General features: G+C 29.4%; 63 protein-coding genes, 2 tRNA genes, 1 other RNA gene and 1 riboswitch. Of the genes, 23 read left to right on the top strand and 43 right to left on the bottom strand.

The window, feature by feature from the left end; all coding sequences use genetic code 4:
• Positions 1-133: variable surface lipoprotein (locus T385_RS03775; protein ID WP_156953962.1), on the bottom strand; the 133-nt coding region annotated here is incomplete at its 3' end.
• 98 nt (positions 134-231) lie between these two features.
• A complete protein-coding gene (locus T385_RS0103445; RefSeq protein ID WP_029906575.1) occupies positions 232-624 on the bottom strand; it encodes a hypothetical protein in 393 nt (130 codons plus the stop codon).
• An 85-nt stretch (positions 625-709) separates the two neighbouring features.
• Here T385_RS0103445 and T385_RS0103440 point away from each other — a divergent pair, with 85 nt between their 5' ends.
• On the top strand, positions 710-1,441 hold the full coding sequence (locus T385_RS0103440; protein WP_029906573.1) for a DNA-processing protein DprA: 732 nt from the start codon (positions 710-712) through the stop codon (positions 1,439-1,441).
• Here T385_RS0103440 and T385_RS0103435 read toward each other — a convergent pair.
• Positions 1,428-2,267 (bottom strand): Cof-type HAD-IIB family hydrolase, encoded by an 840-nt coding sequence (locus T385_RS0103435; protein ID WP_029906571.1) that lies wholly within the window; start codon positions 2,265-2,267, stop codon positions 1,428-1,430. The two genes, T385_RS0103440 and T385_RS0103435, sit on opposite strands and share 14 nt — an antisense overlap.
• Before the next feature lie 128 nt (positions 2,268-2,395).
• Here T385_RS0103435 and T385_RS0103430 point away from each other — a divergent pair, with 128 nt between their 5' ends.
• A complete protein-coding gene (locus T385_RS0103430; RefSeq protein ID WP_051677985.1) occupies positions 2,396-3,697 on the top strand; it encodes a YitT family protein in 1,302 nt (433 codons plus the stop codon).
• A gap of 86 nt (positions 3,698-3,783) precedes the next feature.
• Here T385_RS0103430 and T385_RS0103425 read toward each other — a convergent pair whose 3' ends face one another.
• The 5 genes from T385_RS0103425 to T385_RS0103405 all read right to left on the bottom strand — a co-directional run bounded on the left by T385_RS0103425 (position 3,784) and on the right by T385_RS0103405 (position 10,502).
• Positions 3,784-6,750 carry a coiled-coil domain-containing protein gene (locus tag T385_RS0103425; RefSeq protein WP_029906566.1) on the bottom strand — a complete coding sequence of 989 codons (2,967 nt, stop codon included), beginning with the start codon at positions 6,748-6,750 and terminating at the stop codon, positions 3,784-3,786.
• A gap of 15 nt (positions 6,751-6,765) precedes the next feature.
• Positions 6,766-7,485, bottom strand: a complete 720-nt coding sequence (gene rnc / locus T385_RS0103420; protein ID WP_084276677.1) for a ribonuclease III — start codon at positions 7,483-7,485, stop codon at positions 6,766-6,768.
• Positions 7,485-8,513 carry a phosphate acyltransferase PlsX gene (gene plsX / locus T385_RS0103415; protein ID WP_029906562.1) on the bottom strand — a complete coding sequence of 343 codons (1,029 nt, stop codon included), beginning with the start codon at positions 8,511-8,513 and terminating at the stop codon, positions 7,485-7,487. The genes rnc and plsX overlap by 1 nt, the downstream gene beginning before the upstream one ends.
• A gap of 65 nt (positions 8,514-8,578) precedes the next feature.
• The gene (locus tag T385_RS0103410; protein ID WP_029906560.1) at positions 8,579-10,222 is read right to left on the bottom strand and encodes a DAK2 domain-containing protein; all 1,644 of its coding nucleotides are present in this window, start codon (positions 10,220-10,222) and stop codon (positions 8,579-8,581) included.
• Positions 10,209-10,502 carry a hypothetical protein gene (locus tag T385_RS0103405; RefSeq protein ID WP_029906557.1) on the bottom strand — a complete coding sequence of 98 codons (294 nt, stop codon included), beginning with the start codon at positions 10,500-10,502 and terminating at the stop codon, positions 10,209-10,211. Before T385_RS0103405 ends, T385_RS0103410 begins: the two co-directional genes overlap by 14 nt.
• A gap of 81 nt (positions 10,503-10,583) precedes the next feature.
• Here T385_RS0103405 and recO point away from each other — a divergent pair, with 81 nt between their 5' ends.
• The 3 genes from recO (at position 10,584) to T385_RS0103385 (ending at position 12,900) form a co-directional block, all read left to right on the top strand.
• Complete coding sequence (gene recO / locus T385_RS0103400; protein WP_029906555.1) at positions 10,584-11,273, top strand: DNA repair protein RecO; 690 nt, start codon at positions 10,584-10,586, stop codon at positions 11,271-11,273.
• A 230-nt stretch (positions 11,274-11,503) separates the two neighbouring features.
• Positions 11,504-12,238, top strand: coding sequence for a chromate transporter (locus T385_RS0103390; RefSeq protein WP_220094704.1), 735 nt, complete (start codon positions 11,504-11,506; stop codon positions 12,236-12,238).
• The gene (locus T385_RS0103385; protein WP_169736962.1) at positions 12,238-12,900 is read left to right on the top strand and encodes a chromate transporter; all 663 of its coding nucleotides are present in this window, start codon (positions 12,238-12,240) and stop codon (positions 12,898-12,900) included. Before T385_RS0103390 ends, T385_RS0103385 begins: the two co-directional genes overlap by 1 nt.
• A 53-nt stretch (positions 12,901-12,953) precedes the next feature.
• Here T385_RS0103385 and T385_RS0103380 read toward each other — a convergent pair whose 3' ends face one another.
• Positions 12,954-14,300: a coiled-coil domain-containing protein gene (locus T385_RS0103380; RefSeq protein ID WP_029906548.1), complete on the bottom strand. Its 1,347-nt coding sequence runs from the start codon at positions 14,298-14,300 to the stop codon at positions 12,954-12,956.
• Positions 14,301-14,492: 192 nt separating this feature from the next.
• Here T385_RS0103380 and T385_RS0103375 point away from each other — a divergent pair, with 192 nt between their 5' ends.
• From T385_RS0103375 to T385_RS0103355, 5 genes are all read left to right on the top strand, one after another.
• Positions 14,493-15,458, top strand: a complete 966-nt coding sequence (locus T385_RS0103375; protein ID WP_029906547.1) for a bifunctional oligoribonuclease/PAP phosphatase NrnA — start codon at positions 14,493-14,495, stop codon at positions 15,456-15,458.
• Position 15,459: 1 nt separating this feature from the next.
• Positions 15,460-16,434: a bifunctional oligoribonuclease/PAP phosphatase NrnA gene (locus T385_RS0103370; RefSeq protein WP_029906546.1), complete on the top strand. Its 975-nt coding sequence runs from the start codon at positions 15,460-15,462 to the stop codon at positions 16,432-16,434.
• Positions 16,435-16,682: 248 nt separating this feature from the next.
• Positions 16,683-17,873: a phosphopentomutase gene (locus tag T385_RS0103365; RefSeq protein ID WP_029906545.1), complete on the top strand. Its 1,191-nt coding sequence runs from the start codon at positions 16,683-16,685 to the stop codon at positions 17,871-17,873.
• 133 nt (positions 17,874-18,006) lie between these two features.
• Positions 18,007-18,852 carry an MAGa7180 family putative nuclease gene (locus tag T385_RS0103360; RefSeq protein ID WP_029906544.1) on the top strand — a complete coding sequence of 282 codons (846 nt, stop codon included), beginning with the start codon at positions 18,007-18,009 and terminating at the stop codon, positions 18,850-18,852.
• Positions 18,853-21,180, top strand: a complete 2,328-nt coding sequence (locus tag T385_RS0103355; protein ID WP_029906543.1) for a UU173 family protein — start codon at positions 18,853-18,855, stop codon at positions 21,178-21,180.
• A 93-nt stretch (positions 21,181-21,273) separates the two neighbouring features.
• On the opposite strand, the gene T385_RS0103350 is transcribed toward T385_RS0103355, so the two are convergent.
• From T385_RS0103350 to T385_RS0103320, 7 genes are all read right to left on the bottom strand, one after another.
• A complete protein-coding gene (locus T385_RS0103350) occupies positions 21,274-21,753 on the bottom strand; it encodes a hypothetical protein (RefSeq protein WP_029906542.1) in 480 nt (159 codons plus the stop codon).
• Complete coding sequence (locus T385_RS03765; RefSeq protein WP_084276676.1) at positions 21,753-24,566, bottom strand: ATP-binding cassette domain-containing protein; 2,814 nt, start codon at positions 24,564-24,566, stop codon at positions 21,753-21,755. The genes T385_RS0103350 and T385_RS03765 overlap by 1 nt, the downstream gene beginning before the upstream one ends.
• Complete coding sequence (locus T385_RS0103340; RefSeq protein ID WP_029906540.1) at positions 24,553-25,689, bottom strand: ABC transporter ATP-binding protein; 1,137 nt, start codon at positions 25,687-25,689, stop codon at positions 24,553-24,555. The genes T385_RS03765 and T385_RS0103340 overlap by 14 nt, the downstream gene beginning before the upstream one ends.
• Before the next feature lie 56 nt (positions 25,690-25,745).
• The gene (locus T385_RS0103335) at positions 25,746-27,032 is read right to left on the bottom strand and encodes an ABC transporter permease (RefSeq protein ID WP_029906539.1); all 1,287 of its coding nucleotides are present in this window, start codon (positions 27,030-27,032) and stop codon (positions 25,746-25,748) included.
• Position 27,033: 1 nt separating this feature from the next.
• Positions 27,034-28,095, bottom strand: a complete 1,062-nt coding sequence (locus T385_RS0103330; RefSeq protein ID WP_245601784.1) for an ABC transporter permease — start codon at positions 28,093-28,095, stop codon at positions 27,034-27,036.
• Between the two features lie 227 nt (positions 28,096-28,322).
• Entirely contained in the window at positions 28,323-31,280 is a 2,958-nt protein-coding gene (locus tag T385_RS0103325) for an OppA family ABC transporter substrate-binding lipoprotein (protein WP_029906537.1), read from the bottom strand.
• Between the two features lie 154 nt (positions 31,281-31,434).
• A riboswitch (Lysine riboswitch) is annotated at positions 31,435-31,601 on the bottom strand.
• Positions 31,602-31,874: 273 nt separating this feature from the next.
• A complete protein-coding gene (locus T385_RS0103320) occupies positions 31,875-33,140 on the bottom strand; it encodes an ATP-binding protein (protein ID WP_245601782.1) in 1,266 nt (421 codons plus the stop codon).
• 759 nt (positions 33,141-33,899) lie between these two features.
• Between T385_RS0103320 and T385_RS0103315 the strand changes: the two genes are divergently transcribed.
• Both T385_RS0103315 and T385_RS0103310 read left to right on the top strand, forming a co-directional pair.
• Positions 33,900-34,808 (top strand): MSC_0882 family membrane protein, encoded by a 909-nt coding sequence (locus T385_RS0103315; protein ID WP_029906535.1) that lies wholly within the window; start codon positions 33,900-33,902, stop codon positions 34,806-34,808.
• A gap of 45 nt (positions 34,809-34,853) precedes the next feature.
• Positions 34,854-35,402: a DJ-1/PfpI family protein gene (locus T385_RS0103310; protein WP_051677984.1), complete on the top strand. Its 549-nt coding sequence runs from the start codon at positions 34,854-34,856 to the stop codon at positions 35,400-35,402.
• Positions 35,403-35,447: 45 nt separating this feature from the next.
• On the opposite strand, the gene T385_RS0103305 is transcribed toward T385_RS0103310, so the two are convergent.
• From T385_RS0103305 to T385_RS0103290, 4 genes are all read right to left on the bottom strand, one after another.
• Positions 35,448-35,531, bottom strand: a tRNA-Leu gene (locus T385_RS0103305).
• 25 nt (positions 35,532-35,556) lie between these two features.
• Entirely contained in the window at positions 35,557-35,928 is a 372-nt protein-coding gene (locus tag T385_RS0103300; protein ID WP_029906532.1) for a hypothetical protein, read from the bottom strand.
• Between the two features lie 99 nt (positions 35,929-36,027).
• Positions 36,028-36,828 (bottom strand): glycerol-3-phosphate 1-O-acyltransferase PlsY, encoded by an 801-nt coding sequence (gene plsY, locus T385_RS0103295; RefSeq protein ID WP_245601779.1) that lies wholly within the window; start codon positions 36,826-36,828, stop codon positions 36,028-36,030.
• Entirely contained in the window at positions 36,815-37,828 is a 1,014-nt protein-coding gene (locus T385_RS0103290) for a nicotinate phosphoribosyltransferase (RefSeq protein WP_029906528.1), read from the bottom strand. Before T385_RS0103290 ends, plsY begins: the two co-directional genes overlap by 14 nt.
• 136 nt (positions 37,829-37,964) lie before the next feature.
• Here T385_RS0103290 and T385_RS0103285 point away from each other — a divergent pair, with 136 nt between their 5' ends.
• The gene (locus T385_RS0103285) at positions 37,965-38,792 is read left to right on the top strand and encodes an HAD-IIB family hydrolase (protein ID WP_029906526.1); all 828 of its coding nucleotides are present in this window, start codon (positions 37,965-37,967) and stop codon (positions 38,790-38,792) included.
• 240 nt (positions 38,793-39,032) lie between these two features.
• Here T385_RS0103285 and lepA read toward each other — a convergent pair whose 3' ends face one another.
• Complete coding sequence (lepA, locus tag T385_RS0103280) at positions 39,033-40,829, bottom strand: translation elongation factor 4 (RefSeq protein WP_029906525.1); 1,797 nt, start codon at positions 40,827-40,829, stop codon at positions 39,033-39,035.
• Between the two features lie 86 nt (positions 40,830-40,915).
• On the opposite strand from lepA, the gene T385_RS0103275 reads away from it, so the two are divergent.
• The 4 genes from T385_RS0103275 to T385_RS0103260 all read left to right on the top strand — a co-directional run bounded on the left by T385_RS0103275 (position 40,916) and on the right by T385_RS0103260 (position 48,289).
• Positions 40,916-41,620 carry a phosphotransferase family protein gene (locus T385_RS0103275; RefSeq protein WP_029906524.1) on the top strand — a complete coding sequence of 235 codons (705 nt, stop codon included), beginning with the start codon at positions 40,916-40,918 and terminating at the stop codon, positions 41,618-41,620.
• Positions 41,621-41,745: 125 nt separating this feature from the next.
• Entirely contained in the window at positions 41,746-44,970 is a 3,225-nt protein-coding gene (locus T385_RS0103270; protein WP_051677983.1) for a DEAD/DEAH box helicase, read from the top strand.
• 152 nt (positions 44,971-45,122) lie between these two features.
• On the top strand, positions 45,123-46,028 hold the full coding sequence (locus T385_RS0103265) for an MAG4940 family membrane protein (RefSeq protein ID WP_029906522.1): 906 nt from the start codon (positions 45,123-45,125) through the stop codon (positions 46,026-46,028).
• Positions 46,028-48,289, top strand: a complete 2,262-nt coding sequence (locus T385_RS0103260; protein WP_029906521.1) for an MSC_0775 family lipoprotein — start codon at positions 46,028-46,030, stop codon at positions 48,287-48,289. The genes T385_RS0103265 and T385_RS0103260 overlap by 1 nt, the downstream gene beginning before the upstream one ends.
• Positions 48,290-48,751: 462 nt before the next feature.
• Here T385_RS0103260 and T385_RS03525 read toward each other — a convergent pair whose 3' ends face one another.
• From T385_RS03525 to T385_RS0103220, 9 genes are all read right to left on the bottom strand, one after another.
• The gene (locus T385_RS03525; RefSeq protein WP_051677982.1) at positions 48,752-49,348 is read right to left on the bottom strand and encodes an MAGa3780 family membrane protein; all 597 of its coding nucleotides are present in this window, start codon (positions 49,346-49,348) and stop codon (positions 48,752-48,754) included.
• A gap of 5 nt (positions 49,349-49,353) precedes the next feature.
• Positions 49,354-49,572: a hypothetical protein gene (locus T385_RS03600; protein WP_051677981.1), complete on the bottom strand. Its 219-nt coding sequence runs from the start codon at positions 49,570-49,572 to the stop codon at positions 49,354-49,356.
• A 121-nt stretch (positions 49,573-49,693) separates the two neighbouring features.
• A complete protein-coding gene (locus T385_RS0103250; protein ID WP_029906520.1) occupies positions 49,694-50,992 on the bottom strand; it encodes a hypothetical protein in 1,299 nt (432 codons plus the stop codon).
• An 8-nt stretch (positions 50,993-51,000) separates the two neighbouring features.
• On the bottom strand, positions 51,001-51,282 hold the full coding sequence (locus T385_RS0103245; protein ID WP_029906519.1) for a hypothetical protein: 282 nt from the start codon (positions 51,280-51,282) through the stop codon (positions 51,001-51,003).
• A gap of 2 nt (positions 51,283-51,284) precedes the next feature.
• Positions 51,285-52,277 (bottom strand): carbohydrate ABC transporter permease, encoded by a 993-nt coding sequence (locus tag T385_RS0103240; protein ID WP_029906518.1) that lies wholly within the window; start codon positions 52,275-52,277, stop codon positions 51,285-51,287.
• The gene (locus T385_RS0103235) at positions 52,210-53,289 is read right to left on the bottom strand and encodes a carbohydrate ABC transporter permease (RefSeq protein ID WP_029906516.1); all 1,080 of its coding nucleotides are present in this window, start codon (positions 53,287-53,289) and stop codon (positions 52,210-52,212) included. Before T385_RS0103235 ends, T385_RS0103240 begins: the two co-directional genes overlap by 68 nt.
• Positions 53,276-55,351, bottom strand: a complete 2,076-nt coding sequence (locus tag T385_RS0103230; RefSeq protein WP_408633464.1) for an ATP-binding cassette domain-containing protein — start codon at positions 55,349-55,351, stop codon at positions 53,276-53,278. Before T385_RS0103230 ends, T385_RS0103235 begins: the two co-directional genes overlap by 14 nt.
• 59 nt (positions 55,352-55,410) lie before the next feature.
• A complete protein-coding gene (locus tag T385_RS0103225; RefSeq protein ID WP_029906512.1) occupies positions 55,411-56,799 on the bottom strand; it encodes a thermonuclease family protein in 1,389 nt (462 codons plus the stop codon).
• Between the two features lie 49 nt (positions 56,800-56,848).
• Positions 56,849-59,002, bottom strand: a complete 2,154-nt coding sequence (locus T385_RS0103220; RefSeq protein ID WP_029906510.1) for a P68 family surface lipoprotein — start codon at positions 59,000-59,002, stop codon at positions 56,849-56,851.
• 184 nt (positions 59,003-59,186) lie between these two features.
• Here T385_RS0103220 and T385_RS0103215 point away from each other — a divergent pair, with 184 nt between their 5' ends.
• Positions 59,187-59,711 (top strand): hypothetical protein, encoded by a 525-nt coding sequence (locus T385_RS0103215; protein ID WP_029906507.1) that lies wholly within the window; start codon positions 59,187-59,189, stop codon positions 59,709-59,711.
• Positions 59,712-59,727: 16 nt separating this feature from the next.
• Here the strand turns inward: T385_RS0103215 and T385_RS0103210 are convergent.
• The 5 genes from T385_RS0103210 to whiA all read right to left on the bottom strand — a co-directional run bounded on the left by T385_RS0103210 (position 59,728) and on the right by whiA (position 63,149).
• Positions 59,728-59,801 (bottom strand) — tRNA-Trp (locus tag T385_RS0103210).
• A 30-nt stretch (positions 59,802-59,831) separates the two neighbouring features.
• Positions 59,832-60,938 carry a redox-regulated ATPase YchF gene (gene ychF, locus T385_RS0103205; protein ID WP_029906505.1) on the bottom strand — a complete coding sequence of 369 codons (1,107 nt, stop codon included), beginning with the start codon at positions 60,936-60,938 and terminating at the stop codon, positions 59,832-59,834.
• A gap of 85 nt (positions 60,939-61,023) precedes the next feature.
• Positions 61,024-61,302, bottom strand: an RNA gene (gene rnpB, locus T385_RS03650) — RNase P RNA component class B.
• Between the two features lie 33 nt (positions 61,303-61,335).
• Positions 61,336-62,298: a DNA polymerase III subunit delta gene (gene holA, locus T385_RS0103200; protein WP_029906503.1), complete on the bottom strand. Its 963-nt coding sequence runs from the start codon at positions 62,296-62,298 to the stop codon at positions 61,336-61,338.
• An 8-nt stretch (positions 62,299-62,306) separates the two neighbouring features.
• A complete protein-coding gene (gene whiA, locus T385_RS0103195) occupies positions 62,307-63,149 on the bottom strand; it encodes a DNA-binding protein WhiA (protein ID WP_029906502.1) in 843 nt (280 codons plus the stop codon).
• Positions 63,150-63,316: 167 nt separating this feature from the next.
• Here whiA and T385_RS0103190 point away from each other — a divergent pair, with 167 nt between their 5' ends.
• Positions 63,317-64,597 (top strand): IdeS/Mac family cysteine endopeptidase, encoded by a 1,281-nt coding sequence (locus T385_RS0103190; RefSeq protein ID WP_029906499.1) that lies wholly within the window; start codon positions 63,317-63,319, stop codon positions 64,595-64,597.
• 78 nt (positions 64,598-64,675) lie between these two features.
• On the opposite strand, the gene pyk is transcribed toward T385_RS0103190, so the two are convergent.
• The 8 genes from pyk to T385_RS0103150 form a co-directional block, all read right to left on the bottom strand.
• Positions 64,676-66,133 carry a pyruvate kinase gene (gene pyk, locus T385_RS0103185; protein WP_029906497.1) on the bottom strand — a complete coding sequence of 486 codons (1,458 nt, stop codon included), beginning with the start codon at positions 66,131-66,133 and terminating at the stop codon, positions 64,676-64,678.
• Positions 66,134-66,276: 143 nt separating this feature from the next.
• Positions 66,277-67,776, bottom strand: a complete 1,500-nt coding sequence (locus tag T385_RS0103180; RefSeq protein WP_029906495.1) for an MAG1430 family protein — start codon at positions 67,774-67,776, stop codon at positions 66,277-66,279.
• Positions 67,777-67,789: 13 nt separating this feature from the next.
• A complete protein-coding gene (yihA, locus tag T385_RS0103175; RefSeq protein WP_029906493.1) occupies positions 67,790-68,374 on the bottom strand; it encodes a ribosome biogenesis GTP-binding protein YihA/YsxC in 585 nt (194 codons plus the stop codon).
• Positions 68,367-68,804, bottom strand: a complete 438-nt coding sequence (coaD, locus tag T385_RS0103170) for a pantetheine-phosphate adenylyltransferase (RefSeq protein WP_029906491.1) — start codon at positions 68,802-68,804, stop codon at positions 68,367-68,369. Before coaD ends, yihA begins: the two co-directional genes overlap by 8 nt.
• Positions 68,805-68,835: 31 nt before the next feature.
• On the bottom strand, positions 68,836-70,029 hold the full coding sequence (locus T385_RS0103165; RefSeq protein ID WP_029906489.1) for an acetate/propionate family kinase: 1,194 nt from the start codon (positions 70,027-70,029) through the stop codon (positions 68,836-68,838).
• Positions 70,029-71,012 carry a phosphotransacetylase gene (locus tag T385_RS0103160; protein WP_029906487.1) on the bottom strand — a complete coding sequence of 328 codons (984 nt, stop codon included), beginning with the start codon at positions 71,010-71,012 and terminating at the stop codon, positions 70,029-70,031. The genes T385_RS0103165 and T385_RS0103160 overlap by 1 nt, the downstream gene beginning before the upstream one ends.
• A gap of 178 nt (positions 71,013-71,190) precedes the next feature.
• On the bottom strand, positions 71,191-72,045 hold the full coding sequence (locus tag T385_RS0103155; protein ID WP_029906485.1) for a bifunctional 5,10-methylenetetrahydrofolate dehydrogenase/5,10-methenyltetrahydrofolate cyclohydrolase: 855 nt from the start codon (positions 72,043-72,045) through the stop codon (positions 71,191-71,193).
• The gene (locus T385_RS0103150; protein WP_029906483.1) at positions 72,045-74,543 is read right to left on the bottom strand and encodes a valine--tRNA ligase; all 2,499 of its coding nucleotides are present in this window, start codon (positions 74,541-74,543) and stop codon (positions 72,045-72,047) included. Before T385_RS0103150 ends, T385_RS0103155 begins: the two co-directional genes overlap by 1 nt.
• Positions 74,544-74,667: 124 nt before the next feature.
• Between T385_RS0103150 and T385_RS0103140 the strand changes: the two genes are divergently transcribed.
• The 4 genes from T385_RS0103140 (at position 74,668) to T385_RS0103125 (ending at position 83,456) form a co-directional block, all read left to right on the top strand.
• Positions 74,668-74,949 carry a hypothetical protein gene (locus T385_RS0103140; protein ID WP_156953961.1) on the top strand — a complete coding sequence of 94 codons (282 nt, stop codon included), beginning with the start codon at positions 74,668-74,670 and terminating at the stop codon, positions 74,947-74,949.
• 426 nt (positions 74,950-75,375) lie between these two features.
• Positions 75,376-76,305 carry a 30S ribosomal protein S2 gene (gene rpsB / locus T385_RS0103135; protein ID WP_029906479.1) on the top strand — a complete coding sequence of 310 codons (930 nt, stop codon included), beginning with the start codon at positions 75,376-75,378 and terminating at the stop codon, positions 76,303-76,305.
• Positions 76,306-76,327: 22 nt separating this feature from the next.
• Positions 76,328-77,203, top strand: a complete 876-nt coding sequence (tsf, locus tag T385_RS0103130; RefSeq protein WP_029906477.1) for a translation elongation factor Ts — start codon at positions 76,328-76,330, stop codon at positions 77,201-77,203.
• Positions 77,204-77,471: 268 nt separating this feature from the next.
• On the top strand, positions 77,472-83,456 hold the full coding sequence (locus T385_RS0103125; RefSeq protein WP_029906475.1) for a hypothetical protein: 5,985 nt from the start codon (positions 77,472-77,474) through the stop codon (positions 83,454-83,456).
• Positions 83,457-84,003 lie beyond the last annotated feature (547 nt).

Here is an 84,003-nt window from a genome sequence, read left to right as displayed (position 1 = left end):
CCTCTTCTACTTTTACTTCAACTTTTTCTGCGTATTCTTTTGCATCATTTTTATTGCAAGAAACTGCAACTACTGGGATTAATAATGATGATGATGAACTAAGAACAATTATCAATTTATTTAATTTTTTCATATAAATCTCCTTTTATATATAGTTATTTTGCCTTGCAAAAAAAAAAAAAAAAACAAATGGCGAGCAAATTGCCATTTATTGAGAAATAATTTTACGTATTAATATTTTATTAGTCTAGCTAATATGATTTTTTGTAACTTTTCCTTGTCATCTGCTTTAAAATAATCTAATGCATATGTATAATGGTTATCTTTGAATCTCGCATCAAATTCCGCTAATTTGATGCGGTTTATCTTACCTAAATCAATTAAAATATCATACGCACTTATACCATTAACATAAGTGAACCATTGATCCCCTAACTTTGGTTTTAATAAATTTACATCTTGTAAATCAACAAAGGTTCTAGCATCAGCATAAATTAATTCGTCGCCTCGCAGCATTAATCTTACGGGGTGATTAATAGCATTATAATCATAAAAAGGGTATTCTTCATATTCAATGCCCCAAACACCTTCTAATTTTTCTTTTCTTTTAACTTGTAATCCCATAAGCAAATTATAAAACTTATAATTCTATTTTTTTCCATTTTTTTATGGCTTTTAAAAAGATGTGCATAAAAAAATGGAGGTTAAAATGAACGATATATTACTTTATTTTGCTTATAAATATAAAAATAACCCGAGGGAAATTAATAAGGCATTAGCATATGCAGAAGAGGTTGATTTTTCCCAAGTTCAGCGTATCAAAGACGAATTAGTCAAAAATAAAATTGGTTATATTAGTATGCTTGATTATGATTACCCGCAACAGCTTAAAGAATATCTCAATTCGCCACATATTATATTTTATAAAGGCAATAGAGATTTATTAAAAAATCAAATGATTTCTTTGGCAGGTGATTTTTATGATGATAAAACTGAAAAAACTTTAAATAATTCCTTAGACACCATCATGAAACGTTTTACATTACTAAATTTAAATTTTAGGAATTTAGATCAAATATTGCTTGAACGGTTTAGAAGCCAAAACAAGCCAGTTATACATGTTTTGACTTGTGGTCATATTTTTTATGACCACTATGCAAACTTAGAAAATGAGCTTTATATCAGTACTTATTTGCCTAATTTGCACACTAAAAAGGAATATTTTAAGCAACGAAATGAATTAGTTTCGCAACTTTCTAAATTATTATTAATTTATAATTCGAAACAAGAGTCAGGAATTATTAATTTAGCTTATAACTTTGCCAACAATAACAAAGAAGTTTTTTGTTATCCTTCAAACGATTATAATGATGGCAATAATTATTTAATAAAAAATGGAGCAAATTTAATCACTCACATTGCTGATATTAATTATTATTAATTTCATTTTTTAAAATTTCATTAATTGTTTGTCCAATAGTCCCTGTATTGCAGTGTCCAATAGTGTTTTTAGCTACTTCTTTTGCGTTAATTGTTCCATTAGCTAAACAATAACTATTTCTAGCTTGATCTAACATTGAAAGATCATTGTCGCTGTCGCCGAAGGCATAAATATTATCTGGATCAATATCTAATCTTTTAGCTAACTCAAAAACACCATTATACTTAGAAACTCCAAGAGCATTAATATCAATATAAATGCCATTAGTAAGCATTACTGAATATTTATTTTTAAATATTTTTTGAAAATATTGAAATGTTTGTTGTGCTCTTTCATTGCTTGCTCTTAAAGCCATTTGTGTAATAGTTTGATCTTTATCATTGATTATTTTTAAAAGCTTATCTTCACTAACTAAATTAATTTTGCCTAAATCCATAATGGCTTGCTCATAAACAAATTTAGGGATTTTATTTTGAGGCAAAAATGTACCATTAAAATTTAATGTATCTATAGTCAAAGGAAAATTATTTTCTTTTGCAAAATTAATTAATTGCTCAAAAGCGAATTTATCCATTTTGGCTATAGTATAGTGTTTTTGGTTAATTTTATCGTAAATAAGCGAGCCATTAGAGCAAATTGCATAATCCAATGATGAAGATAATTCTAAAACCGGTAAACTTTTTAGTAAACCACGACCTGTATTAATTACATTAATATGTCCAAGTTCTTTGGCTTTATCTAATGCCAATAAACTTTCGGGGTGAATAGTGTTTTTGTGTGTTAAAAGTGTACCATCTAAATCAAAAGTAAATATTTTTTTATTCATACATCTCCAATTTCGCTTGTGCACAGGATTTTTAGACAAATTATCCTATATTTTATTACTAAATAAGTAGATAAAATATTTATATTAATAATTTATTAAAATTATATTATAAATATATAATTACGGACATGAACATTGAATTAGAAACTAAGATAAATAACAGTGAAAAAAATAGAGAAAATAGTAAAGATGTGGCTTTAAAAACCAAATATGGTCGTAAAGTTTTAGCTGATGAAATTAAAAATAAAGATGATAAAAATGCTCGAAAATACAAATATAAAGAGATATCTAAAAATTTATTTTTCATTTTCTGTGCTGCCTTAATATTTAACTTCGGTATAGTTGTCTTTTTACAAAGAGCTGACACTATTCCAACAGGAATTAGTGGGGTAGTCCTACTAATTAACTTTATTTGGCCTGCTACTAAACCTTATTTTGCTATTCTTTTTATTTTATCTAATGCTCCGTTGCTAATTATTTTTTTCACAAAAATCAAAAAATCATTTACTTATTACACACTGATGTTTATGGTTTTTCAAATATTAGTTAACTATGTGCTAACTAGACCGGTAATCGAATCTTGAATAATTGACCATATAACAGTAACTCCTCATTGAAAAAATAAAATTGAATTTATTTTGCCTGGAAAAACACCTCAAGAAGCTCTAACATACTTGCCTGAGCAAATTAGAAATGGATTTTTTAAACCAGAAATTTTATTAAGTCAAAACAAAGAATACTTCTATGTATGAGTTGAAAGCCCTGAATCATGACCTATTTTCATTGACTGTGTCGTTGGAGCAACATTTGTTGGTTTTGGTATTTCACTAGCGTGAAAATTCGGGGGTTCAACCGGCGGAACTGATATTATCGGATACTATTATTCAACTAAGAAAAAGAAAAATGTTTCATCTATCTTAGCCACAATCTCGGTTCTTTTATCAATAATTTTCTTAATTACTTTTGGTTTTGCAACTCCTCACCATTTTTCAATTGAACAAAACTTTGATAGTGGTACGCTTGATACTGCTTCAAATGTTATTAGATACGGCACAAACTACACTATTAAACCTCGTTTAATTATTGGTGCTCGTGAATTTTCAACAATGCTTTATATCTTAGTGATTGTTTCAATTATGGAAATTTTCTACCCTAAATATAAAAAGGTTTCAATGGAAATTTCATGCGGAAATAACTATGAAAAAGTCGTTGAATACTTCGCAAGTGTTAACTATTGACATAGTTACAAAATTACTGAACATACCAGCGGTTATTCGCATGAAAAAATTTATACAATTAGTACAACAATGCTTTATTTTGAAGCAAAATTATTATTAGATGATATCAAAGAGATCGACCATAAGTTATGAATCCAAATAATTCCAGTCAATGCTGTTAGAGGACATTTCACTACTAAATTCATTGATTAAACTCACTTTAGAGTGAGTTTTTTGTTATTAATTTTGCCGTGCTATAGTTATTTTGGTAAAAAAAGAGTGCTAATGCACCCTAATTATTAATCTTTGCTTAATTCTTCTTTTTGTTCGTCATCAACTAATTTTTTAGCTTCTGATAATTCTAATGAGAAGAAAGTAGACACACCACGTGTTTGCATAGTTACACCAAAAAGTTGATCAACTCTAGACATTGTACCGTGGCGGTGAGTAATTACTAAGAATTGTGTTTTATCTTTTAATTCTTGTAAGTATTCAGCATAACGCACAACATTAGCTTCATCCAGTGCGGCTTCAACTTCATCAAGGATGCAAAGAGGTAATGGACGAGCTTTTAAAATAGCAAAAAGTAATGAAATGGCGATCAAAGATTTTTCACCACCTGAGAATAATTTTATGTTTTTAATATTTTTGCCAGGGGGAGTTGCTTCAATTTCAACACCTGAATCGAGAATATTATTTGGATTAGATCAAAATAGTCTTGCTGAACCACCACCAAACATAGTGTGGAAAACATTATTAAATTCAGTATTAACATCATTTAAAATATTAGTTAAGCGGTTAATAATAGCTTTATCTAATTCCGCTATTGCACTTTCTAAAGTATTTTTAGCCTCTGATAATTCAGCTTCACCTTTTGAATAGTGATTTAATCTTTCTTCTTCTTCAACTAACATTTCAAGTGATTCAAGGTTAACATTGCCAATTTTTTCGATTTCTTCACGCAATTCACGCACTAGTTCTTCAGCTTTTTCAATTGGCATATCTAACACATAATTGCTTTCAGCAGATTCAAGAGTTAGCTTATATTGACTTGCTAGTCTTTCTCTATTGTCTTCTAATTTTAATTTAGCTTGGTCTCTAGTTGAAAGTTTTGAGGCAAAACCATTATTAATGCTATTAAGCATTTGCTGACATTCTTCTTTTGAACGCGTATATGTGCTAATATCATTTTGTAAATGAGCTAATTTACTAATGATTGCCTTGCTTTCGATTTCTAAATTATTTCGTTGAGATTCTAATGTATTAATGTCCGCACCAACACTATTAATACTAATTGTGCTATCTTCTAAATTAATTTCTTCATTGGTTAAATTCTTCAATTTCAAGGTAAACGAATCAATTGTTGACTGTTCGTTGGTCTTTTTATTGTTTAAATCATTTAATAAGCCTGTAATTGAACGAGATAATTCTAAGGCCGAATTACGGTAGTTTTTTATTTCTGAAATTTTCATTGAATCAGCTCTTAAAGCTTCTTGCAATGAAGGAAGAATGTTTTCAAGTTCCTTAATTCTTTCTTCGAAGTTTAAAAGTGATTGCTGTTGGAGCTTTTGTCCACCGACGATAACTCCACCAGGACGGATTAAATCGCCATCTAAGGTTGCAATCATGTAGCGACGTTCTAAAATTGTAGCTATTCTATTGGCAGCTTCAATATCAGTTGCAACAATGATATTTCCAAGTAAAAAACGTGAAACGATTTCATACTCAACAGCTACTTTAACTAAATCTGATGCAACGCCAACAAAACCATAATGACCTTGAATTAATAATAAATGATCATCGCGGATGCTTTTTGGAGCTATCGAAGTCATTGGGATAAAGGTTGCACGTCCACCATTATTATCCTTTAAGAAATTAACAGCCTTTACAGCAGTCTCCGATTTATCAACGACAATATGTTGAGTTGCGTTTGATAACACTACATCAATGGCGTTTTGATAATCTTTTTCAACTTTAATTAATTCAGCGACCATCCCTTTTAAACCGCGGCCAAAGTAAGCTTTATTGTCTAAAATTGTTTTTGTACCTTTAAAAAGAATCGAGCTATTTTCTTTTTGTTGTGTCAAAATGCTTAGCTGTGTAGCAATTTTGGTAATATTTGCTTCTTTTTGTTTAGCTTGAATTTCCAAGTTGTTAATTTCATTAACATATTGATTAAGTAGCTTTTGATTGTCATTATAACGATTTTGTTGAGCTAAAATTTGTTGATCATAAGAATCTAATCTTAATTTAGAGTTTCTTAAAATTTCTTTAATCGCTTTAATAGTTTCTTCGTTGTTAACTTTCATTTCTCCTGAAGCAATTAAACGTTGCTTTTCGGTTTCGCGAGCAACTTCTACATTAAGATTTTCTAAACGTTTACGAACTTTTTCTAGTTCAGCATTTAATTCTCTTAATTTTTCTTCTTCAGCAGTTTTAAAAGTAACGTTTTGGCCTAGCTTTAGGTTGTACTCGCTAATACGATTTTCTAAATCATTTCTAGTTTCGCTTACCCCTTCCAGTTCAGCACTTAAAGATTCATAGGTTTTTTGGAATTTTTTAATATTTTCCACCAAGTAAGCAACTTCGATTGATTTTAATTCATCGCTTTTAGCTATAAAAAGTTTAGCTTTTTCCGCTTGGCGACGTAATGGGCCAAGTTTTTTATCAATTTCAGCAATAATTATTCTTATTTGTTCTAAACCAGCTTCAGTTTTTTCTAATTTTCTAATTGCTTCAACTTTACGGAATTTAAATTTTGAAACTCCGGCCACTTCTTCGAAAATTCCTTTTCTCTCTTCCGGTGTTGCTTCAGCAATATCACTTACTGTCCCTTGAGAAATAATAGCTAAAGATGATTTACCAATTCCTGTCTCCATTGCTATATCTTTGATATCTCTTTGACGGCATTCTTCACCATTAATGTAGTAGCGGTTTGTACCATTTCCTCGTTCTAAAACCCGTGAAATAGTTACGAATTCGTGATTTATATTATTGTTTGAGTTGCGGTTATCAAAAGTTAAGGTAACAGTAGCTTGATTAAGCGGTTTTGCTGTTTTTGAACCAGCGAAGATAACATCTTCCATGTTATCGCCGCGTAATTCTTTAGCTGATCTTTCACCCAAAACCCATTTAATTGCATCATTAATGTTACTTTTACCTGAACCATTAGGCCCAACAATTCCAGCAACGCCACCATCAAAGGTTAAGGTGATTGGATCGGCAAAAGATTTAAATCCATGTGCATAAACTTTAATTAATTTCATTATTTTTTCTCCATTTTACTTTGAATCTGCTAACTTACGTAAAGCGTCACTAGCGGCGGCCTCTTCAGCATCTAATTTATTTATACCGTAGCCTTCGCCAAAAACTTTATTATCATGCATTGCTTTGCAATAAAAACCTTTATTGGTGTTAACTGTTTGATACACGATAGCTTTGCGTGAAAATGTTTGAATTTCTTCTTGGAATTTAGTTTTAGAATCTTTAAGCTCTATTCCTTCAAAATTAATATCTTTTAAGAGATTTTGCATTAAAAACTTTTTAACAGTTTCAATATTATGATCAAGATAAATTGCGGCAACAAAAGATTCAAAGATATCGGCACCAACTTTTTGAGATTTTAAAATTTCATCTCGCATATTGGAATTAATAGTTCTTAAAAGGTTCTTTAAACCTATACTTTCCGACTGATTATTTAAACTTTTTGTGCCAACCAATCGTGCACGCATTAATGTTAATTGCCCAGGGTCAGTATCATAATATTTGTTAAAAAGGTGTCTTGATGATAAAAATTGTAAGATTGAATCGCCTAAAAATTCAAGTAGCTGATAATCATTTTTATCTTTTTTAGAACGATTTTTGATGTTATTAATTGATGGATGAGTTAAAGCGATTTTATAAAATGAAAAGTTATTGACTTTGATATCATAAGCTTTAAGAAATTCATAAATACGATTGCTAAAATGATCTTTTTCATAAATAGAATCTTTAGTAACCATTAAAATTCCTCCTCACAACTTATGTTTATCTTATGAACTTCATCTTTAATTTGCTCCAAAACATTAGATTCTAAAGCGATTTTGATTTGTTTATAAGCACCTAAAAGTGCTTTACTGTCGCTTGAACCATGCGATTTGATAGCAACACCATTAACACCAATAACTCAGGCTGCACCAACATTTCTATAATCTAACGTCTCTGCAACATCTTTGAAAGCACCCTTCATCATTAAATAGCCAAGCTTACGCATAGTTTTAAGCATAATTTTTTCTTTTAGTAAGTCTTTGAAAGCTAAAAGTGCACCTTCAAGGGATTTTAAAACTAAATTACCACCATAGCCATCAATGATTGCAACATCAGTTTGGCCACGCATTAATTCACGAGGCTCAGCAAAACCCGAATAATTAAAATCATTACGATTATTTTTAATTGCTAATAATTTTTGATGTGCTTTTCTTGTTGTTTCACTACCTTTATAATCTTCAGAGCCAATATTTATAAGTGATATTTTAGGATTATCAATATTTAATAATTTTTTTGCAAATAAGCGAGCTATGATTGCCCACTCAACTAAATAATCGCTTGTAGTTTCAATGTTAGCCCCTACATCGCACATTAGTCATTTTTTACCGTTAATTGCAGGCACAACAGGCATAAAGGCGGCACGCGAAATGTTAGGTAGTCTTTTTAATTTAAATGAGCATAACGCTAAATAAGTGCCACTATCTCCACATGAAAGCACCGCATCAGCTTCATTATTTTTAACTAGTTCAATCGCTTGCGACATCGATGTGTCTTCATGTAATGACTGACGTAAATTTTTTACGTTAGTTGGTACATTTGGATTATTAATTATTTTTATATTTTTTAAAGATTTATTAAAGGCTTCACATGAATATATTTCTGATTCAATGCCTACTAAAATTAAAGTGAAATTTGGGTTTTCTTTAGCAAAAATCATCGATGATTCTATTGCTGGTTTAATTCCATTATCATTACCGTTTATATCAAAAGCTATACGGTACATAAATTCCTTTCTGTAGCTAATTTAAGCCTGCTACAGTATTATTCATTACAAATCAATACTTTGTGCTATTCAAAACTAATGATGAAATTGTAATTTGGCTGTTCGCCAGCCTTAATATCAACTTCAACATCATAAGTGGATTCAACGTAATTTTTAATTAATGTTGCTTCATTTTCAGAAGATTCATTACCATAATAAATAGTAATAACTTCTTTTTCATCCTCGGTTAAAGTCCAATCAATTAACTCTTTAGTTGCATCAATTAAATTATCATTTGAATTTTTAATTACACCATTAAAAATACCGATGTAATCATTTTGTTTAATTTTAACACCGCCAATTTTTGTATCTCTAACTGCTCTAGTAATTTCGCCTGTGTCTACCATTTTAATTGCTTCACGCAATGTATCGACATTATCTTTAGCTGAGGCATCAGGATCAAATGAAAAAATTGCATTAATGCCTTCAACTTGTGAGCGAGATTCAATAACGTAGATTTTTTTATCCTTGATAACTTGTGAAGCCTGTTTTGCGGCCATAAAAACATTTTTATTATTAGGCAAGACGAAAACATTTTTAGCATTTACAAGCTTAATAGCATTAATAATTTCATTCGCAGAAGGATTTTGAGTTTGACCGCTAACAATAATTTGGTCGCATCCTAATTCATTCATAAGTTGAATAAAACCATTTCCTAAGTTGCATGAAACAATTCCGCATTTCTTAGGTTTTGCGCCGTTTGTACTTGGTTGTTCTTTTGAACCTTCCTCGACTGTTTTTTTCTTTGCATCTTCAGCTTGTAAAGACATGTTTTCAGATTTAATTTTGATAAATTCACCATGTTTTTGAGCAATAGTTAACATTTCTCCTGGGCGGATAGTATGACCATGAACTTTTAAGATATTTCCATCATTAACTAGGACAAGCGAAGTGATGCCTTTTTTAGCTAAAACGGCTTCAAAAGCTTTCTTATCAAAATTTTCTGGTTCTCTTAAATCGACTATAAACTCAGTACAATAGCCAAATTCGCCATCATACACTTCATTATTTGAAATAAATTCTGTTACAGCTTCTTGCTCTTTGCTTATTTCAATTGGATTTCCTTTAGCATATGATAACATCCCTGCAATAATGCATTGTAAACCTTCGCCACCACTATCGTTAACGCCAACTTCACGCAGCACTTTTAATTTATTGGGAGTATTGTTGCAACTAATACGAGAATATTTATCTGCTATTTCGAAAAATTCTTCAAAAGTAGTTTCAGAATTAACTTGTTTTTCTAATGCTTCAAAAGTTTCACGAATAACAGTTAAAATTGTTCCTTCAACAGGCTTAATTACTGATGAATAAGCTTTTTTTGATGCCTGAGCAAAAGCACTAACTAATTCAAGCGAATTAACTTCTTTTTTGTTTTCAAAAGCTAAAGCAAAACCTTTAAAAATTTGGCTTAAAATAACACCTGAGTTGCCCCTTGCATCATAAAGCATTTTTTTTGCAATAAAGGCCGAAACAGTTGCTAAATTATCATCACTATTGCCCACTAAGCCTTCGGCGGCTGCACCAATGGTGCTGGCCATATTGGTTCCAGTGTCACCATCAGGCACAGGGAAAACATTAAGAGCATCAATTTTTGCTTTGTTGTTTATTAAATTATTCGCTCCAGATAGGAAATATTTAATTCATTCTTGTCCATTAATTTTGGTCATTAGTTATGCCTCCAATAAATATGTTTAGCTTGCCAATTTTCTCATTTTTTTTCACCAAATTAAAGTTTAATATTTCGCCGATTGAACGAACAATTGCGCGGCAATTAGTACTTTTTAACACTTGAATTGTGGCAATAAAATGTCAGCCGTCATCGATTTTATTACAGAAAAATTTCACATCCCTATGTGGCTTGTTTTCTTCAACTTTCATAATTTTGACTACACCTGGAGTGGCTTCGAGTGCATTTATGAATAGTTCTTGAGCTTGTTCTTGAGTCATATATGCCTTTCATTAAATATAAATACTTATTTAATTCTAACATAATATATAATTTTATTAATAAATAGTTTAAGAGGCATTATGGCGGAAAGTATTATTAAAGGCATCGTTCTAGAAGTGAGTAATTATCCCGAAAATGATAATGAAAGCTTAATAAAACTTTTAACAAAAAAAGGCATATTAAATTTGATTGCTAGCGGGTTAAATAAAGCTCAAAGTAAAAATAAAGCTAATTTATTGCTCGGTTCCTATACTGAAATTGAATATTTCAAAGCACGATTAAGAGGCAAATTTTCTCGTTTAAAAAAAGCTAATGCCTTAATTGTCCCTAATTATGATAACCGTCATAATATTGTTTTAATAACTAAATTATTACGTTTTTTTAATAATTTTGAGTCTTCTTATAACCCTATAGTACAGGCATATTTGACAATTTTGCCATATATGGGTCAGGGCAAAAATCGTTGATTGTTAACTTATGTTTTGGGACAATCTCTTGATTATTTCGGGGCTAAAATTATGAATGATAAATGTGTTGAATGCTTGACCCCCGGTAACCTCTGCGACTTCCAATTTTATAAAGGTGGTTTTTTGTGTGCTGCGCACATGACCAAACGTCGCTGAACTAAAGAATTAAAATCTTATTATTATCTTTTTCATTCCGTAGATGTTTATATGCAAATGGCTAATAGTGAAATTGATGAACAAATCAGACATGAATTAATTGACTTTTTAAAGGAAAATGGTTCAAGCAGATTAGATGGAATGTAATATAAAATATTTGAATATTGGCATTTTTGAAAAAATAATAATAGTAAAATGAAAATTTTGTATTTTTGTTTTTAAAACTTCTATTTTTTTAAACTTTTGAAGAAATTTTGGCTTTGCTTTCAAAAGTTTAATTTTTTTTTGAGTTTTAAAAGAATTTAAAATTAATTATTCTACTAAATGCATTATAAAAAAACACATCTCATTTATAATTGTTTTTAGGAATTATTGTTATGAAATTAAAAGAAAAAAATAAAAAAAATGAGATTAAAGGCCCAAAAAAACCAACTTTTTTAAATGTTTTTGTACTGGTTATGATGGTGACTTTCATTGGTTTTGGTGGCGGCAATGCTTTAATGCCAGTTATTAAGCGATATGTTGTAGATAAGTATCAATGATTAGATGCTGATGAATTTGACAAAAATGTGGTTATTACAAACATGTTGCCTGGCCCAATGGCTATCCAAGCATTAGCTTATATTGCTATTAAATCCTTAGGATTTTGAAAGGGTACACTTGTTGTGTTTTTAGCGGCTATACCTCATGTGGCGGTTGTTGTTGCTTTATATTTTGTTGTTTCAAAACTTTCAAAGGAATACTTAATCGTTATACAAATAGGCGTGCTTACTGCAATAGTGGGGTGCTTAATCGGATTCGCCTGAAACTACTTTAGAAAAGGCGTAAAAGAAAATAAAATCAGTTTGTGGGTAATTACATTTTTAGTTACTCTTGCTTTTTCTCTTTTTGTTCCTACACCATTTAATGTGCCTGTAATTATAATGTTTTTAGTTATTAGTATTTTTACAACATATTATGTAATCGCAAAGAAAAAATGTAAATTCAAAAATGAGTTGAATAATATTGATTCCAAAAAGCCAGTAGCACAGCCTTTTTCGTCAAATAATGAAAATGAAAATATTCAAAATATTTTTCCCGAAACTGACGATTCTAGACAGGAGGTGAAATAATGGCTTTTATCTCTTTATTAGTTTCACTTATTTTAATTGCTTTAGTATCACTTTCGGTTTTTGGTGGCGGCCAAATTTTCATGCCTATTTTCACCTGATTATGAAACTTTTTAAGCTCTAGCTTTGGAATCCAAATCACCGAAGAACAAATAAATAATATTTTTGCAATTTCAAATTCAACACCTGGAATTTTAAGTCCAAAATTTGCAACATTAACAGGTTGATTAATAGCCGAAGGTCAATGATGAGGCTTTATAGCAATGCTTTTAACCTACACCGCTTTTGTGCTCCCCGCAATTTTAATGATGCAGCTAGCTTTAAAATACACTAACAAATTTGAAAATTCTTTATATTTAAAAAAACTTATTAAAGTTATGAATCCAGTGGTTACAGGGATAATTCTAGCATTAGTTATTCAATTATTTATTGGTTTAATTGCCCCACAACTTACTTTTAATAAGTCAATAAGTGAATATTGAAAAATTAATACAGAAGGTGATAAATTAGAATTTTTAAAAGGTTGACGAATGATTGCCCTATATATTTATGTGCCTATAGGGATAATTATAAATTTAATTTTCTATATGAAAAAAGCTCCAATGTTTGGCTTAATTCTAGGAAATGTTGCCTTAGCATTATTAATTTTTCAACCTTGATTATAATTACCTAAAATGTTGTAGCAGAACACTTTTATTAAAAAAAAAACAAAAAACCGTTATGCGGTTTTTTGTTGTTTATTATTTTCTAATTCAATGTTGATTTTATTCAATAATGATTCATCATTAGCTAATTCGGTTTCAGCTTTTTTAATTTCAGCTTCAACTTTTTCAATTTCTTGTTCTACTTTTTTAATAGCGTCATTTAGCTTGTCATATTCTTGAATGAGCATTTCTAATTCTTCTTTAGTTTGTTTAGCGACCTCTAAAACACCATCTGGATCATCGTAAGCCCCTTCGACATATTCTTTACCAACTTCATAAATTTTAGTTGCTTCTGCTAATTCTTCTTTAATTTGTTCAACATTATACTCATCACGATCTTTATCATATTCTTGACCAATATTCATTCATTGATCGTATATTGGTTTAATAATTACAGCTTTTTGTGCTTTATCTAAATCTGACTGTAATTTTTCATATTCTTTAATTTCGTTTTCAACATCAGCTTTATCAAGTTCAAGTGCTTCGATAACAATTTTTACATCAGCAATTTCATCAGCAATTTGTTTTTTGATTTCTTCATCGCTAGTAGCATTTTCTTTAGCTTCTAATTCTTGTAATTCCTTTTGAGCTTCAGCAAGGTTTTTTTCAATTTCTTTTAATTCTTCTTTTGAATTATTAATATCAAATGGGGCTTCGTTATTTTCGGTTGCAATAAATTTATTAATTTCTTCCGTTGCTTTAATTAAAGCTTCATTTAATGATTCGTTTGTTGCACCAGCAGGAACTAATTCATCATATTCTTTTTTAATTTTTTCATATTCTGCAATATTTTCTTCAAGTTCTTCTTTAGTTGATTTAGCAGCTTCATAATCGTCAACTGAAATTTCTTTTTGCACTTCTTTTTGCTTTGTAACGAATTCAATTACTTCTAATCATTCGGCTAATTCTTGTTTGTAAGCTTCAATATCAAAAGTAATTTGATCTTTATCTCCTTCTTCTGGAGCCATAAATTTAGATAAATTATTCTTAGCTTCAGCTAAATCACCTGTAAGTGACTCTTTTTCGGCTTTTTTAGCTTTAATTATAAATTTTGTTTTTTCAATTTTATATGGTAAAGCTTGAGCTAATGATTTTAATGATTCAAGATGTTTAGTATTTAATGTTTCAGTATTTGTATTGTTAGCTTTAATTTGTTCTTCAAGAATAGTGATTTTGTTAGCTAATTCATTATTTTTGTCTTTAACTGTTTCGTTTTCTTTTCGTAATTGGTTAATTTGCTCAGTTTTTTTATTGTTTTGATCTTCTTGGATTTTTGAGTTATTTGCGCATGAAACAGATGCCACTGGTAAAGTTAGCATCGAACCTACACCTAATAACAATTTTATATTTCTATTTTTCATAATTTTTACCTTTCGAACCATATTATTATAATTTATAAATAAAATAAAAAAGAAAAAAGTAAAAATATTAAAGATTAATTATTGGCAAAAAACAGTAACAATTTATAAACTTTTTATAACTTTATTTTTATGCTCCCATCATTAGCGATAAAGTAATATAATTAAAGATACAAAATTATTAAAAGAGGTAATATGCAAATTGGTAATTCAAAAGTAGCTTTAGATGCTATAAAAAAATATGATAATATAATAATTTTTCACCACATTCGCCCTGATGGTGACTGTTTAGGAAGCCAACATGGTTTAGCTGAATTAATTAGGCAAACGTATCCAGAAAAAAACGTTTTTACGCCAGGTGATAATGTTCATACTTTTGACTGAATGAACTATGAATTCAGTGAAAAAGAAAAAATTAATTACAATAATTCGCTTGGTATTGTAGTAGACGCTTCAAGCAGCGACAGAATTCAAGATTCAGATATTTTATTAGCTAAAAAATGTACTGCAACACTTAGAATTGACCATCACCCAAATGGCAGTGATATAGAATATGATTATTTATGGGTTGATGAACATTATGTCGCAGCTGCTGAAATGATTGCACAAATAGCTTATGATGGTCAATTAAAATTGACTAAAAAGGCTGCAGAACACATCTTTTTAGGAATCGTAACTGATTCAGGTCGCTTCATGTATCCTGATACATCAAGTCGAACTCATGCCTTAGTTTCTTACTTATACGAAAAAGGTAATTTAGAGCCAGCATGAATCTTTAAAAATTTACATGCTCGCACTATGCAAGATTTAAAGTTCACAGGCGAAATACTTTCTAATTTCAAACAAAAAGGTAGAGTACTATACTTTTTTGTAACAGATGAAGTAATGAAAAAATATGGTTTTGATAACCTTTATTCTGCAACATTTGTTAATGAATTAGCTAATATTGAAAACAATTCATGCTGAGCTTTCTTCATCCAACTTGAAGATGGAAAAGTTAGAGGGAGATTGCGTTCAAATGGACCTTTAGTTAATACTGTTGCTAAAAAATATGGTGGCGGTGGCCATGATAATGCAGCCGGCATTACAATTAATAGTTGAGACGAAGTTGAAAATGTTTTAGCTGATTTAAATGAAGCTATTAGAATTTGGGAGGCTTAATATGCATGTAGGTTCATGACATGAAATTACAAAAATTATTGAAAAGCACGATTCAATCATCATTTTTCACCATATTCGCCCTGATGGTGACTGTTTAGGAAGTCAATTTGCTCTTAGAGAATTATTGAGGGACAATTATCCAAATAAAAAAGTTTATGCTATAGGTGATAGCAAAGGTCTGTTTTCAAACTTTTTAAACTTTGATTTTGACGCAATTCCAAGTGATGAAATTTGTAGTAAATCATTAGGTGTTATAGTAGATGCTAACTTTAAGGAAAGAATCGAATGTCGTGATGTTTTAGATAAAAATCTATTTTTAGAAACGATCAGAATTGATCACCACCCTAATGATGATGATCTAGATAAATGTACTCGTTGAGTGGAATCCGCAAGAATTGCTGCCGACGAAATGATCACAGAATTAGCTATTCAAAATAACTGAAAAGTTTCTAAAACTGCTGCTCTATATATGTTTTTGGGAATTGTTACTGACTCGGGACGCTTTATGTATAATCAAACTTCACAAAGAACTCACGAATTAGTTGCTTTTCTATACTCGAAAGGTTTAGATGCTGAAAAAGTTTACCAAGGGCTAGCAACAACAAAATTATCAGATTTAAAAATTCAACAAACATTAATGAACTCGTTAAAAACATCGGGTCAAGTAGCATATACAGTAATCACATATAAACAAACACAAGAATTAGGCAAAAGTCCACAACAAGTTTGCCGACCAAATATTATTGCTAACTTAGAAGGATATCCATTTTGAGTGTCATTTAATGAAGAAGAAGATGGTAGAATCAGAGTAGAATATCGTTCAAATGGCCCATGTGTTAGAAATGTTGCAGTCAAATATGGTGGTGGTGGCCACGAAAGAGCAAGCGGAAGCATGCTTCCTAGTTTTGATTTAATCGATGATGTTATTAAAGATTGCAACTTAGAAGTTGAACGCTGACAAGCAGAAACAAAATAATTAAAATCAAATTCTAATTTGATTTTTTTTATTATTTGATCACTCTGAAACTATAAAACCATAGGGTTTTTAGGAAAATGGAAATAAAAAATAAATATTTAAGGTTCTATAAAATATGAAAAAATATACAAAATGGCAATAATTAAAATTCATAAATTTAATAAAAATAAGATATAAAAAATAAATATTAAATATAATTATTTTGTATATTTAAATTCATCTAAATATGAATAAAAAGGAGAAAAAATATGCCTAAATTTAACCGTGTATTTATGCTTGTTACAGATGGTTTAGGTATTGGACCTGACCGCGACCAAGTTGCTTTTGGAGACAAAGGAGCAAACACAATTTTATCAGCATCAAAAAGTGCTAACTTCTTTATTGATAATTGAAAAAAAATAGGTATTGGAAACATTACAACCCTTGAAGGAAACTATCATGTTCGCAAACCTTTAGGATATGTAACAAGAGTACAAGAAGTATCAAATGCTAAAGATACACTAGCTGGACACTGAGAAATGATGGGAATCAAAACTCATGTGCCATTTCCTACATTTGCTGAAAACGGCTTCCCTGCAGACTTAATCGCTGAATTAGAGAAGGCTTTTGATGGTAGAAAAATCATTTGTAATAAAGCTGGTTCAGGTACAGATATTATCGATGAATACGCTGCTGAACAACAAGCTAATGGTTCTATCATCGTCTACACCTCAATGGACTCGGTTTTACAAATCGCTGCCCATGAAGAATGAATTGGTTTAGAAAATCTTTATTGCTACGGAAAAGCGGCACGTCAAATTTGTTCATCTAAGCCAGAATGAAACGTAGGTAGAATTATTGTTCGTCCATTTATTACAGATGAAAATGGCAAATATAAACGTACATTTAACCGTCATGACTATGCTAACCAACCACGTGAAATGATTTTAAACGAATTACAAAAAAAAGGTGTTGAAGTGGTAGCTATTGGTAAAATCAATGACATCTATGTTGGCCAGGGAATCAGTAGAGCAATTCACTCTGATGGCGATGGTCATGGTCTTGATTTAACAATCCAAGAAGCTTTAAAAGATACTAAAAATCAATTTGTATTCACCAACTTAGTGCAATTTGACTCACACTATGGACACCGCCGTGATGTTGATGGTTATGCCGCTAATATTGCCTTATTAGATACCAAATTAGGCAAATTAATGAACGTAATGAAGGAAGACGATTTATTAATCATGACTTCAGACCATGGTAATGATCCTCTTTACCCTGGATTTAACCACACACGAGAATTATTACCTTTAACAATTTACTCGAAAGCATTCAAAGATCCTAAAGTTTTACCTGATGTCATGGGATTAGGAACTAGTGGAAACATTATAGCCAGAAATTTTGGTGTTGATATTGTTGAAGAAACTGGTGACGATATCTTCGATCAATTAGTTTAATTAAAAAATAATAGTCACTGAATGTGGCTTTTATTTTTTAATTGATTTAAATTATTAAAAAAACATACTAATTCTTAAGAAAAATAAGAATTATCTTTATAATTAATAATATATTATTAATTATAGGGGAATTATGGCAAAAAGAAAAGTATATAACTGTTCAGAATATATATTAGATGAAGAAAAACAAATATTAATTTTGAGCAAAGACTATCATCGATTATTATTAGGGGATAATAAATTTAGTAAATTTAAAAAATTTGGTGGTTCATCAATTGGGAATATTTTACTAACTGATAATTTTAAATCACACTTTAGCGCATTTTTACATATGGCAAGGTTAGGTTTGCCTGTTTTACAACGCAAGTATGTAAATGCAGGTATAGCTTTAGAGCCAAAAATTTTTGATTTATTACATCATGAATTTCCGAATTTAGACATTCAGCATATTGAAGCAGAAAAAGTAAATTATGACTACTTTTCAGATAAGCACAAAATTTTAGGTGGTGTACCTGATGGTTTAGTGCCATCAAAAAAAATGGTTTTAGAAATGAAAACTGTACAGGAAAAATCATTACCAAAATGATTAGAAAACGATGGTGAAAACGTACCAACAGATTACCGTAAACAAGCACAATTATATGCATATTTGCTAGGATATAATCAATATTCAATTGTAGCACTATTTTTAAAACCTGAAGATTATGAACATCCAGAATACCTGGATATCACAACAAGGGAAATTCGCCAATTTAGGTATAAAACAGACATTTCAGTCGCAAAAGATGATATTGATAAAATCATAAAATTTTATAATTATTATTCGCAAAGCGGAATATCTCCTCAATATTCAGCCATAGTAAATCGTGATGAAATCGATTATTTAAGATGTCATAATCGTGATGAATGAGAATCATTATTTAATCATTGAAAAGCACTTGGCAAAATCGATAAAGAAATTTCGTTTGATGAGGTATAAATGGCCGGAAAAATTATAAATATAACTAGTAAAATTTTAGCCAAATCATACGCTGACCAAGATTATTTTATATGAAACGATGATAATGAATTACCACAAGAAGACATAAATGGTTTTAAGCTATACACTGATAAATTTAATGATGCTAACGAAAATAAAATTAGCCATAATATATCTGATTTATTTTCTTATAATAATGAAGAAGATGAAGAAGATGAAGAAGAAAAAGACGCAAGTGAAGTCTCCTACGAGACAATTCAAAAAATAATTCAAGAAGAGTCAAAAAACGCTGGAATCTATTGAAATTATGCTCGTGATAACAAAACAATGTTTATGGAAGCTCAAAATCAACTAAATCAGCACCTCAAAAAAAATTTATTTAATAATTCACCAAAAGTACAGTACTACACTGGAATTGTTCCTATAGAAGCGCAAAAAAAATATTTTGATGAACTAAATAAAATATTAAGCGACACAAAATATGACTATTTAGTTAACCCAACTTTTTTCTATCCTTATTATAATGACCAAAATAATAATGAATTTTGACTAAAAGCCTCTGTTTTAGCATATGATAAGCTTAACAAAATAGTGTATTTAGGGAAACTTTCTGCATCAACTAAAAGAACCGATTATCTAAATTCATTCTTTGTTTATAATGTTTTAAAATTATCTAAAATACCTGTAAAAAAGATAAAAATAGTTACAATTGATGGGGAAAATTGTCACAAAAATGAATTGGTATTCCAAGAAGCTGAAGGTTCCAATTCGTCAAAAGATAAAAGTAAAGCCAAGTATGTTCATCCACATATTAATAGCGGAAAAATATTTGAATATATGACATTCAAAGATAGCAATAATATAGAAAGCTCCGCGCGTATTATAAATATCATTCAGTCAGATTATTGCATTAAAAATCCAAGATTTAAAAGCAAAGAGATAAAAGACTTATTAAATTCAGCCCCTTATTTAGAAGAAAATAATCATATTTTTTCTATTGATGATGCACTCTTATGCGCTAATGAATTATCCTGTGATGTAGAATTGCCTTTTATTAACTTTGAAAAAACTATTTCAAAAATAATTAATGCTTTTTTTATTGAAAAGCCAATTTATTCAAAAATAAAAAATGGAAATCTTGAATTGGATTTAGAATTGCCGCCAACTAAAAAATGAAATAATAGTCAATCTAATAAACTAATAGCAAAAACATATGCAGATGGTCGAACCTGGTCAGGAACAAGCACTTGAAAAGTTAATTCAATATTAAATGAAGTTAACCATGCTACCGTAACTAATTACATTGAAAAAATTGACGAATATCTGGCTATACCAAATTTTTTTACTTTAGAATCAATTCGCCTCTTATCATTATTACACCGTAAAAACCAGCTAATTGTTTGATACGATTATGAAGGATTAGCTACTTTAATACCAATTTTTGAAGGAATTAAGCCTTATTTACAAGTAACACCTCAAGTTTCAATAATAAAAACGATTAATGGCAAAATAATTGAAAAGGAAAATATAATCAAAGATCCACTAAATATCCAATTAATAGATATAATTGATGTTGTTTTATCAGTTTATGATCCAAAAGCATCATTTTACGTTGTTTTTAATCAATCTTATGAAAATTCTAGAAATCGAGAACTATTAAATTACATTAGGGCTGCTTATGCAAATAATGACAAAGAATTTATAACCAAATTTGAAGAAAGAGGTTTGTCTGAATTAAAATTTGAAGCAATTGTGCAAGAAATAAAAGCCAAAAGCTTCGACTTGCTTGATTTTTTCAAAGTATCCGCAAATGATTCTGGTGATTTAGAAGTTTTTTATACTAACTTCATCAAAAATTTCTCTTATAATCACACCTTAGATGGCATTAAAGCTAATATAAATGAACCTCGTAAATTAAAGATCGTACAAAATTTTCCGAAAATTAATATTTATTGCCAATTCCTAAAGGGCTTTAGCAGCATTAAAAAAATCGAAAAATTGATTTCAGAAAATAATTTTAAATCATTTTATCCTTTTAAAAAATATCAGGATTTAGAAGTTAAAAACGGATCAATGGCTTTAGAAATAATTTTAAATCGTAATCTAGGAAAAATTGGTGATGAACATTGAAAAGTTAAAAGTGAAAAGCTAAAAGAATATTGTGAAAATGATGTTTTATCAATGCTTGTTGTTTTCGATTTTATTGAATCATTAATTAAAAATACTTTCCCAGAAATTGAAGACTATAAATATCAGATTGAGGAAAATCAAATTTATATTTATGATAAATCAAGTTCTAAGATAATACCTATTGATATCAATTCATAATAAACATTTTTATTAAGAATTTTACTTTTAAGCCTGTATTACAGGTTTAAAGGTAAAAAAATAAAAAAATCTCGTTAAATATTAACGAGGTTTTTATTTCATCGCAAAATAAATTATTAGAGCAATTAAGCATAAAACTACACCAATTAAAAGCATGTAATAGTAAATTAAATTATTACGTGGTGTATTTGCATTAATTTCTTTTTGTTTAACTAATCTTTCATATTCTTTTTCTCAAGCAACAATATTTTCTGTTTTTCTTATTGTTGATGATTTATATCTTTCTGATTCAATTTTATTTTTAAGTGTGTCAATTCTTCGATTTTCACGGGCCTTAAAAATTGTGCTGCCTAGACCGTTTAAAAAAGAAGGAAGAACAATTGAATAACAACATAAAGTTACACCTGGTGCAAAAAATGTGTTACTCAAAACAATTGCTTTAGAAAGACCAAATTTAAATGTTGCCACAAAAAAGTAGATAACACCAATTAGTAAAGAAATACTTAAAACAACTAAAAAATGAATTAATTTATTTTTGCTAAAGCCTTGATAATAATATTCTCGGAGGTTCATTATTTAACAGGCTTTCTCTTAGCTTTTGTTTTTTGATATCATTTAGCAACAATATCGTTTTTTCTTCTGTTTTTATAGTGACCAGATAATGATTCAATGTCGACTACTTTTTTTGTTTCCTCTTTAACACTAGCATTTTTTGCTTTTGATTTTTTAACCGGTTCAACAGTTTGTTTAGTAGATAAGCTTGAATCTTTATCATGAGCTTGAATTGTTTCTTTTGATGTTTTAGTTAAAGATTCATCATTTTTATTAAGATTTTCTGCTGATTTTTTAATATTGTCTTTTGCTAATAAATCTAAGTTATTTATCTTTTCGTGATCGATAACTTGTGTGTATTGAATATCTAATGGGATTTCTTCTAAGCCATCAAAAGCTTCATGGTTAATGATGCTTGATTTTGTGTCTTGTTGCGAATTTTGTTTTTCTACAGTACTTTTAGCTACAGAAACAGGATTTAGTGATGCGTCATTAGCACATCATTTTTTAACTTGTTCATCAGTTCCATAAATATAGTGATCATCTTCGATTTGATACATTGTTGGCACATTTGGATATTGTTGACCTTTAAGGTATTCAATTTCGAAATTGATGTTTGTAAATTTTTCATTTGAGTTTGAAATCTTAGGAATTGCTTTGAATAAGTTAATTGTATATGGGTGCGTTGGGTGTGCATAAACTTTGGCTGTGTCGCCACTTTCAACAATTTTACCCAAGTGCATTATTTGAACTCTATTAGCGATATATTCAACCATTGATAAGTCATGGGCAATGAAAATTAAACCAATATTTTTTTGCTCACATAAATCTTTTAACAAGTTAACAACTTGCGCTTGGATAGAAATATCAAGCGAAGCAATAGGTTCATCAGCAACAATAACTTTAGGTTGTGTAATTAAAGCACGAGCTATAACAATTCTTTGACGTTGTCCTCCCGAGAATTCATGAGGATAACGATAAGCAAACTGTTTTAATAATCCAACATCTTCTAAAGCTTTGTAAATTGTTGTTTTTGTTAATAAGCTTGAAATTTTATGCTTGATGCAGAAATTAAATTTCTTGCTAGTGTATTTGGTTGGATTTTTTTCATTAAAAGCGATACCTAATAAGCTTTTTATTGAACGGATATCTCTTCGTAAGAATTTGGTTTCAATATCAAACGATTTAAGAGTTTGTCATTTTGATGAAATTTTAGAATGGAATAAAGAGATTTGCTTCTTTAAATCTGCTTTTTCGTTTGCATTAGTTAATTTACTTAATTTGTCTTTTAGCACTGTAAAGAAGCTTTTTTGAACAATTTCAAAAAGTTGATTAGCTTTAGTTTTCATTTGCACTAATTCTAAATATAAATTATAAGCATCACTAGTTTTTTGAGCTAATTGACTAATAGTATTTTTATATTCTAAGAAAAAGGCAGCTAAATTTTCTCTATTAATTCTATAAGCTTCTTCATAAGTTTTTTTGTATGTTTCTAGTTGTTCTTGTGTGTATGAAGGCTTAATTGATTTATCTTTGATTATTTTTTCATATGAAGCAATTTGAGATTTATATGCGTTTAATTTATTTTTGTAAGCTAGTTCATTTTCAATTGATAATTGTTCAGCTTTTGAAGAATCGAACTTAAATTGTTTACGGATAATTTCTTTAAGTTGACGCTTAATTTTTGGACTATATTCAACATCAATGAAATAATCTTGGTAAAATGAAGACGCATAAGCTACTAATTGATCAACTGTATCGCGAGCTTCACGATAAGTTAAATATTTGCATTTTAAGGCAAGTTTTTTAACTTCCTCGCGTAGTTTTTCTTTTAAAATAATTTGTTTAATATGGTGGGTATGAGTATCTAAATCATAAGTCATTAAAGCAGCAACATATGAAATACGTTTGTCGTTTTTAAATTCTGAAGCAAAGTTACGGAAAGTGTTTTTGTTGCTAATCATACTTTCACGTTGTTCTTGCTTAAAGTTCATTAACTCTGCTTTAGCTAATTTCAATTTTTTTTGAGCTTCATATTGTTCAATTGACATTACTACTAATTTTTGAGCTTTTTTATAATCGGCTAAAGCATTAACCATGGCACTTTCATCGTATTCTAAGTTGTTGTCGCGATAATCTTGTTGTTTTTCATAGTAAAAATTAATAAGATTATCGGTATTACGATACATATTATTAACAATGATACTTTCCATATCCTGTTTTTCTTCTAAGTAGCCAAAAAAGTTATTAAAGTTATCTTCTAGAGTTAACGAATCATCATATTCATAGCCTTTTAGACGTTCGATTCATTCTGGGAAAAATTCTTTTGATACCGAGTTGATAGTTTCTCAGTTTTGTAAAGTTAGATTTAAATAGCGTTCTTGGAAAGTATAATAGAACATTTTTTTAACATCTTTTCAGTCGCTAAAAATATCTTTAATGCGTTCACGGATAATACCGTTAACAATTAATGGTTCTTTTAAAGTTGAGAAAATATTTTTTTGACCATTTAAAGAAGCATGCGGATCTTGGAAGATCATTTGAATATTGCGACGTAAATATCTTGTATCACGTTGAGAGATGCTTTTACCTGAAATTACTTTACCATTAAGTGTTACGAAGCCGTTAAAATCATCATATAAACGCAATAATGAACGACCCACTGTGGTTTTACCTGAGCCTGATTCACCGATAAGACCGACAATTTCGCCTTCGTATAGGTTAAAAGAGATATTATCAACAGCTTTATTTACGATGCTTCCGTTATGGAAGTATTTTTTTAAGCCTTGAATTTCGATGATTGGTTCTTTTTGTTTGTCATTATTTTGCATCATCTTTAAATGCCTTTCTAAAGCTATCGATTCTAACTTTTAATTCATGTGAATATTCGATTTTTGGAGCATCAGGGTGTAATAGTCAAGTTGCAGCTTTATGGTGTGAATTAACTTCGATAAGAGGTGGTTCTTTGTAAAAATCAATTTCTAAAGCGTATTCATTACGTGGAGCAAAAGGATCACCTAAAGGTAAGTTTTCCATATCCGGAGGTGTACCTTTAATGTTGTAAAGTCTTTCTTGCGAGGTTTCAGGAATAGCTGAGATTAAAGCTCATGTGTATGGGTGTCTTGGGTCAGTGAAAATATCTTTTCTGGTGCCCCGTTCAACAATTTTTCCGGCATACATTACATAAATATAATCACAGAATTTAGCTACAACGCTAATGTTGTGGCTAATTAAAATGATACTAATGTTCATTTTGCTTCTAATTTGTTCAAATAAAGCTAATACTGAGGCTTGAACAGTTGGGTCAAGTGCTGTGGTTGGTTCGTCAGCAATAATTAATTTAGGATTTAAAGCAACAACCATAGTAATAACTACCCGTTGCTTCATACCACCACTAAGAGTATGAGGATATCGTTCAAAAACATCCTTAGCATCACGAATACCAAATTTTTCTAATAAGCCTATTAAATAGTCTTTTTTCTCTTTAAGGGGTTTATTTTTTCAGTCTTTATTGATGTTTAAAGCATCAAGCAATTGCTTACCAATTTTTCTTGTTGGGTTTAAGCTTGTTAAAGGATCTTGTGGAATATAGCCAATGTATTGTCCACGAATTTTTTGTCAGTCTTTTTCTTTCTTAATTTTAGTTAAATCAATATCAAGAATTTGCATTTGGTCCGCAACCATGGTTGCTCCTTCGTTAACATTGATTAATGATTTACTGGTAACACTTTTGCCTGATCCACTTTCACCAACAAGGCCAACAATTTGGCCTTGTTGGATGTCTAAATCTAAGCCACGAACAATCCGAATAAAATTTTTGCGTCCGTTTTTAAAGTCAACACGTAAATTTCTAACTGTTAATAATTTGCCTTCTTTTAATGGTTCGGCAATCAAGCGAGCTGGAATATGTCTACTTTTAGCTTCTTCAGAAATATTAATTGTTTTATTTTCTTGCATAATTATTCTTTCTTTTTTTTACTACGTAGTTAGTTTTTTTTAGTTTAAAGTAAGTGTTATTTTTTAAGCTTAATAACTTTTGGATCAAGGGCATCGTGTAAGCCAATTGCAATAAATTGCATCGTTAAGCTAATTGTTACTAAAATTAAGATTGGAAGAGCTAAAATTCATGGGTTAGTGCCAGCACTACCTGAGTTTTCTTGAATAAATTGCCCTAAGTTATTTGATCCTTCACCTTTGAAAAATCCTAAGAATGCTAATGAAGCAACAGAAAGGATAATACTTGGGATACGACGAACATAGAACATTGCAATTTTACCCATGATAGCAGGTAATGCGTGGATAAAGATTTGACGGCTAGTTTTAGCACCGATACTTCTAGAAGCTGTAATGTATTCTTCGTCTTTCACGGTAATAATGTATAAACGAGTAACACCAATTGGACCCGTTCAGCCTGTAAAAATTAAGGCAGCGAATAAAACCCATAGGTTTGAACCGCCAATACTTACGAACATTAAAATTCAAATAATTGATGGTGGAGCTTGGAAAATTTCGATGACACGCATCATGACGCTATCGATTCATTTACCGGTGTGAAAACCTAAGTATGCACCAACAGCTACACCAATAATCATTTCAATTGTTGCAACTGAGAAAGCTAACATTAAACTTTCTAAGGTACCAGCTCAAATTGTTGTTCAAATATCTTTACCAAGCTGGTTAGTTCCTAATAAAGTGTAAATTCTTGGTGTTTTTTGGATAAAATCAGCAACTAAATCAGGAGTTATTAAAAGAGCTTGTAGATTTTCAAAACCTTCAGCGTCTAAGTTTAGCCCTCAAGCTTGAACTAATTCATTAGCTAGTTTACGACCTTCTTGTTGAGTTAATTCGTAAATTCTGTTGGCAAATAAAATGTCACGATAGTGTCCTCATTTATTAAGACCGACCTGATCAATTTTTACGCTATCTCATAGTGCAGCATAACTTGGATTCTTTTTAATTAATTCTATGTTTCTCAAAAGACGATCATCATTGATAATATTATAATCACGGTCAACACTAGGGATTGATTTTACCGATGAATAAGTTCCATTGTAAATCTCTTTTCCTGGTTCGTGAATTGATGTATATCTAAAAATCAAAGCAGCAATAATTAGTGAAATTAAAATAATTGTGGAAATTAAAACAGCAGGGTTTTTAAAAAATCTTTTAATGATTTCAACGGCTAAAACTTTTGGTTTACCGCCTAAGCTTGATGAAAGTTGGCGTTCTTTAGCTAAATGAATTCTAACGATATTTTTTTCTGAAAGCTGATACTTGCGGTTAAATTCTGAAGAATTCATATTATTTGCCTCCTTCCATAGTTAATTTTTGAGCCTGTAGCTCTTTATATTGTTGTTTACGATATTTTTTAGCTTTTAAAATTGTAAAGATATTAATACCACTTGAAGCTTGGTATTTAATTCTAGGGTCAATTAGAACATATGATACATCGACCAAAATGTCTGTAAATAAGCTTAAAGAGGTGAAGAAGAAGATGTTAAACATAACAATATTGATTTCAGCATTTGGAAAAGCTTGAACAATAACTGTTGATGTACCTTGAATTCCTCAGAATGTTTCAATAATTAAACTACCACTTAATAATCCAATGTATGAAGGGAGTATAATTGCCGAAAGAGGAATTGAAATATTTCTAAAAACATATTTGAAAAAGACGCTTGTTTTTGACAATCCTTTTGCTTTAGCGATTAAAATATAGTTACTTGTTAAAACAGTAACAACTTGGTTACGTGCATACATTGTGTACACAGCTAAAGATGAAAAAGTTATTGTTACAATGGCTGGAATTAAACTTAAAATTGTTTTTCCTCAGCTTGAGCCGACATCTTCAGGATATCTAAAAATAATGTCAAAACCAATTCTACGTGAAATATTTAAGATAATTGGTGCCATAATAAAACTTGGTATAGCAATAAAAATTAAGATAAAAATATTAATAATTGTATCTCAAATTGTTCCCCGTTTGTAACCAGCGAAAATACCTAAAATAGTACCTAAAATTGAACTCAAAATAAAGCCTGGCAATGAAACTAAAATTGTTCATCTAATTGGATAAAAGAACAATTCAGGAATGGTTTTATAGTTAGCTGTTTCATTGTAAATTACACCAAATGGATGTTCTTTATCAAAGAATGACTTTACATATCCTCAAAAAGCAACGTGAAGAGGAGTTTCACGATACTGATTTATTTTGTTTTGGATAGCAGCAATTTCATGTTGTTTTAAACCTGGCTTTAGTAGTTGCTTATCGTATGGCGTATCTGCAAAAAGAAATATCATAACATAAGCAAAAACTAAAATTATCAGCAGTGTCAGGATCGCTAACCCCAAACGCTTCAGCATATATCTGATCATTATTACCTCTCTTATAAATCTAAACTATTTATATAAATATCTCTTAATATTATAAAGTATTAATATATTATTCAAAGAATGATAATAATAAAAATTGTTCCCAATAATACTGCACTACAGTTATTTTGGGAACAATTTAATATTTTTTTATATTTTTATATTTTTTCGTATTGTTAACTTTAAAGCTGTAGTACAGCTAATTTGGGAACAAAATACTAGATTAGGATGATATCTTGGAATCATAATCCATTTTCACCGGTGTCAGCTCTTAACATTGTTGGAGCAAGTAAAACTGGTGAAAAGGTTTCTTTTAAAACATTCTTTTCATTGTCATAATTAGTTATACCGATTCAGTGTGCTAATTGTTTAGTTAATTCAATGTTTTTAGCGTTTGTTTGATTACGTGCATAAGTTAATAGGAATTGAGCTCTAATTGTACCTAAATCAGTAGCAGTATTAGCTTTTTCACTGATTACGTATTTGTTTTCCTTTTTCTCGATGTGTACAAAGTTGTCACTGATTGTACCTACAACGTGAATTGGCATATTTTTTCAGTTAACTGGTTTTAATTCTTCAGGCACAACAAATAATTTATCATTTGAAGCTGTAGCTGCTGAGTTATCATCAATGTATTTTGAAAATGCTTTTGCTAATTCTACAACTTCAGGGAATGAAGCTTTTAATTTGTTTTGTGCAACTTCATCATGAGCTAATAATCCTAATGCACCAATACCAGCAGAAACATTAATCATACCATCTCATGATGAACCAATGTTGTCAACGTCATTGCCTCATCCAGCAGCAGTTACTCAAGCCTTATTGTAGAATAATGAGGCATAAATCTTTGGAATTTCATTTTTGCCATATTTTTCATATTTAATATCTAATCTACTATCTAATTGGTTTAATGTCTCAACTAATTTTTTACTTTCTGTTTCAAAGCTTATTGGCCCTCAGTTTGTGTAACGGTGAATTAGTGAGAATTCGATTTTTTCAGTAGCTGGAATGTTATATGTTCGATAAACTTGATCAAGTAGTTGTTTCATTGCACTCTTAAGCTCTTCAAACATTGGTGATTTATAAGCTCCATCACCTGAAGTTTGTGAAATAGCGTCTGTAGCATCTTTAACAGATACCTCAGTTTTGTTATTTTTATCTTTGACTTTGTTTATGTCTTTATCTACTGCATAGACACTATTTAATGTGTCATAGTAATCAATTGGGGTCTTTTTATCTGAGTTAAGTGCATCAGTTCCACCGATTTGTCCATCTTGTGGTACATAAACTAATCATGGTCTGGTTTTGCTTGAGTATAGTTGGTTAGTAAAGTGTGCATGGTTTAGCGCTGCACCGATAATTGTTCTAAAGACTAAACCTGTTCCTGCATATGATGTGCTTAAAATTGAAGCCGCTTTTTGATCTTGAACTTTAGTTAATTCTTCTTTTGAAACACCATACATTAATTTTGCGAAGTTATCGTTGTATCATTCAAGGTTTTCGGCTGTAGTTTCTGTTGCGTCAAATGATGGTAATAATTGTGGTGTTAACTCAGTTCTTAATTTGTTAGTATTGTATTCTTTAGCATAGCTTAATCCATAAACTTCTGGGTTTTGTTTAACTTCATTTTCAGCTGATGCTTCTAATTGTGAAAATTGTACTGAAGCTAATCTACCGCTTATGAATTCTTGATATAAAGTTGTTTTAATTTGACTGTCGTCAATTTTTTTGTAAGCTAAGACAATCTTATTAATTCCAGTTTGTTTTAAACCACCAGATTTAGTGTTATTTACAAATAATTTGTCGTAGTAGTTAGGGTTTTTTTCTAAAGTTACTTCGCCATTTTTCTTGTAGCCTTTGTATAGATATGGGCCGACACCTAAAACACCTTCATTAGATACACCATATCAGTAAATACCAGAAGTTCTTAATGGGTTATTCTTCTCTAAAAGCCTAATTTTATCTTTTAATTCTTGTGTAATTTGTTCTTTAGATTTGCCACCTGTTTTATCAGATTCAAAAGGTTTAACTATTCATTGTTCTTTTTCATCTAATTCTTTAATGTATTTTGATGGTGCAGGTACAAATTCATATCCTGATGCAATGATATTTGTAATTAAGTCATATCATAAAGCTGATTGACTAGCCGCTGTTTTTTCGAACGTTACAGCTGACTGACCTTGATATTCTGAAACAAATGTTTCTTTTTTATCAAATTTATCAGCATCTACACCATAAAGTGCATATAAATATTTGTTAGGGTATCTTCTTTGTGATGTAAAGTAATTTGTACCCTCTGATGCTGTTAATGCTGCTGCTTCATCAATTTCAGTATAAAGTACTTCTGTTTCTTTTCCATCCTTACCCTTAACTTTTTTCGTTTTAACTGAGCCTGCTGGTAAGTCTTTTCAACGTCTTTGGCTTGTTAAATAGTTAGTTCTTAATCATGAGATCCAGAAATCTTCACCATTAACAGTATAATTTGTTTTTTCGCCATTTTGTTTGCTTCAGAAAACATCTTTACGGATTGCAAATTGAACTTTAGTTGCTTTTTTTAAGGATTCTAAGAAATTTTCCGAGTTAACACTATTTTTATTAGTAGAATAAGCTTTATATCTAGTGTTATTATAGTATTTTCCATCTTTATCAGGTTTTGGATATGTATCAACATCATCTTGGTCAAATACATGCTCCTTGCCATCAACGGTAACAATAATTTTGTCAGCTAATTCTAATTTAAGGCGGTTAAGTGAAGGATATTTAATTTCTTTCTTGCCATTTTCCTCCATCACGTGTGGCCTACCGATACTTTCGATTCTGACTAATCCTGACACTAAAGCGTCTTCAGGTATATTTAATAATGAACCATAGGCTGCTGATTTATCGATTTCATATGATTTTTCTGAATATTCAGTGCTGTAAAGTGCACGAAAAATTCCTTCATCTGCGAAATCGGTAGCAATTTTATTTGCTTTCTTAGCAGATTCCCTTTCAACAGCAAATGATTCAATTAATTTTTTAGAAACCTCACCTTTGAAGCCTCTAGCTTCTATTTCATTAGTAATTTCACTTAATTCAACATCTTTCTTTTGTTTTGGACCACAGCTTACTACTAAAGCAACTGAAGTAAGAGTGGATACTGCTGTCATTGACAGTAAAACTTTTTTTAATTTCATATTTTCCTTTCGTAGCCTAAAAAAGCTATACTATAGGCTTTTTAGCATAATTTTATATGTCATGAAAAGTACTTAACAAGTGTGCTTTAACCGTTGAAAGAAAAAAACTTGTAAAGCTAAAGCCTTACAAGTTAACAAAAATTATTTATTAAATTGTAGCTATAGCACCAACGAATTTTTCGAAGAGTAACAAACTGTTATGCATTGTTACCATTACTTAAGTATGCCTACTTAAATAATTCGGCTTTTATATCCTTTCAATAGCATCTTTGCATGCCTGCTCAACTATTTACTATTATTAAAAGCTCCTCTATAGACTTTTTTGTATGTTGGCAGGTCTTTGCTCGTGACCTGCTTAATGAACTTTACTCAATATCGCATGCCACAAAAAACTAGTTCGCAATAAAAATATTAATCGCAAACATTGTAATATTAGACATGAAAATATATTTTGTACTTAACATAACGCATTTATTATACTTTAAAAACGTTTTGCATGGTAAAAAAGTGGTAAATAACCTTATTTATGCAAAACTATCAAAAAAATGGCTATTTTTAGCCAAATTTTTTAAAAGTTAGTATAAATGATGCTCATTAAAATTTATCCATTAATAAAAATTCTTGAACATTTACATAAAAATATCCGTTAGAATTGTAATAAGAATCTATATTGTCATTAGTTACTATTATTTTTTTATATGAATCTCTAATTCGATTAAACGACTTGCTTTCTTGGGTGATTTTGGTGTCATTATTTAAAGCATATACAGCTTGGATATAGTATTTTTCATTATCTTTTTGTGCTACAAAATCAACTTCATAATTAATTCTTTTTTTACTTTCATTTATAGTGTCATAACTTTCAACCACTCCGACACTAACACTATAACCCCTTCTTATTAGATCATTATAAATAACATTTTCCATTAAAAATGAGTAATTAATTTCAGAAAAATTTAAAAAAGCATTTCTCAAACCACTATCAGCAAAATAATATTTTAGCGGTGATCCAATATGTTTTAAACCCCTAACATCATAACGTGAAACCCTATCTAATAAAAATGATTCACAAAGCATATCTAGATAATTGTTTATAGTTGCTGGAGCTATGTTAATTTGCATATTGTTTTTAAAATAATTGGTTATTCTAGCTGAATTAGTTAATGAACCAGAAGTAGAAGATAAAACTTTAAGTAAGTCATCTAAAACATTTTTATTATTTCTTAATTTGTATCTTTCGATAATGTCTTTAATATAAACATTATTTACTAAAGATATTAAATACTCTTTTTTTTCCTCTTTTGTCTGTAGTGCAGCAGTTTTGGGCATTGATCCATAAATTAAAAAATCCTTAAAACATTCATTTTTATGTTTATATGTACTTAAAAATTCTTTAAATGATAAGGGATAAACTTTAATGATATCGCCACGACCACGAAATTCTGTGGCGATATCACTAGAAAGCATCTTAGAATTTGAGCCAGTAACATACACATCTAAATTTTTGATGTTTGCTAGTTCATTTAATAATTCATAAATACCAATTATTTCGTCATTAACTTGTTTTGGTTTAATTAGTTGAATTTCATCTATAAATAAATAGTAGTTTTCATCGGTGGTTATTTTGGCTTTCACATAATTAATTAATTCAAAAATATCACGATAAAATGCGCCTTGTAACGTATCTAATTGAATTTTAATAATGTTTTCAGGTTTAATCCCATTATGCATCAAATGATTGTAATATAGATCAAAAAGTAATACACTTTTGCCTACTCTCCTTAAACCAGTAATAATTTTAATTTTGTCATTATTTTGCTTATTAATTAATTTATTTAAATATTCATCTCTTGCTATCATAATTGACCTCAACGATATTATACATTTTAGCTCACAAAAGTGTGATAAACAACAACTTTTTTAGATAGAAACTAGTAGTTAGCTCACAAAAGTGTGATTTTTCACAGTTTTGTAAGCTACTATAATTTTTTATCTTGTTATTTTGAACTATTTTTTTAAAACTGCTAATTTTCTATTTTTTAGAAATTTTGGCACTTTGGTTTTAATAAATAGGAATTAATTTTATTAATTAGTATATTTATAAACATTTAAAGATATTAGCTTTATAACTATTATATTGTCTTATGCCTAATACAATGCTACACAATGTTCGCGAAGCATTCAAACTTTATACTGATGCATCACTTAATGATATAAAATAAATCAATTATTAAATATACTAAAAATGCTAACGAATCATTTATAGTTATTAAAAATATTTTGATAAATGAGGTTATTCAAACTTTGAAGATATTAAAGTAATAGAACTAACTAATATCTTTTGTGGTAAATTAAAATAAGAAGCTAAAGAATTTATTTCTAAAATAAAAGGCACAGTAATTAAAAAAATAAGCAATTCGACTTAAAAAACTATGTTGATGAATTTTTCTATTCAAAGCGAAAAGAATTAAGATAATCTCTTTAGTATAAATTACCAGAATAGTTGTTGTATAGTGCTTTTGGTAATTTCTTAATTTATTTTTTCCATATTAAAAAAATATTAATAATATAACATAAAATATAAATTTCTTTTAATATATAATAATATTAGGAGTAAATATGGCCAAATATACACCAATTAATGATATTGACACTGTTGAAGTAATACAAAATAATCACTCAATCGACCTAGAAAGCAAGGCAAAGAAAACCTATAATGACCCTAAAAACCAAATTTCGCCTCGTGTTTATAGGGTTATTTTTGCTGAAAAATTAATTAAAAACTTAATCATTTTGTTTTATTCAATTTTATTTGTTTCAAGTTTATTAATCTTTACTTTAACCTACTTTAATATTGGTGTTTTTAAAAATAATTATTTATCATATAAAATTATTTTTGGAACATTAAGTGTAATATTTTTACTGTTATTAATTAAGCATGCTATCGATAAGTTAAAATGAAAACATGCTGAGCAGCGCTACCGCAATGCCTTAGAAAGTGGCGATTACATGTCAGATACCACTTTTTATCTTGCGTATCGAAATATTACTCTTAAAGGCGTAAATTTAACTTGGTATTTAATATTTATCTTGACATATATGAGTGTCATTACAGGCATAATTTATGGCATTTATTCAATTGGTAAAATTAACATTTCTTATGATGGAGAATTTGGAAATAGAATTCAATTAACTTATGATATTCCAGCTGTGTTGAATAAAGCTTTTGGCGATACCACTATTTTCTCATTAATTATGGTTTTAGTAATGATTGGAATTACACTTTTATATATCACTTTGAAACTAATTGATCGAAAAAGATTATCTGATTTTTCAGATTTATTAGGGGAAAAAGCTATAGAAATTCATTCGCAAGTTGAGCGAGCAAAAAAAGAACGCAATAGTATATGAATTAAAGTTTATTTTGTAATAGTAACATTAACAATTTTAATCCCTCTTGCTTTAATAATTATTGCAATTTGAAGATTTATTGTGAAGAAGAGAGCAAAAATAGTTAAAGTTCAATAATTTGAAAACACTGTAGCACAGTGTTTTTAGTATAAAGGAGAAAAAATGAATTTATTAGTTTTAGGTTTTGATAATTATAATGATATTGAGCTTAGTACAACCCTATCAGTTTTAAAGGTTGCCAATATATTTGAAAAAATAACTTTTTTTAGCACTGATGCAAAAGCAATAAAAGGACAATATGGTTTAACAAAATTCGAAACAACTAATCAAATTGACTTAGAAAGCTATCACGCGCTTTTTATCCCTGGTGGCCAAGGTGCAAAAATATTATTAAATGACGATAAAGCACAAAATATTGTTAAAATTTTTTTAGCTAAAGATAAATATATCTTTGCGATTTGCGATGCCCCAAATATGCTAATGCATAGATCTATCTTGCCTGTAGAATGCCGTTATTCGTCATACCCATTATGTGGTAGAAACTATAATGTTGGTATAAATAGAAGCACAAAAAAAGTTAATGTTGATAATAAAATTGTTACAGCAAGCTGTCCAGGTGCATCATTTGATTTTGCCATAGAAATTGTTAAAGTACTAAAAGGTGATGAAGCTAAAAGTGCAATTCTAAATCAAATGTATCCATCTGAATAAAAAAATTCTCCTGCAAAAGGAGAATTTTAATTGAATTTAATCATATGGTGCCCAAGACAGGACTTGAACCTGCACGCCTCGCGGCAGCGGATTTTGAGTCCGCAGCGTCTACCATTTCACCACTTGGGCATGGATAAATTTTACCAAACCTTTTTTAGTTCGTAAAATTTTTGTGGTATTTTCTTAAAATTAAAAACTTCAAAACATAAGCTAAAATCATTGTTGGGAAAACCTGAATTACCACTAAAGACATAATAGTGGCAATTTTTATCCCCCTATTTTGTGCTTCATATAAATATTTTGAAAATGGTGAAGAAGCTAATAATAAAGATAACATTAAAATTAAATACGTAAAGCAAATAGAAACAATAAACGAGCTTATTATTATTGAATAGTGTGCAATTTTTGTATTTCTTTGTTCAATTGAATAATCATCTTTTTCCTTTAAATTTCATAAAAAATAAACTTGAGCTAGAAAGCTAAAAAATCCAAAGACAACTGCAAAGGCAATTAAATAATTTCACATATTTTAATTATATAAAAAAAATTATCTCTTGCTGAGATAATTAATTGCATTTATTTGTTTTTGAAAACACTGTAGCACAGATGTTTTAGTAACAAATAATTATTTAGTTTTATTTGATTTAAAGCTAATTTTTCTTTCTTCACCACGAATTAAACGTTTAATGTTTCCGTGGTGAAGAGATATCACAATTATTGCAGTAATTAAGCTATAAATTCCTGAAACAAATCAATACTCACTTAATGATTCGATTGTAATTACATCGCTATATTGAATATTATTCATTCAAAAGCCAGTGATTCCTTGAGTAAATCATGGGATGAAAGTTATAATAGGAAATAAAGCCGAACAAATTATTGAACCTAATGAAACTTTTTTGCTTATCGATACAGTACTAAAGAAAACGATAGCCGCTATTAAAAACAAAACCGGATTAATAGCCAACATAAAGGCGCTGGAACATGCTACACCTTTACCGCCTTTGAATTTAAATCAAATCGGTCAGCAGTGGCCCAAAACGGTACCGAAAGCTAATGATTGAGGCGAAATAAAATAAATTTTATTAAATTCTGGTCAAGCACTCTGACATAATGCGGACAAAATATAAACAGGGATAATTGTTTTGAAAAAGTCTATAAAATAGACGAATAAGGCAAATTTAAGCCCATAAGTTCTTAAAGAATTAGTGGCTCCAGCATTCTTTGAATTATGCTCACGAATATCACTATTTTTGTAGCGGTTAGATAAAATAATTGCACTATTTAATGAGCCAATAAATAAATATCCAAAAATGACAAAAGCTAAATTTAAGCCAATTATAGCTAAAATAGTTTTAGCATCGTTAGGATATTCATGGGTTGGTCCTCAATGAGGCATTACAAATGAAGTATTACTTTTTGACATAAGTAATTAGCTTATCGTTGGGACGATAGCCTCTTCCTTCCTTGGCTTGTTTGTGGCCATTTAACAATGTTGCGTCTGCTGAAAAGTTTACTCAAATTCTTAAAATCGATCCGCCTACTCCATACATATCTACAGGCGCATTATTATCTTCGAATCATTTAATTTTTTCGGCGTTTAAGCCCGATGAAACTACAATTATAGCATCTTTAGCCCCTGCCTCATCTAATGCTTTTCTCAAGCGAATAATTTGCTCTGGGTTGACCCCGTATTGGTCTTGACTGACTGGCTCATTATCAAACATATGATCGCGCATATTCGCTGAAGTATCAACTCTTACACCGGCGAAATTTTCGCCTAAAGCTTCATAAGCTTCAAGAGATTGGGTTATAACATCGTTGTGATAATCAACTAATGCAATGATTTTTTCCTCTGGAAAAACTTTTTTATATGCTAAACAAGCTTCACGTAATGAACCATCAAAATTTTGAATAAATAAGTGAGGCATTGAGCCAAAAGAAGAATCATTTTTATCTACATCTTGTGCATCGGTTGAAACAATTTCTACACCAGCCAATTTAACTGCTTTGCCATCTATTTTATGCATTGAATAGTGATCTGCACGGTCACCCATAAAAATAATTTGTTTATTTTTTGCAGCTTGTACACAATGATAAGCATTAGTTGCAATCGAAGAACTGTGAGCTAAAATTCCATCAATCATGCCTTCATAAATTCCAAAATCTTGCCAAACCCCTTCGAGTTCTAAAACAACTTCTTTATTGTTAATAATTGTACCTTCTGGGAGATATCTAATTTTATATTTGCTTGTATCGGTGTTCTTTTCTAATAATTCTAAAACTTCATTCATACCTGCTAATAAAACATTATCAGCACGCTGAAAAAATTGTAAAACAACAATATTTTTGTTGTCTACCCCTTCAAGAATCTTTTTAGTAGTTATAAAATATTTAGCTACATATTCATTAATGTTTTTAACCATAATTTAATCCTTATATATTTACTTATATATATTTTAATAGTAAAAAATATATATTAAAATATATTTATAGTTTTATCTAAAAATATTTTTAGATTTTGGTTATCAAAACACTGTAGCACAATAAAAAAGGAAAATTATGAGCAAAAAAATTAATGAGTTAAATTTTGATATCAAGGCCTACTTTTTTGATTTAGATGGCACCGTTGTGGATTTGCCAGAAGAAGAAAAACAAATTTCTGATGAAAATATTCAAGCCTTACAAAACTTAGTTAAAAATAAAAAGGTGACCTTTTCAACCGGCAGGGGCTATAATGAATTTACCAAAAATTTAGCTTTAAAAATTGGTTGTGAGCATTTAATTACTTTAAATGGAGCTCAAATTTATAATCCAAATACTGATGAATTAATTAAAGAATTTTCAATGGATTATGACCAAAGCGTGGAAATGATAAGCTATTTTATTAAGCGAAATTTATACTTTTTAATTAATGGCGAAAGAATAATTTATCATCAAGATCAAAGCAGAAATGAATTTATGCGTTCATGAGTTGATAAATGCACTTTTAAAACTTTTGATGAAATTCCACATTTTGAAAATTTTAAAAAGCTACTTGTTTTCGGTTTAGATGAAATAGGTACGCAAAAATTAATGGATGAACTAAGCCAAAAGTATCCAAATTTTGCTTTTCACCTCGTAAGTAGAGGCTATTCTATTGAAATAACTCATAAAGATGCTAACAAAGGAAATGCAGCTTCAATAGTTTGCTCTTTATCAAATATTAACATCAGAGATGCTGTTCATGTTGGCGATAGTGGAAACGACACATATGCTGCTGGAATCTTGGGTGCACTTATAATTATGGATAATGCTATAGATTCAGCAAAAAATAAAGCTGATTACATCGGTACAAATTATAAAAATGCTGGAATTAGCAAATTGATTAATATATTAGAAACGAAATAACAAAAACACGTGTGCTAATAGCCGTGTTTTTGTTATTTCGTTTTTTGGACTATTAATAGTTATTTGTTTCCAATTTGCCTTTGAATAAGTCTAATTCGTCAATTGTCTTTATTGCTAAAATAAATTATTAACTGTTTTTTTTACTTTTTGGAACTTTTGACATTAATTTTTAACTATTTCAGACTTAAACAATAATAGAAAGTAAAAAAACAATATCAATGCCTGATATTGTTAAAATAATTATTTCCTATCAATATTTGTTTTAAGAATTTGTAAAAATGCTTCTTGAGGAATTTCAACAGAACCAAGCATTTTCATACGTTTTTTGCCGGCTTTTTGTTTTTCCAAAAGTTTCATTCTTCTAGTTACGTCTCCACCATAAAGCTTAGCGGTAACATCTTTACGAAATGCTTTAATTGTTTCACGAGCAATAATTTTATTACCGATAGTAGCTTGCACTGGAATTTCAAAGTTTTGTCTTGGGATTGCGTCTTTTAATCGTTCACATAAATCTCTAGCCTTTGGATAGGCACTTAGTTCGTCAGTTATAATTGAAAACGCATCGACTTTTTCGCGATTAAGTAAGATATCAACTTTGACTAAATTGGCTTCTCTATAGCCAATTAAGTCATATTCAAAACTTGCATAACCTTTGGTTGTTGACTTTAGGCGGTCGAAAAAGTCGATAACAATTTCAGCCAAAGGCATCTCATAAGTTATTTGAACTCTTGCTCCATCAAGATATTCCATATTTTGATAAATTCCACGCTTATTTTGACATAACTCCATCACATTACCGATATAAGATTCAGGGACAATTATTGAGGCATAAATATAAGGTTCTTCAATGTGATCAATAAATGTTTTATCAGGCAATAAAGCTGGATTAGAAATCATTTCAATTGTGCCATTAGTACGATAAATTTTATATTGCACCGTGGGCGAAGTTGCAATGATGCCAATTTTGTATTCACGATTTAATCTTTCTTGCAAAATTTCCATATGTAGCATTCCTAAAAAACCGACACGGAAACCAAAGCCTAAGGCTTTAGAGGTTTCCTGTTCTCAAATAATCGAGCTATCAGATAGAGAAATTTTTTCTAAGCTTTCTTTTAAATCCATATAGTCGCGAGTATCAACAGGGTAAAACCCTGTAAAAACCACAGGTTTTTGCTTTCGATAGCCAGGTAAAGCCTCTTCAGCTGGTTCTTCAACTAAAGTGATAGTATCGCCAACCGCAACCTCTTTGGCATCCCGAATCGAAGCTGCGATTCAACCAACTTCTCCAGCTTCTAGCTGATTTTTTTTGCTTTCGTGAGGATTTCTGACCCCGAGTTCAATAACGTGATATTCAGCATTATTTGACATAAATTTAAATCTATCGCCAACTTTTAACTTGCCGTTGAAAATTCTTACAAGCATAATAACACCGCGATATTCATCAAAATATGAGTCAAAAATTAAGGCTTTTAGCGGTTTATTATCATCTGCATCAGCAGGTGCAGGCACATATTTTTCGATTGCTTCTAAAACAGCTTCGCAATTTAAGCCTGTTTTTGCAGAAACACAAACCGCATTTTCAGCTGAAATACCTATTACTTCTTCAATTGACTTTTTAGTTGCCTCAATATCAGCACTAGGTAAATCAATTTTGTTAATAATAGGAATAATGGTTAAGTTATTTTCTAGTGCTAAATAAACATTAGCTAAAGTTTGGGCTTCAATTCCTTGGGCAGCATCAACAACTAATAAGGCGCCTTCGCAAGCAGCTAATGAACGAGAAACTTCGTAAGAAAAATCGACGTGACCGGGTGTATCGATTAAGTGAAAAATTAAATCTTTATACTTAATTTGTACAGCATTAAGCTTAATTGTAATTCCTCTTTCGCGTTCCAAATCCATTTGATCTAAAAATTGTTCATCCATGTCATGGTTGCTAACGGTGTTTGTGAGCTCCAAAATCCGATCAGCTAGCGTACTTTTACCATGATCAATATGAGCAATGATCGAGAAGTTTCTAATTTTGCTTTTGTCCATTGTTCACCTACTTAATTATTATGATATTGTTGTTTTGATATTATAATATTAAATTAAATTATTAAAAATAGAAGTTTGGAGTTAAGATGGAATTAATTAAAAAAGGACATACTAATATTTCTTATTTCGATAAAAATCAGTTTTATCAAATCAAAACAAATAATGGATTTAACCATAAATTAGACTATACAATGTTAGAAATCTTTGATTTCGTTCCAAAATTAATTAGCAACAATGAAAAAGAAATCCGTTGAGAAATTATTCAAGGTAATGAGCCTGAATTAACTAATGAAAATTTAGTTAAAATAGCAGTAAACATGGCTATTTTGCATAATTCTAATTTAAAATTTCCAGCCACTAATCATGCGTCTAGAATTAAAAAATATCGCCAAATACTTCAAGAAAAAAATATCAAAATTAATGTTTTAAATGATTATTTTCGCCACGTTAATTTAACTTTAAGAAAAATGGAAAAATCAACTCCACTTCACAATGACCTTTGACCATTCAATATGATTGATACTGGTAAAAAAATATTTTTTATTGACTGAGAATATGCATCAATGGGTGATAAACATTTTGAATTAGCTTATTTTATTGAATGCACTGAATTAGATGACGAAAAAGCAAAAATATTTTTAGATGCTTATGGTAATTATGATGAAGATTTTTTATTGAGACATCGCATACTAGTTAATTATTTAGTGATATTATGAGCTTATAGTCAAGAAACTCTTCCCTTTGATTGCACTAAGTATATGCAAAGAATTAGACAGCTAGATAGTATATAAATTATTTTGTTCCCAAATATCCAGTACCACAGCATTTTTGGGAACAAAATATTTTTTTTATATGCTTTTTTAGACTTAATTTTTTTATTATATATAATATTAATGTAGATATTAATGAGGTTGCAATGAAACAAGATTTAAAAGAAAATAACCATAATAATTATGAAACTTTACTTCAAAATTTATTAGATGTGTCGCCTAATGATCCATCTATTTTTGCGAAAATTAATAACAAATTTAGCTTTGATTTCTTTAAGGTTTTTGGACAAAAAGCTTTTGATATCATCTATCGCCAAAAAAACTTCAACATACCAATATTAGAACAAAATTTAGTTGTCGCAAGTGATGAAATTACTTCAGGTGATACAGCTGAAAAAGTGCTACAAATTCTTGATGAAAATGGTATTGAAATTAGCGAAAATAAATTAAACAGACTAAATAAAAATTTTAATGATGCTAAAGAAAGTATAATTGAAGAGATAAAGCTCCTTTACCAAAGACAGTCATTACGATGAAAATTATTTTTAAATCGAGCTAAAGAAATAAGCGATGAAACTAACTCATGACCAATGCACCTTGGTTTTGCCTTTGTTAAAGTTAGCATCGATGGCAAGGCCGTTTATGGACCTTTATTTTTAAAAGAAGTTTACATGAAAATTGTAAATGGTGTACCTCATTTAAGTAGTGACGGTGAAATTGTACCGAATGAAAAATTACTTTTTTTGCTTGGAAATGCCAATTTTGATTTAAAAATTGGTGAAAATATTGGTAATTTTAGCATTAGAGATATGGTTGAATATATCAATGAAAAATGAGATGATCTTTATCACCCAAACCTAAAATTAGATCAACCTTTTGTTAAACAATATACAGATACAGTAATTAATACAACTTTAGAATTTTGTCCTGGTTTAATTTTAGGACTATTTCAGCCTGTGGGTGGCTATGTTAGAAATAGAATGCTTGAAATCATCAACAATGATCAGCTTAATAAAATTTTAAAAGTCGAATTTAATAAAAACACCTATAAACAAAAGGTTTCGGATGCATTATTTGATCCTAAAACTTCAATTTTTAAAATTACTCCAACTAATTATTCACAAGATAGAGCTATTGCTTCTTCATTAAATCAAAATACAATTATTTGAGGCCCTCCAGGAACTGGAAAGAGCCAGACAATTGTTAACATTTTGACAAATTTATTGGTTTATCAAAAAACTTCCTTAGTTTGTTCACAAAAAAAAGCAGCTCTTGAAGTGCTTCGTAAAAGATTGGAAGATTTAAATATTTTTTGCTTTTTTGTTTTAAATAATAAAGGCATGAATAAGCATAATTTTTATAAACCAATCCAAGATTATTTAGACTATTTAGAAAATTTCGAGGGGGAAGCAAAATTAAGCCCACTACGAGCAATTAGTAAACAAGATGTTGCTTTCGTAACTAATATTGGTAGCTTTGCGAATAAAAAAAATTTTAATACATATGCTAAGTTACTCCATCATCTTTCTGGTTCTTGGTATTTACTTAATCAAGAAATTTTTGAGGCATTTTTACAATTAGATGCAAGCTATGTTTATCCTGAAAATTTAAACTTTTCAAGCGTTAAAGAAATGATTAAGTCAGTAAGAAAGGTAAATAAATGTTCATATAGTTTTTGAGACAGAAAATACTATAGAATAGCCAAATTAGTCAAAATTACATATCCATTTTTAAAGCAACTAAACTTAAATTTAAATAAAGTTTTACCATTAATAAAAGATTTAAATGTTGAAGACTTCAATGAATTAAAAGGACTAATGACTATCCTGCCTGAAGATAATAACGAAAGAATTTCAGACATTAAGCAAATTAAAAGATTTGTAGCCAAAAACATTATTAAGCGATTATCAGCTTTAACTCAGGAAGAAAAAGAACTCTACCAAGAATTTTCAACTGTGGTAAGAATCGGTAACCTTGAACCTTATAAACTAATTAAAAGATATGCACAAATAATTAAAAAAGTTTTCCCAGTTATAATTACGACACCTGATACTGATTTGTCAGCATGAGAAAAAGAAGAATTTGACTATGCAATCCTAGATGAATCTTCACAAATTTTTATCGAAAAAGGCTTGCCTGTGCTTTATTTAGCTAAAATTAAAATTCTTGCTGGCGACAATCAACAAATGAAGCCAAGTAACTGGTTCGGAGTTAGAGTTACGGATGACGAAACAATTTATGGCAATGTTGATAGCTTGTTAGATTTTGCTAAAAGTGTTGGTGTTTACAATGTACTTTTAGACAAAAACTACCGTTCAAATTACGCTTCACTAATGACTTTTAGCTCTAAATATTTCTATAATTCAAATTTAGATGTTATTGACTCTGCAGAAAAGCCTTATGGATATTATCCAGTTGAAGTTATTGAAGTTAATGGAGTATGAGAAGGTTCAAAAAATGAAGCAGAAATCGACGAAGTTATTCGCTTGACTCTTGCTAATAAAGATAAGTATAAAAAAATTATTATTCTTTGCTTCAATGCAAAACAACAAGAAGCTATCACAACAAGGATTTTTGCAGAATATCCAGATTTAGAAGCAAGAATAGAGAACAAACAAATTATGCTTCGTAATATTGAAAATATTCAAGGTGACGAGGCAGATTTAGTTATTGCTTCTGTGGCTTATGATGCTTCCACTTCATTCCATGCAACATATGTTGGTCGAGGTGGTGGAATGAACGCTTTAAACGTTGCCATTAGCCGTGCAAAAGATAAAATGATTGTTGTTAAATCATTTAAAGCAAGTTCAATTAATAATCCAAATGATAATCCTGATGTGAAAATATTTAAAAAATGAATTGAATTTTTAGAATATTCAGAAGAAGAAAAGCAAAATTTATTAGATATTGATTTTAACCAAAACGCCACCGAAAAAGCAATTTTAGAAGATTTTGAAGATCACAAAACAATGACAATTCCAGTCGCTTCAGAATTAAAACAAGAAATAATGCAAAGTTTACAACAATGAATTGAAAATAAGGATCGTTTCTATCTTGCAGAAAATGAATCAATCGGTACATTAAAAGTTGACTTCATTGTAAAATGTGCTCATGTTCCGGTTTTAGCGATTTTAGTCGATGATTATTCTTACGTTGGAAATGCTGAAAAATTCATTCAATTAAATGATTTATGTCGTTTTATTCAAAGCAAAAAATATAGACTCTTTAAACTAGATAGAATAGCATGGGAAGCTAAAAAAGACGAAATCATTGAAATTATTAATGAATTTCATTTAAATGATCTGGCCACAAAAATAGTAGATACAGCTCAAATTAATGAAGATTTAAACAATAAAACTATTGAATTTTAATAAATATAACGGTAAATATACTGTTATATTTTTTTACTTATTTGGCTGCAATACAGATAAATTCGCCACAATAACTAAATACAAATAAAAACAAAAATATCCTTTATAATTTTTAGTGATTATCTATAGATAATCAAACAAAGAAAGGAAACATGAGGGAACAAATTATACTTAGTAAATGATTTAATGCAAATGTCTTTGCAACAGAATTTTCAATAGTGCTTGGCATGGTATTATTCGTTTTTTTATGAGCTTTAGCTGTAAAAATATTTAAATATAAGCGCGTTGCATTAGTTAATTCTTTTGGTTTTGCACTTAGTTTTTTAATCGCCGCAGTCATACCGTGAGGAACGTCTCGGATCATTTACCCAGAGGGTTTAACAACTTTTATTAACCCAATTAGCGTGCTTACACAATCAATTTTAAGAGCATCAAAACATGTGCCTAAATTTGGATTAGGTATTGCTTATCAAGGAATATTTTATATTATTGGAGCACAACTATTAGGCGCAATTGCCGGATATGTCTTATTTACAGGCATTTTCTACTTTATTAAAAGTACTAAAAACCACGAAACATTAAACGAAGTTAATTCAGTTATGGATTTATTAAAATTCACTGATGCAATGACAATTCGTAAAAATATTATTAAAGAGATATTCTTTATTGGCTTATTCGCCACTACATTGTCATGGTTGCCATTTATTAATCCAGCACAATTTGGATCTAATCATTTTTGAGTAATATTAGTCTCAACAATTATAGTATTTGCTCTTATATTTATGTCTAGTCCATTCAATGGTTTTGCCTTTCACCTAGCTTTTCCTCTTTTATCTGTGATTGATGAAATTATTAATTTGATTAAGAATAAAATCAAAGATATAAAAAGCATCGATAAAACAGTTGATTTTGAAGCTAAAAAGCAACATAAATATAAGATACTTTATGCATGTACAAACTTAGGTTATACAAGCGCAATTACTGTAATTTTCAGTCTAGTTGTGCCAATAATTATGATTTTAATTGGTCACAAAAACAACGTTTCACATAATTTATAATGAAAAGAAAATTATTAAAACTTTCCTTAGCTTCATCAGTATTTTCACTTAGTGCTTTTGCTATGGTTTCATGCCAAAACAAGCATAATACAGATGAATCGGAAACAAAAAATCCTGATAAAGCTATTGAAAATAATATAAATTTAGCTAAAGATAATAACATACTTTCTAGATTTGCCTTAGAGGCTGAAAAACTAGTTAATAAAAACTATTTTAAATATAATGAAAAAGCTGAAAAAAGCTTAGCTACTGGCGAATCGGGAACAAATCAAATTAGCGGAAAATCAGTTGATTTTACTAAAATTAAAGATTTTAGAAGTTTTACAACTAATGATTATGTTTATGAATATATAGATTTTGATTTTAATAGCTTTAAAAAGGATTTATTAGCAAGTATGGATGATGAATATTTTAAAGAAAAGATCAAAAACGAAAATATAAGTTTTGAATACCAATTCCATTCAATAAGAAGAAGTGATAAAGATATAACCAAAGTTATCTTACCTATTAAGTTTACTAGAATCGTTAATAAGGATAAAAAACTTAAAGAATCAAGATTAGTCGAGTTTGTTATTGATGGAATTAAGCTGAATGCTAGTGAACAAAAATATAATAAAGTAATTGAGCTAAAGGAAAAAATACAATCACTTATCAGTGAAAAAGATCTTAATATAACAATTGACAAAGCAAAATTAGCCCAATTAGAAAACTTTGAAGCTAATGAATTATCAATTAAAATGTTAAATGAAATTTTTAATATTAATCTTAATGAAGCTAAAAAAACCGAAATTAATAATTTATTAGTCGCTGACAAAGCTAAATATAAGATTTTTGTTGAAAATATTAAATTCATTCCTGGTGCTGAATTAAAATATGAGCTAAATATCCGTGTTGGAATTGCTCAAGAAGTTGAGAAAATTAATAATAAAAATGTGAAAATTGGTTCAGATTTTTACGATATTAGTTTTGATTTAACTCAAAGTTTTGAAATCGAAAAAGTAGAAGATGCTCAAAACAAAGACATTTTAATTAAGGCAGCATTAAAAGATGATTTCATAATTCAACCAATAAATAATTCAATTTACACAATTATTTGAGAACAATTAAAAGACTACCAAATTTATGCTTATAGTAAATCTAACCTTAAATTTGAAAGCTTCAAATTAGAACAAAAAAACACCTCGCGTCGTAATGCCTTAGCAACTTGAAAAGTAACATATAAAGACAAAAAATACGAGCTAAGCAAAAACTTTGGTGTTGGTGAATTTGCTGATTTATATGAAACATCATTTATGTTAGCAAACCAAAATTTAGTTCAATTTTCAGTTAACAAATTAACAGAAGCTAACTTACCAAAAGTTAATGCAAATATTTATTCACGCTACGGAAATAACTTACTTACAGGCGGATATGATGAATTACGTGGCTTTTACCTAAAAAGTAACGAAGCCCCTAAATACTTACACGTTGGAGAAGACTATTTAGCTCCTGAAGCTACAGCATTAATTTCTCCTTTTGATGGTGAATTAGTTGCAGGCTACTATGTAAGAACCGAAAAATCTCATACCGGAATTGGTGGTGTAATCTTAGCCAAATATAATGTTAGTGATTTAAAAATAGCTCCAAGATTAATTGAAAAATATTTTTCAAACACTGATCATTTTTATATCGGCTATATTCATTTAGATCCTACTTTAACCTTAAACAACAGCGAATTAGGCATTAGTAGTAAGGAAATTGTAGTCAGTGCTGGTAAAATAATTGATATCGCACAAGGTATTTCACCAAAAAATCCTCTTAAAATCAAAAAAGGACAAAAAATTGGTTTTATAGGAAACCAAAGTAATAATGGTGGTTGAATGTCTCATGCCCATGTAACTGTTTACAACCCAGCAAATGAAATAATTTCAGCTACAGGTTTTAATCATAAAGTTAGAACTCCTTACGGGGAAAGAGTTGTAAAATATGAGCCAGAGACAGATAAAAAAGCATCATCTTATGCTGATGCACGTGTCGATGGTGTCGTTTTAAAAAATGAAGCCAAAAAATATAAGGTTGACCCACTTACAGCTGAAGTGTTAACTAAAAATGAGGGCAAGAAAAAAATTAAAATAGAAAATGGCGAACGACAAACATTAAATTATTCTATCCAAGAAGTCGAAGCAAATAAAGGAATTGTTAACCCTAATCTAATCTTTAAGCTTAGAGGTGATGAGTCATTCTATTTTAATGTTGAAGAATACTTTGAATTAGAACAATAAAAATAACCAAAACAATAGTAAAAAGCTTAAAAAAGTTTACCAAGTTGGTGAACTTTTTTATTTATTTTATTATATTTGTTGTGTATTTACCCATTATTTATTTATAAGCAATTAGCGACTTATTTTTTAAATAATATATAGATTAGAAAATTCATCAATTAAAAATAAAATATATAAGATTATCAGAAACATCACATATACAGATAATTTAGATAAAAATGTTTTTTAAATTTTTAATTGTAAAAATAAAAAGCAATAAATATGCATATTGTTTTTATTTAAATTATTTAGTGTCTTTTAAGCTATTAAGTTTATATTTTCATAATAAGCTTGAAAAAAGCAAAAAATAGAATTATCATTATATTATAGTAATAATTGTAAGCAAATTATTTTTTACCAGAAATGGCTATACACAGTATTTTTAGAAAAAAAATAAAACCTTGCAGCGCAAAGTTTTATTTTTTAATTAACATTACATTGTTGGTTTTTTTTGCTTTTGTTTTTACATTGCTTAAGAATGCAAGTGAATTGAATTTTGTAGATTGCTTTTCAAAAGCCACATAAACCTAAAGGAATAGCGGGAGCTAGTACAAACATTAGAATGTCTAAAAGGATTATGAGAGCCTTATTTCCACCTTTATAAAAGAACGGTTTAACAAAGTCTAGAAAAGCATAAATAATCACGCCACCTTCACCTTTAATGTATTCTTTATCTTTAACCATAACCTTTTCACCTGTATTAAATTTATCATATGTTGCAAAATATAAAATTAATGCAAATAAGAAGTAGATAAATACAGCTAACATAGCATATAAAAATGTATATGAGTTAATTTTAACTTCTTTTCGTATGAATCATAAAGCTATAAAGCCTAAAACTGGATTAATTGCATGTGTAGTTAAAGAAGTTGTAGCCGATAAAGGGACTGATCATGTTTCTTTTTTATATGAAATTAAGGTTCAATAAATTATAAAAGTTACAGTGATTAAAGCTATTGAAATAAATAATGCTTCATTAATTCTTTTATTTTGATATTTTAATGCGGCTAAAAGCAACATAATGGCTAAAAAAATGTAGTTAAATAGGTAAAATAAAATAATGATGTAAATCTACCAAACACTAAATGAAATGTAGGCACATGTTGTTTATAAAAGTTTGCTTTTTCAGGATCAAATGTTGCAATATTAATAACTAAAAATACTAATGTTGATATTGCAACAATCACTCCCAAAGTCAAAAGAATAATTCTATTGCGTTTTTTATTGTAATTTATATTTTCCATAATCATATTATAGCTATAAAAAATTATTTAGTTCTAATTATTTTTTTGTTCCCAAAATGACTGTGGCACAAGCTAAAAAAATAAAATTACAACCGTTGTAGGCTGTAATTTTAAAGCTTATCTATTTATTGTCATACATTCATTTAGCATCGATTAATAATTGTTTTAAAACATTTTCTTTGTCTTCATCGTCTAATTTAATACCTTTAAGATAGTTTCAAACAAGATCGATTTTATCTTTATCTGTAATATCCTTGATATCTCATGAAAATTGTTGTGCAATTGTTTCGCTTGTTAAATTATTAATAGTAAATTTAGCTTTAGCTTCGTTATATTTAACTAGTGAAGCATTCGCTTTTTCTTTTTCACCTTTAATAGTTAATTCGGCTCATCGAATATAATCTTTTGCAATTTTTTGTGCATCCAAAACAGCTTCTGTATAGTTAAATTCGTTAAATTTTTTAGTTGCTTCATCTTTGTAGCGAATAATGTATTCAATTCTTTGTGTTACTTTATTGAAAGCTAAATGCAATTCAGCTTCATTATAATTTGCGATAAAGAAACTGTGTAAAATCATTCTAGCTGCATCTTCAATAGTGCTTCCAATTTTGCGTAATTCTTTTTTGAGATACTTTTGCATTTGATTTCAATCTAAGTTAGCATTTTTCGCTTCTTCTTGAGTGTAAACTACGTCCTTACGATTTTCAATAAATACTTTTGGTGATGCTGAATAAAGTTTGAAGTCTTCAGAATTAATTTCTAAAGCTTTTTTGAAAACTAATTTATCAGAGTGATCATTTTCATCAGTATCATTATAATCATAAGTTTTTCTTAAGGCAATTCACTCTGGAGAAACAAGATGTTGCATACCAGCACGGCTTTTTTCTTTTATAGTTAAACCGTTTTCAGCTAAGTAGAATAATGCTTTAGTGAAGGCATCCTTAAAGTTAGCTTCATTGGTTCTTATTTTTCCTAAGTTAGCTAAGTGGTGATGTGCAATAGAATCCGCTTCTCTAAAGCTATCACTAATTTGTGATCAGTTTTTACGGTTGTAAACCATATCATAGAATAAAGGCGTTTTTTTCGTGTAATGAGCTATGAATTTTAATACAACTTGAGGATCGGCTTTTTTAATTCTTTCTTCGTAAGTTTGTAAGTTGAATTCTAAAAGCGATCCTTCTTTAAGAATTTTTAAGTACTTGGCTTCATTTTTGAAAACATTATTTAATGTTTTGTAAGTTTGAGCTTCTTTTTGCGAAGGAGTAGCTAATTCATCTTTTTTGCTTATTGGTTCAAATTTTGAAAATTTAACAGCAGCACTAGATAATTCATCTAGTTTTAAGTAACATGAAACAGCACTTAAAGGGATTAAGGCCGATGAAGTTAAAGCTAAGGGAAATAATAATTTTTTAATTTTCATATTTTCTCCTACACTAATGCTTGATAATTTCATGTTTTAATGCCGGTATAAACAATGTATAAACCAATTAAAGTTGTAACAATACTAAATGCTATAATGCCTGTACAGAAGGCTTTTTGGGCATTAGCAGTGTTAATAATTTCTGATGGCAAAATAACTTTTGATGTAGCTTGATAAAGTACTTGGTTGGCATGCGCAATAGTAATCGAGCTAAGAATAATTGCTATCACAGAAATTAAAAGAATTATTGCTCAAGTAATGGTAATTTTTTTAGTATTAACTTTGTTCATAATTATCCTTTAATTGCGCTTCCTTGACGTGAGATAGCATTCATAATTCTACGACGGGCAAACATATAAGCAACAAACATTGGTAGAGTAACTAAAATTGCAGCAGCTAATCTAATGTTTAAGAATAATTTAGCATCATCAATTCCTTCTGGGTCTCTTCCGGCACTGAAAAGTCATATTGACATAACTTGATATTTATTTTGGAAGTTAATCGAAGGTCATAAGTACGCGTTTCAAGATGCTAGGGCAGTTAAAATGATTACCGTTAGGGTAGTGGGCATAACCATTGGGATAGCTATTTTAAATAAATATTTAGCTCCAACAGCTCCATCAATCATGGCAACTTCTTTAATTCTTGAAGGAATAGCGTCGAAAGCATTACGATACATTAAAATGTTAAAAATGCTTGCACTGAAAGGTAAAACCATAATAGCAATTGCACCTGCATAGTTGCTACGCAATGGAATAATATTGTCATTAACTTTAGTTACAACATAGTATTGTCCAGCTAATAAAGCAACTTCTGGAAGCACTAAAAGTGAAATTAAAATTGTTCAAAGAACACTTTTACCTTTTCAATTTTTAAGTGAAAAGGCATATCCCGCTAATAAAGTAACGAAGATTTTAGCGACGATTGAGACTAAAACATTGAAAAATGTTAAAGCAAATGAACCTCAATAGTTAGTCCCTGAAGAGGTCTCAGTAAAGGCAACTTTTGAAAAGTTTTCTCAGTGAGCTCCATCTGGTAAGAAAACCGGTTTTTTACCAGCTAACAACTCTGCTTGGTCATTAGACATTAAAGAAATAGTGAGCATATAGAAAAATGGGAACAAAATTACTAGAGCAAAAAAGCTTAAGATAAGAATTTTTAATAAAACACTAAGCAAAATTGAAGTAAAAGATACTTCACGAACTTGATTGCCAGTTTTATCTTTTATTTTTCTTAGCTTGAAACTCAATCATTTCTTTCGAGCTTTTAATCCGATTTCAAACATTGTATTCTCCTAAATTGAACGCCATTTTTGTCACTGAGTTAAAGCCGCCACGAATAATAAATGAATAGAATAGACCAATAACTAAAAGCGAGATAGCACTAGCTGAAGCTAGTGGATAGTTTCCGCCTTCAGTTTGACTATAAATGAAAAGCATTAATGATGAACCACCATTACTAATTGCTCCTTCCGGTCTATTATTGAATAAAGCAAGTGGGAAAAGCTTAGTTCCATTAATAATACCGATAGTGATTAAAAAAGTAGTGGTTGATTTAATCGATGGTAAGGTGATTGTAAAAAATTGTTTAATGCCTCCAACACCATCGATTGAGGCTGAACGGTATTGATTTTTATCAACCGAGAGCATAGCGGTTGTAAAAATCAAAATGTTAAATGCCATTGAAGATCAAACACCTTGCACAAACATAGGAAATAAAGCACGATAAGTATATTTATCCCCTGATTCTAATCAGGTATATGCTCCTAAGTTAAATGCTGTGTTGAAGAGCCCACTTGGGGCAAAAAATTGAATAAATGCTAGCGAGACAGCAACCGCATTAGTCATATATGGAAGGAAAAAGACTGTTTGTCACAATCCTTTAGCTCATTTTTTAATTAGTGTGGCTATTAATGAGCTAATTAATAAGGCAATCGTCATATTGAATGGGAGCAATATTAATCCATAAATAATTGAGTTTCTAAATCCGACAGCATAATCTGCACTAGAAAGTAATTTCGAAACTTGTTTGGTTGTAAAAACTATTTTATCAGTGACATTATCAACTTCTAAGAATGCACTACCAAAGTTGAATAAGAATGGGAAAACAGTGAAGATTAAAAGAATAATTAAAGCTGGAGTTAATAAACCTAACGGCTTATAAGCTGGTGTTTCTTTTTCTACGACTGAGCCCGCTAATGTTCCACTATTAGTTTCTGACTGTCTTTTAGCAGTATATTGGAATAAATGTGGGAATTTTTGCGATATTTTTGCTCAACTTGAACTAGATAATTTCATATTCGACTCTCTTTTCAGAAAGGGTTTCGAAAATGTGAAGACGATCTAGAGGGATATTGAAGTAAATATCGTCACCCACTGAATAATTTAGACGGTTGTCAATTAAGAAGTTAGCACGGCTTTTATCTTCTAATTCGACAACTAGTTTACTTTCTTTACCGAAATTTTCAATAATAATAACTTTGCCAGCAAATTGGGCATTAGCTTTATCACTAATAATGAAGTCTTCGGCACGAACTCCAACAAGGTAATGACCTTGGTCAGCACCTTTAATTCTAATATTTTTGATTTCTTTATCAAAAATTGTAAGTTTGTTATTGTTGTATTCACCCGGTAATAAGGCCATTTCAGGCATACCTAAGAAGCGAGCAACAAATTTATTAACTGGCTTGTTGTATAACTCTAATGGTGAGCCAACTTGTTGTACACGAGCAGTAGACATGCAAATAACGATATCGCTAATTGACATAGCTTCTTCTTGGTCGTGAGTAACGAAAACGGTAGTAATACCTAATTTTTGTTGAATTTCTCTAATTCATTGACGAGTTGAAATCCGCAATTTAGCATCTAGGTTTGATAATGGTTCATCCATTAATAAGATGTTAGGTTTTTTAACAATTGCCCGTGCAATTGCGACACGTTGTTGTTGTCCACCACTTAAACGTGTTGGTTTTTTTTGTAAAATACCTAAAATTTCAACTTTTTCAGCCACTTCAAGTACTTCATTGTGGATAGCTTGACGTAAAGAAATAATTTCTTTAGTATGTTGAGCTATCAATTCACGTTGTGCTTCAGTTAGTGGAGCTGATTTAGATTTTTTATCTTCTGCTTTTAGAGCTACTAGGTTGTATTTGTCAAAGATTGCTTTTTCAAATTCCTTATAAGCATGAAGAAAATGTTTAACCATTAAATTATCATTTTTAGTTAAACGCATTAATTCTTCATCATTTTTAACTTTGTTTTTGTAATCAAGTTTAGCTTTTTTGTAGGCTAATTTGGTTTCATTGATTCTTGGAACATAGTTATTAGTAATTCTAAATTGTTTGTGTTGATATTTGTAGTAAAGATGATTTTTGTAAATTTGTTTAGTAGCTTTAAGTAATTCGATCCGAGCTTCTGGGTGAATTTGTTTTAAATCAAGAATAATTAATTGATTAATTTTTTCTTGTGCATCATCTAATTCTTCTTTAGCTTTAGATTCATCTTTAACTTTAATAAGTTTTACCATTGAAGAAGCAATTATTTCATGAACATCATTGATTTTGTATAAAGAATCATCTAAGTGTTGGTTATTAGCTTTTAAAATTCTTAATTCTTCTTTAGCTTCTTTAATTTGGCTTTTAATTTTAGTTTTAATGTCTGCTAAAGCTTCTAAAATTTGTTTAGATGTGCTTCTTAATTCAGCTTGGTGGTGTACTTTAGCCATACGGTAAGCAGTGGTTGCTTTTTCAAGATCTTCTTTAAGAGACACACGGTAATTTGACAATTCTGATGATGTAATTTTCTTAACATGGCAGTAATATTTTCATAAATTATCTAATTGAAGTAATTCACTTTCGCTTGCGCCTAAAGCTGATAAATAAATTTTATCAATAGCTCGAATGGCGCTTTCACGTTTTAAAACTGCTTTTTGTTTTCAGTTAGCATCATTTTTAAGCGGGAAGGCTATATTATCATAAACACTCATGTGCGGATAAAGCGCATAGTTTTGGAAAACAAAGCCTAATTTACGGTGCTGTGGAGATAATTTCGTTACATCTTTACCTCTGAAGAACACCTTACCGCTAGTTATTGTTAAAAGACCCGAAATCGCATTTAAAGCGGTGGTTTTACCACTTCCACTAGGTCCAAGTAATGTTACTAATTTTCCTTCTGTAATCTTAAATGAAGCATCTTCAACGGCCAAGGTTTCACCAAAATCAATAAATACATTGCGTAATTCGATAGCTGGAACGTTATCTAATTCGCGATCATATTCATCGATTAACTTGGTTAAACGGTCTTTTTCTGCTTCAATGTCATAGACAAAAGTATCTTTAGATGGTTTACTAGTCTCGTTCATTTTAGTTTCCATACGAATCCTTTCTTAGTCTATGAATATATCTGTATTTCTGTATGTTATTAATTATTTTTTGGTTTATGTAGATCTTTAATAATTGAATCAACTGTATTTAATTCACTTGGAGCAAAACTATTTTTAGCTCCAATGTATTGATAATCTGTATTTGGTTTAATACGATAAACATTATTACTTACTGCATGAGCTGATGAAAAGTTTTTATAAAATCCTTCTCTTGAAGTCATCGCTTCCATAAATGCATCTCTCATTGGTAAAAGAATGTAATGATATGGGCTATTTTTATTTATGTTAGCTCCAACATCAGTTTTTTTAACATAAGGTAGGGTTAAACCTTTACGAACAATTTCCACATTGTAAGAATATTGGTATTCTTCGCCAAAAAACACATCAGCAGTTACTCTGCCAAAAGAGTCCTTTCCAGAACCTTTACTAGTCATAAAGATTCTCACTTTATCACCTTTTTTAAAATTAGACTCATTAAAGCTTGATGACATTTGAGCATATTGTTTTTCAAAAACTGATGCTTGTTCGCTATCTACAGCCTTTTCAGGCGTATCTATACCAGCTAGACGTACCTTAACCGTGGCGCCATTTTCGTATTGTGATTCATAAGTTTTGCCATCAGAACCTGTAAGCTTTTTATTATCATTAGCTAGTCTAGCATCATTAATCTTAACTGTAGTAGTATCGCCATCAGAAATGTTTAAAACTTCAGCATCATAAAAAATGTCAGGACGAATAGTATTTCATTCAATGCCTAATTTTTTAGCATTTGTAAAATCGATTTTGGTTTCGAATGATGAAGGATTAGTTAATTGGCCTTCATAATCTCTAGTGTGCGAAAGTATAACTGAACGAAGGCCAGAAGAGTCTTTGTCAACTTCTTCTCATGTTTTTTCAGTTTCATTAAATTTAGTTAAAATTCATTTAAATTCTTGTCTGCCCTTAAAATCAATATCATTATTTTGGGTAAAAGAATCAGCAATTTTGCCTTCTTTAACAATTAAAGTTTTTTCTTCTGGATGTTGAACATCAACTACAGAATCAATTTTTAAACCATAACCAGAATCACCAATTTTAAAAATTTTATATTCTTTTCTTGTTTCATCATCTGTTAAATCTGCTGAGAAATCTAACTTAGTTAAACCAAATTTATTAGCATCAACATTGATAGCAGTATTAAGATTTTCATTTTTTAAAATTCATTTATTAACGTAGCTACCAACAAGATTATTTAATTTGGCTAGTTTGTATTCTTTGAAAATTATGCTTCCTAAATAACTGTTAATGCTTTTCTCTACAGCTTTTGCATGAGTTGATTCATCTTCATAATTTGTTTTATCATTGCAGCTAACTGCTGCCAATGACGATGGTATTGCTATTAATAAGGAAGTACTAATAAATCAATTTCTAAATGTTTTTTTACTCATTAACTCTCCTTAACAATACTGAATATTCTTTTTTAGCTACATATGCGTATTATTTGAAGCTTTTAATTGTTCCATCAAGTGGATCTTTCACATAATCTTCATATGATTTTACTTCTGCGTTGTTTCAAACGTCGTTATTTACTCTTTTGAAACCTTCTTTTAATTGGTTACGGAATGCTTCAGCGTTAACATCGCCATATTCTTCAAAAATTAAGTATTCATTTTCGTCGTTAACTTTAACAGCATCTTTGAATACTTCGAATGCTACTTTGATATAAGCATTTTTTTCTTGTGATGTGTCAATATTTTCGAAACCTTTAACAGGGAAAACATATCCAGCTTCAAGAGCTAATAATTCGGCAACTGTTTTAGATTTAACTTCTTTATCTTTTTTATTATCTTTGATTGTGAAATCATATTTTTTAGTGTTGTCTGTTAAGAATTTAGCGAATAATCTTGTTGCTGTATCTTCTTCTTTGTTAGCGTGAATACCAACGAATGATGGTCCTAGTGAGTAAACAACTTTTTTATTATTTGAAGCGAATTTTAAAGGTGTATGTACCCCAATTAATTCGTTCTTTTCAAGGAATTGAGCTTTATTTAAAGTTGTTTTAGTAATTAATGAAGCGTCTACTAAAACCATAGCGAATTGTCCGCCTTTTCCATCTTTAAATTCTCCAATTTCTAATACTTTATCTGCTTCTTTTTCTTTTAATTCATTGATTAATCTTTTTTTGGTAATTTCATTAACATTAATTTTTAATAAGTAGAATTTATCTGCGCCATTATTAGTAAATTTTTCAATAGCTTTGTCTATTTTTTCATTTGCGGCAGCATCTACCGCTACAAAATCATATCCTAATTCGCCTGTAAAACCGTGTTTGTGTAAGGTATTTTCATGTTTACCATCTTTAATTTTAAGTTCTTTTTCAACAACAAGTGCTTTATTAACAATGCCAGCAACAATTGATCTAGTTACACCTTTATTATTTGTATAATCATACTTGTCAGCTGAAGTTGTTTTATTACCAAAATAGCTATATGTATATCCTGCTGATGAACCAATCATAAAGGCTAATTTATGGTATTTCCCGTCATTTGATGAATAAGCACCATCACCATAAAGTTTTAATCCTTTAGCTCTAAGAGCTTCTAAATATGCGTCATAGAAGGTTCTTAATTTCTTAGCGCCTTCATTTTTATCATTTATTGCTCCTGAATAGTCAGCTACGGTTGTACCTTTTGTTGTTTTTTCACTTACAAAGTATTTTTCTAAATCATTGTCTAGTTGTGAAATAACCATTGGGCTAATTGAGCCAACAATATCGTCAATACCAATAATAGTTAAATCTGATTCTTCTTTTGATGAATTTTCAAATAATTGACGAGCTTTAGTTGAGAATTTTAATAATTCTTTAAATGATTCAAAAGTATCATTAGTTACTTTATAGTCTTTAAGGATATCTTTAGCATTGCCTACTTCATTTCCTCAAATTTTTTTAATTTCTTCTCTATCGTTTTTACCTTCTTTTTTAATGGTTTCATATTTATCTCACTCAATTTTAACGCCATTTTGTTCCATAGTTTCAAGAATATAACTTAAAACTGGGGCATTAATACCCATTGAAACAGTTGATTTTAAAGCTGGTAAAACTCATGTACCTGGGTTACTTTTGTATGAAATTTTAGTGTTTTTGGTAAATAAATCACTGAAAATTTCATTATTACTTACTTTTATTCCACCTTCGGTTGGGTCTTCTAAGTTAAGTAGCATGTTGTGTTTTGCTAATAATGATGCTGTACTATTGTACGCAAAAATAACATTAGGCAATTCACGTGATTTACTATTTAAATTACGTTCAATGTATTTATGACCGGCTGGGTAACCTGAACCAACGTTGTCAAGAGAAACTGTTTTAAATCCAGGAGTGTCTTTATGCACTTCATTAAATTTTTTGATAATTGCTTCTAAAGCATTATACTGTGGTTTACCTCTAGAGAAAGTAACAGCCACGAATATGTCATTTTTTTCTCTTGGTTTTGTTTGATCAAAACGTTGTCTAATACTTTCTTTTGAATTATTAGCAAATTCTCATTTATCTGTTTTTGCATTATCACCTTCATTTTTATTACATGCAACTGCAAAAGCAGGTAAAAGTGCCGAGCTACCCGCTAGGCTAATTAATAATTTATTATTTTTCACTTTATTTCCTTTATCTATTTATAAATTTTAAATTTATAAGTATCCATAAATTGATTATGTTTAAATATATCCGTAAGCCTGATCGATAAGATCACACTGACTAATATTTATCTATTATTCAGTGTGTATATTATAATATATTAATAATTATTCATAAATACTATTAATCTTATACAATAGTATTATGAAATTTTTTACTAAGTCTAATATAACTTTATTTTTATCAACTTCATCAATTATTTTGGTTCCGACTTATACACTAAGCTGTGCGAATAATAAAGGTTTCAAAATCTACATAGAAGAGATTAAAAAAGCAAGCCAAATTGTTGATGAATACAAAAAAAATAACAAGCTTTCACATGATTTGCATGCTTCATTAGCTTTTTATGAAAAATATATCTTTTATAACAAGAATCATGCTCCAGCCGTTCATGAAAATGATGCAGTTTTTAAAATTGCCGGAGAATTTTTTAAAGCATTAAACAAAACTTTTGAACAATGAATTGATGCAGAATTAAATAATAAAAATATAGATGAATCAGCAAAGATTTTTGATGAAAAGCCAGATGAAAATATCACCAATAGACACACATGAAAAGCTATTTTAGACAATGCGAATAGTCAAAAAAATAATAAGGAATCACTTTATGATAAAGTGGTTGAATATGCTAAAAATATGAAAAACAATAAGCAAAAAACAGATGCATAACATCTGTTTTTTGTTATGGCGGGGGTTAAAGGATTCGAACCCTTACAAGCAGTTTTGGAGACTGCCGTACTGCCATTATACTAAACCCCCTTATGCAACAAAAAATGCTGTATTATAGGTTTAACGGTTAAATTTGAAGTGGCAAATGTCACCGTCTTTCATAACATATTTTTTGCCTTCTGAGCGAATTTTACCAGCGCTTTTTACTAACGTTTCTGATCCATAATGTATAAAATCATCATAAGAAATTATATCTGCTTTAATGAATTTATTTTCAAAGTCACTATGGATAATTCCAGCGCAAGCGGGAGCAAGCATTCCTTGTTTGTAAACTCATGCCCGAACTTCAACTTCGCCAGCAGTAAAATAAGTTGCTAAACCTAGTAAAGAAAATGCCTCTTGAACTAATAAATCAAGGCCATTTTGCTCAATATTGTATGAACTTAATCATTGCTTTGCTTCAGTTTCTTCAATAGTTGCTAATTCAACTTCTAGTTGCACACAAATTGGTAAAATATTCGCTTTTTCATTTGCCAATTTTGTCTGTAGTTGATTAAATAAAGGTGCATTTTGATAATCAAAAATTTCATCTAGAGACATATTAGCGACATATAAAACTGGTTTGGCAGATAATAAATGCCATGAAGCCATGAAACGTTTTTCATCATCATTTAATTCATCATCTAAGATTCTGGCTGGTTGAGAATTTTCTAATAAATCTCTAATTTTTAAAGCTAGATTATATTCACTTAATGCCTCAGTTGAGCCACTTTTAGCTTTTTTTGCAATTCTATTTATCACATTATTAATTGTCTCTAAGTCAGCCAACATTAATTCACTATTGATAACTTCGACGTCATTAGCAGGGTTAACTTCATTGGCTACGTGCATAATGTTTTTGTCTTCAAAGCAGCGAACTACGTGAATAATCGCGTTAACTTCGCGAATATTAGCTAAAAATTTATTACCTAATCCTTCGCCTTTTGAAGCACCTTTGACTAAGCCGGCAATGTCAACAAAGTCAAAAGTTGCAGGTACAACTTTTTGAGGTTTAACTAATTTTGCTAATTCATATAACCTTTTATCACGCAAGGCCACCGATGAAATGTTAGGCTCAATTGTGGTAAATGCATAGTTGCTTGCTTCAACTTCATACTTAGTTAAAGCATAAAATAAACTACTTTTGCCAACATTTGGTAAACCAACAATTCCTGCTTTTAATGCCATATTATCTCCTTGATATTTAATTAATATATTTTATATTATTATATTTATAAAGCCAAAATAAAATGCAGGATTACTCCTACATTACACCTATAAGCCACGTTTTGTTCCCGTTTGGGCGCTAACAATTTATCTAATTAGCATTAAGCTAATTCCATCATTGAATTAATTATCGTTCTTCGCTGATGATTCCCCTACCAAAATTTGGGTTTCTAGCTCATGGAGTTTACCGCGTTTCACTACTCTCGTCTCTGTGGCACTAGTCGTCTAAGCCTGAGTTTATTGGACTCAGCATGAACACTACTTTCATTGCAGAAAGTGCTAGCGTGGACTTTCCTCTACCCTAAGGCAGCTGTTAGCCAGTGCGTAATTATTTTAACAAAATAATTTTAATTTGCCTTTATAAAAAGAATTTAATCAAAAATCTTTCAAATCCTACTTTTTCGTCAACTTTGCCGTTTTTATAGTCCATATCTAATTGTGCTAAAGCTTTAATAATTTCATTTACCCTTTTAATGCCATAAATTTGTAAAATATTATTGATTTTTTGGGCTCGATAAAAATTTATTTTCATCGTGGCCGCATACTTATCGATTGAAATATTAGCTTCTTTAAAATCATGGATTTGTTTAGCAATAATAAAAAGTTGCGAAATTTGCATAATTAATACTGCTATGGCGACGCCATCATGAACTTTGGCTTTATATTTGCGTCAAATGTTTGAAAAATCATAATTTTCGAAGCTATTAACAAATGCAAAAGCATTATCTTCAACCATATCCATAACTAAATTTTGAACAGCATCATAAGTTATTGTTTTATTATAGTATATTAATTTATCAATTTCTTGCTCAATTAGTTCGAGATTTGAACCAATTTTTGTAATTAATAAACTTGAAGCTGAAGCATCAATTGTTGCGCCTTTGTGCTTCACAATTTCATTAATAGCTCTGTCAAGCTGTATTCCTTTAATGTTTTGAGCTTCAAAAATTGTAAATTTAGTTGCATCATTAAGTTTAATTTCTCTTGTGAAAGTATTATCAGCAATATTTTTGCGTTGTTCAATTTTTTCATTAATAAATACAACGATATGTGCAGTATTTTTAATTAAATTAGCCAATTCTTTAGCTTTAGAATTTTCAGCTTTAGCTATTGCTTTTTCAAGGTAAAAGCAATTATAAATAATAATGATTTTTTCTTCTGAGAACAATAGGTTATTTTCAAAAGATTGAATTAATTTTTCATGCTCAAAAAAATCATCATAAACAAAAATTACTGGTTCATATGAAGCGTATTTTTGTTTAATTTCTTTTAAAGATTGCTTAATAAAATAATTTTCATTACCATAAATTAAATAGTGCATTTTATTCCTTATTCTTGATTTTTTTGGTGTTTTGTAATAATATTTTTGAGCTTGATTCTTCAATGGTTTAAGCCGCTTTTTGTCACATTAATTTGTTTCTCATTAGCTAGTATTACAGCTAAATTAGTCAAATTTTCTTCTGGATATTTTTTTAATATTTCAAAGAAGGCTAATGCATTTGATTTGAAATATTTTGTTAAATTATTTTCTTCAATAAATTTGATTTTTTCTAGTGTTAATCGATTAGCTAATAAAACTTTTTTATCATTTGAAATATCAATATTATTAATGCGATTAATTGAATTAATATAATCGCGTTCAATAATATGATCTTCAAATTCAAACAAGATATTTGTAACTAAAATTGCTTTGAAAAAGTCAGCGACTTTTTCATGCTTTTTAACATAAATTTTAAAAAGGTTTTGGTGTTTAATCTTTTTAAAATTAAAATCATAATTATTGAGCTTATTTAAAAAAACATCAACAAATTCTTCATGTTTAGCCGATAAATGTAAATAGTAAGAACTTTTTGATAGGTTATTAACAATGCCACCAGCAACAAAAGCACCTCCAAAAAAATGTGATGGACTAATAAAAGTGCTTTTAAAATCTAAATCATTATCTATAAAATATTTCGACCCTTTTTTCATTAATTTCACACCTGCTTGCTTAAAAGTTTCTAAAACTTGGTTTAAAATCGGGCTTTTACGCATTAAAAAATATTTATCATTATTAGTGATAATTATTTTAGCATGTAAAAATCCCTTGACAAATTCAAGAGCTTCAACTTTATTTTTCTTATGTTTAAGAATTTCTAATTTTATTTTCTGGGTGAAATTATCATTATTCATAATTTAATTATAAATTATTTATTTTGTTTCAGACTGCTTTATTATTTTATCTAAAAATACTGTGCTACTCTGGTTTTGGATAAAAAATGATATTATAAAAAAAATTATTTTGTATCTTTAATTTCACTTATTTTTATATAAAATAAGTTCAAATTAAGGGAACTATTATGAAAAAAATCAAATTAGCTTTATCAATTGCTTCAATTACATCATTTTTAACAGTTATCAGTTGTGCTTCAAAAAATGATTTAGATAATAAAAAACCGCATTCGATACCTTGAACTAAGTTAGAAAAAGCTAAAAAAGTTATCCCTTGAACTAAGATTGATACAGAAAAAGCTAAAAAAGTTATCCCTTGAACTAAGTTAGATAAAGCTAAAAAAGTTATCCCTTGAACTAAGTTAGAAAAAGCCAAAGAAATTCCGCATCATCCAAGCGAAGATGAATTTTGAAATAGTCATCCAGCATTGTTAAAGGATAAAACTAAGTCAAGATATTCATTATTTTTAGATGGTGTAAATCTCGATGCTGATGCATTCTATTATGACCCTGAAGACCCCGATGAAGGTTATCGTTACTCAAAAGATCAAGAACTAACAGATTGATGATTTGATACGAATAAAGAATTTGACTCCAAAGATAACTTTTTATGTGCTGCAATTACTGCTGCTAACTGATTACACTATTGATTAAAACAGAATCAAAAATATGTGGATAAATATTTAGAGGATGCACAAAAAGGCGATTTTACTATAGGATCGGGCGCAAATGCTAAAACATTTAATTTACGCGAATTAAGAGAAATTTATTTAGATCCTAATAAAATAGTTGGCCATAAAGTTTGACGTTCTAAGTTTTTCGACTTCTTTAAATATCGCTACTCTAACACATTTGTTAACCCTAATAAACTTTTTGACCACTACGTAAATGGCTTTCCATATAATCCTGGCAAAGATAAATTTGGTGGTCAAAACTATAAGGAAAATTATCAACCAGACCAAAATCAAAGCGGTTTTTTCAGAGATGTTTTTAAAGATAATATTTTAACTAAAATCACATCTGTACGTGATGAAACAGAAAAAAAACAATTTTCAGATACTATAATAAAAGCAATTAAAAATAAAAATCCTATCGGTATTTCACATAGTAACGGAACACCAAGAAGCGGTCACATTATCAATGTTTGGGGTGCTGATTTTGATGAAGAAAAAAACGTAGTTGGATTATATATAACCAATGGTGATGACCCAATTAAAACCTTCAAAAATCAAAAAACTAACGAAATACGTTTAACAAATATTGTTTACTATAATGTGAATTATTATAAAGGTAAGATTAAACTAACTGCTGGAAATAATGAGGAATATGGTGCAGAAGCATGAGATCTTTATACTATTGATCTAGGGCAAAAATATTTTGAAGAATATTTTGCAAATAAAAACAAATAATTATAATTCCTTTTTTACTATTTTATTGGTAGCACAGCATAATTAGGAACAAAATAAAAAGTCCGTTTGGACTTTTTATTATCTAATAACAATGATTTCTGTTTCATATTCAGTGACAACCATAATTTTATCGCCTTTTTTAAGACTATAATTATTAAGATAATTAATGATAGAATTAGAGTCTTTTTTATAATCTTCATAAGCTAATTTACTTTGGTATACTGGTCAAACTGAACGATAAATACCGTATTTATTAACAAGATTTTCATCTTTAAATATTGGAGCAATTAATATACCATGTTTTGCTTTAGAGAAGTATAGTTCATGTAGTAAAAATTCATCTTCACAAATTGGAACAATTAGCTTAATATCATCAGTTAAAGTTCTGTAAGTTGCATTGTAAGCAGCATCAGAAACATCACTTGAGCCATTGTAAATGTTTTCTAAAGCTACATCGCATAATCTGTCAGCATAGGTAGAATTTTTTTCACTTTGTTCAAAAGCTGAAGCAGCAATTGTTGCCATTGTTTTAACAGCTTCAACAGGGTAAGTTCCATTTGCACTTTCGCCTGAAAGCATAGTAGAATCGGCGCCTTTGTAAATAGCTTCATAAACATCAGTTACTTCAGCCCTTGTTGGAGAAGGGCTATTTTCCATTGAATCTAACATTTGGGTAGCAACAATTACTGGTTTACCTACACTGTTACATAATTGAATTAAATCATTTTGATAGATAGGCACTTCATAGTATGGAACTTCAAGACCTAGATCACCTCTAGCGATCATGATTCCATCACTTTCATCAATAATTTCTTCCATATTTTTAACGCCTAGTTCGCTTTCAATTTTTGAAATAATTTGAATGTGTGATCCACCATTATTGTCTAGTATTTTTCTCAATTCTTTTACATCAGATGCGCTATTAACAAAGCTTGCTGCAATATAATCGACACCAATTTTAATTCCATAAAGCACATCTTCTTTATCTTTTTTGCTTAAAAATGGTAGTGAAAACTCTACGCCTGGTAAATTAATTCTCTTGTTTGTTTTTACTTTGTGAGTATTTACTGCTTTAACAATGACTTTTTTAGGTTGCACATCTATAACATTGGTTATAAGCTTACCATCATCAATTAAAACTTGGTCACCTTTTTTTAGGTCTTTTGACATATCATAAGGCACTGTTAATTCTGTGCTTGTGCCTAAAAATTTGTCATATTTGCTTTTTTCACAATAAATTGTTATTTTGGTATTTGCTTTAATAACTTGTGCACCATCAGTCATTTTACCGATTCTAATTTCTGGTCCTTTTGTATCAAGCATTAATGAAATTGGAATTTGTAACTCGCTTGAAATTTGTCTAGCTAAATCATATTTTTTCGTATGTTCTTCATAAGAGCCATGTGAAAAGTTAGCTCTAATGCAGGTTACCCCATTTAAAATCATTTTCTTTAATGTTGCATAGTTATCGCTTGAAGGTCCGATAGTCGCAACCAATTTAGTTGGTTTTAATTTTGCTTTTACTTGTGTACTCATTTTATTTCCTTTTAACCAATATGACTGTGCTACAGTATTTTTAGCAACAAACATATTTAAAATAATTAATCATTATTATTATAATACATTATTAGATATTTTTTGTATAAGCTTAAAAAAATAAAAATGTGGCATATACCACATTAATTATTATTTGCTGGATCGGGTACTTTAAATGTATCAAACTCTTTTGCATAAATATAAGACATTGTTCCATTTTCACGATGTTTATGCTTAATTAAAATAACAAATGAAATTTTATCTGAATTTGCTTCTTGAATTTTGTTAGATGGATATTGATCGATTGTTTTAATCGTCTTACCATCACTGCCTGTAAATTCTCCTTTATAGAAGTAAAATTCATATTTACTTGAATCATATTGGCTATTATCTTTTAAACCCAATTCAATTTCGCTAATTGTTACTTTTTCACCGCTAGAAACATAATTTAAACTTTTTTGGTTGAAGTCGCTTAATTTTTTATCGTTATTTTCGCCTTTATGCTTAACCTTAATAATTATGTCTTCACTAACTGCTTTTAAGTCGAAATAATCAATAATAACATCCTGTGAATTAACAAAATTTAAAGGTATTTTTTTAATTCTTTCAAGAGGATTTTTTTCTTCTTGATTCTTGGCCACTTCAGAAGCCGCATCTACATAGGTTTTTACATAAAAATTAAGTTTAAATCTGTTTGAATTTTTATCGTCTTTAGTTATTCAAAGTGGCTTTTCACGATCAATTTCAAATTTTGTGTTTCCAAAAGTGTTTGAATAAGGTAATGAAATATACTTAGTAATTTTTTCGTTTTCTTGCTTAAGTTTCTCTTTGTCATTTTTTAGTTGTTCAGCTGGTTTATTTTCATCAATTTTTATCTCGCTGGTTGGCAAAGTATCAATAAAAGCTTGAGCTGATGCAAAATGGTTTGCATCACTAGTGTTAGCAAATTTATTAATTAGTGATGATGAAGGTTTAATATCAAAAGATCCAACACGCGGTGAACCATTATCATTTAACGCATGTGTTTCTTGATTGAATTTTCTAAAACCATCTATTTTATAGACTTTTTTAACTCATTTTGAAATTCTCTCATCATCAATGCTATCAAAATTTGTTGAATTTTTTTTGCTTTTTTCAAGATCTTTTTTATCTTCAAGGGCTAAAACGAAATATAAAGTGCCATCAATATCATTTGCGTATGATCGGTAAAAAACGTTATAACCTTGATCTATTTTTAAGACATTAATTGGAGAACCATTTTTAGCTAAAAGAGTAAAGTATTGGTCGCGTTGTTTTTTAATTGTGCCTTCTGGTAATTCTTTGCCTGATTCGGATTTTCCGCGCTTTTTAGTCGAAATTTCTAATTGATCTGGCCAAAACTCTTTTCCTTCACCTGTATATTGTAGTGATGGTTGAGAATATGCAGATCAACGACTCATTCCATAATTAGCCGAAACAAATTCAGAGGCGTAATATTTAGTTTTATCTAGCTTATCTGTAGTAGAAAATTCATAGTTATTGATTAATGTTTCGCGACCAATCTTTTTAGTTGAATCAACAATCTTCACAGCGGCAATTGAAATACCGGTAACAAAAGCCACAGATAATCCTAAACTTAATGCTAATTTAGCTTTTCTTTTCATTTTTACTCCTTATTTAATTATCTATTATTTCATTTAAATAATTAGCTAAAACATGGATATTATTATTTTTTAAACTCGAAACAAAAAAGGTGTTGATAATGTGATAATTGTAATTTTCATTTATAAAGCTTTGATGTTTTTTTATTAATGCTGATTTATCTTTTTGATTTAATTTATCTACTTTCGTATAAATCAAAACAGTTGGGACTTTTATTCTCGATAGAAATATCAATTTTTCATGATCTAACTTACCAATGCCTAGACGAGAGTCGATAAGTAAAAACACAATTTTCTGACTTCTTTCAATTTTAAAGAAATCATTAACGAGATTATTCATCTTTTTTAACTGTTCTACAGGCATTTTAGCATAGCCATATCCTGGTAAATCAACTAAAAATATTTCATTTTCATCCACAAAGTAATTAATTAATTGCGTTCTGCCAGGTGTTTTGGATGTACGAGAAATTTTCAGATCGCATAAAGCATTAATAAGAGATGATTTACCAACATTTGATCTTCCCCAAAATACTATGATTGGATGATTTTGGACAAATATGAATTTATCATTTGAAGCAACCGAAGTATAAAACTTAAACATTTTTTTCCTTCTGCAATTTTGATTTGTGCCGTTCCAAAGTCGAAGAAACACCAAGCATAGAATAATCAGGAATAATTAAAACTGTTTCCAAGTCATTATTAATAAGCTTATTTCCCGCTGCCATGTCAACTTCTAAATTATAATCTGTATCATTTCTAGCTGATCTAACTAAAAAATTCACTTTTTTTTCTCTTGCAATATCTGCAATAAAAGCATCTTTATTAATAAGAACTTCAATATTTGGCGAAATATTAGACAATATAGTCTTTACATGATCAAATCTCTTAACTATATTAGAACTATTGTCTTTATCAGGATTAAAAGAAACGATGACATATAGAAAATCAAAGAGCTTTAAAGCTTTTTTAATAACTGAAATATGACCGTCATGAATTGGGTCAAATGATCCCGCGTAAATTGCTTTTTTCATAGTACTACAGTATTTTTAGGTAAACTTAACTTTAATTATCAAATAGTTGAACAGCATGTTTTGCTATCATTAATTCTTCATTTGTACGAATTACATAAACCTTAATTGCACTATCAGGTGTAGAAATTAATTGATATGAACCGATTTTTTCTTCATTTATTTTTTCATCTATTTTAATATTTGCAAATGTTAATCTACTAATAACATCTCGGCGTAAAATTGGCGAATTTTCGCCAACACCAGCGGTGAAAACTAATGCATCAATTTTTGGGCCGATTTTGTTAGCGTAATTAGCCACATAATCAACAATTTTTTGAACATATAAATCGTGTGCAAATAAAGCTCTTTTATTATTTTCAGCCATACCTTTTTCAATATCTCTTGTGTCGCTTGATATTCCTGAAACACCTAGCATACCGCTTTTTTGGTTTAATAATTTTGTTACTTCTTTAATGTCTAAATTTAATTTTTCGCATAAAAATGCAGGTAATGCGGGGTCAACATCTCCGCTTCTTGTTCCCATCATAATTCCTGCTAAAGGAGTTAAGCCCATCGAAGTATCGATAGATTTAGAATCTTTAATAGCGCAAATTGAAGCACCATTACCAATATGCATATTAACAATATTTACTTTTTCTTTATTTAATAATTCTTCAATTTTCATTGTGATATATTGATGTGAAATACCGTGGAAACCATAACGACGGATTGCATATTTTTCACTTAATTCATATGGTATAGCGTAGATTGCATTAACATCTGGAATGGTGGTATGGAATGCAGTATCAAATTCAGCTGCTAATTTAGCATGAGGCATCACTTTTTGAAATGCTTTAATAGCCATAATCGCACCTGGGTTATGTAGTGGTGCATATTCAGAACACTTATCTATAACAGCTAGAACTTCTTCATTAATTTTGCTGGTTTTATTAAAGTATGTCATACCATGAACGACTCTAAAACCTATGATGCTGATTTCCAAAATGTTTTCAATCACATTGAATTGTTCCATTTGTTTTAAAACTTCTTTTACAGCTTCTGAATGATCAACCATTTTCACTTCTGTATAGCCTTTTTGGTCATTTTTCTTAATGGTTAATGCCCCCATTTCAAGTCCAATTCTTTCAGCCAAACCTGAAGCTAAAACTTCTAAATTATCTTTAGTGAATAATTGTCATTTAATTGATGAACTACCGGCATTAATAACTAAAACTTTTTCTTGCATTATTTTTCTCCTAAACTTTGAATTGCTGTGATTAAAACTGTGTAATAAACATCTTCAACAAGTGCGCCCCTTGATAAATCATTAACTGGTTTAGCACTACCGACAATGATTGGGCCAATTGCTCCATAATTTCCTAGTCTTTGAACTAATTTGTAACCAATATTTCCAGCTGATAAATCAGGAAATATTAAAGTGTTTGCTGGCTCATCAAAAACTAATGAACCATATTTGCTTTGACGTGTTTTAAGATCTAAGGCTGCATCAACCTGTACTTCTCCGATGGCTTTGATTGTGTTATGCTTTTCATTAAATAATCTTGTGGCCTCATGAACTAATTCAGTTTCCGGTGTCTTAGCAGAGTAATTTGTTGAAAATGATAAAAATGCTAATTTTGGATCAATATTAAAACCTTTAACAAATTCAGCGGCATTAGTAGCGATATCAACTAAAGCTGGCATATCTGGTTTTGGATTCACCGAGATATCACTAAAGAATAGTACATTATTTTCTTTATGCATAATCATTACTGAGCTAATTGTTTTAGTACCTTTTTTAGGCCCAATAACTTTAAAAGCAGCCCTTAGAATGTCCGCGGTAGAATAAAGTAAACCACCAACAACACCATCTACCATATTTTCTTTTAAAAGCATCATTGCTAAAAATGGTCTAGAAGACATTAATTTTTGACAAACTTCTAATGTATCTTTATTTTCTTTGCCCTTAGCTTTTTCTTTTGCTTCACGAATTTCAAAATATTTTTGGGCAAATTTATCTCTTAATTCTGTTGCCTCATTGATGTTAATTACTTTTGCGAAGTCAACATCTGGTAGATTTTTTTTAGTTATTAAAGTAATTTCAAGCTGGTTAAATTTTTGTAATTTTTTTGTCGCTTCAATTGCTCTTTCATCGTCGCCGTCCACAATAGCGATCTTTATTTTTTGTTTTAAATTCTTAATTTGTTCTTCAATTTTGCTAGTAAACACTGATAAATCCTCCTTAGATATAATATTTATAATTATATATTAGTATAAACTATTTAGATGTTAATTTTAGAGATAAATAATATTGTTGTTTGAGAATTTTAAAACATAATTTTTTTTCTAAAATAACTGTGATATTGTCTTTTTGGACACAAAAAACTAGCCTCAAGCTAGTTTTTTGTTAAATTTTGTTATTGTGTCTAATTGCTTTTGCTAAGTTTTGCATTAAGGCTACAACCGTTAAAGGACCAACTCCACCAGGAACTGGAGCAAATGCAGAAAGATGTTTTTCTAAACCTTCAGGATTAATGTCTCCGCGAGAAACTTTTTTACCATCTTTTTCAATTCATGTGCTTCCTACATCGATTGCTACAGCACCTTCTTTAAGGTCACTTTTGCTTATAAGATGCATTACACCAGTAGCAACAACCACAACATCAGCATTTTCAATGCCCCGAATTCCAGAATTTTTATTATAAGTAGAAACTAAGTCAGTGTGGCGTTTAATGAGGTGTGTAACTGGTTTACCAACAAGGTGAGAAGGACCTACAACACCTACTTTTTTATCTTTTAAATCGATGTTATAGTGCTCAAATAAATACATTATGGCTTGAGCTGTTGCCGGTGTAAATTGAAACTCTTCAGTATCATTATAAAAATTAAAGGCATTTCTTGTGCTTAATCCATCGATATCTTTATCATGACGTACTGCATCTAAAATTACCTGTTTTGCTATAGTTTCAGGCAAAGGAAGCTGAACAATAATTCCATCAGCTTCTTCATTTATAATGTCAAGTTTCTTAAGTAAAAATTTTTGACTTACCGTTTCAGGATATTTATGAAGCGTTACATTTATCCCTAAATCAGTAGCTTTGGCCATTTTATATTGGATATATTTATTGCTGGCTGGATTATCGCCAACTTGGAGTATTGCGAAATTAGGCTTGCGCCTTAATTCCTTAGTAAGGAAAGCAAATTCTTTTTTTAGCTCAGCGGTTATTTTTTCCGCAACAACGTTACCATTTAATATTAGCATTATTTGATTTTCTCCTTATACTGTTCGTATTCAGCAAGAAGTTTCTTTAGTTTTTCTTGTTCCAAATTTACCTTAGCCACAGGCGCTTTGGCAACAAATGATGGATTATTTAGCATATTTTGAGCACGATTAATTTCGCTTTCTAAATAAGTTAAATGATCTTTAATTTCTTGAACTAATTTTTCTTTTTCTTCTTCACTTTGGGCAACAAAAACACTAATTTTGTCGCTTATATAAAGTACATCTTCATTATTTTTTAATTCTGCATTAGCTAACTTTTTAATTACTTCAACCATTAAAGAATTTAGATTGTAATTTGTTGAATAGTAAATTACTTCTTTTTTACTAATTTGTCTTTCTTCACGGTGTTTTCTTAAAATTTGGATGATTTTAATAAGTGAATTAACATCATCAATACTTTTTGCTCTACTAATTTTTACTTCTTCAAATATTGTGTCTAAAACCTCAGTACTATAGATTTTTTGGTGTAAATAATCAGTTACAAAAGGCATAAATGGATGCATTATTTGAAGTAATTTTTTAAACATTAACAAGGCTTGTTCTTTGTTTGGCGAGAGCTTTAAGAACTCAACATATCAACTAGAAAAATCTGTATATATAAATTGCATCAATTCTCTGCCCATGATAGTGAATTCATAGCGATTAAATGCTTTAGAAATTTTAAGTTGAAGCTTATTTAACTGATTATTTATTCACTTATCATAAATTGACAATTTAGAGTTATTATCATTTGGGAGTGATTCAATAAATCTAGCGATATTTCATAATTTATTGCCAAGTCCTCAAGCCGCTTCAATTTTTTGTTCATTAAAGCGAATATCTAATCCGTGTGATGTATTAGTTATTAAAAATCATCTTAAAGCATCTGACCCATATTTGTTAATTAAATCAATAGGATCAATACCGTTATTTAGCGACTTAGACATTTTTCTACCTTGACTATCACGTACTAAACCAGTTAAAATGACATCATTAAAAGGTTTAGATTTCATAAAAGCTTTTGAAAAGAAATACATACGGGCAACTCAAAAGAAAATGATATCGTATCCTGTTACTAAAGTGCTAGTAGGGAAGTATCTTTGGAGCATTTTTTTATTTTCTTCTAGCGGTCAACCTAAGAATGAGAACGGAGCTAAACCACTACTGAATCATGTATCTAAAACGTCTTCATCTTGTTTTCAGCCTTCTCCTGGACAAGATTCTTGAACTTTCATTTCACTATCTTTATATCAAGCTGGGATACGGTGACCTCATCATAACTGGCGGCTAATAGTTCAGTCGTGCACATTTTCCATCCATGTTTTTAAGGTATTTTTAAAGCGTTTAGGATAAAATTTAACACTTTCAATGCTTGCTAAATCATCTAAAATTAACTTTGCTAGTTCATCCATTTTAACAAACCATTGAGGCATTACAAGTGTTTCAACTGGTGCATTTGAACGTTCCGAATAACCCACATTTGAAGTGGTTTTGGTAATTTTTACAACAAAATTATTGTCGCTTAAAAATTTTGTAATGGCTTTGCGAGCTTCAAACCTTTCCATTCTATGAAATTGACTATTCGGGCAATTAATTAAGCCATCTGTGTCAATAGTCTCACGCAATTCAAGATTATGTTTTTTAATGATTTCCACATCTGCTTCAGCATGTGCTGAAACTTTCATTAAACCGCTCCCGAAATCAATATTTGCATATTCATCTGCGATTAAAGGAATAATTGTACCTAGGAGTGGATGCTTAATTTTTAAACCGTCTAAATGCTTGTATCTTTTATCATTTGGATTGTAAATGATTGCAACATCACTAAGCATTGTTTCAGGTCTTACAGTTGCGATTGTCAGATATTTAGTTGGTTCATCAGCATAAGGATATTTGATATAAAGCATATCCTGTTCAGTAGGTTTGTTTATAACCTCAATGTTTGATATTGCTGTTTTCAAAATCGGATCATAATTGATTGCTTTTGTTCCTTTGTAAATTAATCCGCGGTTATAAAAATCTACAAATGCCTTATTTACAGCTTGATTTGATTTTTCATCTAAAGTAAAACGTTCTCTTTCATAATCTAATCCCAAACCTAAAGCATCTCATTGATTATGAATTAATGACCCATATTCTTCTTTTCATTCCCAAACTTTTTTAATAAATTCTTCTCTGCCTAAATCATGACGATTTTTGCCAATTGTGTTAACTAAATGATTTTCAACCTTACTTTGGGTTGCTATGCCCGCATGATCACTTCCAGCTACAAAAAACACATCATAATTAGATAATTTTTTATAACGAATAATTGTATCTTGAATGTACACATTTAAAGCATGCCCAATATGTAGTTTTCCCGTCACGTTTGGCGGAGGTAATAATATTGTAAAAGGTTTTTTGGTTTCATCATGTAAGCTAAAAAAACGTTTTTTACGTCACTTTTTAGCAATATCTTTTTCAAATTCTGTTGGGTTAAAGGTCTTGTCTAATGCCATAATGCTCCTTTACGGATTTATTTTTTAGCTAAAACTTCTATAAAATAGTCATTTTAGGAAAAATAGCTAATGTTTTTTTATATACTTTTTTGCTGTTATTCAACTCTTTTTTTAGTAGCTACATATGAAAATAGGTTTAAACCAAAAACAATTATTGAAACCGCTAAAAAATCGATGGAAGAAGTGATTCTTCAATATGGTGAAGCTATGAATAAATCTTAACTTAAATATAATTAATGCAATTCAAGCACCAAATGCGTCTAATGAAGTCAAAATAGAAAATACTCCATCAATAATCATGGCTACATATTGTGAATCAAAACCATGGGCTCTATCTGCATTAATTCCACTTAAAGCTACATTAAAAACAAACAAAAAAATATTAGAACTAAAAAGCAATGTTTAATTGCAAGATTCTATTATTTTCTTGTTTTAATTTTTGTAGTGATGATTTGTTCATAATATCTCCTTCTATATAATTATAAAATAATTATTTTGTTTTTTTTAAATATAAAAAATTTAGTAAGATAGCAAAAAAAGTAATATTTACATTTTTGTCCCCAAAACTGCTGTAGCACAGTTGTTTTGGCGACAAATATATAGATCAGTATAATGATATTCATTTTTTTTCGTTATCTTTATATATAAAATCAATTTTATTTGCTTTTTTTACTTAAATATATATAATTCTTAAGAATTTTTATTTACTTCATAAATTGAAGAAACACAAGTTTATGAATTCATCCGGTTGTGTTCTGTGAAAGAATACTGGATGTTCGAAGTAAACCCACGATTAACAAACTAAAAATTCAATTCAGAAAGGAAAATATTTATGGTAGAAAATACAGAAAAAAAAGTAGTTAAAGCTGCTGAAGAAGCAAAAGAAAAAGAAATTAAAAGATCAATCGTTTCTAAAAAAAAATTATTAGAAGCTGGTACATATTTTGGCCACAAAAAAAGCCAATGAAACCCAAAAATGAAAGATTTCCTTTACCCACAAACTAAAAGAGGAATTCACATCATCAACTCACAAGCTACAATTCAAAGACTTGAATTCGCTTACAACATTTTATTAAAATTCGTTGCTAAAAACCCAAGAGCAAGCTTTATTTTTGTCGGAACTAAAAAACAAGCTAAAGAAACAATTAAAGATAATGCATTAAGAACAAACAGTTTTTATGTAACTGACCGTTGATTAGGTGGTACATTAACAAACTCAAGCACAATTTTTAAACGTGTAAGCTACATGGAAGAATTAGAAAGACAAGCTGAAAATAATTTTGAAGGTAGAACTAAAAAAGAAAAAATTCTTTTACAAAAAGAATTAGATAAATTGCACAAAAACCTTGATGGTATTCGTAACATGAAGGGTATTCCAACATTCATGATTGTCGCTGACCCAAACACTGATTTAATCGCTGTTAAAGAAGCTCGTCGTAAAGGTGTAAAAGTTATCGGTATTATTGACTCAAATACAGATCCGGATTTAGTAGATTTTGGTATTCCAGCTAATGATGACTCTGCTAAAAGTATTACTTTAATCATTACAATTTTAGCTGATGCTATTGCAGTAGGTCGTGGTGGAAAAGAAAAATTTGCCTATAAAGCAGATGAATTAATCGAATTACCTAAATTCGAAAAACCAGCTCAAGCTGAAAATAACTTCCGTCCAAGAGGCGAAAGATCAGCTGAAGGCGAAAATAAAAGAGTTTACTCAAGAGCTAAAGTTGAAGATCAAACTTCAGAAAATAAAGAAGCTTAATTAATGAAAAAGGAGAATAACTATGGATAAAATGGCACTTATTAAAGAATTGCGTGACCGTACCAATGGTGGTATGATGGACTGTAAAAAAGCGCTTGAAGAAAGTGACTGAGACGTTGAAAAAGCTATTAGCTGATTAAAGAAAAACGGAAAAATTAAAGCAGCTAAAAAAGCTGGACGTATTAGTGCAGAAGGCCTTACCGCAACATTTGCAGAAGGCAAACACGCAGTTATGTTCGAAATTAACTGTGAAACAGACTTCGTAGCAAAAAACGAAGATTTCAAAAAAATAGTTAACCTTATTGGTGAAGCTTTATTAAAAACGAATTCACAAACAACCGAAGAAGCTTTAGAAGTTAAATTACCTTCAGGCGAAACAGTGGCTGAGGCTATTGAATCATTAACCGCTAAAATTGGTGAAAAAATTTCATTCCGCCGTTTTGTAAATTATGTTGCAAACGAAAACGAAAGCATTGCTCACTATACACATATCACTGGACAAATTGCAGCTGTTGTTAAAGTAAAAGGTGAAAACGCTGAGGTTGCAAGAAATGTTGCAATGCACTTGGCAGCTATGAAACCTGATTACATCTTCCCAGAAGAAATTCCAGCTGAAAAATTAGCTGTTTTTGAAAGCGAATTTAAAGTTCCAGACAACTTTGATAAAAAACCAGAAAAAGTTCAACAAATGATCAAAGAAGGTCATATGAACAAAAAAATCGCTGAAGTTGTTTTAGTTAAACAACCTTTAATGCTTGACGAATCGGTTACAATTGAAGAATACCTTAAGAGAGCAAAATTAACATTAGTTGCTGCTCAAAGATACTTAGTTGGAGAAGGTATTGAAAAAGTTGAGAGTGATTTCGCCGCTGAAGTTGCTGCTCAAATGACTGTGTAATAGTCAATCTAGCAAAAAACAAATACGCTTAATTGCGTATTTTTATTTAAAAAAATTGTAAATCAGTTCATAATAATAAAAATTATTAAAAAATAGTGAAAACTACAAAAAATAATATAAAAAAACTTGCTAAAAGTAACGTAAAAATAAAAAAAATAATTTTTTTCGTCTATTAACATATTTTTAATTATTTTTTATTTATTTATTAATAATAATTAGCTAACAATATATATAAATAATTAAATAATGTATATAAATTAGGAGTATTATGGGTAGTAAAAAAAGAAAAATGTTAATCGGTGGAGTTGTATCAGTTGGGGTTATTGGTGCAGCTGCCGGCTCTTTCTTATTAGTTAACAAAGCACGTAAAACTTATCGAGCAAAACAAGAAATGTTAAAAGCTCAAAAAGAATTAAAAGACTGAGCTAATAATGCTAAATTATTAGACAAAAAATATTACACAGACATAGCAAATGATGTTAATTCTCTTAATAAAGAAGTAGATGAACAAGATGAAAACTATTTAGCTACAGCTAAAAAAGTAAAATCAAAAACAAAAGAATTAAAAAATGAATTAGTGGAAACTGATCAAATTAATGAAAAAACATTACAAGAAATTCAAGTTTTTGATGAGAAATTAAATCAATTCATTGATAAATATAAACTAATTGCCCCTAAAAAAATTGCCTATTTTAAAGATGAACAAAATAAATTGAAAAAACAATATGATGAAAGCTTAAATAAAGGAGATCTAAAAGCAACTAAAGCAAGAGCTGAAGAATTAATTAAATTATTAAATCAATCAATTGTTTTAGCGGATCAAATTGTTGTTTCAAAGGAATTATTGAATCGTTTACCAGATACTTTTGAGTTGAAAAATAAACTAGGTAATGAAATTACAAAAGCTAAAGAAGTTTTAGAAAATCCAGCTTCTACACAGGAAAAAATTAATAGAGCTAAAGAAGAATTAGCTCGAATTTATGATGAAGTTAATAATGCTTGATCGAATACTTCTGACGGTATACAACAAAATATCAAAAATAACATTGATAAAGCTAATGAATATCATAATAAAGAATTAAAAGATCCTAAATATGACAAAATAGCTGAAGATTTAGCTAAAAAAATTAAAGAAATTGAAGATAAAGTAAAAAACACAACTGATGTAGATGAATTAAAAGGTCTTGAAAAAGAAGCCAACCAAGCTTTAGAAGACGCAAAAAAAACCAAAGAGCTTATTGATAAACTTTCTTTAGAAGTACAAAAAGCTGAGAAAATTAAAGAAGAAATTAATAAAAATCCAGATCTTTATGATCAAGATCTTAAAAATAATTTAGATAAGGCAATTGATGAAGCTAAAAAAGCACTAGATCAAATTGACAATAATAAGATAATTGAAGCAAATAAAAATCTTAGTGATGAAGCTAAAAAGGCTGAAGATGCTATAGCTCAGAAAAAAAGAAAAATTATTGATGAAATTACTAACTTAAAAACAGAAATTGAAAATAAAAAACAACAATTAAGCGCCATTAATGATAACCAAATCGGTAAAGGTGCAGAAAGATATAAAAATTTAATAGCTGATATTGAGAAAAAAATTCAAGATTTTGAAACAAATACAAGTGACAAACTTAATGAATTTGATAATGCAAAATTAAATGAAATTAATCAAGATTTAAAAACATTTAAAGAAACAATTGAAACAAAAAAAGAAGCAATTGACAATGAATTTAAAACAAAATTTGAAGAATTAGACAAATTAAAAACTCAAGCAAATGAAGCATTAAAATCAATGCCTACAGAAAATGAATATGAACCAAACAAAAAAGAAGTTCAAGAATTAGTAACTAAAGCTAATGATATTCATAACTACGATTCTAAAGATGAATTAGACACATTAATAAAAGAATTTGAAGAAAAACTAAAATCTGCTAAAACTAAATATGAAGCCGTTAATAACGAGAAAAAAGCTGTTATTGATCAAATCAAACAAGAAATTCCTTCAGTTAAAGATTTCATTAACAAATACGAAGCTGAATATCCGGATTTAGTAGCTGATTTAAAAACAGCATTAGCAGAAGTTAGTGATGATAAAGCACCTTCAATTAACAATACGAAAGCAGATCTTGAATCTAAATTAAATGATCTAAAAACAAAATTAGCTCAAGCAAAAGAAAATCTTGCTAAACAACAAACACAATCATTAAATCAATCACTTGAAGCCTTGAAAAAAATTAAAGATTCATTAACAAGCAACGATGAATCAATGAAAAAATTAAAAACCGAAACTGAAGCGCTTATTAATGAAACTCAAACTATTATTGATGGTTCTGATACAGAAGCTAAAAAAACACAAAAAACTAAAGTTGATGCGTTTCGTGAAAAGGCAAGAGAAGAAATTTCTGAATTTAAAAAACGATTAGATAAAGCATGAGTTGAACATGATGAACAAGTTAAAGTAGCTAAAAGTGTATTATATTTTCTTAAAAATACTGATATTAAAGACAGTTATACAGAAATTATTTCTACTTTGGAGCAAGCAATTAATACAAATGAAACCATTTCAGATAATGATCCTATTGCAGAAATTACTAAAAAAACAAATGATCTTAAAAGTGCTGTAGAGAAGGCAAAAAAGGACGAAAAATTAGCTACCACTAAATTTTTAATAAATAAATTAATTGATGAATTACCTTATCCTAATAATGGTGAAAATGAAGCAATTTCTAAAGCCACAAAAGAGCAATTAAAAACTAAGTTTGCTTCTTCAATCACTGAAAGCACAACAGAAGAAACAATTAAACAATATAAGCAAACTTTAGAAGATTTAAAAAATGATCTTCAAAGCGCAACAAGCACAATTAATACTTTCGATGAAGGTGATGCTAAAAATAATTTACTTAAATCTTTAGCTTCAAAAGATGATACAAATATTAAAGATTTCATCACTAATGAAATCAATAAATATGATGAAGCATATAAATTAATTGAAAAAATAGAACATGTTAAAAAAGAGAATGCTTCTGAAAAAGAAAAAGAACATATTGCATTAGTAAATAATAAAATCGATGACCTTAAAAATTCATTAAAAACTAAAGTTAATAAAACCACTCAAGTTGCTGACTTACAAAATATTGTTGAGTTAATTAAAAAAGATACAGAAATTGTTAACAGGCTAAAAACTACTTTTAGCGGAGATATTCTTATTGCAAAAAACTTAACAGAAGAATTAGAAACAAAAAATGATGTTGCAGATGCAGAACAAGTTGAATCTAAAATTTCAGGCATTAAAAAAGAATTAGATCGCTTCTGAGCAGATGATGAAAATAGTGGTAAATATATTGAAAAAAATAGCTCGCTAGACTACCCTAAAAATGGTAAAGCAAACTTAAAATCATTTGACGAATTCCTTAATAATACAGTAAGATCAGTAAAATCTGAACAAGAATTAAAGGATATCAATGATAAAATAGTACCGCTTTATATTAAAGCAATTGATTTTGCAAAGAAAGCAAATCAAATTGATGAAGACATAATGCCTAAGTCAGTTAAGGATGCACTAGCAAACGAATTAGTAAAATATGATAAGCCTGAAGATATGGCTAAAATCATTAACTATGTTGAAAAAGATAATTCTAAATATTTAAAGGCTTACAATAAGCTTAATACAATCGGTATAGACAAAAATAGAGCAAAATTATTAATGGAATTAAAAGGGGTTGCTACTGAACCTACAGCAAATGATGTTTTAAAGAACATTAATGATGTTTCAGACAAAATTGATAAATTTGCAGAAAAATATGAAGCTACTAAATCGGCATTAGATTCTTACGACAATAATGACTATAAATATGAAAAACAGCTTGGCAGACTTAAAGGTAGATTAGATGGTGCCCAAGATAGTCGAACTTTAGATAATCTTAAAGCCGATATTGAAAAAGCTAATGCTTTAGCAAATAGCAAAAAGGCTTTAGTTGCCACATTAAATGAAATTGGCTATTCAGAAAGTTCGCCAGCGAAAGTAACTTTATTAAATGCTATTAAAGATATTAGAGATGAAAACGACATTGAGCCAATGCGTGCAAAATTAAATAATCTTAAAACAGCAATGAAAAGAGCTAAAGACGATTTAGCTATGCTTGAATATCCTAGTGCTTTAAATAATGAAAAAGATCCTAAGAAAATCATTTCTAATTTATTAGATAATGCAACCGAAGTGGATGAAATCAATAGAATTCTTCCGCCTTCATGAAAAGAAGATATTAAAAAATATAAAGAAATGATTAATGGCTTACCGCAAGATAAACAAAATGGTTTAACAAGCAGATTAAATCAAACTTATCCATCTTCAAATGAACAAAATTCAAAAGTGAGTGAATTACACCATCAAATTATTGATACCTACAAAGTTGATATTAAAAATAAAATCGATTCTTATAATGGTCAAGGCTTAATTTCTGATCAAAAACCATTAATTAAAGCTGAGGTCGATCAAATCAACTACCAAAATGGCGATACAATTAAAGTTGTTGAGCAGAAAGTTGAACAAATTAAAGCCAAATATGAAAAAACATCTAAACTCGGTTGAGAAAAAATATCAGCTAAAGCTAAATTAGATGATTTAGATTATCCAAGCAAAAAAAATTCACAAGCATATAAAAATCTTCTTGATAAATTAAAATCAGCTGAAAATTTGAGCAAATCTGAAGAACTTAATAAGAAATTTGAAAATATGAGTCCGATAATATTAGATATTAAATTCAAAACTAATCTTGTAAAAGACGAAGAAGAAAAAAGAAAATTTATTATGCGTTGGGATGAAGCAGACAGCATTGATAAACTTATTGCTTTAGCAGATGATTTACAAAAAGAAATAGAAAAGGGTTTTTCAATGGCCCCAGTAAAAGAAGAAGCAAAAAATGAAATCGATAAAATCAATAATAAGTATCCTGAAAAACAGCAATTAAATGATTTACTTGAAACTGCTACTGAAATCGAACAAGTTGCAAAAATCAAAAATGAAGCCCAATTATTTGAACAAAAAAATAAATTAATTGAAAGAGAAAAGAAATTATTTAAACTTGATCTTTCAGGTGATAGAGGTGGATTAAAACGTTGATACGATAAAGCGCTTAAGGGTGATGATAATTATTATGCTTTAGATCGATTAGAAGGATTAATTCGTGACGCTAATAGTGTAGAACAATTAAACACAATTGAAGCCCAGATTAAAAGACATGAAGATGCAATATTAAATGACTTGAAAAAAGAAGCTCATGATGGCAATATTGATGATAAGCCAGGAACACACCAAAGCCTTATTAAAACACCAATGATTCAAAAATTAGAAAGAAAAGATGGAACTCAATTTAAAGGTGTTGATGATGATTTAGGTACATCAGGAATTCCTGAAAAATGATTTAACTTAAAACAAAAAATCCGTAAAGAAAACACCGTTAGTTCATTGGAAGAGTGAAAAGCAGTTGAAAAAGAATACAATGATTTTGTAGCAAAATATTACGATGCTGATAAAACTGAAAACGAGGGTAAGAGAAGATGAACTAAGCCTGTTGTTGCCAGAGTTACGACACTCGGAAAAAGATCAACTCCTAACACAAGTTTTTCAACTGAAGTGCCAGATGACATTATTAATTACTTTCTAGATAGAATTAGTAAAGCGCAAAATGAAGATGAAGCCAAAAAAATTGAAAAAGAACTAATGCAAAGCTTCTACTACTTAACGAAGAGAAATGCCCAATTAGTTTATGATTACAACGGGTTTATCGAAAAAGTTTATCAAGTTCTAAATATCAATGAAAGATCAGTTGAAGGCGAAAGAATTAGAAGGAACCGCAGTGACTTTATTAAGGCAAATACACTATATGCTAAAAAAGCTATTGCTGAACAGTTAATTATCTTAACTCACAATCATCCAATGGTTAAACAAAAAGTAAACCAAATGTTTAATATTGAGTTATTATCATGAATTGTAAATAGAGCGGCCGAAAGTAACTATCCAGAACACGATAGATACGATATTATCGAATACTTTGCTGTTGGTATTGATTCATTCGAATCGATAATTAAAGCTAAGAAGAATGTTGAAACACATGAAAATGGTAAATGAAAAGACTTCTTTACTAAAGATATTAAACCAGAAGATCTCGATGCACTTACAGGTTTGCCAAAACGTTTCATTAGAGATGAAGATAGACAACAATGACAAGAAGCTGTAAATAATGCTAATAGTTAAAAATAATCAAAATTAAAAATAGAACTTATACAAAAAAGTTCTATTTTTAATTGTTTATTATTTTAAAAATATTTTTGGTGAACTATAGATGATTTTGCGTAAAAATCTATAAACAGCAAATATTAAACTTAAAATATAATCATTAAAAACTAACTGTTTTTTAACTTTTCATTAACTGAAGAATATATGAAAGGGAATTAAAAAAGCCCACCGCGGAACTTTATAATAAAAATTGATAATAAATGTTAAAAACTACAAAAAATATTATTAAAAAAACTTGCTAAAGGTTGCACAAAAAAAAAAAAAACATTTTTTTCGCATGTTAATATCTTTTTAATGATATCTTACTTATTATTTATTAATAATACCTAATAATCTATATAAATAATATATATAAATTAGGAGTATTATGGGTAGTAAAAAAAGAAAAATGTTAATCGGTGGTGTTGTAGCAGTTGGGGTTATTGGTGCAGCTGCCGGCTCTTTCTTATTAGTTAACAAAGCACGTAAAACTTATCGAGCAAAACAAGAAATGTTAAAAGCTCAA

The sequence above is a fragment of the Mycoplasmopsis opalescens ATCC 27921 genome, assembly GCF_000712185.1.
Classification (GTDB): domain Bacteria; phylum Bacillota_I; class Bacilli_A; order Mycoplasmatales; family Metamycoplasmataceae; genus Mycoplasmopsis; species Mycoplasmopsis opalescens.
This window is presented reverse-complemented; position numbering and strand designations above follow the sequence as displayed.